This is a genomic window from Mesorhizobium sp. M0496, assembly GCF_040321205.1.
In the GTDB taxonomy this organism is placed as follows: domain Bacteria; phylum Pseudomonadota; class Alphaproteobacteria; order Rhizobiales; family Rhizobiaceae; genus Mesorhizobium.
Genome location: NZ_JAMYRC010000007.1, coordinates 57070 through 165193, shown reverse-complemented (window position 1 = coordinate 165193; position 108124 = coordinate 57070). Strand labels below are relative to the sequence as shown.

The window sequence follows — 108124 nt, the reverse complement described above, 5'->3', positions numbered from 1 at the left end:
TCAGGAGAGATTGTCGCCGCTTGCCGAGGCAGCGCGACGGTCTCCCAAGCAGATCTGGAAGGAGGCCGGCATGGCTCGAGACCACATGATCCTCAGCGCATTCTTCTTCAACCCGCAGGGCGATCATCGGATGTCGTGGCGCCACCCGCGGGCGCCGGGCCGGGAAGTGCTGGATTTCGAATTCTACCGCGATCTCGTGCAGGCGGCCGAGCGCGCCAAAATCGACACCATCTTCGTCGCCGACCACGTGTCGATCTGGGATTCGGTCAAGAGCGGCGTCGCTCACTACGCCAATGCCCGCCTCGAACCGCTGACGCTGCTGTCGGCGCTGGCTGGCGTGACCAAGCATATCGGCCTGATCACCACGGCGTCGAGTTCCTACAGCGAGCCTTACAATGTGGCGCGCATGTTCGCCTCGCTCGACCATATCAGCAAGGGCAGGGCGTCGTGGAACGTCGTCACCTCGGCCATGGACGAGGAGGCGCGCAATTTCGGCCGTGACGGCAATATCGAACATGCGTTCCGCTATGAGCGCGCGGCCGAATTCCTCGATATCGTCAAGGCGCTGTGGGACAGCTGGGAAGACGAGGCGCTGCTGATCGACAAGGCGTCAGGCTATTTCGCCGACCCCGACAAGGTTCATCCCGTCGACCACAAGGGCAAGCATTTCAAGGTGCGCGGGCCGCTCAACGTCTCGCGGCCGCCGCAGGGCCATCCGCTGATCGTCCAGGCAGGCTCGTCCGAGGACGGCAAGAATTTCGCCACGGCCCAGGCCGACGTGCATTTCGCCATCTTCAGCACCAGGGAAGACGGCATCAAGTACCGTCAGGACATCAAAGAGCGTCTCGCCCGCCACGGCAGGCCGCCGGAAAGCTTCAAGATCCTGCCTGGCATCCTGCCGATCGTGGCGGCTTCCGAGGCGGAAGGCCGGGAAAAGCAGGAATACCTTCAGACCTTGTTGCCGGATCAGGTCGGCATCGATCTTTTGTCCAGCTGGAGCGGGCTGGACCTGTCGGTGTTCCCGCCGGACGGGCCGCTGCCGCCGCTGCCGGACGAGAGCACCTTCAATGGCGGGCGCACGTCGCTCAACCGGGTCAAGCAGTGGGCGAAGCAGAATCTCAGCCTGCGTGAGATTGCCCGCAAGCTCGCCAACAGCGGTTCTGTACCGACCGTCGCCGGCACGCCGGTACAGATCGCCGACCAACTCGAAGACTGGTTCGTTTCGGGTGCTGCCGACGGTTTCAACCTGATGTTCCCGCTGCTGCCCGAGGACTGGGTGAATTTCGCAGAACAGGTGGTGCCGGAACTGCAGCGCCGCGGCGTCTTCCCGACCGAATACGCGCCAGGAACGCTTCGCGACCGCTTCGGCCTGGCGCGGCCCGCCAACCGCTTCGCCGAACAGCGCAACAATGCGCGCGCCGTGTCCTGACCGGGAGAACGATCATGACTGTCGCCCCAAGATTGCAGCCTCGCGAAGCGACCGCGCCGCAGCTCGTCAACGTCCTGCACAGCCCCAAGCGCGTGCGCGTCAAATTCGGCGGCCGCACCATCGCCGACAGCCGCAACGTGCTGGTGCTGCGCTCCAACCATTTCCTGCCGATCTATTTCTTCCCGCCGTCAGCGGTCGACCCCTCGGTGCTGAAGCCTTCGCTGCATCGCGAACCGCATCCAGTCGGTGGCGAGACGGCCTATTGGGATATCGACAGCGGCGACAGGCGGAGTGCCAATGCGGCGTGGGCGTTCATCTCGCCGCCGGACGAAGCGCTGGCGCCGCTGGCAGGGCGCATCGCCTTCACCTGGAAAGCCGTCGACCAATGGTTCGAGGAGGAAGAGGAAGTCTTCGTCCACGCGCGAGACCCTTATGCGCGCATCGATGTGCTGCGAAGCACGAGCCATGTGCAGGTCTGGTTCGACGGCGAGCCGATCGCCGACAGCCATCGTCCGGTGCTGCTGTTCGAGACGCATCTGCCGACCCGCTTCTACCTGCCGGCGGAAGACATCCGGCTGGAGCGGCTGACGGCGTCCGTCACAACGACGCGATGTCCCTACAAGGGCATCGCCTCCTATTGGTCGGGCCTGCTGAGCGACGGCTCGGTGCGCCCGGACATCGCCTGGAGCTACCGCGACCCGATCGACGAAATGCCGAAGATCAAAGGCCTCATCGCCTTCTATCCGCAGGCCGTCGACCGCATCCATCTCGACGGCGAACCCGTCGCATAGCTTTTCAATCTTCATTTCAAAGCAGGGGTTTAACATGACCAAACGCAGAGATATCGACGCACTCCGCAACCTGTCGGGGGACATCTGGAATGTCGCCGTCGACGAATATCAGGGCGGCTTTGTCAAGCGCCGCGATCTCCTGAAATATGCCGCACTGCTTGGTCTGACCGGCTTTGCGGCCTCGCAAGGGCTGGGAGGCGCGCGCGCCGCGGCCGCAGCAGGCGGCACGGTGCGTGTCGGGCTCGGCCAGCCGACCAAGGCGATCGATCCGGTTTCGGTGACCGATCCGGCCAGCATCGGGGTGATCAGCCAGGTCGGCGAATATCTGATCCTCGACGACCCAAAGGACGGTCTGCAGCCGAAGCTCGCTCTGTCCTGGGAGGCCGACGAGACGGCCAGCCGCTGGACCTTCAAATTGCGGCAAGGGGTGAAATTCCACGACGGCCGCGCGGTCACCGCCAAAGACGTGGTGGCGAGCTTCGAGCGGCTGGTCGATCCGGCCAGCGGCTCGTCTGCCTTGTCGGCCTACAAGGGCATCCTGTCCAAGGGCGGCGCCAAGCTGGTCGACGACGAAACCGTGGCCTTCGACCTCGACGGTCCGAACAGCAACTTCCCGTTCTATGTCTCTTCCGACGTCTACAATGCCGTCATCCTGCCGGCCGACTATGCCGGCGATTTCGAGAAGACTTTCAACGGCACGGGCCCGTTCAAGCTCGAATCCTTCCGTCCCAAGCAGGGCGCCAGCTTCGTGCGCAATGAGGATTACTGGGGCGACAAGGCGCTGCCCGACCGGGTCGAGATCAAGTTCTTCGACGACGAGCAGGCGCAGGTGCTGGCGCTGCAGGCCGGCCAGCTCGACGTCATCCCGAGCACGACACGCCTGGAACTGGCGATCGAGGGCAATCCCAATTTCAAGCTGCTGAGCGTGCAAGCAAGCTCGCATGACCAGGTGCATCTGCGCACCGACCAGGCTCCGTTCACCGACAAGCGCATCCGCCGCGCGCTGGCGCTCACCATCGACCGCGAGGCGGTGGTCAAGGGCCTGCTGAAGGGCCGCGCCATCGTCGGCAATGACACGCCGTTCGCGCCGATCTTCCCATCTGCCGATCCGTCGGTGCCACAGCGCAAGCAGGACATTGCCGAGGCCAAGCGCCTGCTTGGCGAGGCGGGCGTGCCGAACGGCTTCGAGGTGACGCTGACCACCGAACGCGCCTATGACATTCCCGACTATGCGGTGATCATCCAGAACTTCGCAAAGAAGGCCGGCATCGACGTCAAGCTCAATGTCCTACCGCAGGACGCCTATTACGGCTCGGCGACCTTCGGAAGCTCGCCCTGGCTGGATTCGGTGCTCGGCATCACCGACTACGGCCATCGCGGCACGCCCGACATCTTCCTCAACGCCACGCTGAAGAGTTCGGGAGCCTGGAACGCGGCGCATTTCAACAACCCGGCCTATGATGCGCTGCTGCTCGATTACTCCAAGGCACGTGATTTGCAGGCACAGCGCCTCGTTGCCGGCAAGATCCAGACCCTCTTGCTCGACGAGACGCCGGCGATCATCAGCTATTTCTCGCAATACAGCCGGATTGTCAGCTCGAAGGTCGAGGGCGTTCGTTTCACCGCGATTTCGCATCTGCTGCTCGACCGCGTTTCCTTCGTCCAGGCATGATCGCGGCATGCTGACCGGCCGCATTCTGTCGGCGCGTGTGGGCACGCTTGTCCTCACGCTATGGCTGGTCAGTATCCTGGTGTTTTTCGCCGGGCAGGTTCTGCCCGGCGATGTCGGTCGTGTGATGCTCGGCCCGTTTGCCGACGCGCAAGCGGTGGCGGAACTGAACAAGCGGCTCGGCGCCGACCAGCCGGTTCTCGTCCAGTACTGGCTCTGGTTCAGCAAGGCGGTCACAGGTGACTTCGGCACTTCGCTGTCGATGCGCGGGCCGGTGGCGCCGTTCGTGCTCGAAAGCCTCAAGCGCTCCGCAGCCCTTGCCGGCATTATCTTGATTTTTCTGGTTCCGCTCGGGGTCGGTGCCGGCGTCGTTGCCGGTCTCAATGCCGGCCGCCTGATCGACCGGGTGATCGTGATGGCGGGCGTCTCCTTCGGCATTATGCCTGATTTCGTCTCTGGTCTGATGCTGCTTATCGTCTTCGGCCTGTGGCTGAACTGGTTCCCCATCTCCGGCGTTGCGCCCGATGGGGCGGGGTTCTGGACGAGCGGCTATTATCTGATCCTGCCGGCGTTGCCGCTGGTGCTCAACCTTGCCGGCTACATCGCCCGGATGACGCGGGCAGGGGTGATCGAGACGATCGCCGCCGACTACACACGCACCGCCGTCCTGAAGGGACTCGAGCCGCGCGAAATTATCTTTCGGCATGTGCTGCGCAATGCGCTGGCACCGACCATCGCGGTGCTGGCGACGCAGACCGGATACATGCTTGGCGGGCTGGTGGTGATCGAAGCGCTGTTCGGCATCCAGGGACTTGGCAATCTGGTTCTGAACGCGGCCAAGGCCCGCGATTTCCCGATGCTTGAGGCCGGCGTGCTGGTGATGGCGGCAATCTTCGTGCTGTCGGCGGCAGTGGGAGACCTCGTGCTGGCCTTGCTCGATCCGCGGCAGCGCCGGCGGACCTCGCCATGACGGATCTGACGGAATTTCCGGCGCCTCGGCGCGCTGTGGTTGGTTTGCCAGCGGTGCGCAGGATCGGCAGTGCTTTCTCCGCACTGCCCCCATCGGTCGTGATCGGAACGCTGCTGCTGCTGTTCTGGGTCGCCTGCGCGCTGTTCGGCAATCGCTTCGTTCCCTACGATCCCTATGCCGAGGATTTTCTGGCGACGCTGACGCCGCCCGATGCCTCGCATTGGTTCGGGACCGATCAGCTCGGGCGCGACGTGCTGTCCCGCATCGTAGTTGGATCGCGCGACATCCTGCTGGTTGCGCCGTTGGCGACGCTGGCAGGCGTTGCGGCCGGCAGCATCATCGGCCTGGTGCTCGGCTATTTCGATGGCCTCACCGATGCCATCGGTGCGCGGCTGCTCGATACGCTGATGGCGTTTCCGTTCATCGTTCTCGTCACCATGACGCTGGTGGCGATCGGGCCGTCGAACCTCACCGTTATCCTGGTGATCGGCATCGCCTACGCGCCGCTGGTGGCGCGCACCGTTCGCGCGGCCGTGCGCGAGCAGAAAGAGCGCGACTATGTCAGCGCTGCCCGGCTTGGCGGCGAAGGCCCGCTCGCCATCATGTTCCTGGAGATCCTGCCCAACATCAGGGAAACGATCCTGATCGAACTCGTCACACGGCTCGGATATGCGTTCTTTTCGATCGCGACACTGAGCTTTCTCGGCCTCGGCATCCAGCCGCCATCGGCCGACTGGGGACTGGCCGTCGCCGATGGCTACGGCTTCCTGACCGGCGGCAAATGGTGGGTCGTCGTCTTCAATTCCGCGGCTATCGTCTCGCTGGTCATGGCGACCAACCTGATCGCACAAGGCATCGGTGCCTTCGAGAATAGCGATGCATGAGCCTTGATCGGGCGCGTCGAAAAATCTCTTTTGCATTGAAGCCTGGCGCGCATCCTTATATCGCATGGCTATGAAGAAAATCGGTTTCCTCTCGTTCGGGCACTGGACGCCCTCGTCGCAATCGCAAGTGCGCTCGGCATCGGATGCGCTTTTGCAATCCATCGACCTCGCCGTCGCCGCCGAGCAGCTCGGCGCGGACGGGGCGTATTTCCGCGTGCATCATTTCGCCCGCCAGCTAGCTTCGCCATTTCCGCTGCTGGCAGCCGTCGGCGCGAAGACCAGCCGCATCGAGATCGGCACCGCCGTCATCGACATGCGTTACGAGAATCCGCTCTACATGGCCGAGGACGCGGGCGCTGCCGACATCATCGCCGGTGGCCGCCTGCAGCTTGGCATCAGCCGTGGCTCGCCCGAGCAGGTCATCGATGGCTGGCGCCATTTCGGCTACGCGCCGCCGGAAGGCCAAAGCGACGCCGACATGGCGCGGCATCACGCCGAGGTCTTCCTCAAGACGCTGCGCGGCGAGGGGTTCGCCCAGCCCAATCCACGGCCGATGTTCCCCAACCCACCCGGCCTCTTGCGCCTCGAGCCGCACTCAGAGGGCCTGCGCGAGCGGATCTGGTGGGGCGCGGCGACCAACGCCACCTCGGAATGGGCGGCGAAGCTTGGCATGAACCTGCAGAGCTCGACGCTCAAATTCGACGAGAGCGGCAAGCCGTTCCACATCCAGCAGGCCGAGCAGATACGCATCTATCGCCAAGCCTGGAAGGCTGCCGGCCACAGCCGTGAGCCGCGCGTCTCGGTCAGCCGTAGCATCTTCGCGCTGGTCGACGATCGCGACCGCGCCTATTTCGGGCGCGGCAATGAGAGCCGCGACCAGATCGGCTTCATCGAAGAGAACACAAGGGCGATCTTCGGGCGCAGCTACGCCGCTGAGCCGGATGTGCTGATCAAGGAATTGGCGCAGGATGAGGCGATCGCCGAGGCCGACACGCTGCTGCTCACCGTTCCGAACCAGCTCGGCGTCGACTACAATGCGCATGTCATCGAGGCGATCCTGACCCATGTTGCGCCGGCTCTTGGCTGGCGCTGACACCGGATCGGCCAAGACGGATCATTTCAGGGAGGTACAGCATGGCGAAGAAGGCTTTGATCGCCTGGGGCGGCTGGGAAGGTCACACACCGGAGCGCAGCGCCAAAATTATCCGCTCGCTGCTCGAGCGCAACGGATTCGACGTCACGCTCGGCCAGGGCACGGCGATGTTCGCTAATCCGGAGCTTGCTTCCTTCGATCTCATCGTTCCCGTGATCACGATGTCGACGATCGAGAAGGCCGCACTTCAGAACCTGACACTTGCCGTTCGCGGGGGCAGCGGGCTCGGCGGGTTTCACGGCACGATGGGCGACAGTTTTCGCAACGAACCCGATTATCAGTTCATGACCGGCGGTCAGTGGGTCGCGCATCCCGGCGATGTCATCGACTACACGGTCGCGATCACCGGGCCGGATGACCCGATCACATCAGGCATCGGCGATTTCGCCTACCGGTCCGAGCAGTATTACATGCATGTCGACCCGAGCAACGAGGTGCTGGCCACCACCACCTTCACCGACGCGCATTTCCCGGGAATAGGTGGCGTCGTCATGCCGGTCGTCTGGAAACGTCGCTATGGAGCTGGAAAGGTTTTTTACAGCGCTCTGGGACACAATGCCGACGAGTTCGCGGTCCCGGAAATGGCCTTGATTGTCGAGCGGGGTCTTATCTGGGCCGCCCGATAGATCAGCGGAAATGAGGACATGAGCATGACGGTCTCGGTGACAGATTTGCCTCTGCACACGCCCATCGACGGCCGGCACCGCAAGATGCTGATCGATGGCGCCTGGTGCGATGCGCTCAGCGGCCGGACGTTCGAGACGCGCAGCCCCGCCACGGGCGCCGTGATCGGCACCGTGCCGCTCTCCGATTCCAGCGACATCGACCTCGCGGTTGCGGCTGCCCGGCGCGCCTTCGACGGGCCGTGGAGCCGGTTCAAGCCGTATGAGCGCCAGGTGCTGCTGCTCAAGATCGCCGACCTAATGGAGCGCCATTGGGAGGAGATCGCGCTGTCCGACACGACGGATATGGGCATGCCCATCGTGCGCACGCTCGCCAACAAGAACCGCGTGCTTGGCATGCTGCGCTTCTATGCCGGCATGGCGACGTCGATCCATGGCCACACGATCGGCAATTCGCTGCCGGGCGAGATCATCTCCTACACGCGCAAGGAGCCGGTCGGCGTGGTCGGCGCGATCATTCCGTGGAACGCGCCGACCGCCGCCTCGATCTGGAAGATCGGCCCGGCGCTGGCGACCGGCTGCACCATCGTGCTGAAACCTTCCGAGGAAGCACCGCTGACGCCGCTGCTGATCGGCGCGCTGATGATGGAGGCCGGCGTGCCGCCCGGCGTCGTCAACGTCGTCACCGGCACCGGTGCGGAAGCCGGCGCGCCGCTTGCCGCCCATATGGATGTCGACAAGATCGTCTTCACCGGCTCGACAGCGACCGGCCAGAACATCCTGCGCGCCTCGGCCGGCAACATGAAGCGCGTTTCGCTGGAGCTTGGCGGCAAGTCGCCGGTCATCGTCTGCGCCGACGCCGATCTCGATCGCGCCGTGCCGACAGCGGCGATGTCGGTGTTCGCCAATTCCGGCCAGATCTGCATCGCCGGCTCGCGGCTGTTCGTCGAACGGCCGATCCATGACGAATTCGTCGAACGGGTCTCGGCCTATGCGGCTAAACTCAGGATCGGCGACGGCGCCGACCCCGAGACCGAGATCGGGCCACTGATTTCGGTCAAGCAGCTTGAGCGTGTCACCGGCTTCATCGAGGATGGCACGAGGCAAGGCGCGCGGCTGATCACCGGCGGCAACCGGATTACCGAAGGTGTGCTTGGAGCGGGCAACTTCATCACGCCCAGCGTCTTTTCCGGCGTTACCGATGATATGCGCATCGCCCGCGAAGAGATCTTCGGCCCGGTGATTTCGGCGCTGCCGTTCGACACGCTGGACGAAGTGGTGCGGCGCGGCAACAATACACCCTATGGGCTGGGTGCCGGCGTGTTCACCCGCGACCTCGGCAAGGCGCACCAACTGGCCAACCGCCTGCGCGCCGGCTCGGTCTGGGTCAACACCTATCACGCCATCGACCCGGCAGTGCCCTTCGGCGGCTACAAGATGAGCGGCTACGGACGCGAGGGCGGGGCGGAGCACCTCGATGAATATCTTAATACCAAGGGCGTGTGGATAAGGACGGATTGAGAGGTCGGCATTTTGCAGATGGCGCTCTACGGCGCCCCCCTCTGTCCTGCCGGACATCTCCCCCACAAGGAGGGAGATTGGCAGTTTCGGCGCTGGCTCTCCTCCTGCTACGTTGAAGATTGGCGAAGGCCGCGGTGACGGCCAATCTCTCCCCTCGTGGGGGAGATGTCCGGCAGGACAGAGGGGGGCGCGAAGGAACTCGACGGGGGTGCTGGGTTCTTCCCGCTCCGCTCACCCGATGCCACCGGTGACAGCATAGGCGCCGGCAGTGCGTCCATCCTCCAGCCGCACCACCGCCGTTACGATCGAGCCATAGGAGCCGCGCCAGACGCTGTGGGACCGCTGATGCTCGGCGGCCGGGACGAGTGCACGCCCGCTGAAGCGCGCGCCGCTGCGCTGCAGTGCGACCGCCTCGCCGTTGACGTGCACTTTGACGCTGGCCGTCTCGGCGGCTTCACTGGGCAGGTCAAGCGCAATGACGATCTCGTGCTGCTCGCCGGTAGGCCGCGTCTCGGCGGCGAGTTTTATGGCAAACGGCGACGCCTTGCCGTCGCCGGCTCGGGCAGGGCGGCTCGAAAAGACTTCGTCGGGCAGCTCGGGCGTGCGCGGCGGGCGGGTCCGGCGCCGACTGGAGAGTTCGTAGTCGCCAGCCATGCGCAGCAGCCTTTCGTCGTCGTAAGCCTTGCCGGCGAAGGTCAGGCCGGCCGGCATGCCGATGTCGGCCATGGTGCCCATCGGCACGGTGACGGTCGGGATGCCGAAATGGCGCCAGACCAGATTGCCGTTGGCGACCCAGGTGCCGTTGCGCCAGGCGAGCGCGGCGGATGCCTCGTCGACATCGGCATCGGCCGGTCCGATATCGGCCGCGGCGGGCAACACCACGGCGTCGATGCCCTGAGCGTCCAACCAGTCTTCGAAATCGATCCGCCGTATCGCTTCCAGTCCCTTCAGGCCCTCTTCGAGCGTTGGAATATCCAACACGGGCGTGATGCCGGCTCGCGCCCGCTCGACATACTCGGCCAGGTCAAAGCCGCCTTCGTAGCGGTCGGGCAGTGTGCCCGGCGGCTGCGGGAAGATTTTTGGACCGTCGACCAAGGCGAGATTAGGCAGGGCGGGGTCGGCGTTGGCGCGCAAAAAGTCGTCCCAGCCCCAGATGCAGAGATCCCAGAGTTCGCGGTCGGCGAACTCTTCTGGTACCAGCCCGCGCTCGACCATGGTGCGCGCGCCGGGGCGGTCGCGCTCGTAGTTGGAAACGACGGGAAAATCGACCTCCACCACTTCGGCGCCAAGCCGCTTCAGATCGGCCGCCGCCTGTTCCCAGAGGGTAAGCACCGAGGCGCGGGTTTCGATCGGCGCATCGGCGTCGCTGTCGCGGCCGATATACATTCCGGGCACGCCGAGCCGGATGCCTTTCAACGATCCCGCCAGTGCGAGATCGGTATAGCGTGGCGGCCGCACGTCGGAACTTTTCGGCAGGGTGACCCAGGGCTGCGCGCGCCAGAAATCGCCTACCGTCTCAGGATCGTTGGCGACAATCACGTCGAGCAGTTCGAGCATGTCGGGCACGCTACGCGTGTGCGGCACCACGACATCCATGGTTGGCACCAGCGGCCAGTTGCCGCGCACCGAAATGATGCCGCGTGATGGTGTGTAGGCGACCAGCGCGTTGTTGGTCGCCGGCGCGCGGCCGGACGACCAGGTTTCCTCGCCAAGCCCGAAGGCGCAGAAGCTGGCCGCCGTCGCCGTGCCGGATCCGTTGGATGAGCCCGACGCGAAGGCCGCGGTGAGGAAGTTTGCGTTATAGGGGCTTTCAGAGCGGCCGTAGACGCCGCGTTGCATGCCGCCATTGGCCATCGGCGGCATGTTGGTCAGGCCGATCAGCACGGCGCCGCCGGCGCGCAGCCGGGCGATGGTGAAGGCATCCTCATTGGCAATGAGATGCTCGAAGGCTGGCGAGCCGGCGGCCACCGTCAGGCCGGATACTTTGTAGCTGTCTTTGGCAGTGTAGGGGATGCCGTCGAGCGGCCCGAGCATGGCGCCGTTGCGGCGCCGCTGGTCGGAGGCGGCCGCCTCCTCGAACATCGCTGGATTGAGCACCGGAACGGCGTTGAGAGCTATGCCGTGGCGGTCGAAATGCGCGATGCGCCTGAGATACGCACCGACCAGTTCGACGCTGGTGACAGTGCCGTCATCGAGCGCGCGGCGCAATTGGCCGATCGTCGCTTCGACGAGATGAAGGCTGGCATTCATCATCACTGGTCCCACATTTCCACGCGCCATGGATGAGCGAGGCAGCAGACTTCGGCAAGAGCCTATCGCGATCTTTGTTGGAACTTTTGTCCGGCTGGCGATGTTGGGTGTATGGTGCGATTCCGAAATGGCCAGGAGGGTGCTGCCGATGACCACGAAATGCGTTGCTATCCTAGCTCTCGCTGTGGCAACGGGCTCAAGCCTCTGTGCGCCGGCCTTCGCCAGTGACCGGCATTACGACCGCCGAGCCCACTCCGAACGCTACGTTCCCGCCGAAGGCGATCTCATCGACATCCTGTTCGGCGGCCCGCGTTACTACGATCAGCAGCTGTTCACGACGGCGGCTGGCGCCTGTTCCTACCATCGCGTCGGACCCGATGCGAATGCGTTGAACAAGATCAACGATCATCACTGCGGGAAGTAAGGCAGTAGGCTACGCCTCAACGCCCGCCGCTCTCTTTCATCCGCTCGATGATGTCGGCCATCAGTGCCAGGTCCCGGCGTGAATCGGCGAGGTCGGTCAGCGGCTTCGTGCCTTCGGTGATGTGGCGGTGGAGGCTCTCGAGTTCATTTGAGAAAGCATCGCCGTAGAGCGGCCCGAAGGTTTTCGTCACTGGGCCGAGCGGACCGGCATCGGTGACCTCCAGCCGGGTCGGCAGGCTGCGGATATAGGGCGTGTCGTAGATGATGCGCACGCGTCGGGTGTTGGAGCGCACCTCGATCATGGCGTCGAATAGGCCGAGATCGTCGACCACCGCGTCATACAGGCAAGCGAAATGGCCGTAGTCGAAGGTGACGCTGGTGTTGGCGCCGCCATTGGTGTGGTGGGCGGCCAGCACGCGCGCCGGCTCGCCGATCAGCCCGCGCATCGCCGAAATGTGGTGCGAGGAGAGCGCGGTCAGCCCGCGATAGGCGCGCACCAGGTCGGCCGGCGCATCGGCGCCCACCACTTCGCGGATCAGCGCTTCGCGTTCGCTTGCGCCACGCGCCAGCAGGGCAGGATCGATGTCCTGGGGATAAAGGATTTTCTGGCTCTTCTTGAGAAAGTGCCGGCCTTCCGAGATCAGGTCGAAGATGCGGACATGGGTGATGTCGGCGAAGGCGGGCAGTTCGTCCCTGGCCGCCAGATAGGCAGGCGCGTAGCGGCGCATGTAGCCGACGAAGAGGGTTTTATCGTAGCCCGGCATCAACGCCAGCAGATCGTCGATCTCGCGCACCGTCAGGCAAGCGGGTTTCTCCAGCAGGATGTGCTTGTTGGCCTTCATCGCCGCCCGAACGAAGCGGCTATGAGTGTCGTCGGATGACAGCACAAACACCGCGTCGATGTCGGGCGAAGCGATCAGCGCCTCGGCCGTCTCGAAGGCTTTCGCCGTCGCATATTCGGACGCGATGAGTGACACCAGGCTGGGCGAAACATCGTACACGCCCGCGATCACCCAGCGGTCGCGCTGATCGCTCAGCACCGGCAGATGGATCGACTGCGCGACCTCTCCAAGACCGACAAGCCCGACACGAATTGGTGCCACTCGCAAACTCCCTTTGATTTCAAGTCTGGGCTGGCCAGGACGGCTAGCCTTTGTTTCTCGGCTGGACGGCTATGCCGCGCCGGTGACCAGCGCGACGAGCTCGTTGCCGGTGGTTTCGGAAGCCCGCACGGTTGCCGCCATCTTTCCCGCCCGCATCACCCAGATCTGGTCGGACAGGCGGCGGACCTGATCGAAATTGTGGCTGACTAGGATGACGCTGACCGATTGTTCGCGCAGGCGCCGGATCAGCGCCTCGACATTGGCCGTCTCCTGTACGCCGAGGGCTGCCGTCGGTTCGTCCATCACCACCAGCCTGGCGCCGGAGCCGACGGCGCGGCAGATCGAGATCGCCTGCCGCTGGCCGCCCGACAGGCGCCGCACCCGCTGGTTGATCGACGGCACATTGATCGACAGGCGCGACAGCATGGAGCGGGCCTCGCGCTTCATCGCCTTGCGGTCGAGGAACGCGAAGGGGCCGATGCGCCGCACGATCTCGCGGTTGAGGAACAGGTTCTGGGCGACCGTCAGTTCGTCGATCAGCGCCAGGTTCTGATGCACGGTCTCGATGCCAGCCTTGCGCGCCTCGTCGGGGTTGGCAAAGGGCCGCGCCCTTCCGTCGAAGAACAGATTGCCGGCGTCCGGCTGATGCACGCCGACCAGGCTGCGGATCAGCGTCGACTTGCCGGCGCCATTGTCGCCGATGACGGCGGTGACCTCGCCACGACGGGCCTGGAAGGCGACGTCGGTGAAGGCGCGGATGCCGCCGAAATGCTTGCTCAGCCCTTCGCAGGCGATGATCGCCTCAGTGGCGAGGATGTGATGGGGTGCGCTCATTTCTGATACCGCATGATCAGCGCCGCCAGCACCACGATGGCGCCCACGGCAAGCGGTTGGTAGAAGGCCGACACGTTGAGCAGGGTGAGGCCATTGACCAGCGCGGTCAGCATCAGCGCGCCGATCGCGGGGCCCAGAATGCTGGCACGGCCGCCGAACAGGCTGACGCCGCCCAGCACCACCGCCGCCACCGAATTCAGCAGCAGGCTGGTGTTGATCAGCGGTTCGGCCGAGCCGATGCGGGCGACCAGAAGAATGGCCGCGATGCCGGCGCAGAAGCCGGAAATCGTGTAGGCGGCGACCTTGACCCGATCGGTGCGGATGCCGAGCGCGCCGGCACTTTCGGTCTGACCGCCGGTCGCCAGCAGGTGCACCCCGAAGCGTGTGTGGTAGAGCGCGATATGCGCGACGATGACGGCTGCGATCGCCACCCAGACCGGATAGCCGAACGGTCCGAACGAACCGGAGGCGAGCCTGAGCAGGAAGGTCGAGCCGACCATGGTCGGTTCGCCGCCCGACAGTATGAGGCCGAGGCCGGTGATGGCTGACAGCGTGCCGAGCGTCACCACGAAGTCCGGGATCTTGCCTGCGGTGATGATCAGGCCGTTGAGGAAGCCGACGGCGCTGGTGGCGAGAACCGCAAGCACGCAGGCGATGAAGATGCCATAGCCGCCGGCGTTTACGAGACCGAGGATGATGGCGCCGAGCATGACGGCAGCGGCCAGCGACAGGTCGATGCCCGAGGTGGCGACGACGAAGGTCTGGCCGATCGACAGCACGACCAGGATCGCCGCCGCCAGCAGCAGCGCCTGCAGATTGGCGACGCTGAGAAAGACCGGCTGGGCGAGACCGAAGACGATGACGAGGCCGATCAGGCCGACGACGGATGCCCAGTCGGCCCAGAAGGAGGGATCGAGGAGGAGAGCCGCCAGGGAGGGACGGCTCTCCTCCGCACCCGCCGAATGGGCGGCGGGTGCGTTGTCTGCAGGTGTGCTCACTTCAACATCTCGCGGAAGGGATCGGGATAGTCGCCGCCGGGGCGCGGAAAGTTCGTCAGCGACGCTTCGGCGTTGTCCTTGTTGATCAACAGCACCGGTGCGGGCACGTTGGCGGGCAGTTCCTTGCCCTTGGCCGCTACCGCACAGGCTTCGACGCCCATGGCCCCGACGACATAGGGGTATTGCGCGACGGTGGCGGAGAGTTCGCCGGCGGCGATCGATTTCAGCGCGTCGACGATGCCGTCGAGGCCGATCACCTTGACGTCCTTGCCCGAGGTCTGCACGGCGCGCTCGACGCCCAGCGCCATGATGTCGTTGGCGGCGAAGAACCCGGCGAGATTGGGGTGTGCTGCGAGGATGTCGGTGGCGGCGGTTAGCGCCTTCTCGCGATCCCAGTCGGCGCTGACCATCACCACGACTTCGAGCTTGCCTTCGACGGCCTGCTTGAAACCCTTGATGCGGGCGTTGGAGCCGACATCGCCGACGATGCCGGCGACCAGCGCGACCTTGGCACCCTTCGGCACCAGCTTCAGCATTTCCTCGCCAGCCAGCGCGCCGGCGGCGACATTGTCGGTGCCGATATAGGTCGAGACCGCAAAGCCCGCGGCCTTGGCCTGCTCGGGATCGATGGTGCTGTCGATGTTGACGATCGGCTTTTTCTTTTGCGCGACCGGCACCAGCGCCTGGACGAGGTTGGAAACGCTGATCGGGTTGACCAGATAACAATCGAAGTCCTGCATGGCCAGGGCGGTCAGGCGGTCGGCCTGGCCGGTGGCGTCACCCATATTGGCGGCGGCCTGGACGGTGACATTGACGCCATTCGCCTTGGCCTGCTCCTCGATGCCCTTCTGCATGGTCTGGAAGAACGGGTTGTCGAGGCCTTTGACGATGGCCGCGACTTTCGCCGTGTCCTCGGCGCGAGCGGGCGCTGAGACGACCGTTGCAAGCATGCCTGCACCAAGCAGGCTCGTGCCGAGTTTGAGGCAATTGAACACACGCATGGTTTTTCCTCCTCCTGATTGTTCGATGTGCTGCATCACTGCAATGCCCGACGGCGGGTAAGCGGCCCCGACGCTTGGCGCGACGATCCGCCCACAGGTTGCTGCTCGCCCTGCGATGTGCGGGTCGCAGCCCCGGTTCGGGCGCTTTTTGATGTCAGGCATTGCTCCTCCCAGAGCGCCGGCCGATGCCATACCAGCATTGCCGCATGTTTCAGAAAAAATTGACACGCGTCAAGATTTAAAATGGTGCGTAATGATTTTGGCGATGCAGCCCTGCGGCGTGACCGGCTTGCCGCATTCGCTACAACCAAGACGCGAAAAAGATATCGCGGACGGAACCTTTTAGAGGTATCGGCATTGGTCGCTACTTTTGTGCAGGGGAAGGTTTGGGATGGAGCGTTTCGAAATCCTGGAAGAGCCAACAGGCACATTCTCGATTTTCGACACATTCACGGAATTGCCAGTAACGGTCGAATCTCGGTGGTTTCTCGCTGCTGCCGTCATTGTCGGTGCTGAACGACTGGCGGACCGACGAAGACGATCGGCCGCTTTCAGATGACCTGCTGGCGTGAGCAAAGCCAACCGAGATCGCATCAAAAAATCATACCGTAAGGGAAATGGCGCTCTGTCGTCCAAAGCGACGGTGAGGCATGGGGAACAAGGGGAGGTTGTAGGTGTTGGGAGGTGAAACAATGTCTGATCAGGACGACCTGATCCGAGCGGCCATCGGACGGCTGCTCGCCGAGAAGACAGGTGCCGCCGTCATATCGATGAGCGAGAGCATTGCAGAGCTTCTGACGCTGACCGATGCCGCGCTGGACGAAAGACTGCAAGACCTGTTGCTGGAAATGGCCGAAGTCCGCGGCATGATGGTCGCTCTCGATATCTAGCCGGCCGACCTGTCGTGCCTTTTGGCATCCGCGAATTTCTGGATCGCATTGCGTCGAGCAAGTGGGAAAAGCCGTCAAAACAAGGCGGGCGGCGAGAAGGAAGAAAATGGTGCACTGTCGCCGTAATTCTTGCCCAATGTGACAGATGGCTCGCCGCTTTAACCCTGCTCGATCAGCGTCCGCGCCGCCTCTTTGCCTGCCGCGAGGATGCGATCGGACAATTCCGTTCCTTTCATAGCGCGGGCCATTTGAAGCGCACCGATGAGCGTCGCAAAGACAGCAAGCGCCACGCCTTCCGGGTCCTTGGCCTGCGGAAATGCCTCGGCCAACTGGTGCGCCAAAGCCAGCAAGCGGTCGGTATAGACTTCGCGCGTTTCAAGTGGCTGACGCGCGAGTTCCGGCAGCAGCGCGGCTGACGCGCAGCCCTTTCCCGGGTTGTCCCGATGCTCGGCCGACAGATACGCCTCTATGGCCATCTCCGGACCACCCGAGGCCAATGCTTCCGCCAGCTGCTGCGCCTGAAGCTCCATGGCCGCCGCGATGCTTTCGCGGACAAGCTCCGCCTTGGATTGAAAGTGGGGATAAAACGCGCCGTTCGTCAGCCCGGCGGCGCTCATGATGGTCGCAAGTCCGGACGCGGCTATGCCGTCGCCGCGAAAGCGGTCGGCGGCGACCTCCATGATCCGGCTGCGTGACGCGTCTTTCCGGCCCTTTTCGTAACGCATGGCTGCCATTCCTTTCTGCTATTGCATTATGAGCATAATCTGATATTATGAGTGTAATTCAACGGGCGCAAAAAAGCTAGCCCCCATGAGTTTGGAGCACGAAATGAATATGAATTCCGGAAAAACCGCGATCGTTACCGGAGCCTCCTCGGGCATTGGCCGCGCCAGTGCCGAGGCGCTGGTGCGGGCAGGGTTCACTGTCTTCGGAACGAGCCGCCGCAAGGCCAACGGCCCGGACGGGGTAACCATGCTGATTTGCGACGTGACCGACGGTGAGGCCGTCGCCGCACTCGTCTCAACGGTGCTCGCGCAGACCGGCCGGATCGACTTCCTGGTCAACAATGCCGGCGTCGGTCTGCTTGGAGGCGCCGAGGAATCCTCCGTGGCACAGGTGCAGGCCCTGTTCGACGTCAATCTGTTCGGCGTCATCCGCATGACCAATGCGGTATTGCCGTCGATGCGGCGGCGCGGCGAGGGACGCATCATCAACATCGGCTCGGTGCTGGGCCTCGTGCCGGCCCCGTATTCAGCGTATTATTCGGCGGTCAAGCACGCGCTCGAGGGCTATTCGGAATCGCTCGACCACGAGGTTCGTGCCTTCAATATCCGCGTCTCGATCATCGAACCTGCATACGTGCGTACCGTCTTCGACCAGAACGGAATCGAGCCGGATTCGCTGTTGAAGGAATACGATCGAGCGCGAGCCGGGCTCGAAGCGCTCCTTCGCGATGTGATGCCTGTAGCCGATCGACCGGAAGTGGTGGCCCAGGTGGTCGTCAAGGCGGCGACCGATGCCAATCCGCGACGGCGCTATACCGCCGGCAAGGCCGCGCGCCAGGTCAGCCTCCTGCGCCGCTTTGCCCCCGCGGGGATATTCGACAAGAGCCTGCGCAAGCAGTTCCGCCTGCCGGTCTGAAGAACAGTCAGATAGAGGATATCACGCACATGCGCCTAGCAACGACGACACAATTGGCCAGTCCCCACAAGACGGAGGTGCCAGGCACGACGCATAGGTTCAATCAGTCGCCCCGCTCACCGGCGTCGTTCCAGGACACGCCGACGCGTTCGGTGGATGTCGGCGGCACGGCGTTCGTCTACCGGGAGCTCGGCCCCAGGACCGGCGTACCGGTGATCCTGCTCAACCATCTCGCTGCTCAACTGGACAATTTCGATCCACGCATCGTCGATGGCCTCGCCGCGAACCGTCCGGTGATTGCCTTCGACAACAGAGGCATCGGCGCTTCGGGCGGCAAAACGCCGTCAAGCATTGCCGAGATGGCGCGGGATGCGGTCGCCTTCATCCGGGCGTTGGGGTTCGAAGAAGTCGATCTCTTCGGCTTTTCACTTGGCGGCTTCGTGGCGCAGGAGATTGTGCTGACCGAGCCCGGGCTTGTGCGTAAACTCATCCTGGCCGGAACCGGGCCGGCCGGTGGCGAAGGCATCGACAAGGTGACGCCGTTGACGATCAGGGACATGATCAAGGGCGCACTGACTTTTCGGGATCCGAAATACTATCTCTTTTTCACAACGACGCTGAATGGGCACCGCGCCGCGACAGCATTCTTGGAACGGCTGAAAGAGCGCAGGACCAACCGTGACAAAGCAGTATCTCTGACCGCGTTCAGCGCGCAGCTCAAGGCGATCAAGGCCTATGGGCGGCAGGCGCCGCAAGATCTGGGCACTATCCGCATTCCCACATTGGTGGCAAACGGAGACCAGGACAAGATGGTGCCAAGCAGTAATACCTTCGACCTCGCCCGGCGGATCCCGGGGGCACAATTGGTGATCTACACGGATGCCGGGCACGGCGGCGTCTTCCAGAACCACGCTGATTTCGTTCCGAAAGCCCTGGGCTTCCTCGATGCCTGATGCCTTTCTTCCGGGGGCGGTTTGTTCCGGAACATCAAAAATTTTCAGAAAGTCACTGCCATGAAGGCATTCGTTGTCGACAAGTATAGCAAGAAGGGCACTCTGCGATTGGCGGAGATACCGGAGCCGGAGTTCGGGGATAGCGATGTCCTGGTCGAGGTCCACGCCGCGGCGGTGAACCTCCTCGATTCCAAAGTCAAAACCGGAGAGTTCAAGCTTATCCTGCCCTATCGCCGGCCCTTCATCCTGGGCCATGACGTGGCCGGGACAGTTGTCCGCGTGGGATCGAAGGTCCGCAAGTTCAAACCCGGCGACGATGTCTATGCGCGGCCGCGCGATGGCCGGATCGGGACATTCGCCGAATACATCGCCATGGATGAAGGCGACGTGGCCTTGAAGCCTGAGAACCTCAGCATGGAAGAGGCGGCCTCGATCCCGCTGGTCGGTCTGACCGCCTGGCAGGCACTCATCGAAAGGGCAAACCTGGCGAAGGGACAGAAGGTCTTCATTCAGGCTGGCTCCGGCGGCGTGGGCACATTCGCCATCCAACTGGCAAAGCACCTCGGCGCAACCGTTGCCACCACCGCCAGCGCGGCAAGTGTCGATCTGGTCAAGGGGCTCGGCGCCGATGTCGTCGTCGACTACAGGAAAGATGACTTCGAGAAGGTCCTGTCGGGCTACGACGTCGTCTTGAACAGCCAGGACGCCAAAACGCTTGAAAAATCGTTGAATGTGCTGAAACCGGGTGGGAAGTTGATCTCCATCTCCGGTCCGCCGGATCCCGAATTCGCCCGGAAAAAGGGACTGAACGTCGCGCTGCGACTGGTACTGCGCTTTCTGAGCCGCGGGATCCGGGCCAAAGCCAAACGCCGCGACGTGAAGTTCTCGTTCCTTTTCATGTGGGCGCAGGGCGACCAGCTAAGCAAGATCACGTCGCTCATCGAATCCGGAGCGATCCGCCCGGTTGTCGATCGGGTCTTTCCGTTCGAAGCGACCAATGAGGCTCTGGCCTATGTCGAAACAGGACGCGCCAAGGGCAAGGTGGTCATCAAGGTCAGATAGAAACTCAGCTGCGAAAGAGCGTCAGCCGCGCCGCGCCGCATCGATCGCCGCGACGTCGATCTTCTTCATGTTCATCATCGCATCAATGCGCGCTTGGCTTCCTCGCCGCCGGCCGCCATCGCTTCGGTCAGCGTGCGTGGCGTGATTTGCCAGGACACGCCCCATTTGTCCTTGCACCAACCGCACACGCTCTCCTGGCCGCCGTTGCCGACAATGGCATTCCAGTAGCGGTCGGTTTCCTGCTGATCGTCGGTGGCGATCTGGAACGAGAAGGCCTCGCTCTGTTTGAACGCGGAGCCGCCGTTCAATCCGATGCAAGGAATGCCGGCGACGGTGAATTCGACCGTCAGCACATCGCCCTTCTTGCCGGACGGATAGTCGCTCGGCGCACTGTGAACGGCACCCACCTTGGTGTCTGGAAAGGTTTCTGCGTAGAAGCGAGCCGCAGCCTCGGCGTCCTTGTCGAACCAGAGGCAAATCGTGTTCTTTGGCATGCTTGGCATTGCGTGTTCCTTTCGCGTCAGAGTTGATCTGGCAGAGGTCAGCCCAGAAGATTGCGTGCCGTGCGCATGAAGATCCTTGAGCCGATCGGGATCAGGTCGTCGGGGAAATCATAGTCCGGATTGTGCAACGCAGGGTGGCGCTCGCCCGCACCGAGGAAGAACATCGCCGACGAAGCGCTGTGGCCGAACAGGCCGAAATCTTCCGAGGCGCGCATCGGCAAGGCTTCTTCGCCGTGCGCGACGCCCTCTTCGTTGAGCGCGCGTTGCAGCTGCTCCACCGCGTCCGGTGCATTGACGCTGGCGACGAAGATTTCGTGATAGTCCCACCGGGCGGAAAGACCATGCTGGCCGGCAATCTTCGCGACCAGCGTCTCGGCGGCGGCGCACAGGTCTGCCATACGCTCGTCGCGGCGGGTGCGCAGCGTCGCCCAGACTTGCGCTTGGCCCGGCGCAATGCCGAACACGGCTTCGCCCATCGCGGCATGGGTGACGGTGACCATGGAGAAATCGTCGTCGGCGAAGGTTCCGCGCCCGAGCGCGGGCAGGGCCGGCATCAGCTGGCTGATCGCCAGCATCGGCGAGGTGCCGGTCTCGGGCATCGACGAGTGCGCGGTCTTGCCCTCCAGCACGATGCGCATGCCGCGTGAGGCGCAGTTGACCACGCCGGGTTTGAGCCGCACCTCGCCGAACGGCACGCCGGGCAGATTGTGCAGCGAGAAAGCGAAATCCGGCGCGATCTCGCCGAAGCGGGGATCGGCGACGACGCCGGCCGCGCCATTGCCGGTTTCTTCCGCCGGCTGGAACATCAGCACGACGCGGCCGCTCGCCGGTCTCTCGCGCCCGAGCTGGCGGCCGAGGGACGCCAGGATCGCGGTATGTCCGTCATGGCCGCACATATGCGACTTGCCGGGCACGCGCGACGAATGCGGTACGCCCGAAAGTTCTTCGATCGGCAAGGCATCGAGTTCCGAGCGGAACAGCACCGTCGGTCCCGCCCTGCCGCTGTCATATATGGCCGCGACGCCGTGGCCGCCCAATCCAGTCAGCACCTTGTCCGGTCCGGTATCGGCGAGGAAATCGACGACCTCTTTTGCCGTCTTCTCCTCTTCATTCGAGATTTCCGGCTGCTGGTGCAACTGGCGCCGCCACGCGGTCAATTCGACGATGTCCCGGTTGGTCAGGGTCATGCTTTTTGGCCTCCGCTGCATTCATTCTTCGCCATTTGTCTTCGTGCGCTCAGCTGAGTTCCTGGGCTAGTCCGATGAGAAGCCCTTCAGGCCCACGGATGTAGCAGAGCCGATACACGTCTTTATACCGGACTACTTCGCCTACGAGCTGCGCGCCGCGCGTGCGGAGCCTTTCGAGCGTGTCGTCGATGTCGTCCACGGTGAACATGACGCGGAGGTAGCCCAGGGCGTTGACCGGGGCGTTCCGGTGATCCGCGACGACAGGCGGCGCGAGGAAGCGGGAGAGTTCGAGCCGACTGTGGCCATCCGGTGCGCGCATCATGGCAATCTCGACATGCTGATCGCCCAGTCCAGTGACACGTCCGGCCCATTCTCCTTCGATCGTGGCCCGACCTTCGAGTTCGAGGCCGAGTTCGCGAAAGAAATCAATCGTCACTCCGAGGTCTTCGACGACGATCCCTACATTGTCCATCCGCTTGAGGGCCATGTTCTCCAATCTCCAAGGTGTCGTTCCAATCTACCAACAATGGACGCTTGAGGTGCCCCAACACCGATCGTGCGGTCGTTAGCGCAGGCGGTTGGGGCACAGGGCTTTGAACTGGTCTAGCGTATAGTCGTATCCGGAAGCGCCAGAGCCATCCAGCACCACGTTTTCGTCGGTGTCTGATATCAGGTAATCCGTCGCCGCGTCCGCATCGGGATTGCGCCCCTGGAACAGCATGTTCGCGCCGTAGAAGGTGGTGAATCTGCCGGTCCTGCAGTTGGCTGATATCTCAAGGTGCAAGGGCGTCTGCACCTCCTTGGCAATGCACGCCTCGGTCATCTTGCCAACATAGTCGCGGCAGAAGGCGATCGCATTCTGCCTCGTATGCCTGGCCACGATCCTGGCATGGGAGGATCCGATGCCGGATGTCTTGACGATCGTGACCTCCATGCCCGCCCTGCCGCCGTAATAGAGGGTTTTGGCCTCCGCCGATGTGGCCAGGACCAAAGTGGACAGCATGAGCAGCAAACATCGCATGAAACACCTCCCTTTGACCGCGAAGGATTCCCGCGCACCATCGTTCGGTCAACCCTCGATCGCGGTCGCCGCTGGTGCTGCGCTCCAGACTATTGATTGATCTCGGGTTCAACGAGCCTTGCCAGGTTTCTGAGCGACTCCTGCCAGCCAAGGTAGCAGGCCTCGACCGGAATGACGTCCGGAATGCCGGTCTGGGTGATGTCGATCTCGGTGCCGACCGACACCTTTTTCAAGACGACGCTCACCTGGATCTCGCCGGGCAGATTGGGGTCGTCGAACCTGTCGGTGTAGAGCAAGCGTTCGCCCGGAACGAGTTCGAGATACTCGCCGCCGAAGGAATGGCCGTCGCCGGTCGTGAAATTGCGGAAGGACATCTTGAACGTGCCGCCGACCTTTGCCTCGAGGTGATGGACAGTGCAGGTGAAGCCGTTCGGCGGAAGCCACTTCGCCAGCGCGTCTGCTTCAACGAAGGCGCGATAGACTTTTTCCGGGCTGGTCGTCAGAACGCGATGCAAACGTACGGTGCCGGGCATTTCTGGATCCTTTCATGATTGCTATTCGGTACCCCAAGGACGAACGAGGCGTGGCCAGTCCGACATCGGCTCTCGAATTTTTTAAGGCGCCTCGCAACCTGTTCGGCTGGCGCCCGCATGGCATGCGCTGTTCAACCTCGCGCCCCCGCCCAATGGTCGGCTATTCGATCTAATTTCTTTGCAAGCCGTTAAGGCGCCCATGCTGTAAATCAGCATTTGCTAATGATCCATTCGAATCTGGGGCAAGCCATGACCAAGAATCTCGGCAACGCACGCTATATGCCGCCAAAGGACGCCAAGGTCTCCGTGTTCAGCAAGGCCGCACCGGCGCTGTTCCCACTGGTCGTGGCGGCGCTGGGCTACATGATCGGCAAGCAGTTCTTCGGCCTCTAGGCTCGAAAATCGGTCTCCTGTGAAAGGGTAGATCAGGCGCCGATCTCGGTAACCACCTCTGCCCTGGCCTCCGCGGAGCGGATGCGATCGCTGGCCAGCAGCACGACCGGGCAGGTGACGGCGTCAAGCACCGCCGTCGCGGTATCGCCGAAGAACAGCTCTTCGCCCGGCCTTTGCGTGACACCCATCACCACCATGGCAGCACCCTTGGCCACTTCCCTGGCGATCGCCTTGTCAGGCGTGGCGCGGGTGCGGATGGCGGTGTCGACTTGCACGCCATAGCGAACGGCCAGATCGGCAATATCCTTCAGCATGGCTTCCTCGCGCCGATGCGAGACGGAGGTGGTCTTGCCGCCTTGCCGTGCCGCCTGCGATAACCGGCAGCGTTGGATAGAGATGGCATCGGGCGGCGAGCGGAAGCGCAGCGCCCGTTCGGAACCTGAATCAGGTCGGGGCTTTATCCCACTGTTTGAAAATGATTTTCTTCAACCGGCTCGTTCTACACATGAACGTCGCCGAAAGAGAGTTCGCCATCGTCGCCAGGCGTCAGGAAGGCAGCCATCAACAGGCCTGCGTAGAGGAGCGCAACCGCGGCGACAATGACCGCGCCCGGAATGGGACCGAGGGCAGCGGCGCTGACGGCCTCGCGCAATGTGCTGACGAAGCCGACCGGCACAGCTTGGTCGATCAGGCTCGGCGTCGACAGTTTGAGGATCCAGGCGAGGAACAGGATCAGCATCATATGCAGGTAGTTGCGGCGCAAACGCCGCGCGAGCGCCACTCTTTGCGAGACCAGGAATTTCGGCGCGCGCAAGCTTTCACCAACGATCAGCAGCCAGTCGGAAGCGAAGTCCGGCTGCGGCGAGAAGATCTGCGCGAAATAGTGGCGCTCGAACTGGCGCACGCGGGCGCGATAGACATCGAAGAACCGGTAGCGACGCGCCTCGATCCACAACAGAAGGAGCACCAGCAGCATGGCGAAAAGCAGCACGCCGTGATGGGCGCTGGCCGTTGACAGCGACACCGACAGCATGGCGGCGACAACGGTGATCGCCCAATTGCTCGTACGGTCGAGGCGGTCGCGCCAACCGGCCATGCGCGCAATCTCCGCGCGGTGGAAATGCGACATCACGGTAACCAGTTCGCCTGGCGAAAGCGATCTGCCGATGGGCGTTGCCGGCGCATCATTCATAACGCCCTCCAACCAACTGAAACGCCTCAGACTTGATCTCGTTCCGCGACGTCCGGATTTCGCATTGGCCGGCCGCCTCCACCGCTTGGTGACCGCCACGCTGCGCCGGCGTGGCGGTCACCGCCGCAGTTCAACGATCACATTTCATTGTCGGGTCTTGACCCCACCGCGACGAACCCCAAATCGATCATACCGGTGCCGACGCGGGGGCCGGCTTCATGGCGGCGCCCGCGTTGGCCGATGGCGTTACGACCATCGAACCCGACACCAAGTGCCGGAGGCGATGAAGGCGCGAGACCCGGTCCAGGGTGTTTCCCAGGTGGAGCGGATCGGAGCAGAAGGGAGCGAAAACAGCAAGCGCAAATGGGGTCTGGGTCAGACGGCGCATTGTCCCCGGAGCATGGCAAAGAGCATGTAAACGAACCAGGATCAAGAAAGGAGCAAATGCAATGACCATTCGTGATCTAATGCCATGGAGCCGCGACACCAACCAGGCTCCGACCCTCTTTCGCGACCGCGACCAGGACCCGTTCATGAGCCTGCATCGCGAGATGAACCGCCTTGTCGACGACATGTTTCGCGGCTTCGGTGCACGGCTTCCGTCCATGTTCTCTTCGGCCGGCGGTAGCTGGCCCAGCGTGGAAATCTCCGAAACGGACAAGGAGATCCGTGTGACGGCCGAGATACCCGGCATGGAGGATAAGGACATCGAGGTGTTGCTCGATGACGGCGTCCTGACGTTGCGCGGTGAAAAACACGCCGAAACCGACGACAAGGAACGTCAGTTCTCCGAGCGGTTCTACGGCCGCTTCGAACGTCGCATTCCGATCGGCTTCGAAGTCGAAGAAGACAAGGTCGCAGCCGATTTCCGCAACGGCGTGCTGTTCGTCACTTTGCCGAAGTCCGAGAAGGCGCAGAGCAGGACAAAGCGCATCCCCATCGGCGGCGGGAGCACCAAACACTAGAATAGATCAGCCGGGCGAGCGCGTTCGCGCCCGCCCGACAACCGACCTGAGTTCCTCGGGGATTGGCCGAATTCGCGCCGGTCACATGGATCTTGAGAATCTCGTTGCCTTGGGCAACATGGCGGCCATGCCTGAGGCGCGAGAATGAACAAGCCGATTTCTGCCGCACCGCCGCGCAAGGCGCCGATGGCGCTGACCGAGGCGCTGGTTGCTCACACCATGCGCGCGGTCGAGGATGCCGGGCCGACACCGGGCATGGTTTATATGACCGATGCGGACTATGCGCGCATCCGCGACGAGGTGCTGGCCACAGCTCCAGCCGGACCGCTGAAACTCTTTGCCTATGGCTCGCTGCTTTGGAAACCCACCGGCGAGGTGTGGGGTGGGGAACGCGCGGTAGCGACCGGCTGGCACCGGTCGTTCTGCTTTACGGTGCAGCGTTTTCGCGGCACGGTCGAGCGGCCCGGCCTGATGATGGCGCTCGACCGTGGCGGCCAGTGCCGGGGCATGATGTTCGAGATCGCCAAACCTATCGCGGCCAATCTCGAAGCGTTGCTGCGCCGCGAGATGACCATCCTGCCGGCCGTCAACGTGCCGCGCTGGCTGCAGGTCAGGACCGAAAGCGGCCTGTGCCGCGCGCTCGGCTTCGTCGTCGATCCCGCCAATCCGCGCTATGCCGGCAAGCTCGACAAGCAGGCGATCGCGGCGACGCTGGCGACAGCGGTCGGCCATTGGGGGTCGGGTGCCGAGTACCTGTTCGAGACGATCCGCCATCTCGAAACCTACGGCATCCGCGATCGCAATCTGTGGCGGTTGCAGGAACTGGTGGCCGAGGAGATCCGAGGCGTACAGGCTAAGGATGCTTGAAGGTTAAAGCACCTTGCGAAAGCAAAGCTCTGATTTCGGAGGCTGCGGCAGCAAGAAATTTAATGAATTGAAAATAGTTTCTGTCCCTACGATGACTTGAACACCGGCGCAGGACACGGTGCGCGTGGGCCAGCTATGAGATCCTCCACCGGAGAGCATTATCCAGCGCTGGATCATATTCGGGGCCTTGCGGCCTTTCTGGTCTTCACCTGGCATTTCCTTCATGAGTCTCCCGAAGGCCCAGTGCCATATGGCTTCGTGCCGGCTCTTCCTATCTTCAGCTTTCTGGATGAAGGGCACACCGGCGTTTCACTGTTCATGGCGCTTTCCGGCTACCTGTTCGCCAAGCTCCTCGATGGAAAACGGATCAACTATCTGCCCTTCTTTGCCAACAGGGCGCTCAGGCTGCTTCCGCTTCTGCTGGTCGTGATATGCATCGAGGCTTGCCGCAGGTACCTGGCCGGCCAGTCCCTGGATGGGTATTTCACGGGGGTTGGCGAGGGGGTTCTTCTTCCCACCCTTTCGAATGGCGGCTGGTCGATAACGGTGGAAGCTCACTTCTATCTGCTGCTGCCGTTTTTACTGATGGCATCCAGGCGGTTTGTGTTCGCGCCCTTGCTGTTCATCGCGGTAGCCATTGTGCTGAGGTCGGTCTTGTATGTGCAAATCGGCGAGATGCAGTCGGCAGGGTCCTTTACCATCATAGGACATGTGGATCAGTTTCTGGCCGGCATACTTGCCTTCCACCTGCGTGCCCACGCGAAGAACCGGCACTGGTTGGCGTTGGCCGTTCTCATAGCATTTTCGGGGTTCTTCTGGTGGTTCGATGCCGCCGGCGGATTTTACCAACTGGGACGTTATCCATCGCCCCATTGGATATGGATCATCTTGCCAACCCTGGAAGCGGCAGCCTATTCGTTCGGTATCGCCTACTACGACACGAGCTTTTCGAGAAAGCGAACAAGCCTGCCCTTCAAGATCCTGGAGAAGGCGGGGGCCTACAGCTATTCGATCTATCTTCTGCACCCGTTCTTCATCATGCAGCTGGCTGCGTTCATAGACACGAATGTCATGAGCATCAGCAATTTCTATGTTGCGTGCCTCTGGTCCGGGCTCTGCTTCGTGGCGACAATTCCAATCGGCCATTTCAGCTACACATGCATCGAAGCGCCATTCCTGCGCCTGCGCCTGCGCTATGTGGACCACAAGCCTGGAACCGCGGCTGTTGCGACCGCCAATACACCAAACATCGTTCACCCGTCCCTGAGCCACACCAGCATCTCGCCGGCTTCGCGGTTGTCCCAGGCGAAATAGGGGATGGCGGTCAGGCGCGTCTCGGAGGTCGCCGGCGGCTCGGGCCGGTAGAGCCCGCTTTGCCAGCCATCACCTTCGTCCGATCGGGCGACGGCCGACAGCGTCACCACGCCGCCAAGAAGCTCCGGCCGGTGCTGTGCTTCGACGCCGGCCGCCCTCGGCAGTGTCAGGCGATGCAGCTGGCTGTCATTGTCGGTCGCCTCGACGCAGTAGATCAGCGGACCGCGCGACAGCGCGACGCGGCCGGCATCCTGGCGCACCTGCGGGTTGGCGTAGAGCCGCTCGATCGGCATTTCGAGATCGAGTCGCACCTGGTCGCCCTTCTTCCATGTCCGCCGGATCGCGGCGTAGCCGTCGCTGGTGGTATCCGCCAGCTTGACCGCCTCACCATTGACCTTGAGCTCGGCGCCGGTGCTCCACGCCGGGATGCGCAGGTGCAGTGTGAACGCAACCGGCGCCCGCGGCTCGATCGTGATCTCGATGGCGCCGTCCCAGGGATAGCGGCTTGCCTGCGTCAGGCTCACCGGCACGCCTGATATGTCGAAGCGGGCGGTCGAGTCGCCGTAGAGATGCACGGCAAAGGCATCGTCGGCCAAGCTGTAGAAATAGCTGCCGATCGAGGCGACCATGCGCCCGATATTGGGCGGACAGCAGGGGCAACGGTGCCATTTCCACCTGTTGTGCTTGCCCCGGCTTTCCAGCGGGTTTTCATAGAAGAACAGCGAGCCGTCGAGCGACAGGCCCGAGATAGAGCCGTTGTAGAGGGCGCGTTCCATCATGTCGGCGTAGCGCGCGTTCGGCCCCATGCCGAGCATGCGGCTGGCCCAGAACACCAGCCCGACCGCGGCACAGGTCTCGGCATAGGCGCTTTCGTTGGGCAGATCGTAGTCGCTGGTGAAGCCCTCATTATGCGCAGATGGGCCTAGTCCACCGGTGATGTAGAGGCTCTTGGTGGTGAGATCATCCCACAGAAGGTCGAGCGCTGTCCGCAGACTGTCATCGCCATATTCGGTGGCGATGTCGGCCATACCGGAATAGAGGTACATCGCCCTGACCGCATGGCCGACGACCTTGTCCTGCTCGCGCACTGGAATGTGCGACTGGCTGTATTCGTAGGTCTTGAAATGATAGGCCTTCGGGTCGGCGCCGCGGGCGCGCGCCTCCTCGTCGAAATAATGCGGCTGCTGGCCACGCTGGTCGATGAAATATTTGGCAAGATCCATGTATTTCCGCTCGCCGGTCACCCGCGCCAGCTTGACCAGCGCCAGTTCGATCTCCTCGTGGCCGCAATAGCCCTTCTTCTTACCGGGTTCGGGGCCGAGCACCGACGCGATATGGTCGGCATAGCGGCACATGATGTCGAGCAGCTTGCGTTTTCCCGTCGCCTGGTAATAGGCGACCGCACCCTCGATCAGGTGGCCGGCGCAATAGAGCTCATGGCAGTCGCGCAGGTTGGTCCAGCGCTTGCCGGGCTGGATGCGCTGGTACCAGCTCGAGAGATAGCCGTCCTCCTGCTGCAGCTTGCCGTACATGTCGATGACGGCATCGATCTTTTTCTCGAGTTCCGGGTTCTTGCGCCGGTAGAGCGAATAGGCCGCGGTCTCGATCGTCTTGCCAAGATCGGAATCCCAGAACATCTGCGTGGTAACCGTCGACCCGGTGAATTCCGCGCCCTGGCGGTCGGCTTCGTCGGGCGAGGGCGAGTGGAAAGGAATGACGACGCCGGGCGAGGGCCGGTCGGGGTCGATCTGCTCCAGCATGCGGGCTTCCACGCAGCGGTCGTAGAGGATGTCGGCGGTGCGCGTGGCCACTGCGTCGGCGCGGTCGCCCCAGAAGCCGTGCACGTCGACCTGCGGCACCGGCAGCGGGCGGAAGGCGAGCTTTGGTTTTCCGGTTTTTGCGGATGGCGATGCGGTCATGTGCTCACTCCATTCAGTCTGTCTATTTGATGGCCCCGGCCATCAGGCCGCGGATGTAGAAGCGCTGCAGGACCAGGAACAGGATGAGGCAGGGCACCATCATCACGGTGACGCCCGCCTGTACCGCGCCCCAGTCGATGGCGCCGAAGCGGCCCGACTGCAGGGCGGTCATCATCACCGGCAGGGTGAATTTGGACTGGTCGGTCATCAGCACGAGGGCTGCGAGGAATTCGTTCCAGGCGCCGAGGAAGGCAAACAGCGCGATGGTGACGACACCCGGCCAGACCAGCGGCAGCATCACCTTCACAAGCATGGTGAGATTGCCGGCACCGTCCATGCGCGCGGCTTCCTCGATCTCGCGCGGCACCGCGTCGAAGGCGTTGCGCATCATGAAGATCGAGAACGGCAGCTGCAGCGTCACATAGACGCCGACCAGGCCGGTCAGCGTGTTGTGCAGGCCAAGCTTGGTCAGCACCAGGAAGATCGGCGTCAGGATCGACTGGAACGGGATCATGATCGTCGACAGGATGAGGATGAAGAACAGGTCCTTGAACGGAAACCGGAACCGCGAAAAGCCGTAGCCGGCCAGCACGCTGACGGCGACCGACAGCAGCACGGTCATCACCGAGACGTAGATGCTGTTTTGCGCCGAGACCCAGAGCCCGTCGCCGAAGCTGTTGAGCGTGGCATAGTTCTCCAGCGAGAAGCCTGACGTCGGCCAGGGCGGCAGCGGCGGCAGGCGCGCTTCGGCCGCTGGCTTGAACGCCGACAGCACCGCCCAGACGATCGGCGCGGCAAACAGCACCGAGGCGACGATGCCGGTCGAATGCTCGCCGATACGGGCCAGGAGCCGGCGGTTGCGGGAAGCGGCCTGCGCCATCAGTCGAGCCCCTCTGGCTTGCGCAGCAGCCACAGCTGGACGAGGCTGAGCGCCACTAGGACGACGAGCAGCACCATCGAGAGTGCTGCACCATAGCCGAGCTTGAACGACACGAAGGACTGGTTGAAGATCCAGTAGACCGCCGTCAGCGTCTGGTTGCGCGGGCCGCCGCGCAGGATGATGTAGAACTGATCGAAGGCAAGGATCGAGCCGGCGACCGACAGGATCAGCGCCAGCGCCAGCGTGCGGCGCATCAGCGGCAAGGTGATTGCCCTGAACCTGGCGAACGGCCCGGCGCCGTCAATGACGGCGGCCTCCTGCAGGTCCTGCGGGATCGATTGCAGGCCGGCCATCAGAATGATCATGGTGAAGCCGGCGACCTTCCAGACGACCATGGCGATGATCGACCAGAAGGCCGGCTGGAAGGTGGCCAGCAGGTTGAATTTCTTGTCGATCAGGCCGAGATCGTAGGCAGCCGGGCTGAACAGGCCGGAATCGACGTTCAAGAGCCACGACCAAAGCAGGCTGGCCGAGGCGAAGCCGACAACCGCCGGCATGAAGAACATGGTCCGGTAGAGATTGGTCAGCGGCCGTGGCCGTTCGACGAACAGCGCCAGCGGAAACGCCACCACGAAGATCGCGATGGTGACGATCACGGTGTAGTAGGCGGTGAAGCGCAGCGCGTTCCAGAACCTGGTGTCGCGCAGGATGGCGACATAGTTGCCGAAGCCGATAAAGCTGTGCTCGCCCATCAGCGGCCAGTTGTGCAGCGACATCCAAGCCGTCATGCCGAGCGGGATCAAGAAGAAGACGACGACCAGCGCGACGGCCGGCGCGACGTAGAGCAAGCCGATCCACTGCCGGCGGCTGGCGCCGGCGCGTTTGCGGGTTGGGGCAGGGGTTGCTGCGGTGATGACGGTCATGGCTGCTCTTCCGTTAGCGCTGCGTCCCCCTCCCCCTTGAGGGGAGGGTCCGGCCGAAGGCTGGGGGTGGGGTCCTCTCTGCAGTGCGCCGACATCAAGAAAACGTCGAGCACTGCCGAGACGACCCCACCCGGACCTGCGGTCCGACCTCCCCTCGAGGGGGAGGTGGGGCGGCGCTTACTTCTGCGGCGCCTGGTCGATGATCGACTGCATCGTCTCCTGCGCATTGGCGATGGCGCCATCGACGTCGTCGCCAAAGAAGACTTCGTTGATCATCTGCGTCCACGGCCCGTTGGCGGAGTTGATCAGGTCGTTGAACACCACCGAATAGGGCGTGCGGCCCTTGGCCATGGCTTCGGCGGCGATCTGGTAACGCGGATCGAGATCCTTCAGCGCTTCCTTGGCGATGTCGCCGCGCACCGGCAGGCTGCCGTATTTGGCGAGGATCGTCTGGCCCTCGAGCGAGTAGGCGAAATCGAGGAACTCCTTCACCACGGGCAGCTTGGTGGTGCCTTTGGTGACAACGAAATTGTCGCCGCCGGCGAAGGACGACCAGCCGCTATCCTTGCCCGGCAGGAAGGTGACGCCGTAGTCGATATCGGGATACTGGGTATTGAGCGCGCCGATGGCGAAGGCGCCGGACGGCGAGATGCCGATATTGCCGGCGGCGAAGGCGGCAAAGAAGTTGGCGCCGGTGTCGGTCTGCGCGCCTGCCGGTACCAGGTCCTTCTTGACCATCGAGCGGTATAGATCGATGGCCCCGCGCAATTGCGGGCTATCCAGCGTCGCCTTCGAGCCGTCTTCCGAGAGGATGTCACCGCCCGACGCCCAGATCAGCGGCGTGAAGGTGAAGATGTTGCAGCCACCGCAATTGCCGGAGAAGTAGAAGCCCTTGATGTTGCCGCCGAGCGCGTTGACCTTCTCGGCGTCGGCCGCGATCTCGGCCCAGTTCGCCGGGCCTTTTTCAGGATCGAGGCCGGCCTGCTTGAACAGCTTCTTGTTCCAGATCAGCACCGAGGCGTCGGCGGAGAAGGGCAGGCCGTAAATGTGATCCTTGTAGGTGCCGGTCTTCACATGCGCCGGCGACAGGCTAGCGAAATAGGGCAGGGACTTGGCCCAGTCGGTGATATCCTCCAACTGGCCGGCAGCGGCGAAGGACGGCGTGTAGATCAGGTCGAGCGACAGCGCGTCGGGCGCCGTGCCGCCGGCGGCCGCTGCACCATATTTCGGGATGATCTCGGCATTGGGGATGATGTCGAGCTTGACCTGGTTGGTGTGCGCTTTGTTGTAGGCGTCGACGATCCTCGGCATGAAATTCGAGCCGTCGGCGCGCACCCAGATGTTGGCCGTCTCGGCGGCGGCAGTGCCGAGACCACTACCCAGAACGGCAGCGGCCAGGGTCAGTTTGGCAATCAGGTTCCTCATGTTCTCCTCCTCCTTGGTTGGCCGCGGTTCGCGGCTTGGCGCCGATCACGCGGCGCTTCGTCTTCAGCCATCCAGCGGATGGCCGCATGACTGCCGCACCACCAGCCGGCACGGCAGTTTTCGAATGCCCGGTGCGGCGGGCTTGCCGCCGACCAGCGAAAGCAGGGTCAGCCCGGCCTCGCGCCCGAGTGCGACCAGGTTCATGTCGACAGAGGTCAGCGGCGGGCGTGTCGCCTCGGCCACGATCTCCCAATTGTCGAAACCGATGACGCCGACATCGCCGGGGACGCCAAGGCCCCGTTCGCGCAAGGCATCGATGACGCCGCGCGCGATCTGGTCGTTGCCGCAAAAGACGGCGTCCGGCCTCTCGCTTTTGCCGTCGAACAGTTGCGCTACCGCCCGATGGCCCCAGGCTTCCGACCAGGAGCCGAGCAGCGGCTCGGTGACCGGCAGGCCGTTTTCGATCAGCACGTCGCGGTAAGCCTGCGCCCGCGCATGCACCACGGCAAAGCTCGCCGGTCCTGTGACATGGGCGATGCGCTTCCAGCCCAGCCGGAACAGATGCTCGACCGCCAGCCTGGCGCCGTCGGCGTCGTCCGAGACGAAGGCGATCGCGTCGGGATCGGGCTGCGTGAAGGCATAGATCACCGGGACGCGCAGATTGCCGAGGTCGACGGGCAGATGGCGGTCGATGCGCTTGCCGGTGGCGATGATGCCGTCGACGCGCTTGTCGAGCATGGCGTCGACATGCATCTGGCCCAGCCGCGGATCCTCCTCGACATTGCACAGGAACACCGAGACGCCATTGTCGACCAGCGCGTCCGAAATGCCCGACATCAGCGGCAGCGAGAAGCGGCCATAAGTATCATTGGTAAGCAGGCCGACGGTGAAGCTGCGCCGCCTGAGCAGGCTCTGCGCCAGGCTGTTGGGCCGGAAGCCGAGCCGGCGGGCCGTCTCGCGAATGCGTTCGCGCGTCTCGGCGGTCATCCGCCCTTGGTCGTTGAGCGCCTTCGAGGCGGTGGCGACGCTGACGCCAGCCTGCGCCGCCACGTCACGCAAGGTGACTGGCTTGGAAAAGACCGGGACAGGCAGATCGTCCGATGCCATCGCGCAGAGAATCCTTAGCTGGGAAAAGGTTTTCTCTTGCTGGTCCGAGCGAGGCCCGGCACATGGCCAAGCCCGATCGGAAATGTTTGGAAAAACCTTTTCTCAAACCAAGGCTAAGCCAGATCTGATGGTCGTTCAAGCGGAAAAGTGGCCTGGACAGGCAATGACTTCAGGTTTGGAATTCGCCGCATCACCCGTTCACGAACCCCGCGCTGCTCCTTGCGTGTTTGGAATATGCATGATGAAGGGCGCCGCCAACCGGGCATGTTCCGGTTCGCGGCGGCGGTCGGAAGCTGTCGCCCGTCACGTCTTTCACCAGTGCAATCGGTGGCGCCTATTTTCATTTGGCATGCAGGGCGATCGCGAAAAGAGTGCTATGGAAGAGGCGTGAGCGTCCTTGCTCCGCTCTTCCCGATATTCGAGGTCATTTTCGTGCGTGAACCGTCGCTGCTGCCTGTCTTTGGAAAACTGGGCCTCAAGGCCTCTGTCGCCTTCGCGGCGGCGCCGGTCCGGTCGACAGGTGTCGTGTCGCGCCTGCGGGAGTTTCTGGCCGCGCATGGCGGCATGGTGCTGAAACTGTCGGTCATCGCCTGGACGGTGCTGATCCTGGGCGCCGTGTTTTTCATGATGCAGGGCTGATCGAGATGGCCAACCGCTACACGCTGCGCATGGAGCTTCCACAAAGCTGGAGCATCATCGACGTCTTCACCGGCCAGCCTGCCGTGGTCCGGCAAAAGGTGATGGTCGGGATGGGCCCGCGTGAGGCCGAGGACATGGTCGTGCAGATGAATGTCCGCGACGTCAAACGCCGCGAACGGGCCGAGCGCAAGCCCTGATCCCGTATCGACTTTCGCCTGCGACAGCCCGCGCACAGCAAATCAAGGGATTCCCGTGAGAGCCAGCCTGAAGCAGAAGATACTGGAGGTCTGCGACCGCAAGCTCTCGGAAAAAGGGACCGGCGTCGGCGTGTCGTTCTATGCGTTCTTCGCCAACAGGAACCACGACCCCGAACTCTTGATGGAAGCCGCCGAATGGTGGATCAGAACCCACCGCCTCGACCATTTCGAAAAGGCTGAAAAGATACGCACGATGGTCGAGAAGATGGACCTCGGCTGATCAACCGAAATCGGCTGCCGTCAGCACATACATGCTCTTGTGGGTGCGGTCGTAGGCCTTCGATGCCACCTCGCGGATGGCGCTGCTCTCGGTGTCGAATGTGGCGAGGTAGCCGGCTTCATCGGCAGCAGTTCCCGGCCGCATCTTGGCCATGGCGTCGGCGGCGACCGAGAAGGAGATCTGGAACATGCCGTCATGTCCGACGAAACGGATCCGCCGGCCGGCTTCGTCATAGCTGCGGCTGCGGTTGGGGAAGGTGAGACTCATGTCTTGCTCCCTTGTTCTGGCGCAATTCCGGTCGGAGAACCGCTGCGGAATTGCTTAGGCTTTCTTGGTCACCCGCTTCTTTTTCGGCGTCGGATTGAGGGCCTCGGCGACGCGGTCGGCCTCTTCCTTGGCCAGCCGCAACTCCCTGAGCCTTGCCGTCTTGATCTCCCGGGCCCTCGCTTCGGACATGTATTCGGCGGTTGCCTTGTTTTTCTCCGCTGTCTTCTTCTGCTTGTCGACAAAGCGGGCTTCAGCTTTTTCCATGATCGTCTGATTACCTTCGGCCATCGTAAAAATCTCCCTTATGCCTGAAATCGTGAAAGTGAACTTGTCCGATAAATAGGCACTCGATCGGCAAAATTCAATCTTTTGAAATATTTGACCAATCGGCGATATCACGAAACCGGCTGCCGAAATAATACTTTTGATTATTTAATTTCGGTCGCGAATAATTTTTGGCACTCCTATCTATCGAGTGCCAACGCGTTTATAGAGGAGGGGCGTGGCCGCCTGTGCCGGCCCCAGAAAGAAAGTTCCCATGAAATTTCGGCCACTCCACGACCGCGTCGTCATTCGTCGCGCCGAAGGCGATATCAAATCCAAGGGCGGTATCATCATTCCCGATAATGCCAAGGAAAAGCCGCAGGAAGGCGAAGTCATCGCCGTTGGGCCTGGCGCACGCGACGAAAATGGCATGCTTGTTGCGCTCGACGTCAAGGCCGGCGACTTCATCCTGTTCGGCAAATGGTCGGGCACCGAGGTCAAGATCGACGGCGAGGACCTTCTGATCATGAAGGAAGCCGACATCATGGGCGTCATCGACAAGAGCGAGACTGGCGTCATCGACAAGAGCGAGACGGGCGTCACCGACAAGACCGTGGCTGCCAAGAAGGCCGCCTGATCCCATTTTCTCCGAACGAACTGGATAAAAATCATGTCTGCCAAGGAAATCAAATTCTCCACCGATGCGCGTGACCGCATGCTGCGCGGCGTCGAGATCCTCAACAATGCTGTGAAGGTCACGCTCGGTCCCAAGGGCCGCAACGTCATCATCGACAAGGCCTATGGCGCGCCGCGCATCACCAAGGACGGCGTCACCGTCGCCAAGGAAATCGAGCTTGCCGACAAGTTCGAGAACATGGGCGCGCAAATGGTGCGCGAAGTGGCCTCGAAGACCAACGACCTCGCCGGTGACGGCACCACCACCGCAACGGTGCTGGCCGCCTCGATCCTGCGCGAAGGCGCCAAGCTGGTCGCCGCCGGCATGAACCCGATGGACCTCAAGCGCGGCATCGACCAGGCGGTTTCCGCCGTGGTCAAGGAAATCCAGGCGCGGGCCAAGAAGGTCAAGTCGTCGGCTGAGATCTCACAGGTCGGCACCATCGCCGCCAATGGCGATGCCAGCGTCGGCGAGATGATCGCCAAGGCGATGGACAAGGTCGGCAATGACGGCGTCATCACCGTCGAGGAAGCCAAGACCGCGGAGACCGAACTCGACGTCGTCGAGGGCATGCAGTTCGACCGTGGTTATCTCTCGCCCTATTTCGTCACCAATGCCGACAAGATGCGCGTCGAACTGGAAGAGCCTTACGTGCTCATCCACGAGAAGAAGCTCGGCAATCTACAGGCGATGCTGCCGATCCTCGAAGCTGTGGTGCAGAGCGGCAGGCCGCTGCTGATCATCTCCGAGGACGTCGAGGGCGAGGCTCTGGCCACGCTGGTCGTCAACAAATTGCGCGGCGGCCTCAAGGTCGCGGCCGTCAAGGCGCCGGGCTTCGGCGACCGCCGCAAGGCGATGCTGGAAGACATCGCCGTGCTCACCGCCGGCCAGATGATCTCGGACGATCTCGGCATCAAGCTGGAGAATGTCACCATCGAAATGCTCGGCCGCGCCAAGCGCGTGCTGATCGACAAGGACACCACCACGATCATCGACGGCGCCGGCACCAAGGAGACCATCCAGGCGCGTGTCGCCCAGATCAAGGGCCAGATCGAGGAGACCACCTCGGACTATGACAAAGAAAAGCTGCAGGAGCGGCTGGCCAAGCTCGCCGGCGGCGTTGCCGTCATCCGTGTCGGCGGCGCCACCGAGTCGGAAGTGAAGGAAAAGAAGGACCGCATCGACGACGCTCTGAACGCGACGCGTGCGGCGGTTGAAGAAGGTATCGTGCCTGGCGGCGGCGTGGCATTGCTGCGTGCCAGGTCGGCACTGGCCGGCTTGAATGGCGCCAATGCCGATGTCACCGCTGGCATCTCGATCGTGCTACGCGCGCTCGAAGCGCCGATCCGCCAGATCGCCGAGAATTCCGGCGTCGAAGGCTCGATCGTCGTCGGCAAGCTCACCGACAGCAAGGACCACAATCAGGGCTTCGACGCCCAGAACGAGGTGTATGTCGACATGATCAAGGCAGGCATCGTCGATCCGGCGAAGGTGGTGCGCACCGCACTTCAGGATGCCGGCTCAATCGCCGCCCTTCTGATCACCGCCGAGGCGATGATCTCCGACATCCCGGCCAAGGATGCCGCACCGGCAGGCGGCGGCATGGGCGGCTACTAAAGATTCAGTCGGCCTGCGAAGGTGGCTTCATAGAAGTCACTTTCAGGCCTGACCTGAATCAGCCCCGGCTCTTCATTGGAGCCTGGATAACTACCGCCGGGGGTATTTTCTCCCGGCGTGCAGGCCTCTAGCCCAGGAGACGGATCCATGATCACGTTCGTGCGGAAGCCAGAGACGGTCGTCACGACCGAAAAAACCGAGGAAAGCCGCTTCGACCGCATCCGCAGGATTGCCGCCGACAAGCACAAGAAATTTGATTCCAACACGGCGACGCCATCAAAGAGCGAACCCAAACGCCCGATGTGATTCTGCGGCACCGCCGCCACTTTCCGGCTCGAGCTCGACGCCATTGGCCGAGCCGTGATCCAGCCGGATGACCTCCGCAATCCCGGTGGCCGCCATCGGCCTGTCTAGTATTGTCATTATATTAGCTAAGGCGCATATTTCTCAGGCAGTAGGCCCTCGGCCGCCAACGCGTCCAAGGGCGCCTGCAATTGTTACCGAAAAAATCACTCCGTGCCGCTCGAATTATGGAGCAGCCACGAGACAGTGACATTTGGAGGAAATACCCATGAAAGTGACTATTTTGGCAAACTATGCGCCTCATGCCGCCAAAGGATTGATGCAAGGCTCGGACAGGCAGGCTGCGGTCAAGGCGCTTTTTGAAAGCGTTGGCGGCAAGGTGGCCAGCGTGATGTTCACGCGCGGCATCTATGACGTCGTCGTCAATGGCGAGGTGCCGGACCAGTCAGCCGGGATTGGCATGTCCCTTGCGGTGCGAGCAAGCGGCTCGCTGACCGAGATGGTTGTACTGGAAGAACTCGACATGAAGGCAGTGCTCGCGGCTGCCAACAAGGCTGCCGGCGCGTACAAACCCGCCGGCTGATGGACTTGCCTTCTTGATCAAGGCAGCACGGTTCGATGGACGTGCCGTGCTGCCGAGTGTCGGACAGGGCATCTTCTTCCGAGTTTCGCGGCGACTGGAATTCAAGCTAGTATCGTCCGGTGGTCGTTTGGTGCAGAGAGCTTGCGGAAACGCAACCGCGATTCTGAGTACGGAGACCAGCCATGTGTGCGGCCAAGGCCATCGACACGTCGGACAAGGCCGCGTTCTACCGCGACCTCGCCGCCCAGCTTAAGGCGCTGCTCGAGGGCGAGCGCGATTCGATCGCCAACGCCGCCAACACCGCGGCGCTGATCTTCCAGATGGTGCCGGACCTCAACTGGGCCGGCTTCTATTTCCTGCAGTCGGACGAGGAAATGGTGCTCGGGCCGTTCCAGGGCAAGCCGGCCTGCGTGCGCATCGCCGTCGGCAAGGGTGTGTGCGGAACCGCGGTCGAACTCGGCACCTCGATGCTGATCAAGGATGTGCATGATTTCCCCGGCCACATCGCCTGCGATGCCGACTCGCGCTCGGAACTGGTCGTGCTGCTCGAGGACGATGAAGGCGTCTTCGGCGTGCTCGATCTCGATAGCCCGCTGCCGGCCCGCTTCGACAAGGCCGACCAGGCGGGGCATCGAGACGCTGGCGGCGATCTATGCAGCGGCGAGTTCGTTCGAGGACTGAACGGCTCGGTGCAAGATCGAGCACCAGCCGTGGAGTCTGCGGCGCCCCTCTGCCCTGCCGGACATCTCCGCACCCGAGTGGGCAGGCCGGCAGTTGTGCGTCGGCCCTGTCAGGCGCATCTACGGATCGATCTTCAGCGCGCGCGTGAAAGCTGCGGCCGCCATATCGATCAGCTGCGCGTGAATCTCGCTGCGCGATCGTCCTTCGCCATCGTCGCACACTGGGTCGCCGATCTGTTCGGAGGCGATGATGCCGGGAGCGCCGGGTTTGCATTCGGCGAACATGCTGTAATGGCTGGCATCCTCAACCGTCGCATAGCTCGCCTCTGACATCGCTTTTGCGATTCCGGAGGCATCTGCGGCAGCGGGGATCTTTCCCGGACGGCCAAGATTGACGATATCGACCGGAATGCTGATGCCGGCAAAGCTTTTGACGTCGAAGATATCGGTTGGAGCGGGGTCGATCGCCATGGCGAAGCGAATGCGCCCATCCCGGTTATCACGGCCGGCCGGCTGCAAATCCATGGCATGGAGATCGACTCCACTTTGCCTGACCCACTCGCAAAGCGAAGCATTGAGCAGGTCCGTATCGCAATAGGCCGCGAGCAATTTCGGGTCGACGCGGGCGCCGGCTATCGCCAGAGCCGTGTTGCCGCCCATGGAAAGGCCAAGGGCGGCAACTTTGCCTTGTTCAAGGTGATCTCTGAAAAACGCTTCCTTTTCCACTGCGGTCAAGGTTGCCGTGAGATCGGCAGGCCGCAACCAGAGCTTCATCGTCTCGGCGGCGGATCTGTTTTTCCCCGTATTTCCCGGATGCGTCGGAGCTGCGACGACGAATCCCTGCCTGGCCAAGGGCGTCGCGATCCAGCTCAAGGCTTGCGGGTTTCCCGCCAGACCTGCGCCGTGTGACAGCAGGATGAGCGGGAACTTTGCGTCTGTTATTGGCGCATCGCGCATGGCTGACGTGCCGACGAAAAGCTTGCTGTCGCCGAGCGAAACCGTTTCGCCGCCAAGTTGGGCCGGGTACCAGACCGTCACGTCGAGATCGATGCCGCGCTCCGTGGACGCGACGGACAACTGACGAACGCCGACAGTGTCGCCGGCGTTGGCCGGATGTTGCATCAGCATTGTCGAGACGATGATGGCGCAGAGCATGGTCCAGAATTTCATTGAGGTCTCCGTTGTCGAACGCGTTCGCCATGGCTGGAGAGCCCGGAGTCTTCAGCTCCGGGGCCGGTTGGCACTTGTGTTCGGTTGCTGTGTCGATGCCCCGATATCAGCGGATCGGAGCGAAGCCTGCGTCCTCGATCGCGATCGAGTACGTGCTTTATCGCGATTGAGTACCATTCCGTGGGAAATAGCGCCGCTAGCCGCCCACAGTGCTCGCTAGCGAGGGCGATTGCGCGTTCCGGTCCCGCCAGGCGAGCGGGGTGATGTCCGTCACGCGGCGGAACTCGCGGTTGAAGTTCGACTTGGTCTGGAATCCGACCGCAAGCATGATCTCGGTCACGGACTGATCAGTCTCGGTAAGCAGCCGGCAGGCCTCGGCGATGCGGTACTGGTTGACATATTGCGAGACGTTACTGGCTGTGGCCCGGTTGATCGTCGCCGAAATCTGCCGCGCCGGAACTCCGGCGCGCCGGGCAAGGCGGTTGAGGTTGAGATTGGCGTCGCGATAGAGCTTTTTCTCCTGCATCAGTTCGTTGACCCTGGCGATCGTCTCGGCGTCTTCGCCGGCATCGGGCGGGGATGAGACATCGGCGGGCTCGGCGGCGTTGCGCGGGACATGGCTTTGGCTGGCCGCCGCCGCCGCCACACCAACAAGGACGAGCATGAAAAGATTGGCGACGCCGATCACCATCGCCGCTCGGGCGCCATGCCCGGACGCCATTTCGAGGGAAACCAGCACATCGACCATGCCCGACAGGCAAAGGGCCACCGCCGCGGCGATGATGGCGCGGTAGGCCGGGACCGCGCCATCGAAAGGCGCCAGGCGAAGGTCGTCGGCGCCGGACCGGAGCAACCAGAGAATGGCGGCGGCGTAGACAAAATCGATCGATATCAGCGCCACGTCGACCGCGTCGCGCCAAAGACTCACCAGTAGGAAGACGATGATGGCTGGCGTTGCATGGAGCGCCAGCAGGGCCGGCCATCGGCGGTCGCTGGCGCGGGCGAGCTTCGAGACGCCGGCATAGAGCAGCGACGGCATGATCGCGGCGGACACGGGCGCGATATAGCCCACTTCGCTTATGCCATACCCCCAGCGCAGTCCGGTGAACACCGATTGCACCGCGGCGAGCAGGATCAGGCCGAGAAACGGCAGGTTCGGTGTTGACTCATCCCCGCGCCTGGCGACTACCCAAAGCAGGATGAACAGCAACAAGGCGACGACGAAGGGCAGAGGAATGAACGGCATGGGTCGGTTGCGGGCTCGCGTGCTGATGCGCGGACCGTAACCGATATGATTTGATTTCCAAACTCGCCGATTAAGCGTCGCTCTAGGCGAATTTCACCAGCAGCAGGCTGAAGCAGCCGATGAACAGGAAGGCCGAGAAGGCGAGCGCCAGCGGGCGCAGGCCGCGTGAGCGCAACTGCGAAATATCGGCCTGAAGGCCCATGGCGGCCAGACCCATGGTCAGCATGATGGTGGTGGCGAGCGCCATTGCCGATTTCACCTCGGCCGGCACCGTGACCAGGCTGTTTAGCGCGACGACGGCGATGAAGGCGGCGACGAACCATGGCATGGGCGGCCGTGCGGCTGCCTGACCGCTGCTTTTGCGGCGGGCCATCAGGCCGAGCGCGATGACCATCGGCGCCAGCATGGCGACGCGGGTCAGTTTGGCGACGGTGGCGATCTCGCCGGACTGGGTGCCGTTCTGGAAGCCGGCGCCGATGACTTGCGCCACTTCATGGATCGAAGCGCCTGCCCACAGGCCGAAAGCGTGCTGGTCGAGGCCGAGCATGGGCGCCATGAGCGGGAAGCCGAGCATGGCAACGGTGCCGAACAGCGTAATTGAGGCAACGGCGTAGGTGACGTCTTCGTCACGCGCATCGGTGACGATGTTGGTGGCGACGATGGCCGAGGCGCCGCAGATCGAGGTGCCGGCGGCAATCAGCTGCGCCAGCTTGGCGTCGACGCCGATCAGCCGACCGAGCGTGATGGTGAAGACGAAAGTGGCGCCGAGCGTGGCAGCGACAATGCCGACGCCGCCAGCGCCGATCGACACCACCTGGCCAAGCGTCAACTGGAAGCCGAGCAGGACGATGGCGAAGCGCAAGAGCCGGCGCTGCGAAAAGGCGATGCCGGCCTTGGCGTGGACGGGCGTGCCGAGCACGTTGGAGTAGATCATGCCGGCGACGACGGCGAGGATCATCGGGCTGAACAAAGCGAAGCCGGAGACATTGCGGGCCGAGAAGGCGACGGCTGTAATCATCGCGACCAAGACGACGCCGGGGACGATGCCGTTCCAGTCGAGAGATTTTCGTCCTTGGGCGAGTTCGGCGGAAATCAGGCTTTTCGGAATATCGTTCGCGATGTGGATAAAGGAAGACAATGCAATGCTCCGGGCGGGTATGTCGGAGGAATGCCATTCCTGAAACAATCTTTCCAACGAATTATTCTCGTTAGAATGATCGATTTTTATGAACGATTGGCGTCTTTCCAAGTCTGGCCAATGCGACATAGTCTCGAACCGGCGAGATGGAGACCGCATCGTGTGGCAAGATGAGTTCATCGGGAAGATCGGCCGCGCCCTCGAAAACGACCCGAGCGTGATGGCGCTGTTTGTCGGCGGCAGCTTCGGCAAGGGGCAGGCCGATCGCTACAGCGACATCGACCTGATCGCCATCGTCGCGCGCGACGATCAGGCCGCGTTCAACGCGGCATGGCGGCAGCGTCTCGAAGCGATCGCGCCGGTCGTGTTCTGGAACGAGACGGGCAAGGACGAGCGCCTGTTCAACGCCATTACCGATCAATGGCAGCGCATCGACCTCATCTCGACCGACGCGGAAGCCCTGAAGAAGCGAGGCAGAGATACGCTGGAACCTTTGATCGACCGGCATGGCCTGTACGACAGTTTGCCGGCCACGATCGCGTGGCCCGGCCCCAACAAAGGATATGTCGCCTATCTCATCAACGAGTTTTTCCGCGTCTTCGGCCTGCTCTCCGTCGCGGCCGGCCGTCAGGAATACCTGCTCAGCGTCGCCGGTGTCGAGCTGCTGCGCATGATGCTGTTCAACCTGTTGAGCGAAGAGGTCGAGCGGGCGGACAAGGGCGGCATGCTGGCATGGAGCCGCCGGCTGTCCGAAGAACAGCTCGGCCTGCTGGCGACCATTCCTCCGGTGGCGCCGACACGGCAGTCAATCATCGCGGCGCATCTGGCCTGCGCCAATGCCTTCGTGCCGCGTGCCCGCAAACTGGCCGCCCGCTGGGACATCGAATGGCCACAAGCTTTCGAGGACGCCACCTGGAGACATATCGAGCGCGAAGTGGGGCTGAAAAGGCCGGCTGGCTTGGCCTGACGGGGAGGTCCGATCCTGGTCAAAGCTGCGCTTCGATAGCCGTCTTGTCGATGACCGACCAGACGTGCCTGATCCTGTCGTCCAGAAATTCATAGAAGACGTTCTCGCTGAAAGAGACCTTTCTGCCGTTGACGGGCAGGCCAAGGAAGGTTCCGATCGGCGTGCAGTTGAATTGGAGCCGGCTGGCTATGAAGGGCGTATCCGAGATCAGCAGCTGGATGTCGAAATAGAGGTCCGGAATCTCGGAAAAATCCCGCTCCAGCATCTTGCGATAACCCGCCAGCCCGACCCGGTCGCCATTGTAGTGGACCTCGTCATGGACGAAGCGATGCAGCCGCGCCCAATCCTGATTGTTGAGGCACTCGATGTAGCCTCGATAGGCGTCGGCGAGGTCGGTGTCGGTCACGGCATTGCTCCGGTGCTTGCGTCTTGGAAAAGCTCATGCTCGAACAAGAAGATAGAACGACGGCAGATTCAATCCAGATGGATTGCGCTGTTGGTGCCAAGAGGGGCGGCCGTCAGCCGTCAGCCGACTCCTAAAGCGCGTCGCGTTCGAACGGATTCATGCGACGGGCTTTTCCAGGCATAGAGCCCAGCATAGGTCGAGGCCGATGTCGCCGCGAGCGTGCGCGCGCTCTACGCCCGGATCGGCGGGAGCGTCTCAGCTTGAAATTTGGCTTTCCGAGAGCTCGCGTCTCGCGGCCGTGAAGACTTCGCGGGCGGCATCCGCATTCATGACGGCAATTGCGAGGCCGATGACGATATCGGGCCAAGCCGAGTTCCACACAAATGCCGTGACCAGGCCGGCGGCAACGATTGCGACATTCGCCAGGACATCGTTGCGCGCCGAGAGGAAGGCTGCACGGGTAAGGCTGCCGCTGTGATGGCGATAGCGAGCGAGCATAAGCGCGCACGACAGGTTGACGAGGATCGCGCCAGCCGCGGTAAGCGTCAGCGGAACGGGCGCTGGCGGGATTGGAATGTTGAATTTCTCCCAGGCCGTCCACAAGGTCGCCAAAGCCGGGATCAGAAGTATTCCCGCCAGCGCCATTCCGAGCCGCGCTCTGTTGCGGATGGTCCAGCCCAGCGCGACCATGATCAGGAGGTTGATGGATGCATCCTCCAGAAAATCGATGCTGTCGGCGAACAGCGATACCGACCCGATCCAGACGGCTACGGCAAACTCGATTCCGAAATAGGCCAGGTTCAGGATGGCAACCATCCGCACCGCCTTGTTCAGTGTTCCGGTCATGTTTTGTCCATCGATCAATCGCCGTTACCGCGCAGCCTGCAGCGATTCCATTAGATGAGACATTACCGATCGAGCAGCCGTCTTGACAGCGCCCCGCTGCATGCTCCAGCTTGACGCCATGTTCGTCTTTGCGCCCACCAACGACAAGCGACGCCGTCCCTGCACGATGCGGAGCGGCGAGCTGATTGCGCAACGACGAAGACCGGCACGATAGACCCGGTTCGTTCGTTTCCAGCCCCGCCCGCCTCAAACAGATCGGCGGGGTTTTCATATTCTGGAGCACTTTCATGACCATCGTTTCTTCCATCCGGCTTCGGCCGGCCGAGCCGGCGGATGCCACCGCGATCAGGGACATCGTGCGCGCCGCCTATGCCAAATGGGTGCCGGTGATCGGCCGCGAGCCGCTGCCGATGCGCGCCGACTACGACAAGGTCGTTGCCGAGCATCCGTTCGATCTCGCCGTCGAGGGCGATCAGATCGTCGGGATGATCGAAACCATCCTCGCCGACGATCACCTCTGGATCGAGAATGTCTGCGTCACACCGGATGCGCAGGGCAGGGGGATCGGCCGGCTGTTGCTGGAGCGCGCCGAGCAAAAGGCGATCGAAGCGGGTCGCCTCGAGCTTCGCCTGCTGACCAATGGCGCCTTCGAGGCGAACGTATCGCTCTACAAAAAGCACGGCTATACGATCGACCGCGAAGAGCCGTTCATGAATGGCGTGACGGTCTATATGAGCAAGCGGCTGGCCGGGTGACGCGGACGGTCCGAACTGGCCCCCTGGCTCAATCACTGCCGCACTGGCTCAACCACTTCGGGGGTTGCGTTTGACAGCGGCGTTTGTGCATCGTTATCTCTAGCCAGATATTACGGCCCGGCGCGACCATGCGGCCAAGGAGAAAACCATGTCACACAATCTGCAGTTCTATATCGATGGTGCGTGGGTTGATCCTGTTGTGCCCAACACATTGGACGTCATCGATCCGTCGAACGAGGATGCCTTCGCGCAGATATCGCTCGGCTCCAAGGCCGATGTCGACAAGGCGGTCGCCGCCGCCAGGCGTGCTTTCAACACATTCGGATTTACAGAGGTCGGCGAGCGGCTAGAGCTCCTGAACCGCATCGTCGCGATCTACAAGAAGCGTAGCCCCGATCTGGCGATTGCCGTGTCGCGTGAGATGGGTGCGCCGCGCCAGATGGCCCTGGACAGCCAGGTCGGCATCGGCCTTGCGCATTTGCAGAAGATGGCGGACGTGCTGAAGACGTTCGAATTTCGCCACGTGAAGGGCAACCATCTGGTGGTCAAGGAACCGATCGGCGTCGTCGGTCTGATCACGCCGTGGAACTGGCCGCTCAACCAGATCACCTGCAAGGTCGGTCCCGCACTCGCCGCCGGCTGCACCATGGTGATGAAGCCATCCGAGATCGCGCCGCTCGACGCCATCATCTTCGCCGAGATTCTGGACGAGGCTGGTGTGCCGAAAGGCGTCTTCAACCTCGTCAATGGCGACGGTCCGGGCGTTGGCCAGGCGCTGTCCAGCCATCCCGACATCGACATGATGTCGTTCACCGGCTCGACCCGTGCCGGCATCCTGGTGGCCAAGGCAGCCGCCGACACGGTCAAGCGCGTGCATCAGGAGCTTGGCGGCAAGTCGGCCAATATCCTGTTCGGGGATGTCGACCTTGCAAGCGCCGTCAGCAAGGGCGTCGCCGGCTGCTTCAGCAACAGCGGCCAGTCCTGCAACGCGCCGACGCGCATGTTCGTACCGCGCGACCGCCACGACGAGGCTGCCGGCTATGCCAAGGTGGCAGCGGAAAAGTTCACCGTCGGCCCCGCCGATGCAGCAGGCACCAAGCTCGGACCGGTGGTGAGCCAGATCCAGTTCGACAAGATACAGGACCTGATCCAGGCCGGCATCGACGGGGGTGCGACGCTGGTGGCGGGCGGCACCGGCCGGCCTGCCGAACTCAACCGCGGCTATTATGTCCGCCCGACGGTGTTCGCCGACGTCACCCACGACATGCGCATCGCGCGCGAGGAGATTTTTGGGCCGGTGCTGGCGATCATGCCTTATGACAGCGTCGACGAGGTGATCGAGACCGCCAACGACACCGTCTACGGTCTCGCCTCCTACATCCAGGCCAAGGACATGAAGAAGGCGCGCGAAGTGGCGGCGCGCATGCGCACCGGCAACGTCTACATCAACTATCCCCAGTGGGACGCCGGCCTGCCGTTCGGCGGCTACAAGCAGTCGGGCAACGGCCGCGAATACGCCGAATACGGGCTTGAGGATTTCCTCGAGATCAAGGGCATCGCCGGGTATGAGGCGGCCGAGTAGGCACGATAGGGCGCGGCGATCTGCCCGCGCACTGTCCATTTGTCGAAAGTAGGCGCTGCACTCCGTGGGGCGAGGAACCGCAGCCTTGCAACGCCACGACTCGATCTCATCCTTGCCAATTGGCAAATACATGCTATATATCTGCCAATAGCAGAGTGAGCAGAAAATGCAGCTTCAGTCCATAGTCACGACGCCGGCCACGGTTGGCAGCGCCATCTCGGATGAAGAGGCGGGTGCGCTGGCGCGCACTACAGTCAATTTGTTCAAGGCCTGGAATCTGACCGACCTGGAGGCCTGCATCCTGCTAGGTGGCATATCGGCCCGCACCTGGGCACGCTGGAAGGAAGGCGGCATCGGCAGGATCGACCGTGACCTGCGCACCCGGATGGCGCACCTGATGGGCATCCACAAGGGCCTGCGCTATTTGTTCACGGACCCGGCGCGCGGCTATGCCTGGATCCGCAAGCCCAATGCCACCTTCGGCGGCCAGTCGGCGCTCGACCTGATGTTGCGCGGCGAAATTTCCGATCTTGCCGCCATGCGCGAATGGCTTGATGCGGAGCGTGGTGCATGGTGAGTGGGCTTGCGGTCCGTCGCCGCGTCGACTGGCACCAGACCTTCCGCATCATCCGCTCCATCCATCCGCCGATAGACCTCTTCGAGGACATTGCAGACCCGCGCGACTGGGAGGCGCTGGCCTCGGTCGAGGCGAAGACCAACCCGCGCATAAGGTTCGAGATCGGCGACCTCGGCAAGGTGGCCGCCGCGAGGCGGGTTTCCGGGCCCGGCGCCAGCTTCGTGATGGCGCCCTTCGTGCATTGTTCGACGCTGCGGCCCGGACGCTTCTCGGATGGCAGCTACGGCATCTACTACGCCGGTGACAGCGAGGACGTGGCGCTGGCCGAGACCATTCACCACCACCAGAAATTCATGCGCGCCACCAACGAGGATCCAGGCTGGACGGCGGATTTCCGCGTGCTGATCGGCAGCGTCGACCGCGACCTCGATGACGTCAACGCGGTACCTGATGTGCTCGACCCGGACGACTATTCCGCCTCGCAGGCGGAAGGGTGTGCGCTGCGGGCGGCAGGTAGCGACGGGCTGGTGTGGAACAGCGTGCGCATGCCGGGTGGCGGCTGCATCGGCATCTTCTGGCCCGATGTAATCACCATTCCGGTGCAGGGCCGACATTACAGCTACCACTGGGACGGCGCCCGCGTGGACTTCGTGCGTCAGCACGATACGGGAAAGGTGCTGGCGGTCACCTGACGGCGGGCGGACACGCTTTACAGATCGCGGGGAAGCCGATATCCATAAATCCAAGGATTCGGATATATGGATAAGAAAGATACTTTGAGCGCGCTAGCCGCGCTTGGCCAGGAGACGCGGCTGGATGTCTTCCGGCTGCTCGTGCGCGCCGGTCCGCAAGGCATTCCGGCGGGCGAGATCGCGACAAGGCTGGATACGGTCCAGAACACCATGTCGGCGCATCTGAAGGTGCTCGCCCATGCCGGGCTGATCCGCCCCGAACGCGACGGCCGGATCGTGCGCTACGTCGCCGACATGACCGGCTTGCGCGACCTGCTGGCCTATCTGATGGAAGATTGCTGCAACGGCGCGCCGGAACTCTGCCGTCCCGTCATCAATGCCGTGACCTGTGACTGCTAGGTGAGCAACCGCCGATGAGCGATCCACAAGCGCCTGCGCGCGATCGGCCGCAACCTGCCGAAGGCCGGCCGAACCTCGTTGCGGATGACTTGCCACGCCGCATCGTCGCGGAAGCGCTGGGGACCGCGCTGCTGGTCGCCACCGTGGTCGGCTCCGGCATCATGGCTGCCCGGCTGACGCACGACGTCGCGGTATCACTGCTCGGCAACACGCTGCCGACGGGGGCGATCCTCGTCGTGCTGATCACGATACTGGGGCCGATCTCGGGGGCGCATTTCAATCCAGCCGTCACGCTGGTGTTCGCGTTGCGCCGGGAGATCGAGGCGAATGCGGCGCTCGCCTATGCCATAGCCCAAATCGTGGGCGGGATCGCCGGGACGTTTTTGGCGCACGCCATGTTCGAACTGCCGATCCTGCAGGCCTCCGCGACGGTGCGGACCGGGACCGGGCAATGGCTCGCGGAGGCAGTCGCCGCATTCGGTCTCGTTTTCACCATCCTGGCGGGCCTGCGCTTCCGCTCCGACGCGATCCCCTGGCTGGTGGGGCTCTACATAACGGCCGCCTACTGGTTCACGGCCTCGACCTCATTCGCCAATCCGGCTGTCGCCATCGCCCGTGCCTTTTCCGACACGTTTTCTGGCATCCGCCCAATCGACCTGCCGAGTTTCATAGCCGCCGAATTGCTGGGAGCGCTGCTGGCCTTGGCCCTGGCGGGCTGGCTGCTTGCCGAACCGAAACCGATCAGACAGATGAAGGCCTCGAAATGAACATCACCATCTATCACAACCCGGCCTGCGGCACGTCGCGCAACACGCTGGCCATCATCCGGCAATCCGGCAAGGAGCCGGAGGTGATCGACTATCTGAAGACGCCGCCGTCGCGCGAAAGGCTGGTCGAACTGATCGCGGCGATGGGGATGACACCGCGCGACCTGCTGCGCGAGAAGGACACGCCCTATGCCGAACTCGGCCTTGCCGACCCGAAATGGTCCAACGAGGAGATTCTCGATGTCATGCTGGCGCATCCGATCCTGATCAACCGACCGATCGTGGTGAGCCCGCTCGGCGTCGTGTTGGCGCGGCCGTCGGAAAAGGTGCTGGATATCCTGCCCAACCCGGAGATCGGCGCGTTCACCAAGGAGGATGGCGAGGTGGTCGTCAACGCCTCGGGCAAGCGCGTTGGCTGAAGCTATTTCCATAATTTTCGAAATTGAGTTGACGGCGCGGAACGTGTCGCGTAGCTTATTTCCATGAAACTCGAAAAAGCAGCCGCCCAACTCGAAGCGCTCGGCAATCCGACGCGGCTTCAGCTCTATCGCATCCTGGTGCGCGCCGGCGACGACGGGCTTGCCGTCGGCAGTGTGCAGGGCAAGCTCGACATTCCGTCCTCGACGCTTTCGCATCACCTCAAGCGGCTGGTCGACACCGGTCTTGTGACGCAGGAGCGGCAAGCGACGACGCTGATCTGCCGCGCCAACTATCCCGGCATGAATGCGCTGATCGGCTATCTCGCCGACGAGTGCTGCGCCGATACCACCTGCGCGCCTGCGGTTGCCAAGGCGCTGGCTTGATTTTTTTGGACGTATAATTCGAAGATACCGGAAGGATCGAACCTATGAGCATGATGACAGACCTTCCCGTCGCGGTGATCGGTGCCGGCCCGGTCGGGCTGGCCGCGGCAGCGCATCTGGTCGAGCGCGGCATCCGTCCGCTCATCCTGGAGCGCGGCGAAAGCGTTGGTGCGGCACTGCTCGAATGGGGCCATGTACGGGTGTTCTCGCCGTGGGAATACAACATCGATGCGGCGGCGCGGGCGCTGCTCGACAGCTCCGGCTGGACGGCGCCTGACAGCCAAGGCCTGCCGACCGGCGGCGAGATCGTGCGCGATTATCTCGCGCCCCTTGCGGCACTTCCCGAGATAGCCGCCAAATTGAAGCTCGGCGCCGAGGTCACCGCGATCACCCGCCAGGGCCATGACAAGGTCGCCAATGACGGCCGCAAGGACGCGCCCTTCGTCATCCGCTATCGCGATGGCGGCGGCGAGCACCGCGTTCTCGCGCGTGCCGTCATCGACGCGTCCGGAACCTGGTGGCGGCCAAACCCTATCGGTGTCGACGGGCTGCCGGTTCCCGGCGAAGGCGAGGCTCGCGGGCGCATCGCCTATGGCATTCCCGACGTGGTCGGCAAAGTGAGGAGCAGCTATGCGGGCAAGCGCGTCCTCGTCATCGGCGGCGGCCACTCGGCCATCAACGTCGCCCTGGCGCTGATGGAGTTGCGGGACGCTGCGCCCGGCACCGAGATTTTCTGGGCGCTGCGCCACGCCAGCGTCGAAAGATTGCTCGGCGGCGGGCTGAACGACCAGTTGCCGGAACGCGGCGCACTCGGGCTGGCCGCCAAGCAGGCGATGGCGGATGGCCGGCTGAACATGCTGGCGCCTTTCGCCGTCAACCGCATCGAGATGCAAGGCGAGGGGCTCGTCGCTGACGCCAGCCTGGCCGGCAAGCCGTTCAGCCTGGCCGTCGACCGCATCGTCGTCACCACTGGCTTCCGGCCCGATCTGTCGTTCCTCGGCGAAATCCGCATCGCGCTCGATCCCGCCGTCGAGGCGCCGCCGGCGTTGGCGCCGCTGATCGATCCGAATTTTCACTCATGCGGCACGGTTCCCGCGCATGGCATCAGGGAACTCGCCCATCCCGAGCCCGGCTTCATCATCGTCGGCTCGAAATCCTATGGCCGCGCCCCGACCTTCCTGATGGCGACCGGCTACGAACAGGTCCGCTCGGTGGTCGCCGACATTGCCGGAGATCATCTCGCGGCCCGCGAGGTGCGGCTGGTGTTGCCGGAGACCGGGGTGTGCAGCGCCGTCGGTGTCGTGACAGGATCGGAAAGCGCCGGCTGCTGCGGCGGGCCTGCGCCCGCCAATGTCGATGCCTGCTGTGTCAGGGATGCGGACGCCAAGGCAAAGGGCGCATCGGGCTGCGGTTGCGGAACCGATGCCGAGGCGAGAAGAGCCGTGTCGGCCGGCGTTGATGCCTGACCGGTCCGCCCTGCGCAAGGCGATCTGGGCGCTCGGGCTGACCCAGATCATCGGCTACGGCACGCTCTATTACAGCTTCTCGATCCTGGCACCGGCGATGGCCCGCGAATTCGGCCTTAGGGAAGGCTGGGTGTTCGGCGCGCTGTCCGCCTCGTTGTTCGCCGGCAGCCTGTTCGCGCCGACGGCCGGACGCTGGGCCGACCGCTTCGGCGCCGGGCGCATCATGACCATTGGCTCGGTTGCGGCGGCGCTGGCATTGGCGCTGTGCGCCCTCTCGCCCGACCGCGTGAGTTTCGTTCTGGCATTGCTGGCGATGGAACTGGCCTCCAGCTTCGTCCTCTACAGCGCCGCCTTCGTGGCGATCGTGCAGATCGGGGTTCCCCGGCCGCAACGCAGCATCACCCACCTGACGCTCATCGCCGGGTTCGCCTCGACCCTGTTCTGGCCGCTGACCTCGGCGCTGCATGCGCAGCTGACATGGCGCGAGGTCTATCTTTTGTTCGCGGCGCTCAATCTCGGGCTCTGCCTGCCGATCCACGCCTGGCTGATGCGCCTGTCGCGCCGTTACGCGACGGCCGCGAGCCAAGAGCGCGGGCCGGTCCCCGAAGCGGGAGCGCCGCTCGATGCGCGGCGCGGACGGGTCGCGTTCCTGTTGATGCTGGCGGGGTTCGCGACCGAAGGCTTCGTGCTGTCGGCGATCCTCATCCACATGGTGCCGCTGACGGCAGCGCTTGGGCTCGGCACTGCCGGCCTCTTCGTTTCGACCCTGTTCGGGCCGGCGCAGGTCGCCAGCCGGCTGATCAACATGCTGTTGGGCGGGCGGCTGCAGCAGACGCATCTTGCCGTCATTGCAGCGTCGCTGCTCACAGCCGGGCTGTGCGCGTTGTTGCTGACCACGCCATGGCTGCCCGGCGCCTTCGTGTTCGTGTTTCTGTTCGGCCTCGGTTCCGGCCTCACCAGCATCGTCGGCGGCACCTTGCCGCTCGAACTCTTCGGCCGCGAAGGCTATGGCGCGCGGCTCGGATGGGCGAGCGCTGCCCGTCAGTTCACCTCGGCCTTCGCGCCGTTCGCGCTCGCCTTCATGATGGCTCGGACATCCGTCGCCAATTCGCTGTGGGTGCTGGTGGTCGTCGCGGCGAGCGGCGTGATCGCTTTCCTCGCCATCGCGCTGCTCAGACGGCGCGATGGCCGGACTGCGTTTGTGGTGGGCGGCAGTCCGGGAGAGGCGACCAGATCATGACATGCGCGCTGGCAGGGCGACTTGGTATCTTACCCTTCTGCGAGCCAGAATCATGGACATATACCAATTTTTGGTATATGTTGGGCATCATACCCTAGGATGGACGTTCATGCCCCGAAATACCTCTGTTTCCCTTGGCGACCATTTCGCTGGCTTTATCGATACGCAGGTTCAGACAGGCCGTTACGGTTCGGCGAGTGACGTCGTGCGTGCGGGCCTGCGGTTGCTCGAAGAGCATGAGGCCAAGGTCCGTGCCTTGCAAAACGCGCTCATCGCCGGCGAGGAATCTGGCGCACCTGTTGCCTTCGATAGCACTGCATTCCTGAGCAAGATGCGCGCCAAGCATGCCAAATGAGAGCCGCCAATATCGACTCTCACCTCTCGCCGAAGCTGATTTGGAAGATATCTGGCTCTACACGTTCGAGCACTGGTCGCTTGAACAAGCGGATCGGTATCACCACGATTTGATCGGTGCTATCGAGGCCTTGACCAGTGGCGTTAAAACCGGCCGCCGCACCGATGTGCGCGAGGGCTATTTCAAATATCCCGTCGGGCAACACTTCGTTTTCTTCCGTCAATACGAAATGACCCTGGATGTCATCCGCATCCTGCATCAACGAATGGACATTGAACGACATCTATGACGGGCGAGATGTTCGCGGCCAAGGAACGCGTAAATTGACCGGAGTGTCAGTGCGCCCTTAGTGCCTGAGAATTTTGCCGAGAAAAGCCCGGCTGCGGTCGGTCTTGGGGTGGGAGAAGAACTCCTCGGGCGTGCCGCTTTCGACGATGGCGCCGGCGTCCATGAACACCACGCGCTGGGCGACCTTGCGGGCAAAGCCCATCTCGTGGGTCACCACCATCATGGTCATACCTTCCTCGGCGACCGCCACCATGACGTCGAGCACTTCCGAAATCATCTCGGGGTCGAGCGCCGAGGTCGGCTCGTCGAACAGCATGATCTTGGGCCGCATGCCGAGGCAGCGCGCGATCGCCACGCGCTGCTGCTGGCCGCCGGAGAGCTGCGCGGGATAGGCATTGACCTTGTCGGCGAGGCCAACCTTGGCCAGCAATTCGCGCCCGGCCTTTTCGGCTTCCGCGCGTGGGATCTTGCGCACATGGATGGGGGCCAGCGTCACGTTCTCGAGCGCGGTCTTGTGCGGGTAGAGGTTGAACGACTGGAAGACGAAGCCGATCTCGGTGCGCAACTGCGTCATGTTGGTGGCGGGGTCGCCGAGGCGCTGGCCGTCGACGGTGAGATCGCCGTCCTTGATCGCCTCCAGGCCGTTGACGCAGCGGATCAGCGTGCTCTTGCCCGAGCCGCTCGGGCCGCAGACGACGACCACCTCGCGCGGCTCGACGCTGAGCGTAATGTCCTTCAGCACGTTGAGCGTGCCAAACCATTTGTTGACGCCGCGAAAATCGATCATGCCCGTTTTGGTCATATCTTTTGGGCCCTTTGGGTTCGATGTCACAGCTGCACCTCGCCATGCGCCGCGCCCATGCGGCGTTCGAGCCGGCGGGCGAGCATGATCAGGGGATAGCAGACGATGAAATAGCCAACGCCGACGAGGAAGAAGACCAAGAGGCCGTTCGGCACACGCTGCACCACCAGCCAGCCGACGCGGGTGAGGTCGGTGAGACCGATGGCGGAGACGACAGAAGAATCCTTGATCAGCAGCACGTATTGCCCGACCAGCGGCGGCAGCACGATGCGCATCGCCTGCGGCAGCACCACCTGGCGCATGCGCTGCCAGCGCGACAGGCCTGATGCGAGCGCCGCCTCGACCTGGCCAGTCGGGACCGAGCGAATGCCGGCGACGACGATCTCGCAGATGAAGCAGGCGGCAAGATTGGTCAGCGCGATGATGCCGGCGGTGAAGGCGTCGAGCTCGATGCCCAACTCCGGCAGGATGAAGAAGATCAGGAAGATCTGCACCAGGAACGGCGTGCCACGGATGAGATCGACCCAGGCCCCAATCAAGCCCGAGATCAGCCGGTTGCCGCCGGTTCGCAGGATGCCGAGGCCGAAGCCGAGCAGGGTGCCCAGCACCAGGCTGATCAGCGACAGCACCACGGTCATGCCGAGGCCGCGCAGGGCCAGCGGATAGGAGCCGGCAAGGCTTAGCAACTGCTGCCAGATCATGTTCGCGCCCCCGCCGTGCCGAGCCAGCGGCTGGAGAGGCCAGCCAGCCCCTTCAGGCCGTAATAGAGCAGCAGGTAGAAGGCGGCGATGGTGAGGAAACCTTCCGCCGGCATGAAGCGGTCGGAGGCGAGCAGCTGACCGGCGCGCGTCAGTTCGGAAACAGAGATCAGCGACAGCAGTGCGGAATCCTTGACCAGCACGATCGCCTGGCCGAGCAGCGGCGGGATCGTCACCTTGAAGGCTTGCGGCAGGACGACAAGGCGCATGCGCTGGACATAGGTCATGCCAGAAGCGACGCTGGCTTCGACTTGGCCGCGCGGGATCGACAGGATGCCGGCGCGAATGATTTCAGCGATATAGGCGCCGCTGTTGAGCGATAGCGCGAGGATGCCGACGACCAGCTCCGGCAGGACGAAGCCGAGCCGGGGCAAGCCGAAATAGAGGAAATAGAGCTGCGCCAGCAGGGGCGTGGCGCGCACGGCGTCGATATAGGCCTTGGCCGGCGCGCGAAACAGCCAGCCGCGTTGCAGGTTCATGGCGCACAGCACGATGCCGACGACGAGCGCGCCGACGAAGGACAGCGCCGACAGCCAGACGGTCGTGATCAGGCCCTGCCCGAACAGAGGCAGATATTCGACGATTGTGCGGAAACTGAAATTTTCGAGCATGGGCGCGCGGCGGTGAAGAGGGAAGGGTGATTAGCGAATAGCGAGTAGCGAGTAGCGAGTAGCGAGTAGGGAAGTAGGGAAGTAGGGAAGTAGGGAGCAGCAAAGCGTGGCCGGAACAGCCGTTCACCACTCCCTACTCGCTACTCCTATTCGCTACCCCCTAATTCCTCAGTGGTCTTTCTTCCAGGCGTCGGAATTGACCCAGTAGTCGAGGTTCTTCTGCAGGCGGCCGTCGATGCTGACCTGGTTGAGGAACAGGTTCATCCAGACCAGCAGGTCCGGCTCGTCATATCGGGTGGCGAAGGCAAGCGGTTCCTTCGACAAAAGGTCCGGCATGATGGTGAAGGAGCCGGCCGGATAGGCCGTCGACTGACCCTTGACCGCCGATACGTCGTTGACGCCGCAATCGGCCTGGCCGTTGTTGACGGCGTCGAGCAGCAGCGGACCGCCGCCCTTGTAGCTCTTGATGTCGGCATCGGGGAAGGCGGTCTTGGCTTCCTTCTCGCCGGTGGCACCGAGCAGCACGGCGATCTTGGTACCCTTGGCCTTGCAGTCCTCGGTGGTCTTGAACTTGCTGTCGGCCTTGGTGAAGACTGTGCTGCCCGTATACATGTAAGGCGTGGTGAAGGCGACCTTCATGCCGCGCGCCAGTGTCGGCGTCATGTCGGCGACCAGCAGGTCGGCCTTGCCCGAAAGCAGCGCCGGTATCAAGCCGTCCCAGTCGAAGTCGAGGAAGGTGATCTTGACGCCCATTTCCTTGGCCATCAGTTCGGCAAGTTCAACCGAACTGCCGGTGCGTTCGCCATTGGCGCCGACCAGCGAGAAGGGGGGTCCCTGGGTCTGCACGGCGACGCGCAGTTCCCCGCGCTTGGTGATGTCGTCCAGCGTTCCGGCTGTGGCAGCAGTGGTAAGGCCGGCGAGTGCAAGTCCGGCGATGAAAAGTCTGGCAATATTCATTTTGGTAGTCCTCCTTGTTTTATTGTTCCATGTCTTCGTTGTTTTTCACCCTTTGGGGGTGCTTTTTGAGCGGCAGCGCCGTTGCCGGCGGCAGCCACCGTTCGAAAATCCTCAGTCCCAGGCCACCGTCTCGGTGACTTTGATGCCGCGTCTGGCAAGCTCGTCGAAGAAGGGTTCGTCAGGCACGTCGAGCAGCGGGTTGAGCAGGCCGGGTTTTCTGATGTCACCGCGCGCGAGCATCTGCGCCACGATGCTGGCGGGGTAGCCGACGCCGAGGCTCATGCCGAACAGGCCGGAGACCAAGTCCCGCTCGATGATCAGGTCCGATGTCACCGTCTTGGCGCGGCCGCCTTCGAGGCCGGAAAAGACATTGCGCATCACGCAAAGATCCTTTTCGCCGGGGCCATATTGCAATTGGGGTCCGAGCAGCCGGCCGAGGAATTCGCGCGGACTGTTGCCGGTGCCAGGCACCTTGTCTTCGGAGAGGAAGCCGAGCTCCTTCAGCGGCGCCCAGAAGGCCGACCATCCCGGCCAGCGCAGCGTATAGCGGCCGGAACGGCGCAGACCCCTGGCGGCGTCCAGCATCTCGACATAATGCAGCGCATCGCCATTTGGGAACGCTTCCAGCCTGCCCAGGCCTGCGACCTCGATCTCATGGATGAAAGGGTTGTCGTGCTGCTGGCCGGCCGGCACCGCGACGCGCTTTCCGCCCTCGATCATCACGCTGTCGCGGTTCTGGCTGACCAGGACCATGTCGAAATTCCAACTGACCTTGTAGCAAAGCGGCTTGGCCATCGCCTGCGGCTCGGGGATGCCGCCGCAGTAGGAATCGATTGCCGTGATGGAGTCGAACTGCTTTGCCGCACGGGCGTAGAGCACGAGGTCGATGCCGGGGTCGAGCCCGCATTCGGTCATGATCGGAACGCCGGCCTGTTCGGCCGCCGGCGCCAGATCGGCGATCGACTTGGCGTAGTTGGTGGTGACCAGCGGCGTGCCGGTGGCGATGGCGGCCTGCACCGCCTCGCGCATCAGCGGCTGCGGCAACAGATCTATGACGGCGTCGACATCATCAAGCACGTTGGCCAGCGCCGGACCGATGGCGTCATCGGGCACGACGAAGCGCACGCGGGCAAGGTCGGTCAGGCCGGCAAGTCGGGCAGGGCCGTCCGGTGCGGTGTCGACGCAGACAATTTCCTCGACGCCGTCGCTGGCGACGAGGTCGGCGATGGCCGCTCGGCCTTGCAGGCCGAGGCCGCCGAGAACCGCGATCTTCATGCCGGCTCCTTGCGGTCGTCCGACCAGCAGCCTTCCGGCAGGCTGACCCATTTGTTGCACGACGCCATGACGACGAAGGTCTCACTGCGCACGACTTCGCCCGGCTCGCCGGCGCCCGGGATCAGCTCGCTGGTGACGCGGTAGAGATCGGCGACGTCACCGGCCACCGTCACGTCGACGATGATGTCGAAGCGCCCGGTGACCACCGAAGCCGAGTTGACGAAGGGCAGTTCGGAAATGCGCTGCGCCAGTTCGCGAGCCCGGCCGCGCCCCTGGGCGTTGATGCCGACAATCGCCGAGATCAGCTCGGGCCGCTCGGTCAGGTTCAGCAGCCCAACGATCTTGAGCAGGTTGCGGTCGAGCAGATTGCGCAGCCGCGTGCGCACCGTCGGCACCGAAATCGCCAACATCTCAGCGAGGCGATTGATGCCCGGCTGCGCGTCCTGCGACAGCTGTTTGACCAGCCGCCGATCGGTCAGATCGAGATGTTCCCGCAAAGTCCCCGTCTTTCATAAAAGGAAAAAACTTCGGCATTTTTTTTGCCAATGTGCAAACAAGCTACGTCACGAATTTTTGAAATGCAAGGCAATGATTCCTCGTTCTGACGCCCATCGCCGACAGATCGGGAGTGGGCAGGGGAATCGGTGTGGTTGGTCCGGGCGGTTCAATGGCTCGTTCTCACGATTTCTTCGGCGAGTACTTGCGCAATTCATGATTTACCCACAATATAGTGTGGGGATATTGGGGGATCGGCGTGTGAATCAAAGTGATTCCAATGCGGCGTCTTTACGCTGTTGCAATATGTTGTCTCGCGCAAAGTATTGGCGACGCACGGTGGGGTGCGCTCTGCCGATGCTGGCGTTGACGGCCTGTGCGAGCACCAATTTCGGCACGATCAATCCGATTCGGCGTGACCGCATCATGGCGGTGGTGGCAGAAACCAAGCATCAGCTCAGTGTCTATACTGCCTACCAGCGGTATGAGCTGCCCAGGATGATTGCCGAGCGGAGACGGATGAATTGCGGCTACGGGCTCATCAGTTATGACGTCAAGACGGTCAAGCTTGAACTTGTCACCTCCAGCCAGGGCACCGCGGGCGGCGAAGCCGGCATTTCGGCCAACGGGATTGGGGTTTCGGTCAGCGGATCGCATCAGGTTCTGGATGCCCAGACGCTGACACTCGAGGGCGATATCAAGTCCAGCCGCAACCGCATTCCCTACGATCCGACTGAATTGAAGAGCTCGCCGATTGCGCAGGTCCTCAAGGACCTGACCGAGGGTATGATCAGCCAAGCCGGTGATCCCAGCGATGTCTGCATCAAGACGAAGAAGGGCGACGGCTCGACCTTCAAGATCGGCATCACCGTGACCGACACAGTCGGAGGCGGGGTGAAGATCGGGATTTCGCCTGCCGCGCTGTCAGCCACGGGTGAGCTCAAAAGCGTGACCGGCAACACGATTACGGTCACCTTGGCACCTCATAATTTCCGGATGGATTTTCCTCATCACCAGCTGCCGCACGGCGTCACAGACGACGATCTAAACAAGCATGTTGTCGCGCCCGCCCTGCTGTGAAGAAAGTGGGGACGCAGTGAGGGAGTCCCTCATGAGCGGATACGTCCGAGTTGCGTGGCTCCCGAAGTGGGGCAACGGGCAGCTTGGTGCGCGGTTGCTGCCGCTCACCGTTAATCTGCTGGCTTCAGGCCAGCGCGGCGGCCAGCAGCTTTGCCTGCGGCGTCAGCTCGTCGAAGCGGCGGGCGCAGAGGTTGAGCTGGCGCGTCGCCCAGTCGTCGGTCAGCCGCAATGTGCGCAGCGTCCGCGCCGAACGGCGGGCGGCACTTTCCGGCACGATGGCGATGCCCGCACCTTGCGCGACCAGCCCGCAGACATTGTCGAGGCCAGGCACGCGGATGCGGACATGCAGGTGACCGCCAAGGCGGGCGGCCTGGCGGGTGATGTGCTCCTGCAGCGCATGACCGGTGCTGAGGCCGACAAAGGATTCGCCGAGAATCTCGGTGAGGCTGATGGTGCGGCCTTCGAGACCGGGTCGGTTCCGCGCGGCGATCACCACCAGCCGGTCGGTGAAGAAGGGTTTCTGCTCGAGATGCGACAGGCCGGCCCAGGTCGCGGCGATGCCGAGATCGGCAGCACCGCTGGCCACGGCTTGCGCGATCTCATGGCTCGGCCGCTCTTCTAGATCGATGTCGATCCGGGGTTGCGCGACAAGGAAGGTGGGCAGGATGCTACGCAGCAGCTCGCCAGTGGCGGCGGTGTTGGCCATCAGCCGCACGCGGGCGCGAAGGCCATCGGCATAGGCGGCGAGGTCGCCGGCCATCGCCTCGATCTGGTTCTGCACCGCCCTTGCATGGTGCAGCAGCGCCTGTCCGGCGGCGGTCGGCACCACGCCACGGCGGCGGCGCTCCAGGAGCGGCGCGCCGAGCCGCTCCTCCATGCCCTTGATGCGGGCGCTGGCCGACGCCAGGGCCAGCCCGGCAAGTTCGGCGCCATGGGTGATGCTGCCGCGCTCGGCCACCAGCAGGAACAGTCGGAGATCGACCAGATCGAAGCGCATTTTTCTGCTCCTGCAAACGGTCCGGCGCCCCGGGAGGCGGTCGTTTCCTGCTGCCAGCCTTCGTCGTGGCCGAAGGCTGGCAGCGCAATTTCCACATTGTGATCGGCCGAGATCTTCGTCAAACAGTTTCGAAGGAGATATGCGATGAGCGAACGAGTATCAGGCCGCCAAGGGCTCGGCATTCTTGAAGGCGCGGCGATTGTGCTGGCCATCGCCGTGGCTTGCCTTGCCATGGCGCGGGCGGAGCCCGGTTTGCGGGGATGCTCGGCCGTCCCCGTCAGCCGCGATGCCACGCAGGCAAAGGCCACACGCGATGCCGCTGATGCAACCGACATGCTGCTGCATGACTGATCCCGCCGCGACTGTGCCACCATGCTGAGCGCCGGCGTCCTCGCCTGGACCGGCGCCGTCTTCCTGGCGGCCGGCTTCGTCAAGGGCGTCGTTGGCATGGGGCTGCCGACCGTGGCGATGGGATTGCTGGCGGTGACGATGCCTCCGGCGCAGGCCGCCGCTTTGCTGTTGATCCCGTCGCTGGTCACCAATCTCTGGCAATTGGTGACCGGCCCGTCCTTCGGCGGCCTGTGCAAGCGGCTGTGGACGATGATGGCAGGAGTCGCCCTCGGCACCGTCACCGGCGCCGGCCTGCTGACCGGCGCGCATACGGGCGCAGCCTCGGCGGGGCTGGGCGCGGCGCTGGTGCTTTATGCCGTCGTCGGCCTTGCCAGGGCCGGCTTCACCACGCCGGCACGCCACGAGGCCTTGATGTCACCGCTGGTCGGCGTTGCGACCGGGCTGGTCACCGGCGCCACCGGCGTCTTCGTCATCCCGGCGGTGCCCTATCTGCAATCGCTGCGGCTGGCGAGGGAAGACCTGATCCAGGCGCTCGGCCTGTCCTTCACCGTGTCGACGGCAGCGTTGGCCATCGGGTTGTTCATGACCGGCGCCCTGGCATCGCCGACGGCGCAACTGGCGGGGTCGCTCGTGGCCTTGGTGCCGGCGCTGGCCGGCATGTTCGCCGGCCAGGCGCTGCGGCAGAAGATGAGCGTCGAGACCTTCCGCACGGTGTTCTTCGCCGGGCTGCTGGCGCTGGGGGTGTATCTTGTGGGCGAGGTGATGCTGTAGACCTATTCCTTGGGTTAACTACAGCCCTACCGGTCATACAAGAGCAGACTGATGAAATGAGCCTTCATGTGTTGAAATTGGTGGCGTGCGCGGATGGGCACGACCAATATATTGATGGCGAGCGCTACGCGCTCTTGGTTTTCGCCAACGCCAATAGTCTGGAGTCGGCCCTATCCGCAACGCCGGCGCATCTTATGACCTGCGGTTGGCAGTATGCCGAGGTTCGGCATGCTAAGGAATTGGCAGTTCAAGTTTCTTCAATAAGCGATGACGTTCTGCGAAATGCCGCGGAGGCAGCTCTTCAGGATGGATACGCGATCATCGTCTATGCGCCGCCTATCACGGACCCTGGCTCATAGATTCAAACCAACCCATCACCCATGGAGGTAACTGCGGCCAAGGTGCAATTTCGGTACGACCGGGCCTCGGCGAGCGGAACCGGAGCCGACAGCCTCACGCAGCGTCCCACGGAGTCTTTGCCGTCATGGTGCGGCGCAATCGATCGTTCGGTTGCGGCGGCGCGTCGAGACGGGTCAGAAACTCAGCGTAGACAACCGGCTCGACGGTAAACACGAGCCGGTTGAGCAACGCGTCCTCTGCGGCGCGTTGCGGCGCTTCAAGCGTGAAGTCGGTGCGATTCTTGCCGAGCAGTTCCGCTGCCCGGTCGATCAGATTGCGAACTTCCGGCTTGACGCGGATATTGAGCGGAACGCTCTTCGACAACGGATGATGTGGCGGTGGCATGAATAGCTCCCTTCTTCATCCAGATCATAGCGACTGTAATGACAGTGTCATTACAGTCGCTAGGCTGAGATTTGCGGACAGGTTCAGCGAACGACCAGCACCGGAATTTCGGTGTAGGACAGCACTTCCGCCGTCTGGCTTCCCAGAAGCAGCTTGCCCAGTCCGCGACGCCCGTGCGAGGCCATCACGATCAAGTCGCAGCCTCTCACCTGCGACAGCTCCAGGATCGCCTCGGCGGGCCTTTTGTCCTCGACATGCACGACCTCCGTGGAGACGCCGGCCGCATCCGCCGATGCCTTGCACTTGTCGAGAACCTGCTTGCCATATTTACGCGCTTCTTCCTGGTAGGCGGCCAGTTCATCGCCGGTGGCATAGCCAGCCATGGCGCCGCCCCAGGCGAAGATCGGGAATTGTTCGGAGACGGTGATGAAAATAACGGAGGCGCCGAGGCCCTTGGCCAACGTCAGTCCGTGGGCAACGCCCTTGTCGGCCAGTTCCGATCCGTCGGTGGCAATGAGCAGATGTTTGTACATGATGATCTCGACCTGTTGTGCAAGGGCCGACGCCCTCGTGGTAGCGGGAGCCTTGGGAGGCTACCTTGATATAGTTGCGCCATCGGGCTGATCACAGGGCCAGCTCGATGCGGATCAGGGCCAGGCGGCAACACGTTTTGCGTCAGCAGGATTCCCCTTTGCGGGATCGTCCCCTAAGGTGCGGGCGACATCGAAAGGCATCCCATGAGCAACGCGTTTCCGCAGATCCACCTTGTCCGGCATGGCGAGACGGCATGGAGCCTTTCGGGGCAGCATACCGGCCGCACCGACATGCCGTTGACGCCGGCCGTCGAGGCGGCAGCGCGGGGTGTCGCGGATCGCCTGAAAGGCCTGTCGTTCTCGGCCGTGTGGTCGAGTCCGTCGCAGCGCGCCTACAACACCAGCGTGCTGGCCGGCTTCGGTGCGCAAAGCGTCAAGAAGGACGATCTGCAGGAATGGGACTACGGCGCCTATCAGGGGCTGACCACGAAACAGATCCTGGCCGAGCGGCCGGGCTGGACCGTGTTTCGCGATGGTTGCCCGAAGGGCGAGAGTGCGGCCGATGTCGGCGCGCGGGCGGACAGGATCATCGCCGAATTGCGCAAGGCCAACGCCGACATATTGGTGTTTTCCAGCGCGCACTTCCTGCGCGTGCTGGCGGCGCGCTGGACCGGCTTGCCGCCCGAAGGCGGAGCGCTGTTCTTGCTTGATACGGCCAGCATCAGCGTGCTCGGCTACGAGCACGATCTGAGCGAGCCGGTCATTCGGAAATGGAACCAGAGGTAGGGCGCAAGCACCCTACCTGTCGAACTTCCTGATCGCCTCGGCGGTCACCGGCGTGAAGAAGTTCACCAGATTGCCGTCCGGGTCGCGGAACAGCAGCGAGCGGTTGCCCCACGGCATGGTGGTCGGCTTCTGCACCGTGACATCCCTGAGGAGCTCCGAGAGCCTGGCGAATTCCGCATCGACGTCGCCGACGCGGAATTCGATGATTGCCGTGTGGTTGTCGGCCGGGCGGGCGATGTCGCCGCCGAACAGCATCAAGGTGCGTGTGCTGCCGATCGCCAGCGTGCAGGAAGGTGTGGCGAGTTCGGCGAAGTCTTCCGTGTACATCGTCACGGGCATGCCGGTGATCTCGCTGTAGAAGCGCACGAGGCGCTGAACGTCTGACGTGATGATGCGGACAGAGACGAAATTCATCGCATGGCTCCCTGGACTGCTGGAGCCGCTGCCGGGCTCCACATCAGATCCATAGGCCAGGCCTCCTGACAGCTCTCTGTCAGGAGATGGGTGCGATGATCATTTGTTCAGCTCAGGCAAGACGGCCGGCAGGCCGAAGGCGGCGAACAGCTCGGCCCCGAGCGGGCCGACATAGACCGTCAGCGAGGCGATCTGGCCGTCGGTCGGCTCGATGACATGCAGTGACTGCGCGCGCCATTCGGGTTCCTGATGGTGCCGCGCATAGATCGCGACGGCGGGCTGGCCGTTGGCCCTCGTCGCGACCGCATGGTAGCCGGCGAAATTGCCCCAGACGGTTTTGAAGAAAGCCCGGATCGCCTCGCGTCCCTGATACCAATCCAGCCATGGCGGCATGTGGTAGGTGGCGTCCTCGCGCAGCAGCTCGACGAAGCGGTCGAGATTGGCGGCCTGCCAGGCCCGCATGTAGCGTTCGAGCAGCAGGCTGTCTTCGCGGTTGGGCCGCTCGCGCTGCAAGGGGCGCCCTTGGGGATAGTGCGCACCAAGCGTTGCGCGGGCGCGTTGCAGGGCGCTGTTGATCGAAGCGGTCGTGCCGCCCAGCAAGTGCGCCGTCTCGAGTGCCGACCAGCCCAGCACGTCGCACAGCAAGAGGGCGGCGCGCTGCCTTGGCGGCAGAAGCTGGATCGCGGCGACGAAGGCAAGCTGCACCGCTTCGCGGGTCTCGTAGCGCGCTTCCGGACCGGGCTCGCCGTCGACGAGATTCGGCAGTTCGGCGTCCGGGTAGGGCTCCAGCCAGGCGAGTTCGGCTGCCGGCCCGCCGGCGGCGCGCCCCTCGGTCGGCGGCCGTCCGGGCGGTTCGAGAATGCGATGCACCGATGACCTCGCCTTGATGGCGTTGAGGCAGCTGTTGGTGGCGATCGTATAGAGCCAGCCGCGCGGCGAGCCGCGCCCGTCGAATTGCGAGCGGCCGCGCCAGGCTTTCAGGAACGTCTCCTGGACGAGGTCATCGGCCTCGTGCAGCGAGCCCATCATCCGGTAGCAGTGCAGCTTGAGCTCGCGGCGGTGGGCCATTGTCAGGCGCTCGAAGGCCAGCCGATCGAGGATCGGCTGGTCCAGCGGCTCAAGCGGGCCGGGAGCATCTGTCATGGCGAGCCTGCGGTGCTGATTTCGGTCGGCATCCTGCGCGCCTCATGCCGCCGCCGCAAGGCCGCTGCCGCTGACCGTGAAAGAGACGCCCTGCAGCCTGCCGCCGGCGAGTGCGACCACGGCGCGCCCGACATCGGCCGGTGTCTGCACATCGGTCATGCTGGCAAGGAAATCCGCCGGGCTGATGCCGAGATAGGCCGAAACGCCTGATATGCCGCCCTGGCCAACGCCGGTGCCGGCCATGATGCGCATCGGCACCAGCGCCATGAAGCGCAGGCCGAGGTCCAGCCGGTCCGCTTCCTTCTGGCTATGGCCGGCAAGAAACATCTGCATGCGCTTGGCGCCGGAATAGCCGCCGGAATTCGGCGGCCCGCCGCTGAGTGCCGCGCCACTGGAGATCAGCACCACCCGGCTGCCCGGCTTCAGCCGGCCCTGGAGTGCCGCCTTGCAGAACAGGAAGGATGCCTTGACGTCCATGTCCCAGTTCGCGGAGAAGTCCTGCCAGCTCTGGTCCTGAACGGGTGCCGACGGGGCAAGCGCCCCGGCGCAGATCACCAGCACGTCCGGCTGGAGCGCAGCGAACACCGCATCCGGCGTCGCCTCCTGGGTGGCGTCGGCGGAAAGCGTCTTCACCTTGGGATGCTCCCAGGAGAGCTGTTTCAGATCGGCCGCGCCGCGGGCGACGGCGAGAACCGCCGCGCCCTCGCTCAATACGGTTTCGACGATGGCGCGGCCGACGCCCCGGCTGCCTCCGACCACGACGACATTCTGACCTTGTAACGATCCCATGGATCACCTCGCTTTTCCGGCCCGGAGGATTCCGGTGCCTGTAGATGAGGACAGTGGGGGTGGATGGAAATCATCGGTGGGGTGCGGATTTTTCTGAGGCGTTTGTCGTGTCGTCGCCTGGCAGTTGAAGAAGCCGGGATCGCGCTCCTTCGCGCCCCCCTCTGCCCTGCCGGACATCTCCCCCACGAGGGGGGAGATCGGCAGCTTGGCCGCCGGCTCTCCTCCTGCAACGTCGAAGATTGGCGAAGGCCGTGACGACGGCCAATCTCCCCCCATGTGGGGGAGATGTCCGGCAGGACAGAGGGGGGCGCCACAGAGTGCCACCTTTGAGCTGTCACTCACCCCGCCAACAGCGCCAGTTCCTCCGGTGTCAAATGCCGCGCGGTGCCCTTGGCGAGGTCGCCAAGCTGCAGCCGGCCGATGGCGATGCGGATGAGGCGCTTGATCTCGATGCCGTGCGCGGCGAGCAGGCGGCGGATGTGGCGGTTGCGGCCTTCGTCGAGCACGATCTCCAGCCAGGCGGTGCGGCCGCCGCTGCGCAGGAGTTCGATCGAGCTGGCGGTCAGGGTCTCGCCGTCGACGGTCACACCGGTGCGGAGCTTGTCCAGCATCGCCTCATCCGGCGCCATACCGATCTGTACATGATAGGTCTTGGGCAGATGCGAGGCGGGGTCCATCAGCCGGTTCGCAAATTGTGTGTCGTTGGTCATCAGGAGCAGACCCTCGCTCGCTTTGTCGAGCCGGCCGACCGGCGAGACGAAGGGCAAATCGAGCCCTTCCAGGCAGGCATAGACGGTGTCGCGCTGTTGCGGGTCGTCGCGGGTGGTGACCAGCCCGCGCGGCTTGTTGAGGATGAGATAGACCTTGCGCTCGGCCACCACCGGGCTGTCGTCGACGACGATGCGGTCGCGGTTGAGGTCGACGCGCAGCGCTGCATTGCGCACCACCTTGCCGCCGACGCGCACGCGGCCTTCGGCAATCAGCACCTCGGCCTGTGTGCGCGAGCACAGGCCAAGCTTCGACAGCGCCCGGTTCAGGCTGACGCCGGGCGCCGCCTGCCTGCCGCTTTGTCGTGTCTGCCGTGGTGCCATGCTGCCGTCTGTGTTGGTGAAGCCGACAGATGCCACGGGCCGCGATGGCTTCGCAAGCCGTGCTGCTGCCTTCGTGCGCAGGGCATGAAGCAATGACGGCATCCGCACCGCCTGGAACGGCGATATTGTCGCCGTCGCATCCGCGATAAACTTGCACCGCATGAATGAGTCTCCCGCGCCGATCATCAAGACTGTCGTCATCGCCGCCACGCCGGCCAGCGTCTGGCAGGTGCTGACGACGCCTGAAACGATCCCGCAATGGATGTCGGATGAAGAGCTGACTGTTAGCCTGCAGGGGCATGTCGGTGGGGCGATCGTGATACGCGGGTTGCTGCACGGAATGCCGTTCGAAAATCATGGCACCATCCGCGCCCTCGAGCCGGAGCGGGCATTCGCCTACGGTTACTGGAGCACGCTGTCGGCCTCGCGGCTGGCGGACGTGCCCGAAAACCACACGGTGGTCAGCTTCGATCTGTCGCCGGCGGACGCGGGAACGCTGCTGACGCTGACGCTCAGCGACTTCGCCGAACCGGCCATCCGTCCGCATGCCAATCTCTACTGGGGGCCGACCTTGCAGACCCTGAAGGCGGTCTGCGAACGCCCCTAAGTGAGGGACTGGTCAGGTTGGGCCGGAGCACTGCGCCTGGAATGGTCGCAGTTGCTGCAAATATCAACCCTCGTCCAACCCTTGCTCTGAGGGGCGCCTCGCCAAAGCGCGAATGCGGTCGGCGACGGCGCTGTCGACCGGATTGTAGACGGTCAAGCTCAAATCCGGCCGGCCATCGACCGCGAACCCCGAATATTCCAGCTCGATATCGCCGAGTTCCGGGTGCTTCAGGCGCTTTGTCCCGTCGCCGTGGCTCAGCACGTCGTTCTCCCGCCATAGGGCGGCGAACTCCGGGCTGGTGCTGCAAAGTTCGTCCACCAGCTGGGCGACCTCGGAGACCGCGCCGGCGCGTGCCGCATCGGCCCGGAACGCTCCCACCACGAAACGGGCGAGGTTTTCCCAGTCGTGCTGCTTGGCACGGATGACAGGGCTGTGGAACATGAAGCGCAGGATGTTGCGCTGGCCGGCGGGCAAGGCACTGTAATCGGTGAGCACGATTTGCGCAGCGCGGTTCCAGGCGACGACGTCCCAGGTGGCGGTCCTGACCAGAGCGGGACTGGCGTCAAGCGTGTCGAGCAGGCGCTGCAGCCGGGGGCTGACGCCCTCAACGCCCCTGTAACGGACCTCGGGCGGTCGGCCCAGGCCGAGCATGAAAAGGTGTTCACGTTCTGCCTCGGTCAGCATCAGCCCCTTGGCGATGCGGTTGAGGACATCGGCCGAGGGCGCGCCGCCACGGCCCTGTTCCAGCCATGTGTACCAGGTCGGACTTATGTTGGCGCGCTGAGCGACCTCTTCGCGGCGCAATCCCGGCGTCCTCCTGCGCCCGGAGAAGCCGAACGACGCGGGATCGAGCCGGGTGCGCCGGTCCTTCAGGAACGCTGCCAGCGAGCCGGCGGATTTGATGGGCATCCTGTTAGCCATTATACCATGATAAGATCACTACTTTAATGGAATAGTAGACCGGCGATACTGCGCAGGCAACTGTGCAGGAGATTTTGCATGCGTATCTTTCTCACCGGCGCGACCGGTTTCATCGGCTCGGCGATCGTTCCCGAACTCATCAAGGCGGGCCACCAGGTGGTCGGCGTCACCCGCTCCGACGCCGGCGCCGAGGCGCTTGCCGCCGCCGGCGCCGAGGTGCACCGGGGAACGCTCGAGGAGCCCGACGGCCTGCGTGACGGCGCGGCGAAGGCGGAAGCCGTAATCCATACGGCGTTCGACCATGATTTCTCGCGGTTTGCCGACAACTGCGAAAAGGACAGGCGCGTCATCTCGGCACTCGGCTCGGCGCTTGCCGGTTCCGAGCGGCCGCTGGTGATCACCTCCGGCGTCGGCGTGGGCAGCCCCGGACATGGCCAGTTGGCCAGCGAGGACGTCTTCAACGCCAGTCATCCCAATCCGCGCATCGCGTCGGAACTGGCCGGCAATGCCTTGCTGGAGGCAGGCGTCAATGTGTCGGTGGTGCGGCTGCCGCAGGTCCACAATCCGGTCAAGCAGGGGCTTATCACGCTGCTCATCGAAATCGCGCGGGAAAAAGGCGTGTCGGCCTATGTCGGCGAAGGCCGCAATCGCTACTCTGCCGGCCATCTCCTCGACGCGGCGCGGCTTTATCGGCTCGCCGTGGAAAAGCAGCAGCCGGGCGCACGCTATCACGCGGTCGGCGAGGAAGGTGTCGAAGTGCGTGCAATCGCCGAGGCGCTTGGCCGGGGTTTGAGATTGCCGGTCGTTTCGATACCGCCGGAAAAGGCGGAGGAGCATTTCGGCTGGATGGGAATGTTCGCGCCCATGGATCTGCCGGCCTCCAGCGCGCTGACCCAGGCTCGGCTGGGCTGGCATCCGACCGGCCCGACGCTGATCGCCGATCTCGACGCCATGCAATACGCCGCCTGACGGGCTAAGCCTCGGCGCCAAGGCTGGCGAGATGCGGCCGGTAACAGTCAGGTTACCGGCCGTTTTGCGAGCGATCAGCCAGGAGTAACTGCGTAGCGCAGATGAACGAGCCCATGCGCCAGCGCCTCGCAGCTCGTCAGGGACAACTGCGTCTTGCCCGCCAGGCCGCTCTCGCCGAACTCGACGAAACCCTGGTTTGCCGCGCGCCCGTCGAGCGCGGGTGCTACGAGAAGGCTCAGCTCATCGACGAGCCCTGCCGCGAGGAAGGAGCCGTTGATGCCGGCGCCGCCCTCGAGCAGCAGCCTGCGTATGCCGAATTCGCGGCCGAGAACCTCGATTATTGCTGCGAGATCCATGTCCGCCGTTTCCGCGACGATATAGGACACGCCGTCGGCGGCAAGTTCGGCCAGATGGCTGTCGGCAACGTCACGCCCAAGCAGTACCACGACATGATCGCCGCCGATGTCGGGTTTGGAAAAGTGAAGCCTGCCCGAGGGATCGAGCGCCACGGCATAAATGCCCGCACCGGGCTGCGCGAAATGATAGGGCCGGTCGACCTTGCCGGCATTGGCCGGCGGATGCGCGCCGGCTTTGCTCATCTCGGCCATGGTGACGCGGCCGACGATCCAGGCGTCGCCCGCGAGGTCGTTGTGGATATGCTCATAAAGGCTTGACCACTCGGCCCGGGTGCCGTCGGGGCTTGTGGTGTAGCGGCTCGGGTGGAGGCTGCCGTCGAGGGATGCCAGCATGTGGCAGATGATTTGCGGCTTCATGCGGGTTTCTCCAATTTATAGGCTTGGAAGGTTGTGCATGTCGTTCTCCCAAGGCAGCCCTAACGGCATTGTCCTGAGATAAGCGCCGGACAACGAAAAGGAGGAGGTGCCGCCCTCGCTCTCGTTGCGGAGCTAGGCCGTTTCAAGCTCCATCACTTTGACCGCCGCCTTCGCGAGAAACCCGGATCGAGTGTAGCCATGGGCTTCGGCAAAGGCATCGATCCGTTGGAGAACGTCGTCCGGCAGCGTCACGTTGATACGCACTGCCTTCTTGGCCCCAGTCTTGGCCGCGACCAGGATTGCAACACCGTCACGATTATCGGCGTCTGCCATCACAGTCTCCAAACTGGAAGGCTCCGGAATAGCATCGTCATCCTCGACCAAACCTTCGATATGGAGGGCGAGGACCTCTTCAGCCATGGACCGGGCGTCATCCAGATCCTTGCCGGCGGTAATCACGCCTGGGAAATCAGGGAAAGACACACCGAAGTCACTGCCGGCATCCTTATGGATAAGTCCGATATACTGCTTCATGTCCATCACCTCAGTTTCAGTCCAGCTTGCTTTTCGATGCTGCGTAAAGTGGCTATTGGGATATCGCGCCTGGGATGAGGAACGGTAACCCGTCCACGCTTGTCGCGGTGTTTGAATTGCGCATGGCTACCCTTTCGGGCAACCTCGAACCAACCGTCAGCCTCCAACAGGCGGATAATTTCCACGCTATTCATGTGTATTTATACACATTTATAGGCACCCCTTCAACAGAAATGTAAAACCGCGCTCTCGCTTCCGGCCCTAGCCGCCCGAGGAGCAGGATGCCCGCAATCCAAAAATCCGACAATTCCGATAAGTTGCCCGGCGGCTCTGTTATATCGATGTTGCACAAATGGTTGACCCTGGGCTAGCATCCCCGCGCAGGCGTCGGTGGGAGGCTCTTTTTTACAACGGCGGCCAGCTGGAGCGGCATGCGTTTTCGGGCGCAGGGAGGATGCTCCAACACTTTGAACCGACGCATGATCCTTCCTGAAACCGATCCCGGTTTTTCGGGGTCGTGCGTCCTTGTGGAGGAGGATCCCATGAACAGACGCGAATTCCTGTTGTCGTCCGCGGCCTTTGGCGCCATGATGCTTGCCGCGCCTTCGGTGTTTGCGCAGGACAAGCTCACCATCCTGGGCTCGGTGCCCAATCTCGGCTTTCCGTTCTTCGTGCACATGCTGAACGAGATCAAGGCGGAAGCCGCCGCGCAAGGCGTCAATTTGACCGAAAGCGACGGCCAGAACTCGGCCACCAAGCAGACCGCCGACATCGAGGCGGCCCTGGTGCAGAAGGTCAACGCCATCGTCATCTCGCCGCTTGACGTCAACGCGCTGGCGCCGGCCATCGAGGAAGCGGTCAAGGCCGGCGTTCCCGTGGTGACGATCGACCGTCGCGTCGACGGTGTCGAGGGCATTCTGGCCCATGTCGGCGCCGACAACGTCAAGGGCGGTGAGGCTGAGGCCAATGCCATGGTGGCGGCGTTCCCCAACGGGGCCAAGATCTTCCATCTGCAGGGCCAGCCTGGAGCCGGCCCGGCGATCGACCGCAACAAGGGCGTGCACAACGTGCTCGATCCCCTGAAGGACAAGTACCAGATCGTCTTCGAACAGACCGCCAACTTCGCCCGCGCCGAAGCGCTGTCGGTGACCGAGGCAGGCCTTGCCGCCAACGGCAAGCCGGACGCCATCGTCTGCGCCAATGACGACATGGCGCTCGGCGCCATGGAGGCCTGCGCGGCGCGCAACTTCACCGACGTCAAGATCTACGGCTTCGACGCGCTTCCGGAAGCGCTGGTCGCGGTGCGCGACGGCAAGCTTGCCGGCACCGTCGAGCAATTCCCCGGCGAACAGTCGCGCACGGCGGTGCGCATCGCGGTGGCGTTCGCCAAGGACAAGACGGAGCCGAAGCAGAAGCTGGTGCTGCTGACGCCGATCGTCATCGGCAAGGACAATCTCGACAAGGCGGAGCGGATTGGCGAGACGAAGTAGGGGTGATTGAAAGGCCGGCGGGACAGCACCCCCCTCTGTCCTGCCGGACATCTCCCCCGCAAGGGGGGAGATCGGCTGTCCCTGTGCTTCGACAATTCTTCGACGTAGCAGGAAAAAGCGCTACCAATGACACTGCCAATCTCCCCCCTTGCGGGGGAGATGTCCGGCAGGACAGAGGGGGGTGCTCAAGCGCTGATGGGGCCAGCATGAACTGCAATCCGGGAGTAACCATTGTCGCCAGCTGAAGCCGCATCGCCCGAGCCAATCCTGCTTGCCGTCGAGGGCATCACCAAGCATTTCGCCGGCGTCACCGCGCTCAGCGATGTCTCGCTCGACATCCGCCCCGGCGAAATCCTCGGCCTGCTTGGCGAGAACGGCGCCGGCAAATCGACGCTGCTGAAGATCCTGTCGGGCGTCATGCCGCCATCGAGCGGGCATATCATTTTCGACGGCGCCGACTACCACCCGTCCAGCCCGCAGGATGCCAAGCGGCTCGGTATCGTCACCATCTATCAGGAGCTGAGCCTGATCCCGACACTGACGGTGGCGGAGAATATTTTTATCGGCCGCGCGCCGATCGGCCCGCTCGGGTTGGTCAGCTGGCGGCGCATGGAGCAAGACTCGCGTGCGATCATCGCCCGCGTCGGCCTGTCGATCGATCCGACGACGCCGGTGTCGGCGCTGTCGGTGGCCGAACAGCAACTGGTGGAGATCGCGCGGGCGCTGTCGCTGAAAAGCCGGCTGATCATCATGGACGAGCCGACCTCGGCGCTGACCGAAACCGAGGTGCAGCGCCTGCTGTCGATCATGGACCGGCTGCGCAAGGACAAGGTCGCCATCATGTTCGTCACCCACCGGCTGGAGGAGGCCTCCGCCATCTGTGACCGTATGACGGTGCTGCGCGACGGCAGGCTGGCCGGGCATCTCGACCGCGAGGGCGGGCCAATCGCACTGCCCAGGATCATCGAGAAGATGGTCGGCCGCGCGGCGTCCGAGCTCTATGCGCGGCCGGCGCAGCGCGCGGTGGCCGGCGATGTCGTGCTGTCGGTGCGCGGCCTGCGCACCGTGCGCGATCCCGAGGCGCCGCACGCCATCGTGCTCGATGGCGTCGACATCGATCTCAAGGCCGGCGAGATCCTCGGCGTTGCCGGTCTCGTCGGCTCGGGCCGCACAGAGCTGGCGCGCGCCATTTTTGGGGCAGACCGCATCGCGGCGGGCACGATCACGCTCGACGGCAAGCAGATTGCGCCGGCATCACCCGCCGATGCCATTGCGCTCGGCATCGGCCTTGTGCCGGAGGACCGCAAGCATCAGGCGATCTTTGCCGCACTCGGCATCCTGCCGAATTTTTCCGTCGCCTCGCTGGGCAGCTTCAGCAATGGCTTCGGTTTCATGGCCGAGCGGCGCGAGCGCGATGCGCTGGCCGGATTTCGCAAGATGCTGTCGATCCGCATGGCCTCGGCCGAGCAGGCGATCGAGGGCCTGTCGGGCGGCAACCAGCAGAAGGTGATCCTGGCGCGCTGGCTGGCGCGCGATCCCAAGGTGCTGATCGTCGACGAGCCGACGCGCGGCGTCGATGTCGGCGCCAAGACGGAAGTGCACCAGATCCTGGTGCAGCTTGCGGCGCGCGGCATTGCGGTGATGATGATCTCGTCCGAACTGCCCGAGGTGCTGGCGGTGTCGGACCGCATCGTCACCATGCGCCGGGGCCGCATCACCGGCGAGATGCCGGGCGTCGAGGCAAACGAGGAAAAATTGATGGAACTGATGGCACTCGACCGCAAGGAGACACGATGAGCGTGGCGGGGGAACAGGACCAGCGCGGCGGCATCAATTTCGCGCGGCTTTTGATGAGTTTTGGGCCGCTGCTGTTCCTGGTGGCGCTGATCGTCGTCTTCACGGTGCTGAAGCCGAGCTTCATGGACCCGATCAACCTGTTCAACATCACGCGGCAGATCTCGATCACCGGGCTGATCGCGCTCGGCATGACCTTCGTCATCCTCACCGCCGGCATCGACCTGTCGGTCGGCTCGCTGCTCGCCTTCTGCGGCATGGTTGCCGCCGTGGTGGCCAAGGGCGGGACCGCCAACACGCTGTCGCTGTCGACGAGTGGAACGCAAGGGTTCGGCTGGTTCTCTGCGCTGCTCGCCGCCGTCGTGGTGGGGGCGGCCGCCGGCGGTGTGCAGGGGCTTGTCATCACCCGGCTGAAAGTGCCGCCCTTCGTCGTCACGCTGGGCGGGCTGACGGTGTTTCGCGGGCTGACGCTGACCATCTCCAATGGCGGCCCGATTTCGGGCTTCGACGCCTCGATGCGCTGGTTCGGCACCGGGCTGATCGGCCCTGTGCCGGTGCCGGCGCTCATCTTCGCGGCGGCCGCCATCCTGTGCCACATCGTGCTGCGCTACACCCGCTACGGCCGCGCCGTCTATGCCGTCGGCGGCAATGCCGAGGCGGCAAGGCTGTCGGGCCTGCGCGTCGACAGCATCCTGGTCTCGGTCTATATCATCGTCGGCTTCTTCGCCGGCCTCGCCGCCTTCGTGCTGTCGGCGCGGCTCAACTCCTCGGAAGCGGTGGCCGGCATCGGCTACGAGCTGACGGTCATTTCGGCCGTCGTCATCGGCGGCACCTCGCTGTTCGGCGGCATCGGCTCGGTCGGCGGCACGGTGGTGGGCGCGGCCTTGATCGGCGTGCTGCAGAACGGGCTGCAGTTCAACAACGTGTCGTCCTACACGCAAAGCATCGTCATCGGCCTGATCCTGATCCTGGCGGTGGCGTTTGATCGGTGGCTGAAGTCGCGAGTGCGAAGGTGAGGGCAGCAGGGCGGAGGTTTGTGTTCAGTCACACTCCCCTCTGTCCTGCCGGACATCTCCCCTCGCTATGCGAACCGCTTCTCAGTCTCGCATGCCCACAGAAGATGGCCGTAACGGCGGAAGTAGCGCGCCACGAGCCGCTGTTGCTTGGCTCTGATCAGGTCGGTCAGGCGCCGCTCCTGGCGCCAGCGCGGCATGTTGCGCCAGCAGGCGATGAAGCGGGCGGCATCCTCGAGAGCTTCCTCGGCTGAGAGTGCGGGGCCGATCGCGGCCAGGAACAAGATCTCCGAGTGTTTCAACTCGTCGATAACAGCCTTGCGCCTGATGTGATCCTGGCGGGCATGGGCGATGCCGTTGCGGCGGATTGCTTCGAAGGCTTCGAGAAGGGCAGGGCTGTCGCCGGTATAACCGCAGGCACGGGCGAAATCGGCGGCGTCCATCGTCACTCCCGGGCCTGATGTGGCAGTGGGTTCGTGTCCCGACTCACATTTGCAAAGGTATATAAGCATAACTCAAGAAATCATAGAAGAAAAACTTTTGGGACTGTTTGAAAACTGCGACTCGACTCCCGGCGCAAAAGGCAGGAATATACGAACAAATCAGGAACAAAAAAGGTGAGGAGGGGCGATGGCATTGCCGGGCAGGGAACCAGTGATCGCGCATGTCGCCTCGATCTCGGTCGAGTGCGCCGATTGCGGCCGCAACAGATGGTGGCGGCCCGATCAGTTGAAGCGGTTCGGGGTGACGGGGAATACACCGCTGGCCGCATTGTCGGGCCGCATCGTCTGCTCGGCCTGCCGTGCCGACGGGCTGCCGGGGGCAACCGTCACGATCCAAGCGGCGTTCATCGACGAGCGCCAGCGGGTGCGTAGCGAAGCGCGGATGCTGAATGAGCGCGAGGTGCCGCTGGAGGGGTCGAGACGGGCTTGATGAAGTGGCCGTCAGAAGGCGTCGTCTTCGTCGGAGAGGATGACGTCTCGCCCGCCGTGAAAGATTCGAACAATCGTCACGGTCTTGTCTTTGATGGTGAATGCAATCGTCGCCCGCCTGCGATAGCCCACAGTGCGGAGGCCTGGCCTGACGTCATCATGGCGCGTCCCGCGTTCGGGAAAAGTAACAAAGTCCGAACAGTAATCGATGAGGCGATCGACATAGGCTCGCGCAATTCGTTCGCCAGCCTGTGGAACCAGATAGATCAGCAAATTCAGCAGGTCTTTTTCTGCGGCCTCACTGAAGGCGACCCTGTGCGTCATACTTGGCGTGAACGCTTGCCCGCCAGTGCATCAATGCGGTTGTGAAGTCGCTTGCGTACTTCCTCGAGAGGCGAGACGAGCGAAGGGTCCTTCTGAAGCGCATCCATTGTTGGCGCAACCTCTTCCCGCAGCCAGCGATCGACCGCTGCGTCGCGTGCGGCAAGAGTTCTCAAGCCATCGCGGATGACCTCGCTTTCGGTGGCGTACTCGCCGGATGAAACCTTGTCCTTCACCATCTGCGCCATCTCAAGCGGCAAGGTAATGGTTAGTGGCTGGGTGGTGCGCATTGTCATTGCCCTGGGTAAATGGGATGCGTATGACTTAATCATACGCTGTTGCGCAAGCTGCCGCTAGCGGAATGATGGCACTTGGGCGCGATGAATCTTCAATACCCTAGCAATTCCTTCAGCGGAATCACGCGCCAGACGTGTTTTATGGCGTAGCGGTCGAAGGTTAACGTCTTCGGCGGATTGTATTGCTCGACGACCAGCTCGGCTGCGGTGCGCTTGACCAGCTTCTTGATGAAGGCCTTGCCGTTGCGCTCGTTTTCTTCTGGAAACGTCTCGATCACGACGTGGTCGCCCGGCACGGCGTCGCGGCCGCCGCAATAGATCAGGTCGCCGGGCTCGTAGCGCGGCACCATGGAATCGCTCAGCACGTGCAGCGCGAACACTTTTGGCACGTTGCGGACGCCCGGCGGGCGCTGGACATAGCCTGCCGGCTCGCCGTTGAAGGTGAAATCGCCATCGTCGCCGCCGACGGCCGCGCCCAGCACCTCGATATCCATCGATCCGGCGGGCAGGGGGGCGGCATCGGTGACGATCTCGGCGTCGGCGACCGGGCCGGCATCGTCGAGGAAGACGACCTGCCCTTGGCCCAGTGCTACCGGGTCGACGCGCAGGAAGGCGGCGGTCTTCAAGAGGTTCTCGGTCTTGGGCAGGTTGCGGCCGGTTTCCCAGTTGCCGACGGCGGCGACATCGGTGTCGTTGTGCTCGGCAATGTGGCGCATGACCAGGCCGCGCTGCTTGCGCGCCTTGCGGATCGCCGCCCCGACCTTGATCGACAGTTCCGTTTTAGCCATGGCACCCATGTGAGCGATGAAAGCGGCTCTCGTCTATGAAAGAATGGCTTGCATCGATTTTTGAGTTATGCTTATATACAGCCATGCAAAACCTGTCCAGCTTTCATGGCGCAATGGCGCCGGCCTCATGCGAGGCGCATCCGACTTTCGCCGCCACCCTTCCGTCCCGGCTGTCCTCCTCCCCGGCCGGGGCGAAGCCCGAGGTTAGGTGCTTTAAGGCACTAGCCTCGGGTCCGGTCCGCCCGTCCCTGGCGGCCGGAACGGCCGGAGCCGCCGCTCCCAGCGGCTCCGGCCCCCAATACGACCGGCATGGCGCCGGCTTGCCCGCTCGGTCGTGCATCCGCACCCAAGACGGCACCGTCATCCTGTTCGACAGGCTGACGGGCAGGGCGGTTTCCGCCCCCGACAGAAAAACGGCCGAGGCGCGGCTTTCGCGTCTCGTTGAACCGACGGGCTGCGAAGCCGGGCCGGTTGAGCCGGCGTCAGCCGCCTCTCGAACCACACAACCCTGAGCACGGCCCGGCGGGCCAACCCCTGACGCTTGCCTCACGGCGCGCGGCCGAAGGCAGAATTTTGGATGGAGCCTGGAAATGGCAAGCTACACCGACGCGGAATTGCACGAGATCGCCTGCTGGCTGAAGGCGGGGCTTTCCGCCTCCAGGATCGCGACGGCATTCAGCGCGCTGCGCGACAGTCCGGTATCGCGCAATGCCATTGTCGGCATCGTGCACCGCAACGCCATGCTGGGCGCGATCGGCTTTGCCAATGGCAAAGGGCTGCCGGTCGGGGCCAAGCGGGCTGCGGGCAAGCATGCTGGAAGCAAGCTGGCAAATGGCATGCCGGCGCAGGGCAAAGTGAGCGCCAAGCCTGTCGCCGGCACGATCGACGCCGCCACCAGCGGTCCCGGCGTGTGCGAGGCGGCTGCCAAGCGCGACCCTTCGCCGGCCCGGCTGCCGCCGCGCCTGTTCATACGCGAGGTGGGCGTGCTGATCGCCGACGGCCAGACCTATCGTTTCAAGCTGCCGGTGCCGCCGCGTGCGCCCATTGGCCGCCAGCCGCATGGCGTGGCAATGCGCTTCATCGACTGCCTGTTTTCCCGCTGCCGCGCGCCGCTGGATCTGACGCTGCAAGAGGACCCCGACATTTCCATTGCTGAAGAGGGGGATGCGCCGGGCGGCCGGCCGGGTGCCGACATGCTGTGCTGCGGCATGCGGACCAGCGCGCTGAAAAGCTACTGCACCTATCATCAGGCGCGCTTCCAGCGCCGCGTTTTTGTGGCGGAGGCGGGTGAGAGGAAGCGTCCCTTCGTTAGCCGGGTGAAGGTGCCGGCAGGCGGATGAGGGTCAGCACTGAAGTGGAAAGCAGATATGAACTTCAAGCATCTGACCGAAGCGCCGCCCCTCATTGCCCTGCCGGGCGTTCGTTGTTCGAAAAGCCAAGCAATTGGCTTTTCGTCCGCTGCGCAGACCACGCCTCACCCCCGTAAACGGGGAGAAAGAAGCCTCGTCGCCCTATTTCGGCGCCTGCCGGCCCTGCTTGGGCATGTGGCTTTGCATGGTTTTGGCCTCGGGCGTCATGGTCGGGCCGCCTTCGGCCACCAGAATATTGGCCACCCGGGCAAAGCCGGTGAACACTTTCATGGCATCGGCTTCGGAAATCTGCGCGGCGATTGCAGCGCTGCAGGCGTTGAGGGCGCTGCGGTAGACATGGCCGCGCCGCTCGAGCGGCCAGCGCTGCAGAAAATCGGCGGCTTCGCTGACGCTGTCGATCTCTTCGATCTCTCCGTTCATTCGCACCTTAAGCGGAACTCCAGTCTTCATGGTACCCACGGCGTTCACCTTCGCTTTGCGCGCGGCTTCACTTACCGCTCCAGTAAACGCGCCGCGCGGGCGGGCGGTTGCATCAATTCTCCGGTCGGCGCGCGCCTTTCACGAACTGACCACGGCGTCCAGCCAGTCATGGGCGCGGCTTTTCGGCCTGGTCACCAGTATGTTCTGTTGCCTGGCCGCCTTGGTGAGAGCCTCGAAGGCGATGCGCTGGCAGCAGGTGCCGTCGACGGCGAGCGCAACCAGCCGGGCCGCCTCGACATAGCCCGGCGAGGTCTTGTCGGGCCATTGCTGCCTTAGCGCCCCGGCGGCCTCGGCCACCGAACCGACGAGCATGGTTCTGTTGTCGCAAAAGCGCAGGGTAACGGGCATGAAGGCTGTCATCTGCATGTCTCCCGTAGACGCCGCATAACGTCGAAAATTCGCGCTGGTTCCATCAAGCCGGATGCCGGCACGGCTGTAGAGGTACAAGCGAACGGCCCTTCATGCGGCTCTATGTCTCCGATTTTCGTCGGCGATCTGCAACCCAACACCCCAACCGAGGACCCGCCCCATGCCCAGGAAAGCCAAACCCGCAAAGCCGCAGGCGCCGAAACTGCCGAAGGGCGAGGCCGAGCAGGTGCGCATCCGCCGCGAGATCGGCCATGATTTCGCACTGAAGGACGACGCCTTCGGCCGCAAGCGGCTGACCGCCGGCACGCGGGAGGCTGCCCGCGTCTACGAGGTATCGAATGACGGCTTCACCGCCACCGGCGGCATCGTGCGGGTGGGCACTATCGATCCGCTGCTGGGCATCACCTCGCTGTCGCGCCAGCAGCGCGAAGCCGGGCTTCGCTACCGCGAGGATTTCCGCTGCAGCCAGCAGGCCAGCGTCAAGCCGATGCGCTGGACCGAGCGCGTCGACGGCGGCCGCCACGGCGGCGGAATCGCCGACAGCGTGCTGGACGCAGGCCGCGCCCACGCCGCCGCCACCAGAGCGCTGGGCCATTGGGAAGTGGCCGCCGTGGTGCGACGAGTCTGCTGCGCGGGCGGGTCGATCAAGGGCATGGCCGAGCAGACGGGGGAGGACAGGGATGTCGTAGCGAAGCTGCTGAAGGTCGGGCTGGATCTGCTGGCGGTGCACTACGGGATGACGATGGGGAGGCGGTGAGGGCGCGGCGATCCGACCGGCAGTGCCGGCCGGATCCGTTTCAAAAGATCAGGTCATCTGCAGATGCGGATTTTCTCGACGATCCTGTGGTGATGGCGCCAGTGCTTGATCAGCTTGATGTGGCAATGGTGGCGCCGGTGGAAATAACGCGGCCGGTAGCCGTTGTCGTAGACGTCATACTGGTAATAGGGGCGATGGACGTAGCGATCACGATAATCGTAACGATTGTAATAGTCGTCGCCGTAATAGTTGTCGGCATAGCCGCCGATGCCGATAGTGATACGACTGCGGGCATCAGCGGGGGCGATCATCGCCGCCGCCGAAGCAATGGCGATAACCGAAACAAGCAGGAGCTTCTTCATAGCTACCTCCTTTTCAAGGTTGGCCTAATATAACCCCCGAGACGCGGCAGCGTTCCACAGATTCGTAAGACAAAGGATGCCGATACCGCGGCGCGAGTGCCCTGGGCCGCTGTTTTCCTGGTCCGCCAAGTGGGATGTGGCTGCCGTGGCGGGGAATCTGCTTGCGTGGAAGGCTTGATCAAGAGCCTGGCGGTGGCCGAGATGTGGTGACGAAGCTGCTGAAGGTCGGGCTGGATCTGCTGGCGGTGCATTATGGGATGATGATGAGTGAGGAGGTGCCGCTGGATCGGGAAATGAAACGAAATCCGACCGGATGGCCATGGAATCAGGCAACGGCCAAAGATATGCGGCCAAACGCTGTGCTGCCAGAAACCAGCGCCGTCGCAAGCTGCGGCGGTGATTGCGGAGCGACAAAAGGTGAGAAAATTACCAGAGAAGCATTTTTTTCGTCAAATTCCGAGGCCACGGTATTGCCTTTTAAAGGAACTCGCGGCGTATGCTGCCTCAACGAAATGAGGGGACCGGGGCGAGGAATGGTTGAACGCGACGAATTCTTCCCGAATTCCGAGCGCGTGATCTACGCAAAGTCGCCATTGATCCAGGTGATTTGCCAAATTCGCTTTCCCAAGATACTTCGTATTGAGGCCAGTCCACCCGCCGATTTTCAGGATGCGGTTCGAAATCTGTATCCAATTGTTGAGCAGCAGTTGCCGCCCGGCTTGCAGAATTTGCCGTCTGAGGTGGCAAAAATGCTCGGAGCCGCTGCTCAGCAGAAGTCCAATTACCAGTTTTTGTCGCAGGACAGGGCAACCACGATCGCGTTAGCTCCCGATGCCTTGTCTGTAACCTCATCCAACTATACAAGATGGGAGGACTTCGAAGCCCCGGTAAGGTTGGCAGTCGAAGCTCTCACCAACATATATAAGCCGAGTTTTCTTACTAGAATCGGCCTGCGCTATCAGAACGCAGTGGTGCCGGCAGATTTCGACATCGGAGATGTGCAGTGGGCGGCTCTCTTAAGCGAAAACATTCGTGGACAGCTGGCGCACTCGGAGTTCTCGAACGAGCGAATTACTGAGGCCTTCAGCGTTGTAAGAGCCATGCTGCACGACCGGCAAGAAGGCATCCTTCTTCAACACGGCCTTGGGCAACGTGAAAACGGCCTCGAAAAGGCCTATGTATTTGACATCGACTGCTACACGGAGAAGCAGAATGACATCGCTGATACGCATTCCTATCTGCGAAGATTCAACGCTCGGGCGAGATACGCCTTCAGGTGGTGCATTTCCGACTTTCTTCACAACGCACTTGGGCCACGGCCCGTTGCTGAAATGGTCGGTCACTGACCACGGCATCGAAGCCAAGGCAGACTTTGTCACGAGCGTGGAGGTGACTGGGAACGCGAACAATTTGCCCATTTCGGCCGCATATAGGGCAGTATGCCTCTATGTTTTGGGGCAATTACAGGGCCGCGCGCTCACACAAGCCTGCGAAGCTCTGACGGACATATATGAATTCGAACAGGCGAAGGTCGAAGTCGATCGACGACCTGTTATTGACCATCCTCCGAAGCGGATGATGGCAAAGAGCGTTCGTCGGGTTGAGCGTCAGCCGCTTTCCTTCACCGACTGATTGGGCTCATGACCGCGGGGGAGGTCACAGTCCAGGTTCTGTCAGGGCCGTCGATATATGCGACGGTCGATCCGGCCTTGGAGTTTCGGCAAGGCGAAATAATCTCTGGAATTGTGCAATATCGCTATGATCCTGAAGATGGTGGTGTGGAAGAGATTCTGCATGCCTACGCCATTATCGCCTCTCAGGACTGCGATCTGCTGCAACATCATAACAGCATGGTTGCAGGCGGGGTGCCCCAGATCACGAGCATATTACTGTACGAAGCCCATGAAACGCATGTTTTGCGTAGCCAAGTAGATGGCAGCGATATCTGGAAGCGGATTGTCCAAAATAAAGATGAACGTTACCATGCACTTGAGGCAGCTCACGCAAAATATGACCTTTCGAGCGTAGGGCTGCCGGATCTCGCAATCGACTTTCGGCGCTTCTTCAGCATCTCTCCGCTCGATCTAGCCAAACAGGTTAACGCTGGTGTTGCCGTGCGCAGGTGCCGCTTGGAAATGCCATATCGGGAGCAGTTTCAAACGCGTGCAGCGTTCTATCTACAGAGAGTCGGTGTGCCTGAGCCCCACAAGATCGCTAAAGTGGTGAGCCCGAGCCCGGCAGGCTAGAGGCTTTTCATCTAGACTTCCACAAAACTGTATATGTGTGACGAGCGCCGCCGATTTAAGGGTCGCGGACCTCGCCTCATCCGGTAAACGTGCAGAAGGCCTATCCCACGCTAAAACAGCGCCCTCTCAATCGGCCCCTCCAGCGTCTCGGCAAAGGCCGTCGCCAGATGGTGCCGGTCACGAAACGCGAGTTGGCCTGATATGACGACGTGGCAGGATGTCGGGCCGCAGAAGCGGTCGGTAAGGTCGATGTAGCGCGTGTCGGGGACGCTGTTCACCACGGCGCGCTCGGCGGCGGCGATGCTGTCGTTGGCGGCCTCGGTCCTGGGAGTGTCGCAGTGCGGCGAGGGGGCTTCGCGCCACCACAAGGCGCGCGCCACGCAGGAGTCGGCGAAGCTGGCGTTGAGCGGCGTGTCGCGAATGACGGCCGTCTCGACACCCGCCCGGCTGAACGCCTGCAGGGTCGAGCGCAGGCCGGACTGCCAGCGCGCGGTCTCGGCGGCGCGATCGGCGGCAGGCATGTCGCGGGTCAGGTTGCCGATCGAGAATTCCGAGATCACCACCAGGCGTGGCTTGGCGTGGATGATGTCTGATATGGCTTGCTCGCGCCAGGCGTCGCATTCGGTGTAGTCGCGCTTCAGCACCGTGTTGAAGGTAGAGAGCCGCGAGGCGCGGCACGACGATTTGAGATAGGTGACCACCTTGGTGTCGTTGCGTTTGGCTGCTTCGATCAGCGGTGTCGACCAGTGGTCGGCATGCGAATCGCCGAACAGCACGATGGTGTGGGCGGCGTCCGCCGCGCCGAACACGCAGGGTTTTGGTGTCACCGTTTGGAAGTCGGCCAGGCAGTTCTTGTCGGCGGCACGTACGATGGAAGGTTTTTCGGCAGCCTGCTCGATGCCACGCTGCGCGGGGTCGATGTTGCGCGTGGCCAGATGCGCATTGGCATAGGCCACAGCCACGCCGGCACCGGTCAGGGCAAAGGCCGGGACCAGCGCACGGGCGCCCGCCATCAGCCAGGCGCCGCGCCGGGCAGGGTTCTCGATCAAATGATAGGTGAGCACCGACAGCGCCAGCGCCAGCACGCCGCAGCCAAGGCGCTGCGCGACGGTGAGGTCCGGCGCCAGCATCCCGGCATAGACGATGACCGGCCAATGCCAGAGATAGAGCGAATAGGAGAGCGAGCCGATCCATTGCAGCGGCGGCAGCGACAGAGCGGTGGCCGGCGCAAAAGCCCGCCAGCCGGTCCGCGGTTCGGCCTGCTTGCCGGTCTGTTGCGCGCCGGCGCCGCTCAGCAGCACCAGCACGGTGCCGGCAACCGGAAGCAGTGCACGCCAGCCGGGGAAAGGCATGTTCTCGCTTAAGCGCACGTAGGCCGCCGCGATCAGCGCCAGGCCGAGCCAGCCAAGTGCAGGCCGCAACCATGGCTGGTGCCGCAGGAAAGCCGCAGGCACCAGCGTCGCAAGGCCGCCGGCGGCGAACTCCCAGGCACGCAGTGGCGAGAAGTAGAAGGCCCAGGCTGGCGCTACGGTGGTCAGCCACATGCAGGCGGCGAAGGAGGCGAGGCCGGCCGCGCCGATCACCGCCACGGCCGTTCGCCGGCCCGGACGAAGCCAGGCGGCCAGCAGAAGCAGTGCCGGCCAGGCCAAATAGAACTGTTCCTCCACCGACAGCGACCAGAAGTGGATGAAGGGATTGCTGGTGGCATCGGCGGCGAAATAGTCGAACGACCAGCGCAGCAGCCACAGATTGATGGTGTAGGCGGAGGCAAACATGGCGCCGTGCGAGTAGAGCGCCTGCTCTTGCGGCGCCAGGATGAAGTAGCCGGCGGCGAGCGTCGCCAGGATGACGAACAAAGCTGCCGGCAAAAGCCGCCGCGCGCGCCTGGCATAGAAGCGCCAGAGGTCGAGCCGGCCGGTATCACCGATCTCCTGCATGAGGTGGGTTGATATCAGCCAGCCGGAGATGACGAAGAAGATATCGACGCCGGCAAAGCCGCCGGGCAGCGCGGTGAGGCCGAAATGATAGGCAACGACGCCGCCGACGGCGAGCGCGCGCAATCCCTGTATGTCCGGCCGGAACGATGCTGCCACGATGGCTCCTTCGTGCACGCCCAGCCCCGAGCCTTTGGCAGTATCGGTCGGGCTGGCTGATATCGCAATGCAACAAATCTATCGCAACGCAACATGACCGGAATAGGGAGATGTCGGGAAAGGGCAGGCGCACCCTGCCGCGAGACGGTAGGAAACGACTGTCGGCGTCCGTTGACGACGGTAATCATGTTCGCAAATGCCGCCCCTCCGGCCGGGCACTTTTCCCCGTCACTATACGAAGGTGCCGGCAGGCGGATCAGGGGCGGCGCTGATCCTCCTCGTCAGTCCGGTGGCCTGCTACTTGCTGCCGCCGATTGCTTTCACACTGCTGCAGAATTCCGGGTGGGTGTTGGCCGCGTTGGCGTCCTTCGCCTCGTCCTCGCAGGCCTTCATCATCGCGGTCTGGTCGTCCGGCGTAAGGGCCTTCCACGCCTTCACGAAGGCGTCGTTGCTGACCATCGTCTTCATGCCGGTGTCGGTGTAGAAGGGCTGCATCTTGGCCGGATCGTCGAGAGCCGATGTTTTGGCGAACGCCACGCCGCCGACCATCGAAAGCGCCATGGCGCCCAAGCAGATCATTTTGATGTTCATGGTATAATCCTCCCTGTTGCTTTGAGATCGTCGAGCAACGATCGTCTTGAAAAACGACAGGTCTGGATGAAAGTTCCGGCTTGTTTTGCGCAAAGACGCCCGATCGAAGAAAAATATAGTCGAAAAAGCTTGAAAATTTCCCGAATTTTTCCGGTTGGGCGCCGGCGGATCAGGTTTCACGCGCGAGACTGACCACCAGGCGATCGACGCCGGGGTCGTCGAGACTGACGATATGGGCCATCTGCATCGCCCGTCTCATGCTGATACTGGTGACGTCTTGCCGCATGATGACCGACACGAAGGCCGGCCCCGATCCGGCCAGGACGATCGCCTTGCCGACCAGAACCGGCTCCGAGATGGAGGCCCACTGCACGGTGATGATCGAGGGCTCGCCGGTCTGGCGGCGGTTGATACCGCTGAAGTAGATCCAGTTCAGGCGCGAGATCGCCACGCCGTAATGGTTGCCGGGTATTCTCGCTCCGCCCTGGCCGTCGCCCGGGGCCCACCGCGTCACCCGCCTGAAGGTGACCAGCTCGGCCTCGCGCCGCACGAAGGTGACCGAGCGCATCAGAAGGTCGGGGCGGCCGGGGACCGAAAAATAGGTGAAATAGGTGCCGCCAGCGATGGCGGGCGACGGGGGCCGCACCATGTTCTCATACAGTGTCTGGCACAGCGATGCGTGGCCGTTGTCCTTGGCTGGTGTGGCGGCGGGCTCGCGATACAGCTCATTCTCGTCGATCTGGAAATAATCGCAGATCAGCCCAGCAGTGGCTTTGTTCGGAATGGCCCGGCCTTGCAGATAGCGCTCGAACTGGGTGCGGTTGATGCCAAGCTCACGGCACACCGCGCTCACGGAAGCGTGGCGCTTGATCAGCCGCCTGAGGTTGGCGGCGAGATTCTCACGAATTGGCACGACATCGTCACCGCGATAGACGTACGAACCATTATTCAAGCACTTGCTTATATATCAATCTCACACTGTCGGGCCGGCGCAAATAAGGACCTTTGGCCAATAGAGCAGGCAAACCGTACGGTTTTGACGGTTTGGCTATGCAAGTCCTGCAAATGGGCGTATTTCGGTGCCAAGAGCGACCTCGTATCGGCCTCTCGACATCCTGTGATGGAGGGCGGTTTGGATCATACCGACCTGGTCGAGCTTCTGGACTACACGCACGCGCAATTGAGCAAGATACGCCAGGCGGTCGCTGCCAGCGAGCATGCCGGCGCGATGGTCGCCATCGATTGCCTTGTCGGAGCGGCGGCCGAACAGACGAAATGCAAGCTCGCAAGCCTCGAACATGCCGGGCTGCCAATTAGCCGGCACGGCGCGGCGGATGCCTTTGGAGGCAGTGCGGCACGGTCCGGCAAAGTCGGCCCATCGGGCAAGCCGGCCGCGGGCGGCAACCGCTCTTGATCAGGCTTGCCCGATTCAGGCTTTGGCCGATTCAGACTTGGCCGATCTCGCCGATCAGCCTGACATATTCGGCCTCGGCTTCGCCGTAACTGCCATTGGCCAGTTCCAGCAGTCCGGCGCGATCGCGAATGACGATCTCACCACGGCGCGAGCGGATCAACGCGCGGCCTTCGAGCAGCTGGAGCGCGACGGTGACGCCTGGCCGCCTGACACCAAGCATGATGGCCAGGAATTCGTGCGTGATGGCGAGGTGTTCGCCGGGCACCCGGTCGTCGCACATGAGCAGCCAGCGTGCCAGCCGCTCTTCGAGCTTCAGCCGCGCGTTGACGAGCGCGGTGCAGCCGGCCTGGGTCTGGAGCGTATTGACGAAGCGCAGCAGGAACATGCGCAAGGTCGCACTTGCCGCCAGTGCTGCATTGAAAGCGCCGGCTTCGATGCGGATGGCTTCGCCCTCGAGCTGTACAAAACATGCATGCACCGCACGGTCGTCGCCCATCACCAGCGAAGATCCGGTCATGCCTTCGAAGCCGATGAAGCCCACTTCGGCCTCGTGGCCGCTCGTCGTCCTGGCGACCACCGAGCCGATGCCCTGTTCGATGAAGTAGACCGCCTCAATCGGGACATTTGGGGTCACCAGCATCATGCGCAACGGCAGCGCGCAGCGCTGCATATGCGGTTTGAGCAGCGCAAGGTCATCCGCGCTCATCCGCCGCAAAAGCCGATTTCGGTATTGGTGGTTCTGGTTGGGTTCTGGGATTTTATCGGGATTAGTCATGGCGCAGCCCAATGCAGGGCAAGAGCCATTTGATCTCCCAGCCGTCCGCGCCCGTAACAACGTGCGGACGATCGCCCACATATAGGGGCTCCGGATGGAGAAATCTAGGAATTCGGTGCACGGCGCCCCCCAAAGCCGCTCGCATACGAAAAGATCGACCCAAACGTTAGTGTCGGAAACGTACCAAACGTCGCTTGGTACGAAACCGACATATTGTCCGAGAGAGGCGGATCACGGGGAGGGCCGATAAAATCCGTCGGCTAACGACAATGGCGCCATCCCCGGGTCACTGCGAAGCCTTCGAAAGCCAGCCAACGACAGAGTTTGCCCGCGGGAGAATTGTACGATCCGTACAGTGATAACGTCGATATTGACTCTCCTCGCCGCCAATTTAGATTTTCGATTACAGCGTCATGCAAGTGGGGCGCTGCTCGGAGTGGGGATTCTCATGTCGAGCCTTAACAAGCGCCATCCCGGCTTTTATCCTTCCGACCTGCAGCTATGCCAACGCGTCTTCGATCAGGTCTGCTCCGAACGCAAACTGAACCCGATGTCGGTGGAGCCGGACGTGCAGCAGCTGGCAGCCACGGTGTTCTCGCTTTTCGAGAATGGCTGCCGAAATGAAAGTGAGTTGCTCGAGAGTTTCAGGCGGACTCGGCAATGACCAAGGTCAGGGTCACGTCCTCGACGCCCGGGGTTGAAAACGAGCCTTACGACACCGCGGTCTTTGCAAAGAAATACGGCATGTCGAAGAAAGCCGCGGAGGTCGTGCTGTTCGCAAACGGACCGTCCAGAACGGCTTGCGACGCTGCCGCACGCTCCTTCATGGAAGCGGTCGCACGCAGGTCGAAAAAGCAGCCATGAACGCTGCGATGCGGCTGGCGGGCGCGCAATGCTCACAAGCGCTCTTGACGCCTGCAAGTTCGCAAAAGGTATTTCGTTCCAGGAACCCAGGCGACCTCCGTGTTCGAATACAACGTCGAGCACAAGCTCACCTCACGTCGATAGTTTTGCCTGTCGCTTTTCGGGCGCGGGGCTTGCGCTTTGCCGTCCCACTCGAAGCCGGTGTCTCCGACGAAAGCCGTAGTTCTCGAAGCCGCGCCGTCTTTGCCTCACGCGCCTGACGTTCGATGGCGATGATGGACTGAGCCTCGCGGGTGGAACGTTCAATCCGGTCTTTATCCTGAGGCAGTCGGGTCAAGAAAACTCTCCTTCGGTGGATTCCAGAATGCGGGCCGAAAGAAAATGTTCCGACCGGGGAGGCCGGCACCGAATGCACGTGCAGCATGTCGTCAGCGACGGCTGCTGGTCGCGACTTGAGCCAACTGTCTCGGCGGAGGAGCGCTGCCAGCAGTGAGTTAGCGACCAACGCCAACTGTCTGAAAACGTACCCAACGAGGCAGCGTCGTCGCCGGCCGCGCTCTTGCCAAGCTGAAGCGGTCAAGGCCGGCCAACCGGACAGGGACGAAAACGGCCCCTTTCAATTCCTGTTGGCCGGCTTGGAGCGCATGCGCGATACCGTCTCGCGCTCGGCGCGCTTGGAGCGCAACGGCGGCAGGCCGCGGTCGATCAGGTCCATGTCCTCCAGCACCATGTCGCCCATCCGCTTGAAGGCGACGTCGAGCGCGCCGGCGCGGTGGGCGGAGCGCAGGAAGCCGGGCAGAGCACGCACAGGATGGTCCTGCGCCAGCGGTTCTTCGGGGAAGACGTCGCTGGCGGCGACGATGTGGCCGCTCTTCACCGCCGCCATCAGGGCGGAAAAATCGACGACGCCGGCGCGGCTGAGCAGGATGAAGGCGGCGCCTTTTCGCATGCTGGCAAAGGCCTCGGCGCCCAAAAACCCCTGGTTCTCGCTGGTCACCGAGGCGACGACGAAGACGAAGTCGCTGGTCGACAGCACGTCATCGAGCGAGGCCGGCTCGACGCCATTGTCGATGAGGATCGAGGGCGGCAGCCAGGGATCGAAGACTTTGGTTCGGGTGCGGAAGCCCGACAGCAGCCGGTTCAGCGCGCGACCGAGATCGCCGAAGCCGATGATGCCGACATCGGCGCCGGACAAGAGCCGCGCCGTCGAATTGCCGTCGCCGCCCCACAATTCCCTGCCTTGCCGGAAGGCGAGGTCGGCGTCGACGATGTCGCGGGCGAGATTGAGCGCCATGGCAAGGCCAAGCTCGGCCACCGGCTCGGCGAACACCAGGCCGGTGGTGACGACATGGATGCCGCGCGCGAACAGCGTCTCGTAAGGCATGTTGTTGATCAAATTGGTCTCGACGTTGAAGACGCAGCGCAGCGCCGTCATCCGTGCCAGCGTTTCGGGCGATATTGGCGGCTGGCCAACGATGTAGCGGGCCTGTGCCAGCACATCGGCCGGCAGTTTCGCAACGCCGTCGGCGGTGGTCTCGACGATGCGGTATTTCGCCTTGAAGCGAGCCAGTTGCAGCGGCGTGAAGATGAGGTCGAGCGTGCGTGGTTCCGGCGCGCTGATGACCAGCGGCAAATCCTTGTTCGGCATGACGGTTTCCTCCCGGCGCGATCCTGATCGCCCTTTCTCGGGGGCAAATTACCTTGGATTAAACGATTTACAACAAAGAAAAATCGATTTACGCATTCTCCAGCGGACGACAAAAGCTGACGTTCGCACCTCGGGAGGAGGAACAATGGCGCATAGGCAGGATCAGCAGCGGCGTCCGTCGATTCACGACGTGGCAAGCCGTGCCGGCGTGTCGGCCGCCACCGTCTCCAAGGTGATGGCCGGCGTCACCACGGTGAAGCCCGAGAATGCGCAGCGTGTCTTCGACGCCGTCGAGCTGTTGGGCTACCGCGTCGATCCGCTGGCCTCCGACATGCGCAGGGCCAGGCGCCGCATTATCGGCGCCATCATGCCCGAGTTCGAAAGCGAGTTCTTCGGCCAGATGGTCACCCAGCTCGAGAGCCTCGCCGAGCAGCGCGGCTACACGCTGGTGGCGGCATCGAGCCGCGAATCCGAGACGCGCGAAACGGAGATCCTGGCCCGCATGCATGACTGGCGGGTGGCCGGCGTGGTGCTGGCGCCGGTGCGCAACGAGCACGGCCCGGCGGCCGCATTCATGAAGGCCAACGGCATGACCGGCGTGCTGATCGACCGCGTGCTGTCCGACGACGCCTTCGACACCGTATCGGCCGACAGTGCTTCCGCGAGCGCCGAGGTGGCGCGCGAACTGATCGGCAAGGGCCACCGCCATATCCTGGTCGTCGGCCTTGGCGAACAGGCGGCGACAGTACGTGCCCGCCTCGATGGTTTTCGCGCCACCGCACGGGCGCTGGCACCGGATGTGCGCATCGACGTTGTGCTTGCCGAAACCGATGTCGAGCCGCTCAGGGCGCAGTTGCGCGACTATTTTGCAAAGGGAGAGCGCCCGACGGCGGTCTATTCGCTGTTCCTCAAGGGCACGCTGGTGGCGCTGTCCGAATTCCGCCGACGTGGCTGGCACTGCCCCAACGACATTTCGCTGGTCGGCTTCGACGATGCCGAATGGATGCAGGTGACATGGCCGGCCATCGCCGCCGTGGTGCAGCCGGTGCGCCAGATCGCCGGCCATGCCATGGAAGCGCTGTTTGCCAGGATTGAAGGCGGGGAGGGACCGCCGATCGCGCGGCTCGAGCCTTGCCGGGTCTTGATGCGGGAATCCGTTGGCTCGCCAATCTTGTCATAGCCAAACCCAACATGAACGAAGTCGTCTGCCGCATCGTCGTCGTCGGCGGCGGCGACACCAGCGCCGCGGCGGTGACCGAACAGAGAGGCTGGAGCCGATGAATATCCTTGGATTGCACACTTTCGCCATTGCCCCTGTCTGGAACCTCGACCTGATCGAGCCGTGGATGGAGCGGTTGAAGGGGCTCGGCGTCGGTCTGCTGGAAATCCCGCTGCTGCGCCCCGAGGAGATCGACACCAGGCGCACGCGCGCCTTCGCCGAACGCTGGGGTGTCGCGCTTATCCCGTCGCTCGGACTGCCGGCTTCACTCGATGTGGTGGCGCGGCCGGACGAGGCGCTGGCTTTCCTCGAACCGGCCTTCAGCGTATGCGAGGCGGTGGGCAGCGAGGCGCTCGGCGGCGTCACCTATGGCACGATCGGCAAGACTTCCGGACGCGCGCCGACGGCCGAGGAAATCGACGGCATGTGCCGCTTCCTCGCGCGCGCCGCCAAGGCAGCCAAGGCGCATGGGCTGAAGCTCGGCATCGAACCGTGCAACCGCTACGAGACGCATCTGATCAATCGCGGCATCGATGCGGCCAAAGTCATCGAGCGCGTCGGCGCGGACAACATCTTCATCCATCTCGACACCTACCACATGCATATCGAGGAGGAGAGTTTTGAGGCCGGCTTCCGCGCCGCCGCACCCTATCTCGGCTACGTCCATGTCTCCGAGGCCAATCGCGGCGTGCCGGGGCGCGGCATGCTCAACTGGGGGGCCTGCATGAAGGCGATATCAGACATCGGCTACACCGGCGCCATCACCCTGGAAAGCATGAACCATGTCGATGTCGACATTGCCGGCGGGTTGGCCGTGTGGCGGCCGGTGGCGGACAATCCGGACGATGTCATTGGCGTCGGCCTGCCGTTCCTGCGCGAGGAGGCGAGGAAGGCGGGGCTGACGCTGGGGTGAGGTCGGCTGCGATCTTCGCCTCGAGGATGATTTGCGCTCAGCGCCACGAGGCCTCGGCATGGCGCCCTCAATACAGGCCTCGCGATCGGCTTTCCACGTGGGGAACGGACTTCGGTCTTGTTCGTTGAAGTGGCAATTCGCCGATCGAACTCGGCGGGTGGGTTCAGCAGAACAAAGGAGAGAGTCATGGCCAGCGAACCCGACCGCGATCCACTGCACCATACCCAGAAGATGCAGGCACGCCTGCAGGACACCATAGATCATCTTCGCGAGGACATCGGCAAGGTGGACGAGCCCCAGTTCAAGGCGATGTTCGAAACTGCGGCAGAAGTCCTCGGCGGCCTGAAAAAGGCCTTCAGTGACTATGAACAAAAGAATGAGGCCGCCTGGCGCTGACTCCTGCTGGATGCTGCCGGGCGTCGCATGTCGTTCAAAAGTGGTCCCGATTTTGGGAGAACGACATGCACGAAATCAAGACCACAAGCGCGTGGCTGAATCCATTCAAACGCGACGCGCTTTAGGTCGGGACGTCATCTAAAGCGTGTCGCGTTTGAACGGATTCAGGCGACCCGCTTTAGCTCATTGTTTTTATGCATGTCGTTCTCCCAAAACCGAGGACACTTTTGGGCGATATGCATTAGCCACGCCTTTCGGGAATCGCCCCGGGCGCCTGTCGCCGTCCCAGATGCCGCATCTTGCGGCTGATGATCATCAGCTGGCGCGCCGTGTTGTTGCGCAGGCGCCGCACGCGCCATTCCAGCCTGGGGTCGGCGGTGATCGACTTGGCATAGTAGCTCACACGCATGCCGTCCGCATCGGTAGCCACCTTGACCGGGTCGTCATAGAAGGCGTTGATCTTGTCAGCCGCCATGCCTGGTGTTTCGAGCCAGCGCGGAATGTGAATCGAGTGGAGCTGATCGACATCGGTCATCACCCGCCCGATGCCGACGCCCGGCGTCGGACACGTCGTGCAGAAAGCGTCGCCGATGAAGACGACCCCGTCGCGGCGATGGCCTTGCGTCGTGTTCAGGCTGATCTGCCTGACCTCGACAGGACTTGCGACTTCGAAGTTGCCACATAGCGCTGATATCTCGGGCATCAGTTCGCAAAGCATCTTCTGCGGATCCTGGCGAAACGCCCTCGTCCACGGTTCGGCCACGGTGCGATAGACGAACATGTTCGCCCGCATCTTGTTGCCGAGAGGAAAGATGCTGATGTAGGCGACACGGTCCGCGGCCCGTCTGCCGTAGCAGGTAGCGGATTGATAGGCGAATTCACGCGGCGAGATGGCGAGGTCAAATCCCATCGACAGCGAATGCGCCTTCGATTGTTCGACACGCTCGACCCCGACGGCGCGCCGCACCGCTTCGCCGTGGCCGGTTGCCACCACGAGCAGGCGGGCATTGATCACGGAGCCGTCGGCTAGCACAAGCCGCTGTCGGTCCGGTCCGGTCGAGACCTCCGTCACCTTGCCGACCGTCAGCGGCACTTGCGGCGGCAAGGCGTCGCGCAGGCCATTGATCAGCGCGCCATAGGAAAATGTGAATTCCGACTTCTTCTCGTGCGCGAACAATTGGCCGAGGCGGAAGACATGGGTGTCGGTTGTCGAGGTGACGAGACGCTTGACAGTCGCATCGAGGCCGAGCTTTTCAAACAGCAGCATCTGATCCATGCCGATCTTCTCGGCGCGGAACTCGTCGTGATGGACGCGGTGCGGATCGATCAGCGCCACCTTGCGCCCGGCTTTTCCCAACACCGTTGCCAAGGTGGTGCCGGCCATTCCCGCGCCGACGATCGCCACGTCGATTTCGGTTTGGCCAGCCTCTGCGATACTCATCTTACTGCCCTTTCTGGTGGTGTCTTCCTGCACCACAATCTGTGGTAGAAAATATCTTCCGGGCCCAAATCAACCTCAAGCAACCGGAACGTGCGTCTGGTAGTAACCAATGTTTAGGTTAATCGCGGACCCGTCGTTTCCAGCGCGGTGCGATTGCCGAGCCGTCGATGAACTCAAAACCGCCTGCCTCGTTGAGTGTGTGAAGTTTGCGCCCATTCCATAGCGCGCCTGGATTTAAGACGGTTTCAACGACTTGCTCCATGCCGATCAAATCGAGGTGAGAAATGCGTGCAATGCCGAGAGCCGCGCCATAGCTCCTGCGGCAGTCCTGCACCGGGCGCAGCAGGTCGTTGCCGCGCTTGACCATGCGGCCCGCCGGCCGCGCCGAGGCGATATCGATCAGCACGGGATTGTTCGGATGCGGCGTCCAGGGGCCGCGAAAATCCGGCGCCGACCACAGATGCAGCGCGTCGGAGAAGGCACCGCCGCCGTCCCGGACAGTGGCGAACATCCACCATGCGCCGCCATGTTCGACCAGGGTGGCGTCGCTTGCGACGACGCCGGACAGAAGCGTCGCCTCCTTGACCCATCCGCCGGGAAAGGCGGTGGCCCGGTAGAGATCGACCGTGCCGTTGGCGCAGCTTTCCGGGACCATCCAGACCTCGCCGTCACGCTCGAAGACGAAGGGGTAGGAGAGATGGTAGGGCAGGTCCAGCACCGGCTCGGGGCGGCCGAGCGGGCCTGCCGGACCGAAGGGTACGGCGGAGATGATGGCCCGGCCGAGCCGGTGGATATAGTCCTCGACGAACAGGGTTAGCTGGCCTTGATACAGGATCGGGAACGGATCGGCGTAGAATCGGCTGCCGTCGTCCGGCAGTCCTTGCCAGCCCGATGCCGGATGCGCGCGCAGGTCGAACAGATCGCGGCCCCCGGTTTGCCGCCAGCCGACCTTCCAGTGCGGCGCGTTGTAGCAAAGATGGTAGATCTTCTGGACGATCCGCCGCGCCAGAGCCTTGCCGGCTCTTACGCCAAGCTTGCCGGCCGAGGGCATTGGCGGCGGGCTACCTGCTTGCGCCGGCTCGGGCAGATCAGGCACGGCCTTGGCAGCCCCCGACATCGCCGCGACGATCAGGCTGGCAGTGCGCGACAGCATGTCCTGGAAGGACGCGAGCGCGATGCCGCCATATTCGGTTCCCAGGCGCCCGGCGGCAATCGCAATGCCGTTTTCCTCGATGCGGGCCAGCGGTGTGCGGCCGGCGAGGATCAAGGCCAGCAAGGCCGCTTCGCCGCTGGCGTCATCATAGGTGACGCGCCAGACCCGCGTGCCTTCGATCCTGACATCGCCGCAGAGGTCGACCACCAGATCGGGTGAAGCGGGTGGCTGCGTCCGGTAGGGAGCGAGCGTCGAAAGCGGCACACGCGTCGCCAGCCCATCATGGGACAGCCCGTGTATCGCCGTTTCGAGTTGAAACAGGGCCGCGGCGCTGCGCGGGATGCCGCCGCCCGCGGGCCTGATATCGACGGACAGCTGCATATCGCCAAGCGTGGCGAGGCGATCCAACAGCGCGATATGGAAGGCACGGACGCAATCGCCGTCCAGGCGCAGGCTTATCCACATGTTGGAGACCCGAAAAGGCAGTGTCCGGCCCTGCCGGCCAGACCTGTCCGGTCAAATTGTAGCCCCATCTGAATCCGTCTCCCTCGCCGCGCCGTCGACACCTCGGTATGTATATTTTTAAGCAAACCGCATGCCAAAATTCACATGACCTCTCAACATAATTAACAATCTTTTAACAGTTGGAGGAATAGCTAGGTTAGCGCCGCAATCTGATCTTGCCGGCTGATGGAATATTGTCGGAGGCAGCCATGCAATCGTCCCTGCCCATGGTTCCTCAGCAACACTCTCCGGATGCGGGATCAGCGAGATCATACGCGGCCTCGACCGTCGAACTGGGCGATCTGAAGCGCATCCTGGTGCGCCGCCGGTTCTGGATCTTCGGCACCGTCGCGCTGTTGACGCTGGTCACCTTGCTCTACGGCCTTTTCACGCCCGCGCTCTACAGCTCGGCGGCGGAAATCCTCATCGATCCGCAGGACCTGCAGGTGGTCACCAACGACGTCAATCCCAGCCGTATCTCACCCGACGGCGGCATCACGCAGGTCGAGAGCCAGGTCAGCGTGGTCCAGTCGACAGGCGTGCTGATGAGGGCGATCACGGCGACAAACCTGACGCAGGATCCGGAATTCAACGGGCAGGGCCTGCTGTCGCGCCTGCTCGGCTCGGGGTCGGCCGAAGGCGACAGGTCGGCGCAGACGCTCGACGCGCTACGCCGACGCCTGGCGGTGAAGCGGGCCGACAAGGTCCTGGTCCTCGACGTCATCGTCACCGCCAAGAGCGCCGACAAGGCCGCCCTTCTGGCCAACGCCATCGCGCAGGCCTATCTGGTCGACCAGGCGAGCGCGCGCGCGCAAATGGCCAAGGACGCTTCCGTAGCCATCACCGCGCGGCTGGACGAACAGCGCAAGCGCGTCCAGCAAGCCGAAAACGCCGTCGAGGCCTACAAGTCGGCCAACAACATGGTAATGGCGGCAGGCAATCTGGTCAGCGACCAGGAACTGACCGAGATCAACACGCAGCTTTCAGCGGCACAGAGCCGCACCGCTGCGCTGAAGGCGCAGGTCGACCAGATGCGCCGGCAGAGCGGTACGGCGGACGCCACCTCGGAAGCGATGCGCTCGGCGGTGATCTCCAGCCTGCGGGCACAAGAGGCGACGCTGGTCGACCAGGTCTCGCAGCTCGGCACGGAACTGGGGCCGCGTCATCCGTCGCTGATCGCAGCCCAGCAGCAGCTGCGCGACACGCGTCAGCTCATCGCGCGCGAACTCGGCCGCATCGCCACCGCCACCGAGACCGACTACGAAAGGGCGCTGGCCAACCAGCAGGCGCTGGAAGCCAAGGTCGCGGGCATGAAGAGCAAGTCGCTCGACACCGACCAGGCCTCCGTGCGGCTGCGCGAACTGCAGCGCGATCTCGAGGCGGTTCGCTCCGTCTACGCGAATTATCTCCAGCGGGCCCAGGAGACGCGCGAGCAGATCAATGTCGACAGCACCAATGCGCGCATCATCTCCAACGCCATGCCGGCCCTGAAGAAGAGCTGGCCGCCTTTGTCGCTGCTGCTTGTCGGCGCGATCTTCGGCGGGCTGGGGCTCGGCACCGGCCTGGCGCTGATCGCCGAATATGCCTCGCCGACGGTGCTTTCCAGCGCCCAGATGCAGTCGGCCATCGAAGCGCCGGTGCTGGGCGTGGTGCCGGCAAGGTCAGGCACTGGCCGCCGCTGGTGGCCGTTCGGCGGGAGTGCGGCCGCCGTGGCCAGCCAGAAGACCGACGCCGTCGTCGGCCTTGCGCTGAGGCGCATGTTCAGTTCGGGCCAGCGACCGCCGGACTGGCCGCTGGTGCCATCCATCCTGGTGACATCGTCGCCGGGCGAGGGCGCGCAGCGCAGCCGGGTGGCGCGGCTGCTGGCCAATACCGCGGCGTCCAGGGGCAGCCGTGTGCTGTTCATCGATGCCAATGGCGGCGGCAGTCAGAAGGAGGCGCAGCCGGGAATCCTCGACGTGCTGCGCGGCGAATACGCGTTTGAAGCCGTCAGCCACTACGCGGCCGGCAGCAATGTCGCCCTGCTGGGTAGAGGCCGCTCAAAGGCGGTCTTCCAGGAAGCGCATGGCATCTACTTCGCGCAGCACATGCTGGCCCAGGCCAGCCGGAGCTTCGAGCTTGTCGTCATCGACGGCGGCGCGCTGGCCGACAATCTCAATGCTTCGCCGCTGGTTGCGATGGTCGACGAGATCGTGCTGGTCGCCACGTTGAACGCCACACCGATGCGCGACGTCACCGCGACGTCGCAAGCCGTCTCCGTCATGGGGCGGCTGCCGACAGGCGCCTTGCTGGTCGACGAGGCGGCCTGACATGGCCGTCCCTTGGGCCACCAGCTGGAGCGCAAGCGCTTCGAACTACGGTGCTGCCGCACCCCGCGCCGGCACGTCGGTCGATGCGCTGACGCGTTTCGGACTGATCACGGCGGTGGCGGTGCTGTTCAGCGTCTCGGGCGGTATGCTGTGGCTGGTGGGCTACAATTACGACGGCCTGTTCGGCAACCCGGCGACCAAGATACATCCGTCCACCTATCTCATCGTGCTCTTGCTTGCCTGGCGCTCCTGCACATCAGGCAACCCAGTCGGCTACCTCGTCCATGTCGCCGACAGGCGGCCGGCCAGCGCGCTGATGGCCGCCATCTCGATCGTGCTTCTGTTCGTCGTAATCGCCAGGCAGCGTCCCGGCATGGCCGGCATGATCGATACGTTCATGGCCGCGGCACTTGTGGTGCTGATGCTCAGCGAGGATGACGAACGGACATTCGTCGGGTTGCAGACCGTCATTCACCTGGTCATGACGGCGAATGCGTTGCTTGCCCTTTTCGAGTTCGCCACCAAGACGCTGATTTTCCCCTATCGCCTCGACGGCGTGGCGTTTACCACCGATCTGCGCTCAAGCGCGCTGCAGGGGCATCCGCTTGCCAATGCCATGGTGACAGCGATCTACGTGCTTGCGCTGCTCTCCGGTGCCAGATCCCTGTCTATGCCTGTGCGGATAGGGTTGATCGGCCTGCAATGCGCGGCACTCGTCGCCTTCGGCGGCCGCACGGCTATGGTGACGACGATCGTGCTCGGAGGCTTCTATCTGCTTTTTCAGGGTATCACTAATTTGCGCCGGGGCCGCGTCAACCTGCTGGGTGCAGCACTGGGCTTCATGCTTGCCGCGCTGTTGCCGGTCGTCGTCGTCGTGGCGGCATATTATGGCTTTTTCGACGCGCTTCTGGAGCGCTTCGTGTCGGACAGCGGCAGCGCCAATGCCCGCGTCGAGATGTTCGAACTCTTCAAGTACCTGGAATGGCGCGATCTGATCGTTGGGCCGGATGTCGACCTGGTCGACAGCCTGCGCCGCATCAACGGTCTCGAACAAGGCATCGAGAACCCGATCATCCGCACGATCGTCTACCAGGGCGCCTTCTTCACCCTTTTGCTGACGTTTGGCTTCGTGCTGTTCTTGTTTGAGGTGGCGCGGCGCTGCCATCCCGGCATCTGGCTGCCGATGTTGGGCTGGATCATCCTGATCAACACCTCGGAAAGCGTCGCGTCGAAGACGACGCTGCTGACCAAATTCGTGGTCCTGGCGCTGGTGCTCTACCGGCCGGCGCGGGCGGCGGTGCAACGAAGGCCGCAGTCGGCGCAAACGTAGCGCTATACGGCAGATGCCGGGATGGCGGGTGCCTATTCCGGCATAATCAGGCCAAGCGCCTCGATCATCGCCGGGTCCAGCGCCCGCGTGGTGTCGTCCATCATGCCCATGCCGTCGAAGAGATCCCAGAACGCCCAGGGGAAGCCGAACGTCTCGGCGCTTTGCCTGACATCGGCGATGTAGCGCGCGCGGTCCGGGTTGGGCGCGGCGACATAGCGGGCGTCGGTTCGCAGGGCGCCGAACTCGCCCATGATGATGCGTTCCGGCGCAAGGCCGTGGCCATCGACCCAGGCGCGAACCTCGGCAAGATATTTGTCGACAAACCAGCGGTCGGGCTTGGCGTCGAAATAGACTTTCAGCACGCGTTCGGTTTCGGCATAGGCGGCCTGCCTGGCGTCTTCAGGGGTTTCGGTATCCTGCGCCATGCGCGCCCTGACCGACGCCAGCGTCTGTTCCAACGAACCGGCGGATGCCGGCCACGGCACGTTGTTGAGCGACCGGTAGACGGGCTCGCGCATCCACGGCGCGCCCTGATGGCTGAACAGATAGGGCTCGTAGAAATGGAAGGTGAACAGGATCGGCTCGAACGGCGACAGCGGCGCCGGATCGAGCGCGGTCAGTCCGCTCACCATCGAGCCGCAGCCGCCGGTGACGACCAGCGGCAAGGTTGCGGCCGACGCCCTTGCCGCGGTCAGAAGTGAAAGCTGGATCTGCGACCAGACGTTCGATTCGCAGGCCTGCGCCGGCTCGTTGACCGGCTCGAGCGCTATCCTGCCGGGCTGGAAGCGCTCCAGCCTGCCGGCAAGCTCGCCGACCAGCCCGCGATAAAGATCGAAGGCGGGTGCGGCGGTGCTGGAGACCATGCGATCGGGGTTCCAGTAATGGGTGGCGCCATTTGCCTGGACGTTGACGATGATGCCAAGACCGGCATCGAGCGTTGTGGTGACGGCGGCGTCCAGCATGTCCAGCAACTGGCCGCGCGTCTTGGCGTCGGCGGCCAGGAAGGGGCCGGGATCGACGGGCAGGCGAATGAAATCGAGCCCGGTCCTGCGCAGCCGACCGAGGTCGTCCGGTGTGGGAACCGGCCGTTGCGACTGGAAGGGCGGCCAGTCATAGTCGGTGCGTGGCGCGGGAAATTCGCGCGTCAGCGAGAACCACGGCCAGGCGTTGACGCCGCGCCGAAACTGCGGCCCAGCGGCGCGGGCGATTGGTGCGATCGAGAGGGGGCCAAGGGCGGCGGCCGCCGTGGACAGCGCGGTCCGCAGCACCCGACGGCGCGACCAGCCTGTCATGCGGTGCCGGCTGATGCGCGACTGATTGCGACCGTCTCGGCGGCGGTCACGCCGAGCAAGCGATAGGCTTCATTTTCATAGGCAAGCAGGACATCTTCCCAGCGGAAGGCCTCGCGGGCGCGCGCCCTGGCGGCAACGCCGCAGGTCCTGACCAGGTCATCGTCGTCCAGCGCCAGCTGCATCCGCTCGGCGCAGCTGTTCTTGTCGGTGAAGTAGATCGCTGCCGCACCGGCGGTCCATCTGTTGTAGGGATTGTCGTGGGCAATCACCATGTTGCCGGCTGCCAGCGCTTCGACCAGTGACGGGTTGGTTCCGCCCACCGTGTGGCCATGCAGATAGGCGCGGGCGTGGAAGCGCAGTGCCTTCACCGTCGCCTGGTCGTAAATGGCGCCTGGCAGGACCACCGAGCCGTTCGCCGCCTTGCGGATGGCGGCATGATACGGAATGTCGTCGGACAGCGTTCCCAGCACCACCAGCTTCATGTCGCGCTTGGTGGAGCAAAAGGCTTCGACGATCGGTAGGATGTTGTTGTCGGGTTCGATGCGCGCGATCGAGATCAGATAGCGCCCGGGCTCGAGGCCGAGCGCCCGGACCGACGCTTCCGGTGCCGATGTCACCGGATCGGCGCCATAGGCGATGGTGGCGATGGCGCTGCGCGGCCGGCGTGTCGCCAGATGATCTGCGATAGCGGGATGATCGGCCACCAGCCGATGCGAGGCCCAGGCGCCGATCCATTCGTTGAGCCAGAACCAGGTGCGCGCCGCCATCCCCCATTTGGGGCGCCGCCATTCGATGCCGTCCATATTGGTGAAGATCTTGCGCCGCTTCAGCCTGAGCCAGGTCAGGAAGACCGCGCCGTTGTAGCCGAGCACGAGACAGACGCCCTGCCGCCTGGCGGCGTCGCGGACGCATTGCCAGTCGAATTCCAGTGTCGCGCGCGGCCCTTTGGAGGCAACCTGGATGTGAATGAGTTCTATGCCGCGCCAGGTTTCGCTACGCACCCGCTGGTCGATCCGCTCGACCTCATCCTGGCAATAGACGGCGACCTTCCAGCCTCGCCCGACAAGAAACAGCGCCAGTCTTTCGGCAAAGGTTTCAAAGCCGCCATGGGCTGCGGGTATGCCGCGGGTCCCCAGGATCAGAATGGCGGGCGTCTCTGGTTTCATGGCTGGCGGCACTTTCAGGTGTCTATATATTAGCGATTACTGAATTTTTAGGAAACAGATGGCAACTTCCATGCCATCTTCCTGTTTCAGCATTCTTGGGGAGCGATCATCGCGCGGGGTTGTAAAAAAACGGTGTTGAACCCGGTGGTTGTTTCATTCTCGGTCAACCCTTCTGTGCGTAGCTGTATCGAAACGAAGCAGTGCCAAGGTCGTGCGGCGGGTAGTCGGCCTACTGAATCCGGCATGACTCTTGCGGCAAGGCCTCTGCACATTATCGCCCGGCGCGATGGTTGTAGCACCCGGCGGGATACAAAGATGCGGATTGCCTGCGTTCATCAGGGTTATGAACTCTATGGTTCCGACCGCAGCTTCGCGGAGAGCGTTGCTGCGTTGCGCGTCGCGTTTCCGTCGGCCGACATCGAGGTGGTTCTGCCGCGCGGCGGGCCGATCGTGCAGATCCTGGAAGCGCATGCCAGCCGGATCGTCTTCGAACCGCTCTGGGTGCTGAGGCGCCAGGCCATTGCGCGTCTTGCGACGGTCGAGATGGCGCGATTGCCGGTTGCCGTGTTCAGGGCGTGGCGGCGCCTCAGGGATTGCGACCTGGTTTACGTCAACACCTCGATCGTGGCCGACTATGCGCTGGCCGCGCGTCTTCTTCCCCACAAGGCCGTCCTGCATATCCACGAAATCCCCGAAGGCGCCATGCGCAGGATACTCGTCGGCCTGATGCACTGGAGCCATGCGGATCTGATCTTCAACTCGCGCGCGACGCGCGCCGCTTTCGGCGATCCCAAGGCCGCGCGCACGCATGTCATCTACAACGGCGTTGCCGGGCCGGCGGCGGTCGAATCGACCACCTATGACGGCAAGCGCCCGTTGCGGGTGCTGCTGCTCGGCCGCATCAACAGGATCAAGGGGCAGGAGGTGCTGCTGGAGGCGATCACCTCGATGCCGGCAGAGCTGCAGGCGAGGATCGAGGTGCGGCTGGTCGGCGGCGCCTTCGAAAGCACCGAGCGCGAGCATGCGCTGGCCGAACTGGTCGAGACCATGGGCCTCACCGGGCGCGTCAGCGTCCTGCCTTTCATACCCGACCCTTTGGAGCACTACCGCTGGGCCGACATCGTCACCGTGCCGTCGCGGCGTCCGGAATCGCTTGGGCGCGTCGCCATCGAGGCGATGGCCTATGGCCGGCCGCCGCTGGTGTCGGCGATCGGCGGGCTGGTGGAGGTGGTCAGCGACGGCGAGACCGGCTGGCATGTTCCGCCCGGCGACGCAGCAGCTCTTGGCGCGAAATTGCAGGAGATCATCCTGTGGCCGCAGGCCTGGCGCGGTTTTGTCGCTGCCGGGCGCGCGCGCTACGAGGCAATCTTCTCCGAGCCGGTCGCGGCCGCCGCGATCGCGGCGATCGCCGCCGACAAGCTGAAGACGACCATGGCGCGGCCAGGCAGGGCGGGGGCTGCCCGCCAAGCGGAGACACGGTCGTGAAGCTTGCGTTCCCGAGCCATCTGGTTCGACGCCTCGTGCTGATGATCGGCGGCGAGGCGATGCAGAGCGGCTTTCACTTTGCCCTTAATATCATGCTGTTGCACATGCTGTCGGCGCAGGGCTACGGCCTCTTCGCCATCGGCATGGTGATGGGCGGCGTCGGCCTGTCCTATATCAGGTCGCTCACCGCCGTTCCCGCCAGCATCTGGATGAGCAAAAGCGCCAACAGGGCCGGCGTCGATGCCCATGACGTGGCATTCGGAACGGCGGCGCTGATCGTGGCGTTGCTGATGGCCGTCGGCACGGCTGTTCTGATGGATGTCCTTGGCGATCCAAGCGGAATTGCCGCCGGGTGCTTCGTCGGTGCCTGGTCGTTGCGCAGCCATATGCGCACGGCTTTCTTCGCACGTCGCCTGCAGGTGGTCGTTTCCATCAGCGACGGCGCTTTTACAATCGCCGGCATTGTCCTGACCGGGCTGACGATCTGGAAGGTCCAGGACCCGCTGCAGACCGTGTTCTACGCGCTTGCCGCGGCAAATGTGTTTGGCATTTTCGTCCTGGTCCGACTGGCTCGGCGCACAATTCGCATCAGCTTCCGCATGCCGACGCGGCGACGCTACACCAGGCTCTGGCACCAGCTGCGCTGGTCGGCATTCAGCGCGACTACCACCAACATCCAGGGGCAATGTTTGGCGTTGCTGGTCGCGGGCATTGCCGGGCCTGCCGCCTACGCACCGCTGGCGGCGGTCCTGGTGTTGTTTGCCCCGCTGCGCATCATCAGTCTTGCTTTCGTAAACATGACGCAGCCAGACCTCGCCAGGCTGATGCGGAACAACGAAACAGTGCGTGTCTGGGCGCAGGCGAAGATCTGGGCGCTCGTCATGGGGCTCGGCGGCCTGGTTTATGGATGCGCCATCATGTTCGTTCTGCCGACGATTAAATCCCAGGCCCTCCAGGACGCCTCGGTCGGGTTCATCGGGCTTTTCGTGATCGCGAATTTTGTGCCGATCATGCTCTATATCATGCCCCGCATCGTGCTTGAGATACTCGGCGATTTCCGGATCGTCGCATTCACCACGCTGGGCGGCGCGGTTGTCGGGCTGGTACTGATCGCGATCCTGCTGGCGATTGCGTCTCCGCCGTGGGCGCTGGTGGGTTCCGCCGTGTCCGAGATCTTCGTGCTCGCGGCATCATGGTATTTCGCGCATCACCGCATATGGAATCTCGAGCATCCGGATGAGGCACGCGACAGCCGGTTGGGTTCGTGGCGGCGGGCGGTCACGTTCGCGACGGCAAAACGATAGGAGAAGATGAAGATATGGCAGGCCAGGCAGTGCAAAGTGCTGCGGCGACCGGCTTGCCCGAAGGGCAGGCCCTCGATCCCGTAACCGTCGCCGCGAACGATGCCTACACGGCGCGATTGCACACCAGCCTGGAAGCGGCCAGGCCGCTCTGGCTGCGCTACCAGGCGGAGGGCGTGTGCACCGCCCACCAGCAATATGCGTGGGCCGAAGGAATCGTCGCGCGACTGCTGCCGAAAGGTGCGGAAGTGCTCATCGTGGAGGTGAACGACGCCACGACGGGCGCGCCCCGGATGTTGGTGCCGCTGATGCGGCGACCGGCTCCCGGCCATCGGGTGATCGAATGGCTGAGTTGTGGCGTTTGTGACTATTCGGCACCGCTGCTGGCCGATGCGAGCCCGTGGACGAGGCAATCCGCACAGGCCGCGTGGGCGGCGGTGCGTTCCGTGCTGCCGCCGGCGGACCGCATCCACATCACGGGAATTCCGCAAGGGATCAGCGGCGTCGCCAACCCGCTGGCCTTGCTCGCGGCCACGCGCGATTCCCTTCATACCAGCTTCGGCCTCGCCATCGACGGCGACCCTGAAACCGTCCTCAAGCGCCTATGCAGGCCCTCGTTCGTCAAGGCCTTCAACAAGGACTGGCGCCGGATCGAACGGCTCGGCAGCGTGGAACTGGTCGAGGCCAACACTCCGGCTCTGGTGGAGCTCATCTTCGGCAGCCTAGTCCGGATGCGGCTCAGCCGCTTTCGCGAATTGGGCCGTTTCGACCTGCTGACGCAGAGGACGGCTGTCGACTTCTACCGAAACGCCGCCCTCGAGGGTCTGTCGGATGGATCGGTGCGGCTCTTCGGGCTGCGCGTTGGTGAAGCTCTGATCGCCGTCCAATACCTGCTGACCCATGAAGTTACTGTTCATGCTCTGCTGATATCAATCGACCAGGGCGCGGTGCCCAACGTTTCACCGGGGCTTCTGATCATGGGCAAGTTGATGAGCTGGGCGCGCGAGAAGGGTTTCGACTATTTCGACCTGTCGGTAGGCAACCAGAGCTACAAGGAGCATATGGGCGCCACGGGTTCGACCCTGCGCGAGCTTTGCCACGGGACTACGGTGCGGGGCAATGCCGTGACCACCGCCCTCGAGCTCCGCAACCGGACCGAGGTGCTCGTGCGATCCAAACCTCGGCTGCTCAAGACGATCCAGGGACTGATGCGGGGTTTGCGGCGCTTGCGTGGGGGACCGGAATGACAGGACAAGCACGTGGCAAGCCGGGCAATGCAAGTTGTTGCGATGACGGACGATGGGCCGGTTTCGCCGATTGCCGCCAGCGCCGGCGCCGGCGCGCGCTATACGGCGCGGCTGCACACCAGCTTTGAGACCGTCAAGCCGCTCTGGCTGCAACACCAGGCGGACGGCGTCTGCACCGCCCATCAGCACTATGCGTGGGTCGAAGGCATCGCCGCGCGGCTGATGCCCAAGAGCGCGGAACTGCTCGTCGTCGAGGTGAGCGACACTGCGACGAGCGCGCCGGTCATGCTGCTGCCGCTGATGCGGCGCCGGGCCAGCGGCCACCACGTGATCGAATGGCTGAGCTGTGGCGTGTGCGACTATTCGGCGCCGCTGCTGGCGGATGCGAGGCCCTGGACCAGGCAGGGCGCCGACGCCGTCTGGGCGGCGGTTCGCGCCGTGCTGCCGCCGGCCGATCGCATCCACGTCGTGGGAATACCACGGCAGATCCAGGGGGTGGCCAATCCGCTGGCCTTGCTTTCGGCGGCGCGCGACTCCATCCAGATCACCTCCGGCCTCGTCCTGCATGGTGAAGCGGAGACGCTCATCAAACGCATTTGCAGGCCGTCCTTCGCCAAGACGTTCCACAAGCAGTGCCGCGCCTTCGAACGGCGTGTCGGCCTCGCTCTGGTCGAGGCCGACACGCCCGCGCTGACCGAGGAGCTTTTCGACGCGCTGCTGGAACTGCGACTGAAGCG

At 63.4% G+C, this 108124-nt stretch carries 123 protein-coding genes and 2 pseudogenes (1 of these 125 cut by a window edge); 67 read left to right on the top strand and 58 right to left on the bottom strand.

Features of this window, described 5'->3' with window-relative positions; genetic code table 11:
- Positions 1 to 70: 70 nt before the first annotated feature.
- From NKI73_RS09840 to NKI73_RS09805, 8 genes are all read left to right on the top strand, one after another.
- Positions 71 to 1429: an LLM class flavin-dependent oxidoreductase gene (locus tag NKI73_RS09840; protein WP_352628966.1), complete on the top strand. Its 1359-nt coding sequence runs from the start codon at positions 71 to 73 to the stop codon at positions 1427 to 1429.
- 14 nt (positions 1430 to 1443) lie between these two features.
- Positions 1444 to 2220, top strand: coding sequence for a DUF427 domain-containing protein (locus tag NKI73_RS09835; RefSeq protein ID WP_352628964.1), 777 nt, complete (start codon positions 1444 to 1446; stop codon positions 2218 to 2220).
- 34 nt (positions 2221 to 2254) lie between these two features.
- A complete protein-coding gene (locus tag NKI73_RS09830; RefSeq protein WP_352628962.1) occupies positions 2255 to 3892 on the top strand; it encodes an ABC transporter substrate-binding protein in 1638 nt (545 codons plus the stop codon).
- Between the two features lie 7 nt (positions 3893 to 3899).
- Positions 3900 to 4859: an ABC transporter permease gene (locus tag NKI73_RS09825; RefSeq protein WP_352628960.1), complete on the top strand. Its 960-nt coding sequence runs from the start codon at positions 3900 to 3902 to the stop codon at positions 4857 to 4859.
- On the top strand, positions 4856 to 5743 hold the full coding sequence (locus NKI73_RS09820) for an ABC transporter permease (protein WP_352628958.1): 888 nt from the start codon (positions 4856 to 4858) through the stop codon (positions 5741 to 5743). The genes NKI73_RS09825 and NKI73_RS09820 overlap by 4 nt, the downstream gene beginning before the upstream one ends.
- Before the next feature lie 70 nt (positions 5744 to 5813).
- On the top strand, positions 5814 to 6836 hold the full coding sequence (locus NKI73_RS09815) for an LLM class flavin-dependent oxidoreductase (protein WP_352629014.1): 1023 nt from the start codon (positions 5814 to 5816) through the stop codon (positions 6834 to 6836).
- A gap of 41 nt (positions 6837 to 6877) precedes the next feature.
- Positions 6878 to 7522, top strand: a complete 645-nt coding sequence (locus tag NKI73_RS09810) for a ThuA domain-containing protein (RefSeq protein WP_352628956.1) — start codon at positions 6878 to 6880, stop codon at positions 7520 to 7522.
- 24 nt (positions 7523 to 7546) lie between these two features.
- Positions 7547 to 9040, top strand: a complete 1494-nt coding sequence (locus tag NKI73_RS09805) for an aldehyde dehydrogenase family protein (protein ID WP_502905651.1) — start codon at positions 7547 to 7549, stop codon at positions 9038 to 9040.
- A gap of 231 nt (positions 9041 to 9271) precedes the next feature.
- Here the strand turns inward: NKI73_RS09805 and NKI73_RS09800 are convergent, their stop codons facing one another.
- Positions 9272 to 11293 carry an amidase gene (locus NKI73_RS09800; RefSeq protein ID WP_352628954.1) on the bottom strand — a complete coding sequence of 674 codons (2022 nt, stop codon included), beginning with the start codon at positions 11291 to 11293 and terminating at the stop codon, positions 9272 to 9274.
- Positions 11294 to 11438: 145 nt separating this feature from the next.
- Here NKI73_RS09800 and NKI73_RS09795 point away from each other — a divergent pair, with 145 nt between their 5' ends.
- Entirely contained in the window at positions 11439 to 11714 is a 276-nt protein-coding gene (locus NKI73_RS09795) for a hypothetical protein (protein ID WP_352628952.1), read from the top strand.
- Between the two features lie 16 nt (positions 11715 to 11730).
- On the opposite strand, the gene NKI73_RS09790 is transcribed toward NKI73_RS09795, so the two are convergent.
- The 4 genes from NKI73_RS09790 to NKI73_RS09775 form a co-directional block, all read right to left on the bottom strand.
- A complete protein-coding gene (locus NKI73_RS09790) occupies positions 11731 to 12816 on the bottom strand; it encodes a Gfo/Idh/MocA family protein (protein WP_352628950.1) in 1086 nt (361 codons plus the stop codon).
- 69 nt (positions 12817 to 12885) lie between these two features.
- Positions 12886 to 13650 (bottom strand): ATP-binding cassette domain-containing protein, encoded by a 765-nt coding sequence (locus NKI73_RS09785; protein WP_352628948.1) that lies wholly within the window; start codon positions 13648 to 13650, stop codon positions 12886 to 12888.
- A complete protein-coding gene (locus NKI73_RS09780) occupies positions 13647 to 14648 on the bottom strand; it encodes an ABC transporter permease (RefSeq protein ID WP_352628946.1) in 1002 nt (333 codons plus the stop codon). Before NKI73_RS09780 ends, NKI73_RS09785 begins: the two co-directional genes overlap by 4 nt.
- Complete coding sequence (locus tag NKI73_RS09775; RefSeq protein WP_352628944.1) at positions 14645 to 15649, bottom strand: sugar ABC transporter substrate-binding protein; 1005 nt, start codon at positions 15647 to 15649, stop codon at positions 14645 to 14647. The genes NKI73_RS09780 and NKI73_RS09775 overlap by 4 nt, the downstream gene beginning before the upstream one ends.
- Positions 15650 to 15800: 151 nt before the next feature.
- Here NKI73_RS09775 and NKI73_RS09770 point away from each other — a divergent pair, with 151 nt between their 5' ends.
- Together NKI73_RS09770 and NKI73_RS09765 are read left to right on the top strand one after the other, a co-directional pair.
- Entirely contained in the window at positions 15801 to 15995 is a 195-nt protein-coding gene (locus NKI73_RS09770; protein WP_352628942.1) for a hypothetical protein, read from the top strand.
- Between the two features lie 346 nt (positions 15996 to 16341).
- Positions 16342 to 16539, top strand: coding sequence for a hypothetical protein (locus NKI73_RS09765; protein WP_352628940.1), 198 nt, complete (start codon positions 16342 to 16344; stop codon positions 16537 to 16539).
- Positions 16540 to 16697: 158 nt separating this feature from the next.
- Here NKI73_RS09765 and NKI73_RS09760 read toward each other — a convergent pair whose 3' ends face one another.
- Complete coding sequence (locus NKI73_RS09760) at positions 16698 to 17264, bottom strand: TetR/AcrR family transcriptional regulator (RefSeq protein ID WP_352628938.1); 567 nt, start codon at positions 17262 to 17264, stop codon at positions 16698 to 16700.
- Positions 17265 to 17367: 103 nt separating this feature from the next.
- On the opposite strand from NKI73_RS09760, the gene NKI73_RS09755 reads away from it, so the two are divergent.
- The 3 genes from NKI73_RS09755 to NKI73_RS09745 all read left to right on the top strand — a co-directional run bounded on the left by NKI73_RS09755 (position 17368) and on the right by NKI73_RS09745 (position 20195).
- Positions 17368 to 18180: an oxidoreductase gene (locus NKI73_RS09755; protein WP_352628936.1), complete on the top strand. Its 813-nt coding sequence runs from the start codon at positions 17368 to 17370 to the stop codon at positions 18178 to 18180.
- Positions 18181 to 18257: 77 nt separating this feature from the next.
- A complete protein-coding gene (locus NKI73_RS09750; RefSeq protein ID WP_502909556.1) occupies positions 18258 to 19133 on the top strand; it encodes an alpha/beta fold hydrolase in 876 nt (291 codons plus the stop codon).
- 60 nt (positions 19134 to 19193) lie between these two features.
- Positions 19194 to 20195, top strand: coding sequence for an NADP-dependent oxidoreductase (locus NKI73_RS09745; protein ID WP_352628933.1), 1002 nt, complete (start codon positions 19194 to 19196; stop codon positions 20193 to 20195).
- A gap of 21 nt (positions 20196 to 20216) precedes the next feature.
- Here NKI73_RS09745 and NKI73_RS09740 read toward each other — a convergent pair.
- From NKI73_RS09740 to NKI73_RS09720, 5 genes and pseudogenes are all read right to left on the bottom strand, one after another.
- A pseudogene (locus tag NKI73_RS09740) lies at positions 20217 to 20689 on the bottom strand (VOC family protein).
- Positions 20690 to 20736: 47 nt separating this feature from the next.
- On the bottom strand, positions 20737 to 21885 hold the full coding sequence (locus NKI73_RS09735) for an amidohydrolase (protein WP_352628932.1): 1149 nt from the start codon (positions 21883 to 21885) through the stop codon (positions 20737 to 20739).
- 49 nt (positions 21886 to 21934) lie between these two features.
- Positions 21935 to 22372, bottom strand: coding sequence for a VOC family protein (locus NKI73_RS09730; protein WP_352628930.1), 438 nt, complete (start codon positions 22370 to 22372; stop codon positions 21935 to 21937).
- Between the two features lie 78 nt (positions 22373 to 22450).
- Positions 22451 to 22906, bottom strand: coding sequence for a hypothetical protein (locus tag NKI73_RS09725; protein WP_352628927.1), 456 nt, complete (start codon positions 22904 to 22906; stop codon positions 22451 to 22453).
- 89 nt (positions 22907 to 22995) lie between these two features.
- Positions 22996 to 23439 carry an SRPBCC family protein gene (locus NKI73_RS09720; RefSeq protein WP_352628925.1) on the bottom strand — a complete coding sequence of 148 codons (444 nt, stop codon included), beginning with the start codon at positions 23437 to 23439 and terminating at the stop codon, positions 22996 to 22998.
- Positions 23440 to 23688: 249 nt separating this feature from the next.
- Here NKI73_RS09720 and NKI73_RS09715 point away from each other — a divergent pair, with 249 nt between their 5' ends.
- Entirely contained in the window at positions 23689 to 23832 is a 144-nt protein-coding gene (locus NKI73_RS09715; RefSeq protein WP_352628923.1) for a hypothetical protein, read from the top strand.
- A gap of 32 nt (positions 23833 to 23864) precedes the next feature.
- Here the strand turns inward: NKI73_RS09715 and NKI73_RS09710 are convergent, their stop codons facing one another.
- Positions 23865 to 24257: a universal stress protein gene (locus tag NKI73_RS09710; RefSeq protein ID WP_352629009.1), complete on the bottom strand. Its 393-nt coding sequence runs from the start codon at positions 24255 to 24257 to the stop codon at positions 23865 to 23867.
- Between the two features lie 74 nt (positions 24258 to 24331).
- A complete protein-coding gene (locus tag NKI73_RS09705) occupies positions 24332 to 25024 on the bottom strand; it encodes a DUF2270 domain-containing protein (RefSeq protein WP_352628921.1) in 693 nt (230 codons plus the stop codon).
- Positions 25025 to 25473: 449 nt separating this feature from the next.
- Here NKI73_RS09705 and NKI73_RS09700 point away from each other — a divergent pair, with 449 nt between their 5' ends.
- The 3 genes from NKI73_RS09700 to NKI73_RS09690 all read left to right on the top strand — a co-directional run bounded on the left by NKI73_RS09700 (position 25474) and on the right by NKI73_RS09690 (position 28170).
- On the top strand, positions 25474 to 25989 hold the full coding sequence (locus tag NKI73_RS09700; protein WP_352628919.1) for an Hsp20/alpha crystallin family protein: 516 nt from the start codon (positions 25474 to 25476) through the stop codon (positions 25987 to 25989).
- Between the two features lie 144 nt (positions 25990 to 26133).
- Complete coding sequence (locus NKI73_RS09695) at positions 26134 to 26856, top strand: gamma-glutamylcyclotransferase (protein WP_352628917.1); 723 nt, start codon at positions 26134 to 26136, stop codon at positions 26854 to 26856.
- Positions 26857 to 26991: 135 nt separating this feature from the next.
- Complete coding sequence (locus tag NKI73_RS09690) at positions 26992 to 28170, top strand: acyltransferase family protein (protein ID WP_352628916.1); 1179 nt, start codon at positions 26992 to 26994, stop codon at positions 28168 to 28170.
- Here NKI73_RS09690 and NKI73_RS09685 read toward each other — a convergent pair.
- The 5 genes from NKI73_RS09685 to NKI73_RS09665 form a co-directional block, all read right to left on the bottom strand.
- Positions 28110 to 30089, bottom strand: a complete 1980-nt coding sequence (locus NKI73_RS09685) for a glycoside hydrolase family 127 protein (protein WP_352628913.1) — start codon at positions 30087 to 30089, stop codon at positions 28110 to 28112. The two genes, NKI73_RS09690 and NKI73_RS09685, sit on opposite strands and share 61 nt — an antisense overlap.
- Before the next feature lie 22 nt (positions 30090 to 30111).
- Entirely contained in the window at positions 30112 to 30969 is an 858-nt protein-coding gene (locus tag NKI73_RS09680; protein ID WP_352628912.1) for a carbohydrate ABC transporter permease, read from the bottom strand.
- A complete protein-coding gene (locus NKI73_RS09675; RefSeq protein ID WP_352628911.1) occupies positions 30969 to 31892 on the bottom strand; it encodes a carbohydrate ABC transporter permease in 924 nt (307 codons plus the stop codon). The genes NKI73_RS09680 and NKI73_RS09675 overlap by 1 nt, the downstream gene beginning before the upstream one ends.
- Before the next feature lie 177 nt (positions 31893 to 32069).
- Positions 32070 to 33317 (bottom strand): ABC transporter substrate-binding protein, encoded by a 1248-nt coding sequence (locus NKI73_RS09670; RefSeq protein WP_352628909.1) that lies wholly within the window; start codon positions 33315 to 33317, stop codon positions 32070 to 32072.
- 63 nt (positions 33318 to 33380) lie between these two features.
- Positions 33381 to 34424, bottom strand: coding sequence for a LacI family DNA-binding transcriptional regulator (locus tag NKI73_RS09665; protein ID WP_352628907.1), 1044 nt, complete (start codon positions 34422 to 34424; stop codon positions 33381 to 33383).
- A gap of 387 nt (positions 34425 to 34811) precedes the next feature.
- Between NKI73_RS09665 and NKI73_RS09660 the strand changes: the two genes are divergently transcribed.
- The 3 genes from NKI73_RS09660 to NKI73_RS09650 are packed head-to-tail and all read left to right on the top strand — an operon-like array spanning position 34812 to position 35540.
- Positions 34812 to 35063 carry a hypothetical protein gene (locus NKI73_RS09660; RefSeq protein WP_352628905.1) on the top strand — a complete coding sequence of 84 codons (252 nt, stop codon included), beginning with the start codon at positions 34812 to 34814 and terminating at the stop codon, positions 35061 to 35063.
- A gap of 5 nt (positions 35064 to 35068) precedes the next feature.
- The gene (locus NKI73_RS09655; protein WP_352628903.1) at positions 35069 to 35260 is read left to right on the top strand and encodes a hypothetical protein; all 192 of its coding nucleotides are present in this window, start codon (positions 35069 to 35071) and stop codon (positions 35258 to 35260) included.
- A 55-nt stretch (positions 35261 to 35315) separates the two neighbouring features.
- The gene (locus NKI73_RS09650; RefSeq protein ID WP_352628901.1) at positions 35316 to 35540 is read left to right on the top strand and encodes a DUF6500 family protein; all 225 of its coding nucleotides are present in this window, start codon (positions 35316 to 35318) and stop codon (positions 35538 to 35540) included.
- Here NKI73_RS09650 and NKI73_RS09645 read toward each other — a convergent pair whose 3' ends face one another.
- Both NKI73_RS09645 and NKI73_RS09640 read right to left on the bottom strand, forming a co-directional pair.
- Positions 35541 to 35807: a DUF1488 family protein gene (locus NKI73_RS09645; RefSeq protein ID WP_352628899.1), complete on the bottom strand. Its 267-nt coding sequence runs from the start codon at positions 35805 to 35807 to the stop codon at positions 35541 to 35543.
- Between the two features lie 54 nt (positions 35808 to 35861).
- Entirely contained in the window at positions 35862 to 36095 is a 234-nt protein-coding gene (locus NKI73_RS09640; protein ID WP_292183401.1) for a hypothetical protein, read from the bottom strand.
- Between the two features lie 250 nt (positions 36096 to 36345).
- Between NKI73_RS09640 and NKI73_RS09635 the strand changes: the two genes are divergently transcribed.
- The 5 genes and pseudogenes from NKI73_RS09635 to msrC all read left to right on the top strand — a co-directional run bounded on the left by NKI73_RS09635 (position 36346) and on the right by msrC (position 39931).
- Positions 36346 to 36708, top strand: a complete 363-nt coding sequence (locus NKI73_RS09635; RefSeq protein ID WP_352628897.1) for a co-chaperone GroES — start codon at positions 36346 to 36348, stop codon at positions 36706 to 36708.
- 33 nt (positions 36709 to 36741) lie between these two features.
- Positions 36742 to 38364, top strand: a complete 1623-nt coding sequence (gene groL, locus NKI73_RS09630) for a chaperonin GroEL (protein WP_352628895.1) — start codon at positions 36742 to 36744, stop codon at positions 38362 to 38364.
- A 147-nt stretch (positions 38365 to 38511) separates the two neighbouring features.
- Positions 38512 to 38670, top strand: coding sequence for a hypothetical protein (locus tag NKI73_RS09625; protein ID WP_352628893.1), 159 nt, complete (start codon positions 38512 to 38514; stop codon positions 38668 to 38670).
- A 265-nt stretch (positions 38671 to 38935) separates the two neighbouring features.
- Entirely contained in the window at positions 38936 to 39250 is a 315-nt protein-coding gene (locus NKI73_RS09620; protein ID WP_352628891.1) for a GYD domain-containing protein, read from the top strand.
- 182 nt (positions 39251 to 39432) lie between these two features.
- A pseudogene (gene msrC, locus NKI73_RS09615) lies at positions 39433 to 39931 on the top strand (free L-methionine (R)-S-oxide reductase MsrC).
- Positions 39932 to 40050: 119 nt separating this feature from the next.
- Here the strand turns inward: msrC and NKI73_RS09610 are convergent.
- From NKI73_RS09610 to NKI73_RS09600, 3 genes are all read right to left on the bottom strand, one after another.
- Positions 40051 to 41100, bottom strand: coding sequence for an alpha/beta hydrolase family protein (locus NKI73_RS09610; RefSeq protein ID WP_352628889.1), 1050 nt, complete (start codon positions 41098 to 41100; stop codon positions 40051 to 40053).
- 196 nt (positions 41101 to 41296) lie between these two features.
- On the bottom strand, positions 41297 to 42346 hold the full coding sequence (locus NKI73_RS09605) for a helix-turn-helix domain-containing protein (RefSeq protein ID WP_352628887.1): 1050 nt from the start codon (positions 42344 to 42346) through the stop codon (positions 41297 to 41299).
- Positions 42347 to 42428: 82 nt separating this feature from the next.
- The gene (locus NKI73_RS09600; RefSeq protein WP_352628884.1) at positions 42429 to 43484 is read right to left on the bottom strand and encodes a YeiH family protein; all 1056 of its coding nucleotides are present in this window, start codon (positions 43482 to 43484) and stop codon (positions 42429 to 42431) included.
- 160 nt (positions 43485 to 43644) lie between these two features.
- On the opposite strand from NKI73_RS09600, the gene NKI73_RS09595 reads away from it, so the two are divergent.
- Positions 43645 to 44451 carry a nucleotidyltransferase domain-containing protein gene (locus NKI73_RS09595; protein WP_352628882.1) on the top strand — a complete coding sequence of 269 codons (807 nt, stop codon included), beginning with the start codon at positions 43645 to 43647 and terminating at the stop codon, positions 44449 to 44451.
- A 19-nt stretch (positions 44452 to 44470) separates the two neighbouring features.
- Here the strand turns inward: NKI73_RS09595 and NKI73_RS09590 are convergent, their stop codons facing one another.
- Both NKI73_RS09590 and NKI73_RS09585 read right to left on the bottom strand, forming a co-directional pair.
- Complete coding sequence (locus tag NKI73_RS09590; RefSeq protein ID WP_352628880.1) at positions 44471 to 44857, bottom strand: ester cyclase; 387 nt, start codon at positions 44855 to 44857, stop codon at positions 44471 to 44473.
- A gap of 255 nt (positions 44858 to 45112) precedes the next feature.
- A complete protein-coding gene (locus tag NKI73_RS09585) occupies positions 45113 to 45703 on the bottom strand; it encodes a cation efflux transmembrane domain-containing protein (protein ID WP_352628878.1) in 591 nt (196 codons plus the stop codon).
- Positions 45704 to 45990: 287 nt separating this feature from the next.
- Here NKI73_RS09585 and NKI73_RS09580 point away from each other — a divergent pair, with 287 nt between their 5' ends.
- From NKI73_RS09580 to NKI73_RS09525, 12 genes are all read left to right on the top strand, one after another.
- Positions 45991 to 46458, top strand: coding sequence for a GNAT family N-acetyltransferase (locus NKI73_RS09580; RefSeq protein ID WP_352628876.1), 468 nt, complete (start codon positions 45991 to 45993; stop codon positions 46456 to 46458).
- 148 nt (positions 46459 to 46606) lie between these two features.
- On the top strand, positions 46607 to 48040 hold the full coding sequence (locus tag NKI73_RS09575) for an aldehyde dehydrogenase family protein (RefSeq protein ID WP_352628874.1): 1434 nt from the start codon (positions 46607 to 46609) through the stop codon (positions 48038 to 48040).
- 166 nt (positions 48041 to 48206) lie between these two features.
- On the top strand, positions 48207 to 48617 hold the full coding sequence (locus NKI73_RS09570; RefSeq protein WP_352628872.1) for an antitoxin Xre/MbcA/ParS toxin-binding domain-containing protein: 411 nt from the start codon (positions 48207 to 48209) through the stop codon (positions 48615 to 48617).
- Entirely contained in the window at positions 48611 to 49309 is a 699-nt protein-coding gene (locus tag NKI73_RS09565) for an RES family NAD+ phosphorylase (RefSeq protein ID WP_352628870.1), read from the top strand. The genes NKI73_RS09570 and NKI73_RS09565 overlap by 7 nt, the downstream gene beginning before the upstream one ends.
- Before the next feature lie 66 nt (positions 49310 to 49375).
- The gene (locus NKI73_RS09560) at positions 49376 to 49708 is read left to right on the top strand and encodes an ArsR/SmtB family transcription factor (protein WP_352628868.1); all 333 of its coding nucleotides are present in this window, start codon (positions 49376 to 49378) and stop codon (positions 49706 to 49708) included.
- Between the two features lie 14 nt (positions 49709 to 49722).
- Positions 49723 to 50475 (top strand): aquaporin, encoded by a 753-nt coding sequence (locus NKI73_RS09555; protein ID WP_352628866.1) that lies wholly within the window; start codon positions 49723 to 49725, stop codon positions 50473 to 50475.
- Complete coding sequence (gene arsC, locus NKI73_RS09550; RefSeq protein WP_352628864.1) at positions 50472 to 50894, top strand: arsenate reductase (glutaredoxin); 423 nt, start codon at positions 50472 to 50474, stop codon at positions 50892 to 50894. Before NKI73_RS09555 ends, arsC begins: the two co-directional genes overlap by 4 nt.
- A gap of 63 nt (positions 50895 to 50957) precedes the next feature.
- Complete coding sequence (locus NKI73_RS09545; RefSeq protein WP_352628861.1) at positions 50958 to 51278, top strand: ArsR/SmtB family transcription factor; 321 nt, start codon at positions 50958 to 50960, stop codon at positions 51276 to 51278.
- A 44-nt stretch (positions 51279 to 51322) separates the two neighbouring features.
- Positions 51323 to 52744, top strand: coding sequence for an NAD(P)-binding domain-containing protein (locus tag NKI73_RS09540; protein WP_352628859.1), 1422 nt, complete (start codon positions 51323 to 51325; stop codon positions 52742 to 52744).
- Positions 52737 to 53984, top strand: a complete 1248-nt coding sequence (arsK, locus tag NKI73_RS09535; protein WP_352628856.1) for an arsenite efflux MFS transporter ArsK — start codon at positions 52737 to 52739, stop codon at positions 53982 to 53984. The genes NKI73_RS09540 and arsK overlap by 8 nt, the downstream gene beginning before the upstream one ends.
- A 109-nt stretch (positions 53985 to 54093) precedes the next feature.
- Positions 54094 to 54339 carry a type II toxin-antitoxin system ParD family antitoxin gene (locus tag NKI73_RS09530; protein ID WP_031260421.1) on the top strand — a complete coding sequence of 82 codons (246 nt, stop codon included), beginning with the start codon at positions 54094 to 54096 and terminating at the stop codon, positions 54337 to 54339.
- Entirely contained in the window at positions 54329 to 54628 is a 300-nt protein-coding gene (locus NKI73_RS09525) for a type II toxin-antitoxin system RelE/ParE family toxin (protein ID WP_352628854.1), read from the top strand. Before NKI73_RS09530 ends, NKI73_RS09525 begins: the two co-directional genes overlap by 11 nt.
- A 57-nt stretch (positions 54629 to 54685) precedes the next feature.
- Here the strand turns inward: NKI73_RS09525 and NKI73_RS09520 are convergent, their stop codons facing one another.
- The 6 genes from NKI73_RS09520 to NKI73_RS09495 form a co-directional block, all read right to left on the bottom strand.
- Positions 54686 to 55429, bottom strand: coding sequence for an amino acid ABC transporter ATP-binding protein (locus tag NKI73_RS09520; protein WP_352628852.1), 744 nt, complete (start codon positions 55427 to 55429; stop codon positions 54686 to 54688).
- 26 nt (positions 55430 to 55455) lie between these two features.
- Positions 55456 to 56130 carry an amino acid ABC transporter permease gene (locus NKI73_RS09515; RefSeq protein WP_352628850.1) on the bottom strand — a complete coding sequence of 225 codons (675 nt, stop codon included), beginning with the start codon at positions 56128 to 56130 and terminating at the stop codon, positions 55456 to 55458.
- Positions 56127 to 56798, bottom strand: a complete 672-nt coding sequence (locus NKI73_RS09510) for an amino acid ABC transporter permease (protein WP_352628848.1) — start codon at positions 56796 to 56798, stop codon at positions 56127 to 56129. The genes NKI73_RS09515 and NKI73_RS09510 overlap by 4 nt, the downstream gene beginning before the upstream one ends.
- 168 nt (positions 56799 to 56966) lie before the next feature.
- Positions 56967 to 57755: an ABC transporter substrate-binding protein gene (locus tag NKI73_RS09505; RefSeq protein ID WP_352628846.1), complete on the bottom strand. Its 789-nt coding sequence runs from the start codon at positions 57753 to 57755 to the stop codon at positions 56967 to 56969.
- Between the two features lie 111 nt (positions 57756 to 57866).
- Positions 57867 to 59030, bottom strand: coding sequence for a saccharopine dehydrogenase family protein (locus NKI73_RS09500; RefSeq protein WP_352628844.1), 1164 nt, complete (start codon positions 59028 to 59030; stop codon positions 57867 to 57869).
- Positions 59027 to 59527, bottom strand: coding sequence for an Lrp/AsnC family transcriptional regulator (locus NKI73_RS09495; RefSeq protein ID WP_095091173.1), 501 nt, complete (start codon positions 59525 to 59527; stop codon positions 59027 to 59029). Before NKI73_RS09495 ends, NKI73_RS09500 begins: the two co-directional genes overlap by 4 nt.
- Before the next feature lie 355 nt (positions 59528 to 59882).
- Here NKI73_RS09495 and NKI73_RS09490 point away from each other — a divergent pair, with 355 nt between their 5' ends.
- A complete protein-coding gene (locus NKI73_RS09490) occupies positions 59883 to 60605 on the top strand; it encodes a hypothetical protein (RefSeq protein WP_352628841.1) in 723 nt (240 codons plus the stop codon).
- 124 nt (positions 60606 to 60729) lie between these two features.
- Here NKI73_RS09490 and NKI73_RS09485 read toward each other — a convergent pair whose 3' ends face one another.
- Positions 60730 to 61602, bottom strand: coding sequence for a LysR family transcriptional regulator (locus NKI73_RS09485; RefSeq protein ID WP_352628839.1), 873 nt, complete (start codon positions 61600 to 61602; stop codon positions 60730 to 60732).
- Between the two features lie 144 nt (positions 61603 to 61746).
- Here NKI73_RS09485 and NKI73_RS09480 point away from each other — a divergent pair, with 144 nt between their 5' ends.
- Genes NKI73_RS09480 through NKI73_RS09470 form a run of 3 tightly spaced genes read left to right on the top strand, consistent with a single transcriptional unit; the run spans position 61747 to position 63083 of the window.
- The gene (locus NKI73_RS09480) at positions 61747 to 61953 is read left to right on the top strand and encodes a hypothetical protein (RefSeq protein ID WP_352628837.1); all 207 of its coding nucleotides are present in this window, start codon (positions 61747 to 61749) and stop codon (positions 61951 to 61953) included.
- A 21-nt stretch (positions 61954 to 61974) separates the two neighbouring features.
- Entirely contained in the window at positions 61975 to 62724 is a 750-nt protein-coding gene (locus NKI73_RS09475; protein WP_352628835.1) for a sulfite exporter TauE/SafE family protein, read from the top strand.
- 56 nt (positions 62725 to 62780) lie between these two features.
- Positions 62781 to 63083, top strand: a complete 303-nt coding sequence (locus NKI73_RS09470) for a hypothetical protein (protein ID WP_352628833.1) — start codon at positions 62781 to 62783, stop codon at positions 63081 to 63083.
- 94 nt (positions 63084 to 63177) lie between these two features.
- Here the strand turns inward: NKI73_RS09470 and NKI73_RS09465 are convergent, their stop codons facing one another.
- Together NKI73_RS09465 and NKI73_RS09460 are read right to left on the bottom strand one after the other, a co-directional pair.
- A complete protein-coding gene (locus NKI73_RS09465; protein WP_352628831.1) occupies positions 63178 to 63468 on the bottom strand; it encodes a type II toxin-antitoxin system TacA family antitoxin in 291 nt (96 codons plus the stop codon).
- Between the two features lie 83 nt (positions 63469 to 63551).
- The gene (locus NKI73_RS09460; protein WP_352628829.1) at positions 63552 to 64001 is read right to left on the bottom strand and encodes a universal stress protein; all 450 of its coding nucleotides are present in this window, start codon (positions 63999 to 64001) and stop codon (positions 63552 to 63554) included.
- Between the two features lie 204 nt (positions 64002 to 64205).
- On the opposite strand from NKI73_RS09460, the gene NKI73_RS09455 reads away from it, so the two are divergent.
- Positions 64206 to 64787 (top strand): histidine phosphatase family protein, encoded by a 582-nt coding sequence (locus NKI73_RS09455; RefSeq protein ID WP_352628827.1) that lies wholly within the window; start codon positions 64206 to 64208, stop codon positions 64785 to 64787.
- A gap of 12 nt (positions 64788 to 64799) precedes the next feature.
- Here NKI73_RS09455 and NKI73_RS09450 read toward each other — a convergent pair whose 3' ends face one another.
- The 4 genes from NKI73_RS09450 to NKI73_RS09435 all read right to left on the bottom strand — a co-directional run bounded on the left by NKI73_RS09450 (position 64800) and on the right by NKI73_RS09435 (position 68224).
- Positions 64800 to 65201, bottom strand: a complete 402-nt coding sequence (locus NKI73_RS09450) for a VOC family protein (protein ID WP_352628825.1) — start codon at positions 65199 to 65201, stop codon at positions 64800 to 64802.
- A 99-nt stretch (positions 65202 to 65300) separates the two neighbouring features.
- Complete coding sequence (locus NKI73_RS09445; protein WP_352628824.1) at positions 65301 to 66344, bottom strand: RNA polymerase subunit sigma-70; 1044 nt, start codon at positions 66342 to 66344, stop codon at positions 65301 to 65303.
- A gap of 42 nt (positions 66345 to 66386) precedes the next feature.
- Positions 66387 to 67133, bottom strand: a complete 747-nt coding sequence (locus NKI73_RS09440) for an SDR family NAD(P)-dependent oxidoreductase (protein WP_352628822.1) — start codon at positions 67131 to 67133, stop codon at positions 66387 to 66389.
- 338 nt (positions 67134 to 67471) lie between these two features.
- Positions 67472 to 68224, bottom strand: coding sequence for a pseudouridine synthase (locus NKI73_RS09435; protein ID WP_352629007.1), 753 nt, complete (start codon positions 68222 to 68224; stop codon positions 67472 to 67474).
- A gap of 160 nt (positions 68225 to 68384) precedes the next feature.
- On the opposite strand from NKI73_RS09435, the gene NKI73_RS09430 reads away from it, so the two are divergent.
- The gene (locus NKI73_RS09430) at positions 68385 to 68831 is read left to right on the top strand and encodes an SRPBCC family protein (protein WP_352628820.1); all 447 of its coding nucleotides are present in this window, start codon (positions 68385 to 68387) and stop codon (positions 68829 to 68831) included.
- Positions 68832 to 68894: 63 nt separating this feature from the next.
- Here the strand turns inward: NKI73_RS09430 and NKI73_RS09425 are convergent, their stop codons facing one another.
- Complete coding sequence (locus tag NKI73_RS09425; RefSeq protein WP_352628818.1) at positions 68895 to 69740, bottom strand: helix-turn-helix transcriptional regulator; 846 nt, start codon at positions 69738 to 69740, stop codon at positions 68895 to 68897.
- Between the two features lie 90 nt (positions 69741 to 69830).
- Between NKI73_RS09425 and NKI73_RS09420 the strand changes: the two genes are divergently transcribed.
- On the top strand, positions 69831 to 70721 hold the full coding sequence (locus tag NKI73_RS09420) for an SDR family oxidoreductase (RefSeq protein WP_352628816.1): 891 nt from the start codon (positions 69831 to 69833) through the stop codon (positions 70719 to 70721).
- Between the two features lie 74 nt (positions 70722 to 70795).
- Here the strand turns inward: NKI73_RS09420 and NKI73_RS09415 are convergent, their stop codons facing one another.
- From NKI73_RS09415 to NKI73_RS09405, 3 genes are all read right to left on the bottom strand, one after another.
- Positions 70796 to 71494: a RibD family protein gene (locus NKI73_RS09415; RefSeq protein WP_352628814.1), complete on the bottom strand. Its 699-nt coding sequence runs from the start codon at positions 71492 to 71494 to the stop codon at positions 70796 to 70798.
- A 132-nt stretch (positions 71495 to 71626) separates the two neighbouring features.
- Positions 71627 to 72028 (bottom strand): type II toxin-antitoxin system HicB family antitoxin, encoded by a 402-nt coding sequence (locus NKI73_RS09410; protein ID WP_352628812.1) that lies wholly within the window; start codon positions 72026 to 72028, stop codon positions 71627 to 71629.
- Between the two features lie 5 nt (positions 72029 to 72033).
- The gene (locus tag NKI73_RS09405; protein ID WP_352628810.1) at positions 72034 to 72222 is read right to left on the bottom strand and encodes a type II toxin-antitoxin system HicA family toxin; all 189 of its coding nucleotides are present in this window, start codon (positions 72220 to 72222) and stop codon (positions 72034 to 72036) included.
- A 348-nt stretch (positions 72223 to 72570) separates the two neighbouring features.
- Between NKI73_RS09405 and NKI73_RS09400 the strand changes: the two genes are divergently transcribed.
- From NKI73_RS09400 to NKI73_RS09390, 3 genes are all read left to right on the top strand, one after another.
- A complete protein-coding gene (locus tag NKI73_RS09400; protein WP_352628809.1) occupies positions 72571 to 73518 on the top strand; it encodes a substrate-binding domain-containing protein in 948 nt (315 codons plus the stop codon).
- A 231-nt stretch (positions 73519 to 73749) separates the two neighbouring features.
- On the top strand, positions 73750 to 75315 hold the full coding sequence (locus NKI73_RS09395) for a sugar ABC transporter ATP-binding protein (protein WP_352628806.1): 1566 nt from the start codon (positions 73750 to 73752) through the stop codon (positions 75313 to 75315).
- A complete protein-coding gene (locus NKI73_RS09390) occupies positions 75312 to 76328 on the top strand; it encodes an ABC transporter permease (RefSeq protein WP_352628804.1) in 1017 nt (338 codons plus the stop codon). The genes NKI73_RS09395 and NKI73_RS09390 overlap by 4 nt, the downstream gene beginning before the upstream one ends.
- A gap of 65 nt (positions 76329 to 76393) precedes the next feature.
- On the opposite strand, the gene NKI73_RS09385 is transcribed toward NKI73_RS09390, so the two are convergent.
- Positions 76394 to 76768, bottom strand: a complete 375-nt coding sequence (locus tag NKI73_RS09385) for a hypothetical protein (protein ID WP_352628802.1) — start codon at positions 76766 to 76768, stop codon at positions 76394 to 76396.
- Positions 76769 to 76955: 187 nt separating this feature from the next.
- On the opposite strand from NKI73_RS09385, the gene NKI73_RS09380 reads away from it, so the two are divergent.
- A complete protein-coding gene (locus NKI73_RS09380; RefSeq protein ID WP_031260430.1) occupies positions 76956 to 77258 on the top strand; it encodes a hypothetical protein in 303 nt (100 codons plus the stop codon).
- An 11-nt stretch (positions 77259 to 77269) separates the two neighbouring features.
- Here the strand turns inward: NKI73_RS09380 and NKI73_RS09375 are convergent, their stop codons facing one another.
- The 3 genes from NKI73_RS09375 to NKI73_RS09365 all read right to left on the bottom strand — a co-directional run bounded on the left by NKI73_RS09375 (position 77270) and on the right by NKI73_RS09365 (position 78671).
- The gene (locus tag NKI73_RS09375) at positions 77270 to 77581 is read right to left on the bottom strand and encodes a type II toxin-antitoxin system RelE/ParE family toxin (RefSeq protein WP_352628800.1); all 312 of its coding nucleotides are present in this window, start codon (positions 77579 to 77581) and stop codon (positions 77270 to 77272) included.
- The gene (locus NKI73_RS09370; protein ID WP_352628798.1) at positions 77578 to 77868 is read right to left on the bottom strand and encodes a ribbon-helix-helix domain-containing protein; all 291 of its coding nucleotides are present in this window, start codon (positions 77866 to 77868) and stop codon (positions 77578 to 77580) included. The genes NKI73_RS09375 and NKI73_RS09370 overlap by 4 nt, the downstream gene beginning before the upstream one ends.
- A 98-nt stretch (positions 77869 to 77966) precedes the next feature.
- Positions 77967 to 78671: an XRE family transcriptional regulator gene (locus NKI73_RS09365; RefSeq protein ID WP_352628796.1), complete on the bottom strand. Its 705-nt coding sequence runs from the start codon at positions 78669 to 78671 to the stop codon at positions 77967 to 77969.
- A 581-nt stretch (positions 78672 to 79252) separates the two neighbouring features.
- On the opposite strand from NKI73_RS09365, the gene NKI73_RS09360 reads away from it, so the two are divergent.
- Positions 79253 to 80002 (top strand): GcrA cell cycle regulator, encoded by a 750-nt coding sequence (locus NKI73_RS09360; RefSeq protein WP_352628794.1) that lies wholly within the window; start codon positions 79253 to 79255, stop codon positions 80000 to 80002.
- A gap of 171 nt (positions 80003 to 80173) precedes the next feature.
- On the opposite strand, the gene NKI73_RS09355 is transcribed toward NKI73_RS09360, so the two are convergent.
- On the bottom strand, positions 80174 to 80482 hold the full coding sequence (locus NKI73_RS09355) for a DUF982 domain-containing protein (RefSeq protein ID WP_352629005.1): 309 nt from the start codon (positions 80480 to 80482) through the stop codon (positions 80174 to 80176).
- Positions 80483 to 80590: 108 nt separating this feature from the next.
- Entirely contained in the window at positions 80591 to 80872 is a 282-nt protein-coding gene (locus NKI73_RS09350) for a DUF982 domain-containing protein (protein ID WP_352628792.1), read from the bottom strand.
- A gap of 169 nt (positions 80873 to 81041) precedes the next feature.
- Between NKI73_RS09350 and NKI73_RS09345 the strand changes: the two genes are divergently transcribed.
- The gene (locus NKI73_RS09345; RefSeq protein WP_352628790.1) at positions 81042 to 81638 is read left to right on the top strand and encodes a DUF6456 domain-containing protein; all 597 of its coding nucleotides are present in this window, start codon (positions 81042 to 81044) and stop codon (positions 81636 to 81638) included.
- 53 nt (positions 81639 to 81691) lie between these two features.
- Here the strand turns inward: NKI73_RS09345 and NKI73_RS09340 are convergent, their stop codons facing one another.
- Complete coding sequence (locus tag NKI73_RS09340; RefSeq protein WP_352628788.1) at positions 81692 to 82000, bottom strand: hypothetical protein; 309 nt, start codon at positions 81998 to 82000, stop codon at positions 81692 to 81694.
- Between the two features lie 206 nt (positions 82001 to 82206).
- Here NKI73_RS09340 and NKI73_RS09335 point away from each other — a divergent pair, with 206 nt between their 5' ends.
- From NKI73_RS09335 to NKI73_RS09325, 3 genes are read left to right on the top strand one after another with little or no spacing between them, the layout of a single operon-like run.
- Positions 82207 to 83346: a TIGR04255 family protein gene (locus tag NKI73_RS09335; RefSeq protein WP_352628787.1), complete on the top strand. Its 1140-nt coding sequence runs from the start codon at positions 82207 to 82209 to the stop codon at positions 83344 to 83346.
- Positions 83324 to 83632: a hypothetical protein gene (locus tag NKI73_RS09330; protein WP_352628785.1), complete on the top strand. Its 309-nt coding sequence runs from the start codon at positions 83324 to 83326 to the stop codon at positions 83630 to 83632. The genes NKI73_RS09335 and NKI73_RS09330 overlap by 23 nt, the downstream gene beginning before the upstream one ends.
- An 8-nt stretch (positions 83633 to 83640) precedes the next feature.
- Positions 83641 to 84246 (top strand): hypothetical protein, encoded by a 606-nt coding sequence (locus tag NKI73_RS09325; protein WP_352628783.1) that lies wholly within the window; start codon positions 83641 to 83643, stop codon positions 84244 to 84246.
- A 110-nt stretch (positions 84247 to 84356) separates the two neighbouring features.
- On the opposite strand, the gene NKI73_RS09320 is transcribed toward NKI73_RS09325, so the two are convergent.
- The 3 genes from NKI73_RS09320 to NKI73_RS09310 form a co-directional block, all read right to left on the bottom strand.
- Complete coding sequence (locus tag NKI73_RS09320; protein ID WP_352628781.1) at positions 84357 to 86339, bottom strand: acyltransferase family protein; 1983 nt, start codon at positions 86337 to 86339, stop codon at positions 84357 to 84359.
- Between the two features lie 297 nt (positions 86340 to 86636).
- A complete protein-coding gene (locus tag NKI73_RS09315; protein WP_352628779.1) occupies positions 86637 to 86930 on the bottom strand; it encodes a hypothetical protein in 294 nt (97 codons plus the stop codon).
- Positions 86931 to 87099: 169 nt separating this feature from the next.
- A complete protein-coding gene (locus NKI73_RS09310) occupies positions 87100 to 87843 on the bottom strand; it encodes a helix-turn-helix domain-containing protein (RefSeq protein WP_352629003.1) in 744 nt (247 codons plus the stop codon).
- Positions 87844 to 88062: 219 nt separating this feature from the next.
- Here NKI73_RS09310 and NKI73_RS09305 point away from each other — a divergent pair, with 219 nt between their 5' ends.
- Complete coding sequence (locus tag NKI73_RS09305; protein WP_352628777.1) at positions 88063 to 88344, top strand: hypothetical protein; 282 nt, start codon at positions 88063 to 88065, stop codon at positions 88342 to 88344.
- 31 nt (positions 88345 to 88375) lie between these two features.
- On the opposite strand, the gene NKI73_RS09300 is transcribed toward NKI73_RS09305, so the two are convergent.
- Positions 88376 to 89119, bottom strand: coding sequence for a Crp/Fnr family transcriptional regulator (locus NKI73_RS09300; protein ID WP_502905629.1), 744 nt, complete (start codon positions 89117 to 89119; stop codon positions 88376 to 88378).
- 370 nt (positions 89120 to 89489) lie between these two features.
- Between NKI73_RS09300 and NKI73_RS09295 the strand changes: the two genes are divergently transcribed.
- Positions 89490 to 89783 carry a hypothetical protein gene (locus NKI73_RS09295; RefSeq protein WP_352628773.1) on the top strand — a complete coding sequence of 98 codons (294 nt, stop codon included), beginning with the start codon at positions 89490 to 89492 and terminating at the stop codon, positions 89781 to 89783.
- Complete coding sequence (locus NKI73_RS09290) at positions 89780 to 89983, top strand: hypothetical protein (RefSeq protein ID WP_352628771.1); 204 nt, start codon at positions 89780 to 89782, stop codon at positions 89981 to 89983. Before NKI73_RS09295 ends, NKI73_RS09290 begins: the two co-directional genes overlap by 4 nt.
- A gap of 616 nt (positions 89984 to 90599) precedes the next feature.
- Here the strand turns inward: NKI73_RS09290 and NKI73_RS09285 are convergent.
- A complete protein-coding gene (locus NKI73_RS09285) occupies positions 90600 to 91631 on the bottom strand; it encodes a hydroxyacid dehydrogenase (RefSeq protein WP_352628769.1) in 1032 nt (343 codons plus the stop codon).
- Between the two features lie 145 nt (positions 91632 to 91776).
- On the opposite strand from NKI73_RS09285, the gene NKI73_RS09280 reads away from it, so the two are divergent.
- The 3 genes from NKI73_RS09280 (at position 91777) to NKI73_RS09270 (ending at position 94159) form a co-directional block, all read left to right on the top strand.
- A complete protein-coding gene (locus tag NKI73_RS09280; RefSeq protein WP_352628767.1) occupies positions 91777 to 92811 on the top strand; it encodes a LacI family DNA-binding transcriptional regulator in 1035 nt (344 codons plus the stop codon).
- A 97-nt stretch (positions 92812 to 92908) separates the two neighbouring features.
- The gene (locus NKI73_RS09275) at positions 92909 to 93763 is read left to right on the top strand and encodes a sugar phosphate isomerase/epimerase family protein (RefSeq protein WP_352628766.1); all 855 of its coding nucleotides are present in this window, start codon (positions 92909 to 92911) and stop codon (positions 93761 to 93763) included.
- Positions 93764 to 93949: 186 nt separating this feature from the next.
- Positions 93950 to 94159: a hypothetical protein gene (locus NKI73_RS09270; protein ID WP_352628765.1), complete on the top strand. Its 210-nt coding sequence runs from the start codon at positions 93950 to 93952 to the stop codon at positions 94157 to 94159.
- A gap of 241 nt (positions 94160 to 94400) precedes the next feature.
- Here the strand turns inward: NKI73_RS09270 and NKI73_RS09265 are convergent, their stop codons facing one another.
- On the bottom strand, positions 94401 to 95600 hold the full coding sequence (locus tag NKI73_RS09265; RefSeq protein WP_352628764.1) for an FAD-dependent oxidoreductase: 1200 nt from the start codon (positions 95598 to 95600) through the stop codon (positions 94401 to 94403).
- 118 nt (positions 95601 to 95718) lie between these two features.
- On the bottom strand, positions 95719 to 97218 hold the full coding sequence (locus NKI73_RS09260) for a glucosamine inositolphosphorylceramide transferase family protein (RefSeq protein WP_352628763.1): 1500 nt from the start codon (positions 97216 to 97218) through the stop codon (positions 95719 to 95721).
- Between the two features lie 248 nt (positions 97219 to 97466).
- Here NKI73_RS09260 and NKI73_RS09255 point away from each other — a divergent pair, with 248 nt between their 5' ends.
- Positions 97467 to 99566: a GumC family protein gene (locus NKI73_RS09255; protein ID WP_352628761.1), complete on the top strand. Its 2100-nt coding sequence runs from the start codon at positions 97467 to 97469 to the stop codon at positions 99564 to 99566.
- A gap of 1 nt (position 99567) precedes the next feature.
- Positions 99568 to 100896, top strand: a complete 1329-nt coding sequence (locus NKI73_RS09250) for a VpsF family polysaccharide biosynthesis protein (RefSeq protein WP_352628759.1) — start codon at positions 99568 to 99570, stop codon at positions 100894 to 100896.
- A gap of 32 nt (positions 100897 to 100928) precedes the next feature.
- On the opposite strand, the gene NKI73_RS09245 is transcribed toward NKI73_RS09250, so the two are convergent.
- Both NKI73_RS09245 and NKI73_RS09240 read right to left on the bottom strand, forming a co-directional pair.
- Positions 100929 to 102188, bottom strand: a complete 1260-nt coding sequence (locus NKI73_RS09245) for a glycoside hydrolase family 5 protein (RefSeq protein ID WP_352628757.1) — start codon at positions 102186 to 102188, stop codon at positions 100929 to 100931.
- The gene (locus tag NKI73_RS09240) at positions 102185 to 103354 is read right to left on the bottom strand and encodes a glycosyltransferase (RefSeq protein ID WP_352628755.1); all 1170 of its coding nucleotides are present in this window, start codon (positions 103352 to 103354) and stop codon (positions 102185 to 102187) included. Before NKI73_RS09240 ends, NKI73_RS09245 begins: the two co-directional genes overlap by 4 nt.
- A gap of 315 nt (positions 103355 to 103669) precedes the next feature.
- Here NKI73_RS09240 and NKI73_RS09235 point away from each other — a divergent pair, with 315 nt between their 5' ends.
- The 4 genes in view from NKI73_RS09235 to NKI73_RS09220 are tightly spaced (at most 27 nt apart) and all read left to right on the top strand, a layout consistent with a single transcriptional unit that may run on beyond the window.
- Entirely contained in the window at positions 103670 to 104839 is a 1170-nt protein-coding gene (locus NKI73_RS09235; RefSeq protein WP_352628753.1) for a glycosyltransferase, read from the top strand.
- Positions 104836 to 106143: a lipopolysaccharide biosynthesis protein gene (locus NKI73_RS09230; RefSeq protein WP_352628751.1), complete on the top strand. Its 1308-nt coding sequence runs from the start codon at positions 104836 to 104838 to the stop codon at positions 106141 to 106143. Before NKI73_RS09235 ends, NKI73_RS09230 begins: the two co-directional genes overlap by 4 nt.
- A gap of 14 nt (positions 106144 to 106157) precedes the next feature.
- Positions 106158 to 107387 (top strand): GNAT family N-acetyltransferase, encoded by a 1230-nt coding sequence (locus NKI73_RS09225; RefSeq protein ID WP_352628749.1) that lies wholly within the window; start codon positions 106158 to 106160, stop codon positions 107385 to 107387.
- A 27-nt stretch (positions 107388 to 107414) separates the two neighbouring features.
- Positions 107415 to 108124 carry the 5' portion of a GNAT family N-acetyltransferase gene (locus NKI73_RS09220; protein ID WP_352628748.1) on the top strand. The gene runs 493 nt beyond the window's last position, so the window shows 710 of its 1203 coding nt (coding positions 1–710); the start codon lies at positions 107415 to 107417; its stop codon lies off the right edge, out of view.

What these genes read in the sequence shown, in the direction of transcription:
- NKI73_RS09840 (WP_352628966.1), top strand. Translation starts at nt 71, where the DNA reads ATGGCTCGAGACCACATGATCCTCAGCGCATTCTTCTTCAACCCGCAG.
- NKI73_RS09835 (WP_352628964.1), top strand. Translation starts at nt 1,444, where the DNA reads ATGACTGTCGCCCCAAGATTGCAGCCTCGCGAAGCGACCGCGCCGCAG.
- NKI73_RS09830 (WP_352628962.1), top strand. Translation starts at nt 2,255, where the DNA reads ATGACCAAACGCAGAGATATCGACGCACTCCGCAACCTGTCGGGGGAC.
- NKI73_RS09825 (WP_352628960.1), top strand. Translation starts at nt 3,900, where the DNA reads ATGCTGACCGGCCGCATTCTGTCGGCGCGTGTGGGCACGCTTGTCCTC.
- NKI73_RS09820 (WP_352628958.1), top strand. Translation starts at nt 4,856, where the DNA reads ATGACGGATCTGACGGAATTTCCGGCGCCTCGGCGCGCTGTGGTTGGT.
- NKI73_RS09815 (WP_352629014.1), top strand. Translation starts at nt 5,814, where the DNA reads ATGAAGAAAATCGGTTTCCTCTCGTTCGGGCACTGGACGCCCTCGTCG.
- NKI73_RS09810 (WP_352628956.1), top strand. Translation starts at nt 6,878, where the DNA reads ATGGCGAAGAAGGCTTTGATCGCCTGGGGCGGCTGGGAAGGTCACACA.
- NKI73_RS09805 (WP_502905651.1), top strand. Translation starts at nt 7,547, where the DNA reads ATGACGGTCTCGGTGACAGATTTGCCTCTGCACACGCCCATCGACGGC.
- NKI73_RS09800 (WP_352628954.1), bottom strand. Translation starts at nt 11,293, where the DNA reads ATGATGAATGCCAGCCTTCATCTCGTCGAAGCGACGATCGGCCAATTG.
- NKI73_RS09795 (WP_352628952.1), top strand. Translation starts at nt 11,439, where the DNA reads ATGACCACGAAATGCGTTGCTATCCTAGCTCTCGCTGTGGCAACGGGC.
- NKI73_RS09785 (WP_352628948.1), bottom strand. Translation starts at nt 13,650, where the DNA reads ATGAGCGCACCCCATCACATCCTCGCCACTGAGGCGATCATCGCCTGC.
- NKI73_RS09775 (WP_352628944.1), bottom strand. Translation starts at nt 15,649, where the DNA reads ATGCGTGTGTTCAATTGCCTCAAACTCGGCACGAGCCTGCTTGGTGCA.
- NKI73_RS09770 (WP_352628942.1), top strand. Translation starts at nt 15,801, where the DNA reads ATGTCAGGCATTGCTCCTCCCAGAGCGCCGGCCGATGCCATACCAGCA.
- NKI73_RS09765 (WP_352628940.1), top strand. Translation starts at nt 16,342, where the DNA reads ATGTCTGATCAGGACGACCTGATCCGAGCGGCCATCGGACGGCTGCTC.
- NKI73_RS09760 (WP_352628938.1), bottom strand. Translation starts at nt 17,264, where the DNA reads ATGCGTTACGAAAAGGGCCGGAAAGACGCGTCACGCAGCCGGATCATG.
- NKI73_RS09755 (WP_352628936.1), top strand. Translation starts at nt 17,368, where the DNA reads ATGAATATGAATTCCGGAAAAACCGCGATCGTTACCGGAGCCTCCTCG.
- NKI73_RS09745 (WP_352628933.1), top strand. Translation starts at nt 19,194, where the DNA reads ATGAAGGCATTCGTTGTCGACAAGTATAGCAAGAAGGGCACTCTGCGA.
- NKI73_RS09735 (WP_352628932.1), bottom strand. Translation starts at nt 21,885, where the DNA reads ATGACCCTGACCAACCGGGACATCGTCGAATTGACCGCGTGGCGGCGC.
- NKI73_RS09730 (WP_352628930.1), bottom strand. Translation starts at nt 22,372, where the DNA reads ATGGCCCTCAAGCGGATGGACAATGTAGGGATCGTCGTCGAAGACCTC.
- NKI73_RS09725 (WP_352628927.1), bottom strand. Translation starts at nt 22,906, where the DNA reads ATGCGATGTTTGCTGCTCATGCTGTCCACTTTGGTCCTGGCCACATCG.
- NKI73_RS09720 (WP_352628925.1), bottom strand. Translation starts at nt 23,439, where the DNA reads ATGCCCGGCACCGTACGTTTGCATCGCGTTCTGACGACCAGCCCGGAA.
- NKI73_RS09715 (WP_352628923.1), top strand. Translation starts at nt 23,689, where the DNA reads ATGACCAAGAATCTCGGCAACGCACGCTATATGCCGCCAAAGGACGCC.
- NKI73_RS09705 (WP_352628921.1), bottom strand. Translation starts at nt 25,024, where the DNA reads ATGAATGATGCGCCGGCAACGCCCATCGGCAGATCGCTTTCGCCAGGC.
- NKI73_RS09700 (WP_352628919.1), top strand. Translation starts at nt 25,474, where the DNA reads ATGACCATTCGTGATCTAATGCCATGGAGCCGCGACACCAACCAGGCT.
- NKI73_RS09695 (WP_352628917.1), top strand. Translation starts at nt 26,134, where the DNA reads ATGAACAAGCCGATTTCTGCCGCACCGCCGCGCAAGGCGCCGATGGCG.
- NKI73_RS09690 (WP_352628916.1), top strand. Translation starts at nt 26,992, where the DNA reads ATGAGATCCTCCACCGGAGAGCATTATCCAGCGCTGGATCATATTCGG.
- NKI73_RS09685 (WP_352628913.1), bottom strand. Translation starts at nt 30,089, where the DNA reads ATGACCGCATCGCCATCCGCAAAAACCGGAAAACCAAAGCTCGCCTTC.
- NKI73_RS09680 (WP_352628912.1), bottom strand. Translation starts at nt 30,969, where the DNA reads ATGGCGCAGGCCGCTTCCCGCAACCGCCGGCTCCTGGCCCGTATCGGC.
- NKI73_RS09675 (WP_352628911.1), bottom strand. Translation starts at nt 31,892, where the DNA reads ATGACCGTCATCACCGCAGCAACCCCTGCCCCAACCCGCAAACGCGCC.
- NKI73_RS09670 (WP_352628909.1), bottom strand. Translation starts at nt 33,317, where the DNA reads ATGAGGAACCTGATTGCCAAACTGACCCTGGCCGCTGCCGTTCTGGGT.
- NKI73_RS09665 (WP_352628907.1), bottom strand. Translation starts at nt 34,424, where the DNA reads ATGGCATCGGACGATCTGCCTGTCCCGGTCTTTTCCAAGCCAGTCACC.
- NKI73_RS09655 (WP_352628903.1), top strand. Translation starts at nt 35,069, where the DNA reads ATGGCCAACCGCTACACGCTGCGCATGGAGCTTCCACAAAGCTGGAGC.
- NKI73_RS09645 (WP_352628899.1), bottom strand. Translation starts at nt 35,807, where the DNA reads ATGAGTCTCACCTTCCCCAACCGCAGCCGCAGCTATGACGAAGCCGGC.
- NKI73_RS09640 (WP_292183401.1), bottom strand. Translation starts at nt 36,095, where the DNA reads ATGGCCGAAGGTAATCAGACGATCATGGAAAAAGCTGAAGCCCGCTTT.
- NKI73_RS09635 (WP_352628897.1), top strand. Translation starts at nt 36,346, where the DNA reads ATGAAATTTCGGCCACTCCACGACCGCGTCGTCATTCGTCGCGCCGAA.
- groL (WP_352628895.1), top strand. Translation starts at nt 36,742, where the DNA reads ATGTCTGCCAAGGAAATCAAATTCTCCACCGATGCGCGTGACCGCATG.
- NKI73_RS09625 (WP_352628893.1), top strand. Translation starts at nt 38,512, where the DNA reads ATGATCACGTTCGTGCGGAAGCCAGAGACGGTCGTCACGACCGAAAAA.
- NKI73_RS09620 (WP_352628891.1), top strand. Translation starts at nt 38,936, where the DNA reads ATGAAAGTGACTATTTTGGCAAACTATGCGCCTCATGCCGCCAAAGGA.
- NKI73_RS09610 (WP_352628889.1), bottom strand. Translation starts at nt 41,100, where the DNA reads ATGAAATTCTGGACCATGCTCTGCGCCATCATCGTCTCGACAATGCTG.
- NKI73_RS09605 (WP_352628887.1), bottom strand. Translation starts at nt 42,346, where the DNA reads ATGCCGTTCATTCCTCTGCCCTTCGTCGTCGCCTTGTTGCTGTTCATC.
- NKI73_RS09585 (WP_352628878.1), bottom strand. Translation starts at nt 45,703, where the DNA reads ATGACCGGAACACTGAACAAGGCGGTGCGGATGGTTGCCATCCTGAAC.
- NKI73_RS09580 (WP_352628876.1), top strand. Translation starts at nt 45,991, where the DNA reads ATGACCATCGTTTCTTCCATCCGGCTTCGGCCGGCCGAGCCGGCGGAT.
- NKI73_RS09575 (WP_352628874.1), top strand. Translation starts at nt 46,607, where the DNA reads ATGTCACACAATCTGCAGTTCTATATCGATGGTGCGTGGGTTGATCCT.
- NKI73_RS09570 (WP_352628872.1), top strand. Translation starts at nt 48,207, where the DNA reads ATGCAGCTTCAGTCCATAGTCACGACGCCGGCCACGGTTGGCAGCGCC.
- NKI73_RS09565 (WP_352628870.1), top strand. Translation starts at nt 48,611, where the DNA reads ATGGTGAGTGGGCTTGCGGTCCGTCGCCGCGTCGACTGGCACCAGACC.
- NKI73_RS09560 (WP_352628868.1), top strand. Translation starts at nt 49,376, where the DNA reads ATGGATAAGAAAGATACTTTGAGCGCGCTAGCCGCGCTTGGCCAGGAG.
- NKI73_RS09555 (WP_352628866.1), top strand. Translation starts at nt 49,723, where the DNA reads ATGAGCGATCCACAAGCGCCTGCGCGCGATCGGCCGCAACCTGCCGAA.
- arsC (WP_352628864.1), top strand. Translation starts at nt 50,472, where the DNA reads ATGAACATCACCATCTATCACAACCCGGCCTGCGGCACGTCGCGCAAC.
- NKI73_RS09545 (WP_352628861.1), top strand. Translation starts at nt 50,958, where the DNA reads ATGAAACTCGAAAAAGCAGCCGCCCAACTCGAAGCGCTCGGCAATCCG.
- NKI73_RS09540 (WP_352628859.1), top strand. Translation starts at nt 51,323, where the DNA reads ATGAGCATGATGACAGACCTTCCCGTCGCGGTGATCGGTGCCGGCCCG.
- arsK (WP_352628856.1), top strand. Translation starts at nt 52,737, where the DNA reads ATGCCTGACCGGTCCGCCCTGCGCAAGGCGATCTGGGCGCTCGGGCTG.
- NKI73_RS09530 (WP_031260421.1), top strand. Translation starts at nt 54,094, where the DNA reads ATGCCCCGAAATACCTCTGTTTCCCTTGGCGACCATTTCGCTGGCTTT.
- NKI73_RS09525 (WP_352628854.1), top strand. Translation starts at nt 54,329, where the DNA reads ATGCCAAATGAGAGCCGCCAATATCGACTCTCACCTCTCGCCGAAGCT.
- NKI73_RS09520 (WP_352628852.1), bottom strand. Translation starts at nt 55,429, where the DNA reads ATGACCAAAACGGGCATGATCGATTTTCGCGGCGTCAACAAATGGTTT.
- NKI73_RS09515 (WP_352628850.1), bottom strand. Translation starts at nt 56,130, where the DNA reads ATGATCTGGCAGCAGTTGCTAAGCCTTGCCGGCTCCTATCCGCTGGCC.
- NKI73_RS09510 (WP_352628848.1), bottom strand. Translation starts at nt 56,798, where the DNA reads ATGCTCGAAAATTTCAGTTTCCGCACAATCGTCGAATATCTGCCTCTG.
- NKI73_RS09505 (WP_352628846.1), bottom strand. Translation starts at nt 57,755, where the DNA reads ATGAATATTGCCAGACTTTTCATCGCCGGACTTGCACTCGCCGGCCTT.
- NKI73_RS09500 (WP_352628844.1), bottom strand. Translation starts at nt 59,030, where the DNA reads ATGAAGATCGCGGTTCTCGGCGGCCTCGGCCTGCAAGGCCGAGCGGCC.
- NKI73_RS09490 (WP_352628841.1), top strand. Translation starts at nt 59,883, where the DNA reads ATGCTGGCGTTGACGGCCTGTGCGAGCACCAATTTCGGCACGATCAAT.
- NKI73_RS09485 (WP_352628839.1), bottom strand. Translation starts at nt 61,602, where the DNA reads ATGCGCTTCGATCTGGTCGATCTCCGACTGTTCCTGCTGGTGGCCGAG.
- NKI73_RS09480 (WP_352628837.1), top strand. Translation starts at nt 61,747, where the DNA reads ATGAGCGAACGAGTATCAGGCCGCCAAGGGCTCGGCATTCTTGAAGGC.
- NKI73_RS09475 (WP_352628835.1), top strand. Translation starts at nt 61,975, where the DNA reads ATGCTGAGCGCCGGCGTCCTCGCCTGGACCGGCGCCGTCTTCCTGGCG.
- NKI73_RS09470 (WP_352628833.1), top strand. Translation starts at nt 62,781, where the DNA reads ATGAGCCTTCATGTGTTGAAATTGGTGGCGTGCGCGGATGGGCACGAC.
- NKI73_RS09465 (WP_352628831.1), bottom strand. Translation starts at nt 63,468, where the DNA reads ATGCCACCGCCACATCATCCGTTGTCGAAGAGCGTTCCGCTCAATATC.
- NKI73_RS09460 (WP_352628829.1), bottom strand. Translation starts at nt 64,001, where the DNA reads ATGTACAAACATCTGCTCATTGCCACCGACGGATCGGAACTGGCCGAC.
- NKI73_RS09455 (WP_352628827.1), top strand. Translation starts at nt 64,206, where the DNA reads ATGAGCAACGCGTTTCCGCAGATCCACCTTGTCCGGCATGGCGAGACG.
- NKI73_RS09450 (WP_352628825.1), bottom strand. Translation starts at nt 65,201, where the DNA reads ATGAATTTCGTCTCTGTCCGCATCATCACGTCAGACGTTCAGCGCCTC.
- NKI73_RS09445 (WP_352628824.1), bottom strand. Translation starts at nt 66,344, where the DNA reads ATGACAGATGCTCCCGGCCCGCTTGAGCCGCTGGACCAGCCGATCCTC.
- NKI73_RS09440 (WP_352628822.1), bottom strand. Translation starts at nt 67,133, where the DNA reads ATGGGATCGTTACAAGGTCAGAATGTCGTCGTGGTCGGAGGCAGCCGG.
- NKI73_RS09435 (WP_352629007.1), bottom strand. Translation starts at nt 68,224, where the DNA reads ATGGCACCACGGCAGACACGACAAAGCGGCAGGCAGGCGGCGCCCGGC.
- NKI73_RS09430 (WP_352628820.1), top strand. Translation starts at nt 68,385, where the DNA reads ATGAATGAGTCTCCCGCGCCGATCATCAAGACTGTCGTCATCGCCGCC.
- NKI73_RS09425 (WP_352628818.1), bottom strand. Translation starts at nt 69,740, where the DNA reads ATGCCCATCAAATCCGCCGGCTCGCTGGCAGCGTTCCTGAAGGACCGG.
- NKI73_RS09420 (WP_352628816.1), top strand. Translation starts at nt 69,831, where the DNA reads ATGCGTATCTTTCTCACCGGCGCGACCGGTTTCATCGGCTCGGCGATC.
- NKI73_RS09415 (WP_352628814.1), bottom strand. Translation starts at nt 71,494, where the DNA reads ATGAAGCCGCAAATCATCTGCCACATGCTGGCATCCCTCGACGGCAGC.
- NKI73_RS09410 (WP_352628812.1), bottom strand. Translation starts at nt 72,028, where the DNA reads ATGAAGCAGTATATCGGACTTATCCATAAGGATGCCGGCAGTGACTTC.
- NKI73_RS09405 (WP_352628810.1), bottom strand. Translation starts at nt 72,222, where the DNA reads ATGAATAGCGTGGAAATTATCCGCCTGTTGGAGGCTGACGGTTGGTTC.
- NKI73_RS09400 (WP_352628809.1), top strand. Translation starts at nt 72,571, where the DNA reads ATGAACAGACGCGAATTCCTGTTGTCGTCCGCGGCCTTTGGCGCCATG.
- NKI73_RS09390 (WP_352628804.1), top strand. Translation starts at nt 75,312, where the DNA reads ATGAGCGTGGCGGGGGAACAGGACCAGCGCGGCGGCATCAATTTCGCG.
- NKI73_RS09385 (WP_352628802.1), bottom strand. Translation starts at nt 76,768, where the DNA reads ATGGACGCCGCCGATTTCGCCCGTGCCTGCGGTTATACCGGCGACAGC.
- NKI73_RS09380 (WP_031260430.1), top strand. Translation starts at nt 76,956, where the DNA reads ATGGCATTGCCGGGCAGGGAACCAGTGATCGCGCATGTCGCCTCGATC.
- NKI73_RS09375 (WP_352628800.1), bottom strand. Translation starts at nt 77,581, where the DNA reads ATGACGCACAGGGTCGCCTTCAGTGAGGCCGCAGAAAAAGACCTGCTG.
- NKI73_RS09370 (WP_352628798.1), bottom strand. Translation starts at nt 77,868, where the DNA reads ATGCGCACCACCCAGCCACTAACCATTACCTTGCCGCTTGAGATGGCG.
- NKI73_RS09365 (WP_352628796.1), bottom strand. Translation starts at nt 78,671, where the DNA reads ATGGGTGCCATGGCTAAAACGGAACTGTCGATCAAGGTCGGGGCGGCG.
- NKI73_RS09360 (WP_352628794.1), top strand. Translation starts at nt 79,253, where the DNA reads ATGGCAAGCTACACCGACGCGGAATTGCACGAGATCGCCTGCTGGCTG.
- NKI73_RS09355 (WP_352629005.1), bottom strand. Translation starts at nt 80,482, where the DNA reads ATGAAGACTGGAGTTCCGCTTAAGGTGCGAATGAACGGAGAGATCGAA.
- NKI73_RS09350 (WP_352628792.1), bottom strand. Translation starts at nt 80,872, where the DNA reads ATGACAGCCTTCATGCCCGTTACCCTGCGCTTTTGCGACAACAGAACC.
- NKI73_RS09345 (WP_352628790.1), top strand. Translation starts at nt 81,042, where the DNA reads ATGCCCAGGAAAGCCAAACCCGCAAAGCCGCAGGCGCCGAAACTGCCG.
- NKI73_RS09340 (WP_352628788.1), bottom strand. Translation starts at nt 82,000, where the DNA reads ATGAAGAAGCTCCTGCTTGTTTCGGTTATCGCCATTGCTTCGGCGGCG.
- NKI73_RS09325 (WP_352628783.1), top strand. Translation starts at nt 83,641, where the DNA reads ATGACCGCGGGGGAGGTCACAGTCCAGGTTCTGTCAGGGCCGTCGATA.
- NKI73_RS09315 (WP_352628779.1), bottom strand. Translation starts at nt 86,930, where the DNA reads ATGAACATCAAAATGATCTGCTTGGGCGCCATGGCGCTTTCGATGGTC.
- NKI73_RS09300 (WP_502905629.1), bottom strand. Translation starts at nt 89,119, where the DNA reads ATGACTAATCCCGATAAAATCCCAGAACCCAACCAGAACCACCAATAC.
- NKI73_RS09290 (WP_352628771.1), top strand. Translation starts at nt 89,780, where the DNA reads ATGACCAAGGTCAGGGTCACGTCCTCGACGCCCGGGGTTGAAAACGAG.
- NKI73_RS09285 (WP_352628769.1), bottom strand. Translation starts at nt 91,631, where the DNA reads ATGCCGAACAAGGATTTGCCGCTGGTCATCAGCGCGCCGGAACCACGC.
- NKI73_RS09280 (WP_352628767.1), top strand. Translation starts at nt 91,777, where the DNA reads ATGGCGCATAGGCAGGATCAGCAGCGGCGTCCGTCGATTCACGACGTG.
- NKI73_RS09275 (WP_352628766.1), top strand. Translation starts at nt 92,909, where the DNA reads ATGAATATCCTTGGATTGCACACTTTCGCCATTGCCCCTGTCTGGAAC.
- NKI73_RS09270 (WP_352628765.1), top strand. Translation starts at nt 93,950, where the DNA reads ATGGCCAGCGAACCCGACCGCGATCCACTGCACCATACCCAGAAGATG.
- NKI73_RS09265 (WP_352628764.1), bottom strand. Translation starts at nt 95,600, where the DNA reads ATGAGTATCGCAGAGGCTGGCCAAACCGAAATCGACGTGGCGATCGTC.
- NKI73_RS09260 (WP_352628763.1), bottom strand. Translation starts at nt 97,218, where the DNA reads ATGTGGATAAGCCTGCGCCTGGACGGCGATTGCGTCCGTGCCTTCCAT.
- NKI73_RS09255 (WP_352628761.1), top strand. Translation starts at nt 97,467, where the DNA reads ATGCAATCGTCCCTGCCCATGGTTCCTCAGCAACACTCTCCGGATGCG.
- NKI73_RS09250 (WP_352628759.1), top strand. Translation starts at nt 99,568, where the DNA reads ATGGCCGTCCCTTGGGCCACCAGCTGGAGCGCAAGCGCTTCGAACTAC.
- NKI73_RS09245 (WP_352628757.1), bottom strand. Translation starts at nt 102,188, where the DNA reads ATGACAGGCTGGTCGCGCCGTCGGGTGCTGCGGACCGCGCTGTCCACG.
- NKI73_RS09240 (WP_352628755.1), bottom strand. Translation starts at nt 103,354, where the DNA reads ATGAAACCAGAGACGCCCGCCATTCTGATCCTGGGGACCCGCGGCATA.
- NKI73_RS09235 (WP_352628753.1), top strand. Translation starts at nt 103,670, where the DNA reads ATGCGGATTGCCTGCGTTCATCAGGGTTATGAACTCTATGGTTCCGAC.
- NKI73_RS09225 (WP_352628749.1), top strand. Translation starts at nt 106,158, where the DNA reads ATGGCAGGCCAGGCAGTGCAAAGTGCTGCGGCGACCGGCTTGCCCGAA.